This window comes from Chitinophaga hostae (genome assembly GCF_018224885.1).
GTDB lineage: Bacteria > Bacteroidota > Bacteroidia > Chitinophagales > Chitinophagaceae > Chitinophaga > Chitinophaga hostae.
The window spans coordinates 57672-173014 of record NZ_JAGTXB010000005.1; the positions used below are offsets into that span (position 1 = coordinate 57672).

Annotated in this window: 102 protein-coding genes, 2 tRNA genes and 1 pseudogene (2 of these 105 cut by a window edge); 38 read left to right on the top strand and 67 right to left on the bottom strand. The window is 46.8% G+C overall.

Annotated elements, in window-relative coordinates:
• The 3 genes in view from KE626_RS12065 to KE626_RS12075 are tightly spaced (at most 16 nt apart) and all read left to right on the top strand, a layout consistent with a single transcriptional unit that may run on beyond the window.
• Positions 1 to 486, top strand: partial view of a mandelate racemase/muconate lactonizing enzyme family protein gene (locus tag KE626_RS12065; protein ID WP_211973158.1) — the 3' portion only. It extends 687 nt beyond the left edge of the window; only the last 486 of its 1173 coding nucleotides appear in the window; its start codon lies beyond the left edge, outside the window; the stop codon is at positions 484 to 486.
• A 16-nt stretch (positions 487 to 502) separates the two neighbouring features.
• Positions 503 to 2062 carry an SLC5 family protein gene (locus tag KE626_RS12070; protein WP_211973159.1) on the top strand — a complete coding sequence of 520 codons (1560 nt, stop codon included), beginning with the start codon at positions 503 to 505 and terminating at the stop codon, positions 2060 to 2062.
• Between the two features lie 6 nt (positions 2063 to 2068).
• Entirely contained in the window at positions 2069 to 2506 is a 438-nt protein-coding gene (locus tag KE626_RS12075; protein ID WP_211973160.1) for an L-rhamnose mutarotase, read from the top strand.
• On the opposite strand, the gene KE626_RS12080 is transcribed toward KE626_RS12075, so the two are convergent.
• Positions 2507 to 3511 carry an AraC family transcriptional regulator gene (locus KE626_RS12080; protein ID WP_211973161.1) on the bottom strand — a complete coding sequence of 335 codons (1005 nt, stop codon included), beginning with the start codon at positions 3509 to 3511 and terminating at the stop codon, positions 2507 to 2509.
• 89 nt (positions 3512 to 3600) lie between these two features.
• On the opposite strand from KE626_RS12080, the gene KE626_RS12085 reads away from it, so the two are divergent.
• The 3 genes from KE626_RS12085 to KE626_RS12095 all read left to right on the top strand — a co-directional run bounded on the left by KE626_RS12085 (position 3601) and on the right by KE626_RS12095 (position 7408).
• Positions 3601 to 5907 carry a hypothetical protein gene (locus tag KE626_RS12085; RefSeq protein ID WP_211973162.1) on the top strand — a complete coding sequence of 769 codons (2307 nt, stop codon included), beginning with the start codon at positions 3601 to 3603 and terminating at the stop codon, positions 5905 to 5907.
• A 122-nt stretch (positions 5908 to 6029) separates the two neighbouring features.
• A complete protein-coding gene (locus KE626_RS12090; protein WP_211973163.1) occupies positions 6030 to 7334 on the top strand; it encodes a hypothetical protein in 1305 nt (434 codons plus the stop codon).
• Positions 7333 to 7408: transfer RNA gene (locus KE626_RS12095), tRNA-Thr, on the top strand. Before KE626_RS12090 ends, KE626_RS12095 begins: the two co-directional genes overlap by 2 nt.
• A gap of 4 nt (positions 7409 to 7412) precedes the next feature.
• On the opposite strand, the gene KE626_RS12100 is transcribed toward KE626_RS12095, so the two are convergent.
• A complete protein-coding gene (locus tag KE626_RS12100; RefSeq protein WP_211973164.1) occupies positions 7413 to 8159 on the bottom strand; it encodes an SDR family oxidoreductase in 747 nt (248 codons plus the stop codon).
• A gap of 78 nt (positions 8160 to 8237) precedes the next feature.
• On the opposite strand from KE626_RS12100, the gene KE626_RS12105 reads away from it, so the two are divergent.
• Positions 8238 to 8639, top strand: coding sequence for a winged helix-turn-helix transcriptional regulator (locus tag KE626_RS12105; RefSeq protein ID WP_211973165.1), 402 nt, complete (start codon positions 8238 to 8240; stop codon positions 8637 to 8639).
• 138 nt (positions 8640 to 8777) lie between these two features.
• A complete protein-coding gene (locus KE626_RS12110) occupies positions 8778 to 10019 on the top strand; it encodes an alpha/beta hydrolase family protein (RefSeq protein WP_211973166.1) in 1242 nt (413 codons plus the stop codon).
• Between the two features lie 74 nt (positions 10020 to 10093).
• Here the strand turns inward: KE626_RS12110 and KE626_RS12115 are convergent, their stop codons facing one another.
• From KE626_RS12115 to KE626_RS12135, 5 genes are all read right to left on the bottom strand, one after another.
• Positions 10094 to 11527, bottom strand: coding sequence for a TolC family protein (locus KE626_RS12115; protein ID WP_211973167.1), 1434 nt, complete (start codon positions 11525 to 11527; stop codon positions 10094 to 10096).
• The gene (locus tag KE626_RS12120) at positions 11520 to 14687 is read right to left on the bottom strand and encodes an efflux RND transporter permease subunit (RefSeq protein ID WP_211973168.1); all 3168 of its coding nucleotides are present in this window, start codon (positions 14685 to 14687) and stop codon (positions 11520 to 11522) included. The genes KE626_RS12115 and KE626_RS12120 overlap by 8 nt, the downstream gene beginning before the upstream one ends.
• A 25-nt stretch (positions 14688 to 14712) precedes the next feature.
• Entirely contained in the window at positions 14713 to 15795 is a 1083-nt protein-coding gene (locus KE626_RS12125) for an efflux RND transporter periplasmic adaptor subunit (protein WP_211973169.1), read from the bottom strand.
• Between the two features lie 173 nt (positions 15796 to 15968).
• The gene (locus KE626_RS12130; RefSeq protein WP_211973170.1) at positions 15969 to 16403 is read right to left on the bottom strand and encodes a hypothetical protein; all 435 of its coding nucleotides are present in this window, start codon (positions 16401 to 16403) and stop codon (positions 15969 to 15971) included.
• A gap of 290 nt (positions 16404 to 16693) precedes the next feature.
• A complete protein-coding gene (locus tag KE626_RS12135) occupies positions 16694 to 17878 on the bottom strand; it encodes a vWA domain-containing protein (RefSeq protein WP_211973171.1) in 1185 nt (394 codons plus the stop codon).
• A gap of 142 nt (positions 17879 to 18020) precedes the next feature.
• Between KE626_RS12135 and KE626_RS12140 the strand changes: the two genes are divergently transcribed.
• Together KE626_RS12140 and KE626_RS12145 are read left to right on the top strand one after the other, a co-directional pair.
• Positions 18021 to 19865: a tetratricopeptide repeat-containing sensor histidine kinase gene (locus KE626_RS12140; protein WP_211973172.1), complete on the top strand. Its 1845-nt coding sequence runs from the start codon at positions 18021 to 18023 to the stop codon at positions 19863 to 19865.
• Complete coding sequence (locus KE626_RS12145) at positions 19828 to 20583, top strand: LytR/AlgR family response regulator transcription factor (protein WP_211973173.1); 756 nt, start codon at positions 19828 to 19830, stop codon at positions 20581 to 20583. Before KE626_RS12140 ends, KE626_RS12145 begins: the two co-directional genes overlap by 38 nt.
• Positions 20584 to 20704: 121 nt before the next feature.
• On the opposite strand, the gene KE626_RS12150 is transcribed toward KE626_RS12145, so the two are convergent.
• Positions 20705 to 21112, bottom strand: coding sequence for a winged helix-turn-helix transcriptional regulator (locus KE626_RS12150; RefSeq protein WP_211973174.1), 408 nt, complete (start codon positions 21110 to 21112; stop codon positions 20705 to 20707).
• A 110-nt stretch (positions 21113 to 21222) separates the two neighbouring features.
• On the opposite strand from KE626_RS12150, the gene KE626_RS12155 reads away from it, so the two are divergent.
• From KE626_RS12155 to KE626_RS12165, 3 genes are read left to right on the top strand one after another with little or no spacing between them, the layout of a single operon-like run.
• Positions 21223 to 21597: a nuclear transport factor 2 family protein gene (locus KE626_RS12155; RefSeq protein WP_211973175.1), complete on the top strand. Its 375-nt coding sequence runs from the start codon at positions 21223 to 21225 to the stop codon at positions 21595 to 21597.
• Between the two features lie 11 nt (positions 21598 to 21608).
• A complete protein-coding gene (locus tag KE626_RS12160) occupies positions 21609 to 21932 on the top strand; it encodes a TfoX/Sxy family protein (RefSeq protein WP_211973176.1) in 324 nt (107 codons plus the stop codon).
• Positions 21933 to 21951: 19 nt separating this feature from the next.
• Positions 21952 to 22422: a DUF1572 domain-containing protein gene (locus KE626_RS12165; RefSeq protein ID WP_211973177.1), complete on the top strand. Its 471-nt coding sequence runs from the start codon at positions 21952 to 21954 to the stop codon at positions 22420 to 22422.
• A 67-nt stretch (positions 22423 to 22489) separates the two neighbouring features.
• On the opposite strand, the gene KE626_RS12170 is transcribed toward KE626_RS12165, so the two are convergent.
• The 4 genes from KE626_RS12170 to KE626_RS12185 all read right to left on the bottom strand — a co-directional run bounded on the left by KE626_RS12170 (position 22490) and on the right by KE626_RS12185 (position 26762).
• On the bottom strand, positions 22490 to 23503 hold the full coding sequence (locus tag KE626_RS12170) for an OmpA family protein (RefSeq protein WP_211973178.1): 1014 nt from the start codon (positions 23501 to 23503) through the stop codon (positions 22490 to 22492).
• Positions 23504 to 23691: 188 nt separating this feature from the next.
• Positions 23692 to 24126, bottom strand: a complete 435-nt coding sequence (locus KE626_RS12175) for a hypothetical protein (protein WP_211973179.1) — start codon at positions 24124 to 24126, stop codon at positions 23692 to 23694.
• 60 nt (positions 24127 to 24186) lie between these two features.
• Positions 24187 to 25071 carry an alpha/beta fold hydrolase gene (locus KE626_RS12180; RefSeq protein ID WP_211973180.1) on the bottom strand — a complete coding sequence of 295 codons (885 nt, stop codon included), beginning with the start codon at positions 25069 to 25071 and terminating at the stop codon, positions 24187 to 24189.
• Positions 25072 to 25193: 122 nt separating this feature from the next.
• Positions 25194 to 26762: a discoidin domain-containing protein gene (locus KE626_RS12185; protein WP_211973181.1), complete on the bottom strand. Its 1569-nt coding sequence runs from the start codon at positions 26760 to 26762 to the stop codon at positions 25194 to 25196.
• Between the two features lie 188 nt (positions 26763 to 26950).
• On the opposite strand from KE626_RS12185, the gene KE626_RS12190 reads away from it, so the two are divergent.
• Positions 26951 to 27925 carry a Gfo/Idh/MocA family protein gene (locus KE626_RS12190; RefSeq protein WP_211973182.1) on the top strand — a complete coding sequence of 325 codons (975 nt, stop codon included), beginning with the start codon at positions 26951 to 26953 and terminating at the stop codon, positions 27923 to 27925.
• A 60-nt stretch (positions 27926 to 27985) separates the two neighbouring features.
• Here the strand turns inward: KE626_RS12190 and KE626_RS12195 are convergent, their stop codons facing one another.
• From KE626_RS12195 to KE626_RS12205, 3 genes are all read right to left on the bottom strand, one after another.
• Positions 27986 to 28366 carry an iron chaperone gene (locus tag KE626_RS12195; protein WP_211973183.1) on the bottom strand — a complete coding sequence of 127 codons (381 nt, stop codon included), beginning with the start codon at positions 28364 to 28366 and terminating at the stop codon, positions 27986 to 27988.
• A 168-nt stretch (positions 28367 to 28534) separates the two neighbouring features.
• Positions 28535 to 29143, bottom strand: coding sequence for a DUF8184 family protein (locus KE626_RS12200; RefSeq protein ID WP_211973184.1), 609 nt, complete (start codon positions 29141 to 29143; stop codon positions 28535 to 28537).
• Between the two features lies 1 nt (position 29144).
• Positions 29145 to 33533, bottom strand: a complete 4389-nt coding sequence (locus KE626_RS12205; protein ID WP_211973185.1) for a DUF6531 domain-containing protein — start codon at positions 33531 to 33533, stop codon at positions 29145 to 29147.
• 301 nt (positions 33534 to 33834) lie between these two features.
• On the opposite strand from KE626_RS12205, the gene KE626_RS12210 reads away from it, so the two are divergent.
• Positions 33835 to 35013: an acyltransferase family protein gene (locus KE626_RS12210; RefSeq protein WP_211973186.1), complete on the top strand. Its 1179-nt coding sequence runs from the start codon at positions 33835 to 33837 to the stop codon at positions 35011 to 35013.
• On the opposite strand, the gene hisG is transcribed toward KE626_RS12210, so the two are convergent.
• The 6 genes from hisG to KE626_RS12240 all read right to left on the bottom strand — a co-directional run bounded on the left by hisG (position 35007) and on the right by KE626_RS12240 (position 39818).
• Positions 35007 to 35654, bottom strand: coding sequence for an ATP phosphoribosyltransferase (gene hisG / locus KE626_RS12215; RefSeq protein ID WP_211973187.1), 648 nt, complete (start codon positions 35652 to 35654; stop codon positions 35007 to 35009). The two genes, KE626_RS12210 and hisG, sit on opposite strands and share 7 nt — an antisense overlap.
• 3 nt (positions 35655 to 35657) lie before the next feature.
• Positions 35658 to 36182 (bottom strand): nucleoside/nucleotide kinase family protein, encoded by a 525-nt coding sequence (locus KE626_RS12220; protein ID WP_211973188.1) that lies wholly within the window; start codon positions 36180 to 36182, stop codon positions 35658 to 35660.
• A gap of 18 nt (positions 36183 to 36200) precedes the next feature.
• Positions 36201 to 36524, bottom strand: a complete 324-nt coding sequence (locus KE626_RS12225) for a hypothetical protein (RefSeq protein ID WP_211973189.1) — start codon at positions 36522 to 36524, stop codon at positions 36201 to 36203.
• A gap of 12 nt (positions 36525 to 36536) precedes the next feature.
• Entirely contained in the window at positions 36537 to 37619 is a 1083-nt protein-coding gene (locus KE626_RS12230; protein ID WP_211973190.1) for a phosphoribosylaminoimidazolesuccinocarboxamide synthase, read from the bottom strand.
• 18 nt (positions 37620 to 37637) lie between these two features.
• Positions 37638 to 39062 (bottom strand): hypothetical protein, encoded by a 1425-nt coding sequence (locus KE626_RS12235; RefSeq protein ID WP_211973191.1) that lies wholly within the window; start codon positions 39060 to 39062, stop codon positions 37638 to 37640.
• 282 nt (positions 39063 to 39344) lie between these two features.
• Positions 39345 to 39818, bottom strand: coding sequence for a group II truncated hemoglobin (locus tag KE626_RS12240; protein ID WP_211973192.1), 474 nt, complete (start codon positions 39816 to 39818; stop codon positions 39345 to 39347).
• Between the two features lie 359 nt (positions 39819 to 40177).
• Between KE626_RS12240 and KE626_RS12245 the strand changes: the two genes are divergently transcribed.
• Complete coding sequence (locus KE626_RS12245; protein WP_211973193.1) at positions 40178 to 41035, top strand: glycerophosphodiester phosphodiesterase family protein; 858 nt, start codon at positions 40178 to 40180, stop codon at positions 41033 to 41035.
• A 26-nt stretch (positions 41036 to 41061) separates the two neighbouring features.
• Here the strand turns inward: KE626_RS12245 and KE626_RS12250 are convergent, their stop codons facing one another.
• The 7 genes from KE626_RS12250 to KE626_RS12280 form a co-directional block, all read right to left on the bottom strand.
• Positions 41062 to 41886, bottom strand: a complete 825-nt coding sequence (locus KE626_RS12250; protein ID WP_211973194.1) for a glycerophosphodiester phosphodiesterase family protein — start codon at positions 41884 to 41886, stop codon at positions 41062 to 41064.
• 12 nt (positions 41887 to 41898) lie between these two features.
• Positions 41899 to 43251 carry a PhoPQ-activated pathogenicity-related family protein gene (locus KE626_RS12255; protein ID WP_211973195.1) on the bottom strand — a complete coding sequence of 451 codons (1353 nt, stop codon included), beginning with the start codon at positions 43249 to 43251 and terminating at the stop codon, positions 41899 to 41901.
• A gap of 46 nt (positions 43252 to 43297) precedes the next feature.
• Entirely contained in the window at positions 43298 to 44998 is a 1701-nt protein-coding gene (locus KE626_RS12260) for a SusD/RagB family nutrient-binding outer membrane lipoprotein (protein WP_211973196.1), read from the bottom strand.
• Positions 44999 to 45020: 22 nt separating this feature from the next.
• On the bottom strand, positions 45021 to 48476 hold the full coding sequence (locus tag KE626_RS12265; RefSeq protein ID WP_211973197.1) for a SusC/RagA family TonB-linked outer membrane protein: 3456 nt from the start codon (positions 48474 to 48476) through the stop codon (positions 45021 to 45023).
• An 81-nt stretch (positions 48477 to 48557) separates the two neighbouring features.
• Positions 48558 to 49610 carry a FecR family protein gene (locus tag KE626_RS12270; RefSeq protein ID WP_211973198.1) on the bottom strand — a complete coding sequence of 351 codons (1053 nt, stop codon included), beginning with the start codon at positions 49608 to 49610 and terminating at the stop codon, positions 48558 to 48560.
• Positions 49611 to 49682: 72 nt separating this feature from the next.
• Positions 49683 to 50231 (bottom strand): RNA polymerase sigma-70 factor, encoded by a 549-nt coding sequence (locus KE626_RS12275; protein ID WP_211973199.1) that lies wholly within the window; start codon positions 50229 to 50231, stop codon positions 49683 to 49685.
• Positions 50232 to 50309: 78 nt separating this feature from the next.
• Positions 50310 to 50822: a hypothetical protein gene (locus tag KE626_RS12280; RefSeq protein WP_211973200.1), complete on the bottom strand. Its 513-nt coding sequence runs from the start codon at positions 50820 to 50822 to the stop codon at positions 50310 to 50312.
• Positions 50823 to 51055: 233 nt separating this feature from the next.
• Between KE626_RS12280 and KE626_RS12285 the strand changes: the two genes are divergently transcribed.
• Positions 51056 to 51730 carry an alpha/beta hydrolase gene (locus KE626_RS12285; RefSeq protein ID WP_211973201.1) on the top strand — a complete coding sequence of 225 codons (675 nt, stop codon included), beginning with the start codon at positions 51056 to 51058 and terminating at the stop codon, positions 51728 to 51730.
• Entirely contained in the window at positions 51727 to 52608 is an 882-nt protein-coding gene (locus tag KE626_RS12290) for a hypothetical protein (RefSeq protein WP_211973202.1), read from the top strand. Before KE626_RS12285 ends, KE626_RS12290 begins: the two co-directional genes overlap by 4 nt.
• A 26-nt stretch (positions 52609 to 52634) precedes the next feature.
• Here the strand turns inward: KE626_RS12290 and KE626_RS12295 are convergent, their stop codons facing one another.
• From KE626_RS12295 to KE626_RS12320, 6 genes are read right to left on the bottom strand one after another with little or no spacing between them, the layout of a single operon-like run.
• Complete coding sequence (locus KE626_RS12295; RefSeq protein WP_211973203.1) at positions 52635 to 53609, bottom strand: hypothetical protein; 975 nt, start codon at positions 53607 to 53609, stop codon at positions 52635 to 52637.
• Between the two features lie 19 nt (positions 53610 to 53628).
• Positions 53629 to 54858: an MFS transporter gene (locus KE626_RS12300; RefSeq protein ID WP_211973204.1), complete on the bottom strand. Its 1230-nt coding sequence runs from the start codon at positions 54856 to 54858 to the stop codon at positions 53629 to 53631.
• Positions 54859 to 54873: 15 nt separating this feature from the next.
• The gene (locus KE626_RS12305) at positions 54874 to 55311 is read right to left on the bottom strand and encodes a MarR family winged helix-turn-helix transcriptional regulator (RefSeq protein ID WP_211973205.1); all 438 of its coding nucleotides are present in this window, start codon (positions 55309 to 55311) and stop codon (positions 54874 to 54876) included.
• A 58-nt stretch (positions 55312 to 55369) separates the two neighbouring features.
• Positions 55370 to 56449 (bottom strand): transglutaminase domain-containing protein, encoded by a 1080-nt coding sequence (locus KE626_RS12310; protein ID WP_211973206.1) that lies wholly within the window; start codon positions 56447 to 56449, stop codon positions 55370 to 55372.
• A gap of 36 nt (positions 56450 to 56485) precedes the next feature.
• On the bottom strand, positions 56486 to 56857 hold the full coding sequence (locus KE626_RS12315) for a DoxX family protein (RefSeq protein WP_211973207.1): 372 nt from the start codon (positions 56855 to 56857) through the stop codon (positions 56486 to 56488).
• 1 nt (position 56858) lies between these two features.
• Entirely contained in the window at positions 56859 to 57323 is a 465-nt protein-coding gene (locus KE626_RS12320) for a hypothetical protein (protein ID WP_211973208.1), read from the bottom strand.
• A 123-nt stretch (positions 57324 to 57446) separates the two neighbouring features.
• Between KE626_RS12320 and KE626_RS12325 the strand changes: the two genes are divergently transcribed.
• The gene (locus KE626_RS12325; protein ID WP_211973209.1) at positions 57447 to 58082 is read left to right on the top strand and encodes a MarR family winged helix-turn-helix transcriptional regulator; all 636 of its coding nucleotides are present in this window, start codon (positions 57447 to 57449) and stop codon (positions 58080 to 58082) included.
• Between the two features lie 87 nt (positions 58083 to 58169).
• Here the strand turns inward: KE626_RS12325 and KE626_RS12330 are convergent, their stop codons facing one another.
• The 7 genes from KE626_RS12330 to KE626_RS12360 all read right to left on the bottom strand — a co-directional run bounded on the left by KE626_RS12330 (position 58170) and on the right by KE626_RS12360 (position 64988).
• Positions 58170 to 58883, bottom strand: coding sequence for a hypothetical protein (locus KE626_RS12330; protein ID WP_211973210.1), 714 nt, complete (start codon positions 58881 to 58883; stop codon positions 58170 to 58172).
• A 195-nt stretch (positions 58884 to 59078) separates the two neighbouring features.
• A complete protein-coding gene (locus tag KE626_RS12335) occupies positions 59079 to 60014 on the bottom strand; it encodes a hypothetical protein (protein WP_211973211.1) in 936 nt (311 codons plus the stop codon).
• Between the two features lie 66 nt (positions 60015 to 60080).
• Positions 60081 to 60764, bottom strand: coding sequence for an ABC transporter ATP-binding protein (locus KE626_RS12340; protein WP_211973212.1), 684 nt, complete (start codon positions 60762 to 60764; stop codon positions 60081 to 60083).
• Positions 60765 to 60767: 3 nt separating this feature from the next.
• Positions 60768 to 62030 carry an ABC transporter permease gene (locus tag KE626_RS12345; RefSeq protein ID WP_211973213.1) on the bottom strand — a complete coding sequence of 421 codons (1263 nt, stop codon included), beginning with the start codon at positions 62028 to 62030 and terminating at the stop codon, positions 60768 to 60770.
• A 1-nt stretch (position 62031) separates the two neighbouring features.
• Positions 62032 to 63123 (bottom strand): efflux RND transporter periplasmic adaptor subunit, encoded by a 1092-nt coding sequence (locus KE626_RS12350; protein WP_211973214.1) that lies wholly within the window; start codon positions 63121 to 63123, stop codon positions 62032 to 62034.
• A 6-nt stretch (positions 63124 to 63129) separates the two neighbouring features.
• Positions 63130 to 64461 (bottom strand): TolC family protein, encoded by a 1332-nt coding sequence (locus KE626_RS12355; RefSeq protein WP_211973215.1) that lies wholly within the window; start codon positions 64459 to 64461, stop codon positions 63130 to 63132.
• A gap of 62 nt (positions 64462 to 64523) precedes the next feature.
• Complete coding sequence (locus KE626_RS12360; RefSeq protein ID WP_211973216.1) at positions 64524 to 64988, bottom strand: GbsR/MarR family transcriptional regulator; 465 nt, start codon at positions 64986 to 64988, stop codon at positions 64524 to 64526.
• 201 nt (positions 64989 to 65189) lie between these two features.
• On the opposite strand from KE626_RS12360, the gene KE626_RS12365 reads away from it, so the two are divergent.
• Positions 65190 to 65999 carry a class I SAM-dependent methyltransferase gene (locus KE626_RS12365; protein ID WP_211973217.1) on the top strand — a complete coding sequence of 270 codons (810 nt, stop codon included), beginning with the start codon at positions 65190 to 65192 and terminating at the stop codon, positions 65997 to 65999.
• On the opposite strand, the gene KE626_RS12370 is transcribed toward KE626_RS12365, so the two are convergent.
• Positions 65980 to 66615, bottom strand: coding sequence for a DUF2306 domain-containing protein (locus tag KE626_RS12370; protein ID WP_211973218.1), 636 nt, complete (start codon positions 66613 to 66615; stop codon positions 65980 to 65982). The genes KE626_RS12365 and KE626_RS12370 overlap by 20 nt on opposite strands.
• Before the next feature lie 260 nt (positions 66616 to 66875).
• Between KE626_RS12370 and KE626_RS12375 the strand changes: the two genes are divergently transcribed.
• From KE626_RS12375 to KE626_RS12390, 4 genes are all read left to right on the top strand, one after another.
• Positions 66876 to 69272 (top strand): ABC transporter permease, encoded by a 2397-nt coding sequence (locus KE626_RS12375; protein ID WP_211973219.1) that lies wholly within the window; start codon positions 66876 to 66878, stop codon positions 69270 to 69272.
• Positions 69273 to 69454: 182 nt separating this feature from the next.
• Positions 69455 to 71818, top strand: a complete 2364-nt coding sequence (locus KE626_RS12380; RefSeq protein ID WP_211973220.1) for an ABC transporter permease — start codon at positions 69455 to 69457, stop codon at positions 71816 to 71818.
• A 100-nt stretch (positions 71819 to 71918) separates the two neighbouring features.
• Positions 71919 to 72131, top strand: a complete 213-nt coding sequence (locus KE626_RS12385; RefSeq protein ID WP_211973221.1) for a hypothetical protein — start codon at positions 71919 to 71921, stop codon at positions 72129 to 72131.
• 60 nt (positions 72132 to 72191) lie between these two features.
• Positions 72192 to 72569 carry a hypothetical protein gene (locus KE626_RS12390; RefSeq protein WP_211973222.1) on the top strand — a complete coding sequence of 126 codons (378 nt, stop codon included), beginning with the start codon at positions 72192 to 72194 and terminating at the stop codon, positions 72567 to 72569.
• A gap of 2 nt (positions 72570 to 72571) precedes the next feature.
• Here KE626_RS12390 and KE626_RS12395 read toward each other — a convergent pair whose 3' ends face one another.
• Positions 72572 to 74974 carry an ABC transporter permease gene (locus tag KE626_RS12395; RefSeq protein WP_211973223.1) on the bottom strand — a complete coding sequence of 801 codons (2403 nt, stop codon included), beginning with the start codon at positions 74972 to 74974 and terminating at the stop codon, positions 72572 to 72574.
• Between the two features lie 274 nt (positions 74975 to 75248).
• On the opposite strand from KE626_RS12395, the gene KE626_RS12400 reads away from it, so the two are divergent.
• Together KE626_RS12400 and KE626_RS12405 are read left to right on the top strand one after the other, a co-directional pair.
• The gene (locus KE626_RS12400) at positions 75249 to 76337 is read left to right on the top strand and encodes an AI-2E family transporter (protein ID WP_211973224.1); all 1089 of its coding nucleotides are present in this window, start codon (positions 75249 to 75251) and stop codon (positions 76335 to 76337) included.
• Positions 76338 to 76369: 32 nt separating this feature from the next.
• Positions 76370 to 76852 (top strand): hypothetical protein, encoded by a 483-nt coding sequence (locus tag KE626_RS12405; protein WP_211973225.1) that lies wholly within the window; start codon positions 76370 to 76372, stop codon positions 76850 to 76852.
• Positions 76853 to 76862: 10 nt separating this feature from the next.
• Here the strand turns inward: KE626_RS12405 and KE626_RS12410 are convergent, their stop codons facing one another.
• Positions 76863 to 77231 carry a winged helix-turn-helix transcriptional regulator gene (locus tag KE626_RS12410; protein ID WP_211973226.1) on the bottom strand — a complete coding sequence of 123 codons (369 nt, stop codon included), beginning with the start codon at positions 77229 to 77231 and terminating at the stop codon, positions 76863 to 76865.
• Between the two features lie 117 nt (positions 77232 to 77348).
• On the opposite strand from KE626_RS12410, the gene KE626_RS12415 reads away from it, so the two are divergent.
• Both KE626_RS12415 and KE626_RS12420 read left to right on the top strand, forming a co-directional pair.
• Entirely contained in the window at positions 77349 to 78359 is a 1011-nt protein-coding gene (locus tag KE626_RS12415; protein WP_211973227.1) for a zinc-dependent alcohol dehydrogenase family protein, read from the top strand.
• 98 nt (positions 78360 to 78457) lie between these two features.
• Entirely contained in the window at positions 78458 to 78976 is a 519-nt protein-coding gene (locus tag KE626_RS12420) for a GNAT family N-acetyltransferase (protein ID WP_211973228.1), read from the top strand.
• On the opposite strand, the gene KE626_RS12425 is transcribed toward KE626_RS12420, so the two are convergent.
• Positions 78965 to 79294: a hypothetical protein gene (locus tag KE626_RS12425; RefSeq protein WP_211973229.1), complete on the bottom strand. Its 330-nt coding sequence runs from the start codon at positions 79292 to 79294 to the stop codon at positions 78965 to 78967. The genes KE626_RS12420 and KE626_RS12425 overlap by 12 nt on opposite strands.
• A gap of 13 nt (positions 79295 to 79307) precedes the next feature.
• Positions 79308 to 80156: a DUF899 domain-containing protein gene (locus KE626_RS12430; protein ID WP_211973230.1), complete on the bottom strand. Its 849-nt coding sequence runs from the start codon at positions 80154 to 80156 to the stop codon at positions 79308 to 79310.
• Between the two features lie 132 nt (positions 80157 to 80288).
• On the opposite strand from KE626_RS12430, the gene KE626_RS12435 reads away from it, so the two are divergent.
• The 4 genes from KE626_RS12435 to KE626_RS12450 all read left to right on the top strand — a co-directional run bounded on the left by KE626_RS12435 (position 80289) and on the right by KE626_RS12450 (position 84057).
• Entirely contained in the window at positions 80289 to 81200 is a 912-nt protein-coding gene (locus KE626_RS12435; RefSeq protein WP_211973231.1) for a GlxA family transcriptional regulator, read from the top strand.
• Between the two features lie 195 nt (positions 81201 to 81395).
• Positions 81396 to 81602, top strand: a complete 207-nt coding sequence (locus KE626_RS12440) for a hypothetical protein (RefSeq protein WP_211973232.1) — start codon at positions 81396 to 81398, stop codon at positions 81600 to 81602.
• A 55-nt stretch (positions 81603 to 81657) separates the two neighbouring features.
• Positions 81658 to 83532 (top strand): M1 family metallopeptidase, encoded by a 1875-nt coding sequence (locus KE626_RS12445; protein WP_249207431.1) that lies wholly within the window; start codon positions 81658 to 81660, stop codon positions 83530 to 83532.
• Between the two features lie 135 nt (positions 83533 to 83667).
• Entirely contained in the window at positions 83668 to 84057 is a 390-nt protein-coding gene (locus KE626_RS12450; RefSeq protein WP_211973233.1) for an ATP-binding protein, read from the top strand.
• A 115-nt stretch (positions 84058 to 84172) separates the two neighbouring features.
• On the opposite strand, the gene KE626_RS12455 is transcribed toward KE626_RS12450, so the two are convergent.
• The 9 genes from KE626_RS12455 to KE626_RS35185 form a co-directional block, all read right to left on the bottom strand.
• Positions 84173 to 84829 (bottom strand): response regulator transcription factor, encoded by a 657-nt coding sequence (locus tag KE626_RS12455; RefSeq protein WP_211973234.1) that lies wholly within the window; start codon positions 84827 to 84829, stop codon positions 84173 to 84175.
• A 2-nt stretch (positions 84830 to 84831) separates the two neighbouring features.
• The gene (locus tag KE626_RS12460) at positions 84832 to 86232 is read right to left on the bottom strand and encodes an ATP-binding protein (RefSeq protein ID WP_211973235.1); all 1401 of its coding nucleotides are present in this window, start codon (positions 86230 to 86232) and stop codon (positions 84832 to 84834) included.
• A gap of 250 nt (positions 86233 to 86482) precedes the next feature.
• Complete coding sequence (gene urtE / locus KE626_RS12465; protein ID WP_211973236.1) at positions 86483 to 87205, bottom strand: urea ABC transporter ATP-binding subunit UrtE; 723 nt, start codon at positions 87203 to 87205, stop codon at positions 86483 to 86485.
• Positions 87202 to 87957, bottom strand: a complete 756-nt coding sequence (gene urtD, locus KE626_RS12470) for an urea ABC transporter ATP-binding protein UrtD (RefSeq protein ID WP_211973237.1) — start codon at positions 87955 to 87957, stop codon at positions 87202 to 87204. Before urtD ends, urtE begins: the two co-directional genes overlap by 4 nt.
• A 1-nt stretch (position 87958) precedes the next feature.
• Positions 87959 to 89038: an urea ABC transporter permease subunit UrtC gene (urtC, locus tag KE626_RS12475; protein ID WP_211973238.1), complete on the bottom strand. Its 1080-nt coding sequence runs from the start codon at positions 89036 to 89038 to the stop codon at positions 87959 to 87961.
• A gap of 11 nt (positions 89039 to 89049) precedes the next feature.
• Entirely contained in the window at positions 89050 to 90702 is a 1653-nt protein-coding gene (gene urtB / locus KE626_RS12480) for an urea ABC transporter permease subunit UrtB (RefSeq protein WP_211973239.1), read from the bottom strand.
• Between the two features lie 51 nt (positions 90703 to 90753).
• Complete coding sequence (gene urtA / locus KE626_RS12485; protein WP_211973240.1) at positions 90754 to 92061, bottom strand: urea ABC transporter substrate-binding protein; 1308 nt, start codon at positions 92059 to 92061, stop codon at positions 90754 to 90756.
• A gap of 40 nt (positions 92062 to 92101) precedes the next feature.
• On the bottom strand, positions 92102 to 93385 hold the full coding sequence (locus KE626_RS12490; protein ID WP_211973241.1) for a porin family protein: 1284 nt from the start codon (positions 93383 to 93385) through the stop codon (positions 92102 to 92104).
• Between the two features lie 381 nt (positions 93386 to 93766).
• Positions 93767 to 94015 (bottom strand): 2OG-Fe(II) oxygenase, encoded by a 249-nt coding sequence (locus KE626_RS35185; protein ID WP_211973476.1) that lies wholly within the window; start codon positions 94013 to 94015, stop codon positions 93767 to 93769.
• A 172-nt stretch (positions 94016 to 94187) separates the two neighbouring features.
• On the opposite strand from KE626_RS35185, the gene KE626_RS12500 reads away from it, so the two are divergent.
• Positions 94188 to 96323: a glucosidase family protein gene (locus KE626_RS12500; protein ID WP_211973242.1), complete on the top strand. Its 2136-nt coding sequence runs from the start codon at positions 94188 to 94190 to the stop codon at positions 96321 to 96323.
• Between the two features lie 240 nt (positions 96324 to 96563).
• Here the strand turns inward: KE626_RS12500 and KE626_RS12505 are convergent, their stop codons facing one another.
• Both KE626_RS12505 and KE626_RS12510 read right to left on the bottom strand, forming a co-directional pair.
• Positions 96564 to 98255, bottom strand: a complete 1692-nt coding sequence (locus tag KE626_RS12505; RefSeq protein WP_211973243.1) for a SusD/RagB family nutrient-binding outer membrane lipoprotein — start codon at positions 98253 to 98255, stop codon at positions 96564 to 96566.
• Positions 98256 to 98285: 30 nt separating this feature from the next.
• A complete protein-coding gene (locus KE626_RS12510) occupies positions 98286 to 101720 on the bottom strand; it encodes a SusC/RagA family TonB-linked outer membrane protein (protein WP_211973244.1) in 3435 nt (1144 codons plus the stop codon).
• A 299-nt stretch (positions 101721 to 102019) separates the two neighbouring features.
• On the opposite strand from KE626_RS12510, the gene KE626_RS12515 reads away from it, so the two are divergent.
• The 3 genes from KE626_RS12515 to KE626_RS12525 all read left to right on the top strand — a co-directional run bounded on the left by KE626_RS12515 (position 102020) and on the right by KE626_RS12525 (position 103616).
• Positions 102020 to 102388 carry a YccF domain-containing protein gene (locus KE626_RS12515; RefSeq protein ID WP_211973245.1) on the top strand — a complete coding sequence of 123 codons (369 nt, stop codon included), beginning with the start codon at positions 102020 to 102022 and terminating at the stop codon, positions 102386 to 102388.
• A 62-nt stretch (positions 102389 to 102450) separates the two neighbouring features.
• Positions 102451 to 102651: a hypothetical protein gene (locus tag KE626_RS12520; RefSeq protein WP_211973246.1), complete on the top strand. Its 201-nt coding sequence runs from the start codon at positions 102451 to 102453 to the stop codon at positions 102649 to 102651.
• A 266-nt stretch (positions 102652 to 102917) separates the two neighbouring features.
• A complete protein-coding gene (locus tag KE626_RS12525) occupies positions 102918 to 103616 on the top strand; it encodes a nuclear transport factor 2 family protein (RefSeq protein WP_211973247.1) in 699 nt (232 codons plus the stop codon).
• 40 nt (positions 103617 to 103656) lie between these two features.
• On the opposite strand, the gene KE626_RS35235 is transcribed toward KE626_RS12525, so the two are convergent.
• Both KE626_RS35235 and KE626_RS35240 read right to left on the bottom strand, forming a co-directional pair.
• Complete coding sequence (locus KE626_RS35235) at positions 103657 to 103929, bottom strand: YdeI/OmpD-associated family protein (RefSeq protein WP_487249709.1); 273 nt, start codon at positions 103927 to 103929, stop codon at positions 103657 to 103659.
• A pseudogene (locus KE626_RS35240) lies at positions 103921 to 104193 on the bottom strand (YdeI/OmpD-associated family protein); the annotation flags it as partial. The gene KE626_RS35235 and the pseudogene KE626_RS35240, both read right to left, overlap by 9 nt.
• A gap of 233 nt (positions 104194 to 104426) precedes the next feature.
• On the opposite strand from KE626_RS35240, the gene KE626_RS12535 reads away from it, so the two are divergent.
• Together KE626_RS12535 and KE626_RS12540 are read left to right on the top strand one after the other, a co-directional pair.
• Positions 104427 to 104499 (top strand) — tRNA-Lys (locus KE626_RS12535).
• Between the two features lie 422 nt (positions 104500 to 104921).
• Positions 104922 to 105782 (top strand): alpha-1,2-fucosyltransferase, encoded by an 861-nt coding sequence (locus KE626_RS12540; RefSeq protein WP_211973248.1) that lies wholly within the window; start codon positions 104922 to 104924, stop codon positions 105780 to 105782.
• Positions 105783 to 105792: 10 nt separating this feature from the next.
• On the opposite strand, the gene KE626_RS12545 is transcribed toward KE626_RS12540, so the two are convergent.
• The 8 genes from KE626_RS12545 to KE626_RS12580 all read right to left on the bottom strand — a co-directional run.
• Positions 105793 to 106665: a beta-1,6-N-acetylglucosaminyltransferase gene (locus KE626_RS12545; protein WP_211973249.1), complete on the bottom strand. Its 873-nt coding sequence runs from the start codon at positions 106663 to 106665 to the stop codon at positions 105793 to 105795.
• Between the two features lie 32 nt (positions 106666 to 106697).
• Positions 106698 to 107558 carry an alpha-1,2-fucosyltransferase gene (locus tag KE626_RS12550; RefSeq protein ID WP_346344396.1) on the bottom strand — a complete coding sequence of 287 codons (861 nt, stop codon included), beginning with the start codon at positions 107556 to 107558 and terminating at the stop codon, positions 106698 to 106700.
• On the bottom strand, positions 107555 to 108928 hold the full coding sequence (locus tag KE626_RS12555; RefSeq protein WP_211973251.1) for a glycosyltransferase family 25 protein: 1374 nt from the start codon (positions 108926 to 108928) through the stop codon (positions 107555 to 107557). The genes KE626_RS12550 and KE626_RS12555 overlap by 4 nt, the downstream gene beginning before the upstream one ends.
• A gap of 36 nt (positions 108929 to 108964) precedes the next feature.
• Positions 108965 to 110185, bottom strand: coding sequence for a TraB/GumN family protein (locus KE626_RS12560; RefSeq protein WP_211973252.1), 1221 nt, complete (start codon positions 110183 to 110185; stop codon positions 108965 to 108967).
• A gap of 2 nt (positions 110186 to 110187) precedes the next feature.
• Positions 110188 to 111450 (bottom strand): erythromycin esterase family protein, encoded by a 1263-nt coding sequence (locus KE626_RS12565; RefSeq protein ID WP_211973253.1) that lies wholly within the window; start codon positions 111448 to 111450, stop codon positions 110188 to 110190.
• A gap of 68 nt (positions 111451 to 111518) precedes the next feature.
• Positions 111519 to 112028, bottom strand: coding sequence for a hypothetical protein (locus tag KE626_RS12570; protein ID WP_211973254.1), 510 nt, complete (start codon positions 112026 to 112028; stop codon positions 111519 to 111521).
• A 60-nt stretch (positions 112029 to 112088) separates the two neighbouring features.
• On the bottom strand, positions 112089 to 113414 hold the full coding sequence (locus tag KE626_RS12575; RefSeq protein WP_211973255.1) for an HlyD family secretion protein: 1326 nt from the start codon (positions 113412 to 113414) through the stop codon (positions 112089 to 112091).
• Positions 113380 to 115343 carry the 3' portion of a peptidase domain-containing ABC transporter gene (locus tag KE626_RS12580; protein WP_211973256.1) on the bottom strand. 310 nt of this gene lie beyond the right edge of the window, so the window shows 1964 of its 2274 coding nt (coding positions 311–2274); its start codon lies beyond the right edge, outside the window — the gene reads right to left on this strand; it ends in the stop codon at positions 113380 to 113382. The genes KE626_RS12575 and KE626_RS12580 overlap by 35 nt, the downstream gene beginning before the upstream one ends.

A 115343-nucleotide genomic window follows, 5' to 3' on the forward strand; every position in this document is an offset into this window, starting at 1 on the left:
CCTATTCACTCCGCATCATTTGATCAGATTGAAGCGTTGTGTAAACGAACACCTGTAAAAATTGCTTTTGGAGAATCAGAACGCACTGCGAAAGTATTTCCTACGTTGGTAAACATTGGGGTGGGACATCTGCAGCCGGTGCCCGGCCACCTGGCCGGTGTAAAAGAATGGATGGCCGTGAAGGAACTTGCGGAAAAAAACAAAATCGATTTTTCATCCGGCGGCTATTCTTTGTTTACTGCTTCGCTGATGACGACTGCATCCGAACAATGCGAGGTGGAGTACCTTCATTCAATTATGTCGGGTCTGGAAATATATTTTGCAGTGAAACCGGAATGGCGCAACGGCAGATTTTTTCTGCCCGATAACCCTGGTCTGCCTGTGAAGGTCAACTGGAGTGACGTAGAAGATACCGTTAAAATAGTAAAAATGCGGGTATGGAATAAAAAGAACGTACGGGAATATCAGGCTATTGTATCTTTATGATACTTAAGCTTTGTCCGTGAAGATAACATTAGCTGGAATTGATTACCTGGTTCTTTTTGTATACGTCGTAGCTTTATTTGTTTTTGGATTTTATCTTAAATCCCGCCGGGCGCCGTCGGGAGGAGATATTTTTTTAGGCGGTCGTTCTCTGAAATGGTGGCAGATCGGTTTTTCCATGTTCAGTGCCAACGTAGGCCCGATGATGTTGATCGGTTTGTCCAGCCTGGGTTTTTCACAAGGCGTGGTGGGAGGCAATTTCGAGTGGCTGGCCTGGATATTTTTGATGTTGTTGGCCACGTTCTTTATTCCGCGTTATATTTCAGCGGGCATCAGCACCATTCCACAATTTTTGCTTTTACGTTATGGCCGCAGATCTTATAATTTCCTGGTTGTTTACAGCCTGCTCTCCATATTGTTTGTATGGCTGGGAAGTGCGCTGTATGCAGGAGGGCTCGTTATCTCGGAAATTTTCCGGTGTTCGCTGGTGGAGGCGGTAGTGCTGATCACCCTTATCTCTACCAGTTATACTGCTATCGGTGGTTTAAAGGCCGTGGTGAGAACGGGTGTTTTCCAGTCAGTAATTATTATTATTTCTTCCTTAATACTAACGGTGCTGGCTATTGGAAAAATCCGGCATATGGAAGGGATTACCCAGGTAGTTTCTCCTGACTATTGGAAACTGTTCCACCCGGGATCGGATCCGGAATACTCCTGGCTGGCCATAGTGGCGGGTTATCCGGTGGTAGCCGTTTACTACTGGTGTGCGGATCAAACGATTGTACAAAAAGTGCTGGCGGCAAAAAATGTAAAGGAGGGGCAACGCGGTATTCTTTTCCTGGCGACGCTCAAGGTGATCACGCCGCTTATTTTTGTGTTGCCGGGTATCATCTGTTTTTTATTATACAGAGATAGTACCACACCGGATAAAGCCTACATTACGCTTGTTAGCAACCTGATGCCGGAAGGGCTTAGAGGACTTTGTATAGCGGCGTTAGTGGCTTCCCTGATAGATACGGTGTCTTCAGGCCTGAACTCTTTCAGCACTGTTTTTACACTGGATGTGGTGACACAGTTTGTATCGCTGAAACCAAATGCCAAAATAAGGGTAGGGAGATGGATGACTGCTGTGGGGGCTGTTCTCGGAGGAGGTATCGCCGTATTATTTTCTTATTCAGATAAGAGTCTCTTTGAATTAACACAGGGATTGGTGTCCATACTGGCGCCGCCATTATCGGTCGTGTTTTTAGCCGGCATCTTCTGGAAGCGTACCCACCGGGTAGCAGCAGAAACCGTGTTGTTTGGCGGCGGATTTGTTTGCCTGGTGATGGGCATTTGTTATGTGCTGAATTATCCATACAAAGGGTTCTGGCCGCATTTTCTGCTGCTCTCCGTATATATTTTTATCGGCCTGGCGGCTGTAATGGCTTTGATTACCGTGTTTTTTAAAGTGCCTGGAAATGACCAGGTATCTTTTACTTTCCCGGAAAAAGCAGGATGGGCCATGGATAAATGGTTATGGACAGGCTGGGCCGCGCTGGCTTTGGTAATGATAACGATCTATATAGTATTAAATTAACGATTCATGCATCAGATATCCCTTGCTGCTTTCTGCAGAACGCTGACATTGGCTGCCGTTGTTATACTTTCTGCCTGCACTGCCCCGGAAAAAGAAGCGGTGTTGCAGGAACATGTATTTGTAGTAAACATTGTACAGGATGCACAGAAGCTGAAAGAGTACCTCGATTACCATCAGCATATATGGCCGGAAGTAGCGGCTGGTTTTAAAAAAGCAGGCTACCGGAAAATAACGCTTTACCGGTACGATTACCTGCTGATAATGACCATTGCCGTGCCTGTGGGCGCGGATCTGGGCCAGATGGGAAAAACAGCGGAGTCGTATGATAAACGTTGTGCGGAGTGGAACCACCTGATGGATGGCTATCAAACCGGCGTACCCGGCGCCGCACCCGGCGAAAAATGGGTAGAGGCAAAACCGTTTTTCCGTTTTAGTAAGGAGTGATTACAGCTGCTCAGGCTTGAGGTCCGCCTGGTTTTTGTCTTCATACTGCCGGAGAAAATCCCTTGGCGACAGCCCTTTCACTTCCTTGAAATGCTTGTTGAAATTCGATATGTTATTATACCCGCTGTTGTAGCAGGCTTCCGCTACATTATGATGTCCCTCCAGTAAAAGCTTGGCGGAATGCCCTATACGCACTTCTTTCACAAAATCGATTAAGGTGCGGTTGGTACTGCGTTTGAAGAAACGGCAGAATGCCGCCGACGACATCGGAATGAGGTCTGCCACATCCTGCAATGCGATGTCGTCTTTAAAATTCAGAAAGATATAATCGAATACTTTGTTGAGTTTTTTGGCTTCACCAGAACTTTCCACGGCGTTGTAATAAGGTGATGATAATACACGCGACGACTCTGACTGGGCCAGCACATCCAGCAAGCGGAGCATCAGCGCCACCCTGCTTAAGCCCGACACATACAGCATCTGGTGCATGATCATTTTTGCATCACGAAGTGTGCTGCCTGTAAACAGTACCCCTTTTGCTGCTTTTGCAAAAAGCTGGTTCAATTGCCTGGCCTCCGGCTTGTCGAGTAATTCCTTTCCAAGGAAATCAGGAAAGAAGTGGATCACCACTGCCTGTGTAGGGATCAGCGGATCTGTTGCCTTGTAATACTGCCAGCAATGCGGCAGATAGCTGCCCAGCAATACCAGCTCCGGTCCATCGAAATCCTCAATGTGATCGCCGATAAACCTTTTACCACTGCAGTTCTCCAGCAATGCGATCTCGAAATTAACATGCGATTTTAACGCTGTATATTTTTTTATTTCAAGAATCTCTGACCTTACAGTAAATGATTGGTCTGGTGGAAATGTAAAGTTCTCGTATATGTATTGCATGGAATTGTAGGCCTGGTTCTGTGTTACAGTCGATTCAAAGATACAAATTACGCCAGTATTATCAGCTGCAAAAATAGTATCCGTAATAGTCAAATTAAGGGTTGACTTCATATCAGGGGAATCAGATCTTTATACCCCGTAGGAACGGAGCTGGGAATATTTTCTTTTCAGCCAGTCATAACGGTATTAAAAAAGCAATTATGTATAAGATGAAGTATTTCCTGTTGTTCCTGGCAATTATTGCCACATCGAAAAAATCATTTTCCCAGCTCTCCAACCCGGAAATGAACAGGATACTGAAACAGGTTAGCGGATCAGTAGCTTTTTTACAACGACATTATGATGGCGTCAGCCTGGTGACAGAAAATGTTTTCCATTCCGGTGAGTTGCCTGGTAACTGGCAACTGGCGCTAAAAGCAACACCCGTAAAGGAATGTAGTGATGCGGTAGATATGGAAGCTTCTTTCCGGTTAACGGCGGGAGAGGCAAGTGCTTCCACGGTGGCGGTAAAATTTGACTTCAGTAACTGGAGCGCGGCCAACTATGTGCTAGTACCCGCCTCGCTTTATAACGGAAACCGGTATCGCTCCATAGGGTATGGTTATAGCCCGCAGTATCCACATGATATGTATTATAACCCACTCGTACCGTTAACGATTTCAAATAACCCGCGTTTATCCATAGCACCTGATAAAGCTTCGCTGGTAGAATTGCAAACCGGTAATATGGCTACGCCGGCCGTTTGCTTTTTTTCTCCTTCGGAACAAACGGGCTTTATCCTGTTAACGGAACAGCAAACGAAATGGGGAAACAATGGGGTTACCATCACGGAAAACGCACAAAAAGACCATTTTACTTTTGATATATCAGCGCCTGCAATCCGCAAGCTGGCTACGGGTTTCGGCGACTTTCATCCAAGTGGCGATAAAGCGCCCGACTGGAAAGCCGGCGACGAAGTATCGATGCGGTTCCGGGTATATGTATTTAAGGCAACAGATATTCCCTCCCTGCTGACAAAATTTATGAAAGTACGGAAAGATCTTTCCGGCGCGCCTGCTCTCCGCAACCTGTTGCCAATGAGCAAGCTGCTGGAACTGGGAACAGATATCTGCAGCAGCAATTTTGCACAACAGCCCACCGGCAGTTACTACAAGCCGGAAAACAGTAACGATTTCCAGCTGGGATGGGTAAGTGGAATGATTAACACCTATCCCATGTTATCGCTGAACAACGAGAAGGAACGCAGGAGAGTGGCGGAGGAGCTTAATTTTGTGGTACACAAATTACAAGGTAAGAGTGGTTATTTTTTCGGAGCCATTACCTCAACAGGAGAAATTAAGGGAGAGAAGATGTCGCCCGATTTCCCGGAAATACAGGCCATGGTAAGAAAGAACGGCGATGTATTATTTTGGCTGGTGAAACACCTGATGTTGTTCAGGGAAAGCGGTCATGCTGCAATGATTAATAAAGACTGGGAAGCGGCAGCGCAAAAACTGGCTGCGGCTTTTGTAAAAACCTGGGAGAAGAATGGCCAGTTTGGCCAGTATATAGCGCCGCAAACCGGCGAGATCGCCGTCTTCAACTCTACTGCCGGTAATATTGCCCCGGCGGGCCTGGCATTGGCGGCCAGCTATTTTAAAAAGGCCGACTGGCTGAAAACTGCCGCCGCCGCCGCGGATTATTATTACCGCCGCGATGTGGCAGGGCAGGGGCTTACAGGTGGTAACTGCGGGGATATTTCGCAGGATGCGGATTCCGAATCAGCGTTTGGATTCCTCGAGTCACTGATGGCATTGTACAATTATACCGGGGATAAAAAGTGGCTGTCCATGGCAGAAGTAGAGGCGTCTCTTTGCGCCACCTGGACACTATCCTATGCGCCGGTGTTCCCTCCATCCAGCACCATCGGGAAATTGCAATCCAATATGACCGGCGCCGTTTGGGCTAGCATACAAAATAAACATGCTGCACCGGGCATCTGCACTTCCTCCGGTGATTATCTTTTTAAACTCTTCAGGGCTACGGGGAAGCCGATGTATGCTGATCTGATCAGGGATATACAACATGCGCATACGGAGGCGGTGAATATGCCAGGACATATTACCACCAATTTCCTGGTGGGTTCATCGATGGAACGTATTCAGCCAAGCGATGCTGAAGGAAAGGAAAGCGTTGGCAATTTTATTTATACCCGTAACTCCTGGACAGAAACAAACGGTGTACTGATGGCATTGGAGCTACCAGGTATTTACGTGCTGAGTGATCAGTCAACATGTTATGTTTTTGATCATGTGGAGGCAAAAATTATTAAGAAAGATACAAAGGGCCTGGTGCTGGAGTTACATAATCCAACCGCATATGATGCCAATGTAAGTGTTATGGCAGAAACCAGCGCAGACGCAAAACGCCCCTTAGGATATACTGCTTTTCTTCATTGGCCAAAGGTGCCGGTGAAGGCGGGCGAAACGATCAGCGTGCGTGTGACGGGGAAAGGAGTGGCGTGGTAAGGCAATGGTGGCGGGGCGAAAACCCGGCAAACTTTTCGTGTGGCAGCCTATGTGAAAATACCTTATTTTAGCTGAAACAGCCATTTGCCTTGACACTGGAAGCACTATACGAAACAATTCATTTGAGAAAGAGGCCGGAAGATGTGGCCGCACTGATAAAGGATGTGCCGGGCAACCAGCTCAGCGCATCTGAAACAGCGATCCTGCAGAAAGCGGTGGCCGCAGCATTGCGCAATACTGTATGGCAGTATACCGCTATGCTTGAAAAGTTTGCCGGTGTAACAGGAGCAGAGAAGCAGGTGAACAAAGCCATTGAACTTTTTAAACTGCAGAAGGAAACCGGCAGTACCGCTTATGATGACCCGGCAGTGGTACAGGAATTTATTCATGCTGTTAGCCCGCTGATACACAAAAATCCCGGGTTTAATAATTACAAAACAGATCGTCTTAACAGGGAGGAGAGGGCGGCTGCGGGAATTGATATTTCCAGGCGTCAATACAATAAATTGTTCCGCTGTCTTCGCTTGCTTGAAAAGAAACTGAACATCCTGATCCGGGAGCATCAGAAAAGTTTTTTCCAGCGCACCGGCAAGCATGCATTTGCAGAAGATATTTCTTTGGAAGATTTTAAAACAGATATTCACAGCGCCTGTTTCATCGCTTATTATACTGCCCGCTGTAATATGCGCAGCGAATTTACCGTGAACGGGCAAACAAGGCCTTATGATGAAATTGCAGATATGCTTTTTAAGCGTTGTAAAGAGCATGCCCAGTCCGCCAACTGGTGGGCCATTGCGCAGGTATATCCCCAGGTGGAAGTACTGGAAAAGCTAACCGGCGACCAGCAGGGCAGGTTACTCGGCAAGTGGACTTCCCTGCTTCAGCAGGTAGCGGTCTTTTTAGAAACGCTGTGGACGCAACATGATTTTAATCGTGCTACCATGGTAGTGAAAATTGGAAACGACTCCACTACCTGGAATAATACCGCCGGTGCATGGAATAAAGCGAGAGACAGCTGGTTAAACCTGCTCTATGCCCTCGGAATGGAGTTTGTGCTGGAGGAGATGTGCTTCGGTAAAGCGATGCGTCTCATAGCAGCCGATGTGGCTGCCTGGCACTATTTGCAGGGAACTAAGGCTGATCCGAATTTGTTGGTATGGAATCGGCTGCCGCTTCCCTGGGATGTATTTTCCGGTAAGGCTGCCTGCAATCGTGCTACTGTGCAGGCAGCCTGTAAAGCAGCCGGGCTGGATGCGGAGAAATCCGGTTGGATTGCACCACGACCGCATGGTGTGGTGCCATTTAAACCCACGCCGGAACTGGTGCATGGAGTTGCGATATCAAATCCTTATCTTGCAAAAATATTAAAACAACATAAGTACTTTTCCGGGAAAAACATTCAACCGTTATTCCCCGGACAAAATTAACGGAGTAGTTCAGTGGAAGAACTTCCGGCACGTTATCCGGATAGACGCAGGTTCGAGCCCTGCCTCCGTTTCCAGCAACTAATTGGCGAGCGACATGCCGCCATCCATCACTATTTCGGCGCCTGTAATAAAACCGGACGCTTCTCCGCAAAAGTAGGCGACCATTTTTCCCACGTCCTGCGCCCTTCCCATTTTGGCCAGCGGTACTTTATCCGTCACGTGATTTTTAATGGATTGAATGCCCGTTTCGTCAAGCCCCATTTTGTTGAATATCTCCGTTTCTGTAGGACCCGGGCTCACCGCGTTCACCCTGATTCCGCGAGGCGCCAGCTCAAGCGCGGCTATTTTCATGATAGCGTTAAGTCCTGCTTTGCTGGAGGAATAAATGGAGGCATTCGCGGTGTTCATACTGGCCGTATTGGAAGACAGGAAAACGACGGATGCGCCATCTTTTAATAACGGGATAAACCTGCTCAGGGTAAAGTAGGCGCCCTTAAAGTTCACCGCCATTACATTATCAAAGAGGGCTTCTGTAGCCATTTCAATCGAGGTGGAGCCAACGATGCCGGCATTTATGAAGAGGATATCAATTTTACCAAACTGCTCTTTTATGTCTGCCGCCAGTTGTTCAATCGCCGCTACGCTCGATTGATCGGCCGTGAAAGGAAAAGCCCCCAGCGCCGCCGCTGCTGCGTCTACTGCTTCTTTTCTGCGCCCGGTAATAATCACAGTGGCGCCCTGTGCTATTAATTCCTTCGCTGTAGCATAACCGATGCCACTATTGCCACCGGTGATCAATGCGATCTTGTTCTCTAAATTTTTCATGTGTTTATTTTAATTGACGATACAAATGTATAACGGGATTGGTATAACTTTGTAACCAGTATAACGCAGTATACCAATATGAAAGAGCAACTAAGGGCAAAGAAGGTAAAAGAAGTTTTATCTAATCCCCGCAACCAGAAAGAAGAAGTACAGGCATTGCAGGATACCATTTATGTGATAGGCGGTAAATGGAAGCTGCCCATTATTAACTCATTGTGTAATGGTAATAAGCGATTCCGCGATATTCAACGCAGCATTCCTGGTATCACCACCCGCATGCTTTCCCGTGAGTTAAAAGAAATGGAAGCCAACCAATTGCTGAAACGTACGGTTGATCCCGATTCTCCGGTTATGGTAGAATATACGGTAACCTCTTATTGCAAATCATTCGGCGATATTATCCTGGAGATGATAAAATGGGGAAAACAACATCGTAAGAAAATAAGAGAAGTATCAAAAGCAGCAAATAATAACGGCTGATTAGCGCTATCCCTGTTCGCAATATACTTCATCGCGATATACAACAACTCGTTGTTGAAATTAAACGACTCATCATTTATTTGTTTGTGCGCTGGCCTGATCGAAAGACTTTTGTACATGTGAAAAACTACATACCACATGGACAAGAAAAACGTTAACCTGCGCCCAAAAAAATCATGGTATCCCCTTGGGCTTTTTAAAGATGCCGTGCTCGAAAGTGTGTTCCTGTTCTACCTGGGAAGCACCTGGCAGCAGCTGGCTGATATCGGCGAATGTTTTGATACCGCTTCGCGCATTGATGAAGAAAATGAATACAGCTGGTCTGATGAATGGACTAAAACGGCCGACAGGCTATGCGCACTGGGCGATGCCTGTTTGAAGGAAGATCATCACCTTACCGCCGGCGCCTCCTATTTACGTTCATCTACTTATTACCGGGCCGCCCTTCACCGCTATCCTGATCCCACTAACGAACAGGTAAAGCGGCTTACATTGAAAGTGATCAAAAATTATCACACCGCATTAACGCTGTTGGCGGTACCATTTGAAGTAGTATCCATTCCCTATATGGGTACCAGTTTGCCTGGATATTTTTTTCGGGCCAACAAGAAAAAACACCGGAAAGCGCCTGTTATCATTTTTCATTCCGGAAGGGATGCATGGGCGGAAGACAATTTATGGATTGCCGAATATGCCGTGAAAAGAGGCTATCACTGTTTATTATTTGACGGGCCCGGGCAGGGAAAGGTGATCCGTTTGCAGGGAATTCCCTTCCGGCCGGATTGGGAAAATGTAATCAGCCCCGTCGTGGATTTCCTGGAACAGGACAGGGAGGTAGATATCAAAAGAAGTGTACTCATGGGCTTTAGTATGGGCGGCTTCCTGGCGCCCAGGGCGTTGACCACCGAAAAGCGGATCAAATTATGTGTGGCCAACCCGGGCGTATTAAACTGGGGCGAGAGTGTATTTACTTCCCTGAATTTCCTGATCCCCCAATTGATGCCTGTTTTTTTTGCCGGCGACTACGACTTGTTTGATGAGAAAATGAAAGCGTACATGGAAGAAAATGCTTTTATAAAATGGGGAATTATAGATGAGATGTGGAAACATGGTACCGGTAAACCATCCGAACTGTTGCTCAAACTACAGCAATACAGTAATGTAGATATTGTCAGCAATATCAGTTGCCGTACGTTGGTGGTAGATGGTACCGGGGAAGAGTTTTCCAGGGGACAGGCGCAGAAATTGTATGATGCACTCGTTTGTCCGAAAGACTTTATACTGTTTACGGAAGAAGACACCGGTTATTTGCATTGCCAGCCCGGAGCGCTGTCTATCAGCTATACGAGGATCTTTAACTGGATAGATAAGTATATATAGCAGCAGCCAAAACTATCTGGAATAAAAAATGCCGGCACGTTCATCAGTGCCGGCATTTTTATTTTCAGATAATTTTATTTCCAACCGCCTCCAAGATCTTTATAGATATTAATCACTGCATTCAACTGTTGCTTCTTTGTTTCTATCAGGTCGAGTTTGGATTCTAACGCATCCCGTTGGGTCATCAGTACTTCCAGGTAATCTGCCCTGGCCGATTTGAACAGGTCGTTGGAAATGTCGATGGATCGGGTGAGCGCATCTACCTGTTTTGACTTCAGGTCGTAGCTTTTTTCCAGGTTGTTGATACTGGAAAGTTGATTGGCTACTTCGAAGTAGGCATTTAGAATAGTGCGCTCATAGTTATACATGGCCTGTAGTTGTCGTGCGCTGGCGTTGTTAAACTCTGCCTTGATCGCATTCCTGTTAATGAGCGGCCCTGCCAGGTCTCCGGCCAGCGAGTAAAGCAACGACTCCGGAAGTTTGAACAGGTAGGATGGTTTAAATGCCTGCAATCCGAGTCCTGCCGTAATACCGAGGGAAGGATAAAATTCGGCCCTGGCAATTTTTACATCCAGCTTCGCTGCTGCTAATTCCAGTTCCGCTTTTTTGATGTCGGGACGATTGGCCAGCAGTTGTGCCGGGATACCGGTGTTTACGGTAGGAGGCAGCGAATTTAGGAAGCTGCTCTGATCGCGTGCAATCTCCTGCGGATACCTGCCCAACAGGAAGTTGATCCTGTTCTCTGTTTCTTTTATGTCCTGGAGAATGTCGAATTCCAGGCTTTGCGATTTTAATACTTCGGCCTGAAATTTCTGTACCGCCAGTTCCGTTACACGGGTGGCTTCTTTCTGCACTTTTACAATCTCCAATGCATTTTTTTGCAGGTCGATGTTTTGTTTTACAATGGCGAGCTGGTTGTCGAGCGCCAGTAGTTCGTAATAGGAATTGGCAATTTCTGCGATGAGGTTAGTCAGCACAAAATTTCTGCCTTCCACGGTCGACAGGTACCTGGTTACCGCAGCTTTTTTAGCATTATGCAGTTTTTTCCAGATATCTACTTCCCAGTTGGCATACACGCCAATATTCAAATCTCCCAATGGGTCGGGAAATTCTTTGCCGGGTGTAATTTCTGTGGAGGCATCGCCCGCGCCCTGGCTGGTATACCTGCCCACTTTTTCAATGCCCGCGCCGGCCTTTACGCCAACGGAAGGCAGCAGTGCCGCGTGGCGGGAACGGATATCGTTCCTGGCAATTTCTACTTCCTGTAAGGTGATCAGCAGCTCCTGGTTGTTTTTCAGTGCGGTGTCGATCAGGCTTACCAGGTTTTTATCGGTAAATAAGTTCCGCCATTGTATGGAGGACATATTGGCCGTATCCTGGTTATTATCATAGGATACGGGAACCGCTCTGTTCTCCGTTACCGGCATGATGGCCGGCACGCGGCAACTGGCCACTGCCAGGCAAAGACCCAGCAGGCCAATACCGCTTTGTATCCTGAATTTATACATTGTGATCTATTTCTTCTGTTAACGGATTTTCTTCTTCTTCTTTTACAAGCGCATGCCGCTCTGCTATCCTGCCAAATATGTAATACAGTCCGGGTATGACAAGCACCCCGAAAATGGTTCCGAAAAGCATGCCTCCTGCGGCGGCTGTACCGATGGTTCTATTACCCAAAGCACCCGGGCCTGAGGCTATCACTAACGGAATCAATCCTGCAATAAAGGCGAAGGAGGTCATCAGGATAGGACGGAATCTCACCTTCGAACCTTCCATGGCTGCTTTCAGCACCGATTCCCCGGCACGATGCCGCTGTACGGCAAATTCCACGATCAGTACCGCATTTTTACCGAGCAAACCAATCAGCATCACCATCGCTACCTGTGCATAGATGTTGTTTTCCAATCCCAATAATTTCAGGAGGAAGAATGCACCGAATATACCGGGCGGCAGTGAAAGGATAACTGCCAGTGGCAGGATAAAGCTTTCATACTGCGCGGCGAGGATCAGGTATACGAAACCAAGACAGATCAGGAAGATGTAAATAGCCTGGTTGCCCTGTGCTACTTCATCTTTGGAAATACCTGCCCAATCGATGCCGAACCCTCTGGGTAACGATTTCTTAGCCACCTCATTGATGACGTTAATGGCTTCACCGCTGCTGTATCCGGGGGCGGCGGCACCACTGATTTCTGAGGCGTTGTACATATTATGCCGCGTAATTTCCGACAGGCCATATACTTTTTCCATTTTCATGAAAGCGGAGAAAGGCACCATCTCATCGCGGTCATTCTTTACATATAACTTCAGGATATCGTCGGGTAAAGCCCTGTATTGCGGGGAGGCCTGTACGATTACTTTATACTGACGGTCAAATTTGATAAAGCTGATTTCGTAGTTACTACCCACCAGTGTGGACAAGGTGTTCATGGCATTATCGATGCTCACGCCTTTCTGCTGGGCAATGTCATTGTCTACCCGCAACATATACTGTGGGAAGCTGGCGCTATAGAAGCTGAATACTGATGATAGCTCTTTGCGTTTGCTTAGTTCTTTTACAAAATCGCGGCTCACCGTTTCCATTTTCTTGTAATCGCCGGACCCTGCTTTGTCGAGCAGGCGTAGTTCGAAACCGCCGGCAGCACCGTATCCCGGTACAGCGGGTGGCTGGAAGAATTCGATGGTAGCGCCGGTAATGTCTTTGGATTTTTCTTCCAGTTCGGCAATGATTTGCTGCACCGAATGTTTCCTTTCTTCCCAGCTTTTCAGGTTGATCAAACAGGTACCGGAGTTGGAGCCTGTTCCTTCCGTCAGGATTTCATATCCTGCGAGGGAGGACACAGATTGTACGCCTTCAATGCCTTCGGCCACTTTCTGCAGTTTTTCCGCTACCTGGTTGGTTCTTTCCAGGGATGACCCTGGTGGTGTTTGGATGATGGCATAGAACATCCCCTGATCTTCGTTGGGAATAAATCCGGACGGCACGCTGCTGTTCAGGAACCATACACCGGCACAGAAAGCGATGAGCACCAGGAAGGTAACCGCCCTTCTGTCAACGATCTTGCCCAGCAGTTGCTGGTATTTTCCGGAAGTGCGGTTGAAGGTATTATTGAAGCCGTCGAGGAATTTGTCGACCGGGTTTTTCTTTTTCGGTTTTCCATGATTATTTTTCAATATCATGGCGCACAGGGCTGGCGTCAGTGTCAGCGCCACCACACCGGAAAGGATAATAGCGGTAGCCATGGTGATGGAAAACTGGCGGTAGAATATACCTACGGGGCCCGACATGAATGCCACCGGGATAAATACCGCTGCCATCAAAAATGTGATGGCAATAATAGCGCCGGCGATTTCATGCATGGCTTTATGCGTGGCCTTTAGCGCCGAAAGGTTTTCTTCTTCCATTTTGGCGTGTACCGCTTCAATTACCACGATGGCATCATCCACTACCACACCTATCGCCAATACCAGGGCAAACAGGGTGATGAGGTTGAGGGTGATACCCAGGAACTGCATGAATACAAATGTTCCGATAAGGGAAACCGGTACTGCCATGGCGGGGATGATCGTGGAGCGCCAGTCGCCGAGGAAGAGGAATACCACTAATCCTACCAGCACAAAGGCTTCTATCAGGGTATGGATTACTTTTTCAATAGAGGCATCCAGGAATTTGGATACGTCATAGCTGATTTCATAATCCATTCCTTTTGGGAAAGAGCTGGCCTTGATTTCTTTCATCCTGGCTTTTACATCTTTGATTACCTGGCTGGCATTACTTCCGTACGATTGTTTCAATACAATTGCTGCAGAAGGCTTGCCATTCAGGTTGGAGTAGATGTCGTACATGGAGCTTCCGAATTCTACGTCTGCCACGTCTTTCAGGCGGAGTATCTCCCCATTGGGACTGGAGCGGAGGATCACATTTTCGTATCCTTCCTTATTGGTAAACCGTCCCGGGTATTTGAGTACGTATTCGAATGTCTGCGATCTTTTACCGGAGCTTTCACCGGTTTTACCGGGGGAGGCTTCGAGACTTTGTTCACCGAGCGATTTCATTACCTCGTCCGCAGAAATTTTATAAGCCAGCATGCGATCGGGCTTGAGCCAGATCCTCATAGCATATTCGCGGTTACCGAGGATGTCGGCAAAACCAACGCCATCCACCCTTTTCAGCTCAGGCAGGATATTGATATCCGCGAAGTTGAAGAGGAATTTCTGATCTGTTTGCGGATCGTCGCTGTAAAGGTTGATGTACATCAGCATGTTGGATTCCTCACGGGTAATCTTCACACCTTCACGTACTACGAGTGGGGGCAGTTTGTTTACCACCGATGCCACACGGTTTTGCACATTCAGTGATGCCTGGTTAGGATCGGTGCCGAGGTTGAATACCACCTGTATGGAGGCCTCTCCGTCGTTACCTGCATCGGAGGCAATGTATTTCAGCCCCGGAACACCGTTGATGGCTCTTTCCAGGGGAATGATCACTGATTTAATCATTAATTCACCGTTCGCTCCCGGGTATTCTGCCGTTACATTCACCTTGGGGGGTGAAATGGAGGGGAACTGCGTTACCGGTAGCTGGGTAATGGCCAATATCCCGAGGAAAACGATAATAAGCGATATTACGATGGACAGGACCGGTCGCTGTATAAACTTTTTAAGCATTGAACTACTATTAGGAATTGAACGACTATTCCGCTTTTAATCGCAGGTTGGAAATAACTTCTTCGGGTTTCCGGTAGTCATAGCTGATTTTATCATCATCTTTTGCCTTCTGAACACCTTCGAGCAGTATCTTATCATTTTCTGAAATGCCGCTTTTAATCACGTACAGATCCGGCATCTGGCCAATGATGGCGATATTCCTGGATCTTACCACGTTGTTTTTGTCGACTACGAATACATACATCTTATCCTGGATTTCGTAGGTCGCTTTTTGCGGAATGACCAACGCATTCCTGAGTGGAATGGTCATCATCACCTTCCCGGTTTCCCCGTTCTTCAACAGTTTGTCGGGATTGGGGAATCGTGCCCTGAAAGCAATATTTCCTGTTTCATTGTTAAATTCACTTTCAATAGTTTCCACGTCGCCCTTGTAGGGAAGCGGCGTATTGTTGGCTAACAGCAGACTCACCTTGTTGTTACCGCGGCCTTTAGTGTTGGTGGCGTAGTCGAGGTATTCCGGTTCTGATACGTTAAAATAAGCGAACATCTGGCTGTTGTCTGAAAGACTGGTCAGCAGCCCGCCTTCATCGATTACGCTTCCGAGTTTAAACGGGATACGGTCAATGGTGCCATCAAATGGCGCCCTGATTTCGGTGAAGGAGAGGTGGAGTTTGGCGAGGGCCACTTCGGCTTTCGCCTGGTCCAGCTTGGCCTGGGCCATGGCCTGCTCATTTTTTGAAACCACATTTTTATCTACCAGTGTTTTGGTATTCTGCAGTTCTATTTCAGCAGCTTTGGTTTCTGCTTCTGCTTTCTGGAGTTCGGCTTCGTACACTTTGGGCATGATGCGGAACAGCAGCTGGCCGGCTTTTACAAACTGGCCTTCATCTACATAGATGTTTTGCAGGTATCCTCTTTCCTGTACCCGGATTTCAATGTTCCTCACAGATTTAATCTGTGATACATATTCCTTGGTAAAGGCCGTATCAATCTGTAATGGATTGGTAACGGTGTACTTTCCCGCTTCTTCCTTTTCCTCTTTCTTGGATGTACAGCTGGTTAGGTACAACAGGGCGAACATGCCCGTAAACATGACTATTCTATTCATGATATTAAATGGATATTGAGCGATGGCATGGTTGTAAGGCAGAAGATGCCTTAATAAAAATGATATCAGTACACGGCGAAACGGCGGCTACAATGCAGTGGAAGTAATATTCATACAATATACCTCCCTTAGGTAAGCATGATGGCACCTTTGGTAACTGATGCGGAGGCCGATCAGAGCCTTAAAACCCTTTGTGTGATGTATATATCAGACAAATACCCCTTGTAGGATGGCGGGGCGTTACGCGATTTGTACAGATAGCCGGACAGCAATGGGCAGGAGAGCGCCTCATAATACCTGGCCAGTATTTTATATTTTCTTACAAGAAAATTACTCGGATCCTCTTCTTCAATGTCGTCACTCACCATGTACTCTTCTTCCTTATCGATGGTGTTGTCAATAGCCGTGTATTCCAGGCGCTGGCTGGCAGTTGTAAGCCGGTTACCCGTTATTTCTTTTGTTTCCGGCAGGTGATGGGTGGCACTGAAGACATATTCATTTTCGACAGGGGTATGGTGGACAGACTGGTCCTGAGTAGCCGTAAAGGCATATTCGTTCCCTCTTATCAACAGGAAGCACAAATATGTAAAAAATATGGCTACTCTCATTTGGGGACCAAAAGTAATAAAAGTTTGACTGGAAAAAAACCGCAGGGGCTCGCCGGCGCAAGAATTGTTGTTTTTTTAACGCTTGTTGATAATTTTCTACATATGTATATATGTTTAATATTTATGGAAAGTGTAGGTTTTACACATAAAAGCGACCCCAGCAGCATGCTGAGCGCCAGATCCGGTACGTTATCATTTTTTCGCATATCATAGCACAGGGAACCCGCATGCAGTGCGGGTTCCCTGTTTGGGCTTAATATCCGGGGTTATTAAATTTTATTAAAACGTGACTATTTCTCCACTGTATATCCTTTCCCGGTAGCCATGCGAATAATGGATTGGTTGATGGCTGCGCCCAGGTCGTCGGTTTTAGCCGAGGTTTTAGAAATTTCGTCAATATATTTCTGGCGTTGTACGCCCAGGGCTGCTATTTCTTTCTGCACAGTTTCCCGTTCTTTCAATTTTGCGGCTACCAACGCTTCCAGTTCCGCAGGGCTTTTGTCCTTCAGTTCTTTAGGCAATTCGCTTTTGCTGATTTGTTTTAATGCCCCTTTGTCCTGCTTTACCCGGTCGACCAGGTCCCAGCTGTCATTTTTGTAAACAGCTTTTGATTTACTAACAGAACGTTCTACATAGTTGGCGGAGGAGATGGATTTTGCGTTTCGGTCCTGCATCGCCTGGTTTTGCTTTTTTGAATAACCGGCCGCGCCATAAGCGATATAGGTTTGATTGATCCGTTCGTTACAGTCCTCAATCTTTTTGTCGTAAGGGGTTTCAAAAAAAGCTACTTTCCTGTTGGCATCAATATTAAAGTACTGTCCCCGGCCTTTGTCGGCTCCATCTTTCCAGTGGGTTTCTATCCCTTCCCCTTTATCTCCGCAATAGATGGTATTAATGAAAATATTTTTACCGGTCGCCGCGCTGGCGGCTTCCCTGTAGTTGGTGTCTCCCTGGTCGAACGGTTCGTTCCCGGCAATATAAATAAGCCGCATATCTGCCTCGTCTTTTCCCCAATCCAGCTTTTTCACCGCAGTGGCGATCACCGCACCACAAAATTCTGACCCGCCATTTGTCCGGAGGGAGAAGAGTTTTTCGGAGATCAGATCCAGGTCGGTGGTAAGCGGGGTTACCTGGCGGATATAATCGTCGTTGCGGGAAAGACCATCATTACCATATTCATATAATGCAATTTCGATGACAGGGGCTTTTCCTTTGTACTTCAGGGTGGTAAGGGTATTGATGATATTCCACAGCCTTGATTTTGCCTGGTCTATCAATCCATCCATGCTATTGGAGGTGTCGAGCAATAAGGCTACCTGTATGCGGGTATTGTCGGCGGCGGAAGGAGAGGACACAATAACAGCAGGAGGAGTAGCATGAACGGCTTGTTTTTCCGGGAGATATTGACCGGTATGATATTTCCATACCAGGAAACCGGATGCCAGGAGTGCAGTGGCCAATAGTGTCATTTTCATGATGCTTGATTTAAGATTACACTGTGAAAATAACCGGTCTGTTTTGCCCGGGCGGGACCACTTGGTGAAACGATATTTTGAATGGGTGAAATACCATGCTGCCCGTTCTGAAAAACCTTATTTTGCAGCAGAATCAGTTGTTATGATACGCTGTGGTAGTGTTATAGTTATCTTGCTGGGTTGCCTGTTTGTTTATGGAACAGTGGCAGCACAGGACTCTGTTGGCGGCAAACGTGGTGTCTTTCCTGTATCCAAAGCTGCCAGGAACCTGAAAAAATCGCTTTCCAATAATGACAGTGAGCTGCAAACAGCTATTTACTATGAACTATTGGCAAAGGAATTGGCCGGTAAAAGCGACTACGCGAAAGCAGAAGATTATCTTAAAAAAGCGCTGGAGATATATACCCGGCTGCATCATAAAGACGCCGCCAATGTTAGTCGCGCCCTGGCGAAGGTGCAGGAAGAACAAAATAAAATAATACCTGCTATACAAAATTACCAGTCGGCCGCCGACCTGACAAAAGATAAAGCACTGGAAAACGTCAACTTCAACGACGCCAACCGGCTGCGCAACAATACTAACCCCCAGGCACAAACGAATTACGCGCAATCCAATGTGGCCATTTTCGAAAAGGAAGGACAGAAGGAAGAAGCCGCAGATGCCTATAAGCAGTTGGGTAACAGCCAGCTGCTGCAGAATAATAAGTCCGACGCCATTGCCAGCTACAGAAAAGCCATCGAGAAAACTGACAACACCCGGGAAATTGCAGATATCAGCAAGAAGATTTCTAAAGTATATGTTGCCGACAACAAAATTGATGAGGCGATCCGCCTGAACGAATCCATCCTCGAAAAAGCAAAGGCCCAGCATAATACAGACCTGCAGATCGACCAGGTACGGGAACTGGCGCAGTTGTATGCCGGGAAAAAACAACGGGAGAAAGCCGCCAACCTGCTGGAAGAAGCATATGCCCTGGCATTCAGCAGCGGTAACACATCCAAAACAAAAGACTGTTTGCTGGCGCTGACGAAATACTACCGCGAGCAACAGCAGGAGGGGATGGCCCTTACCCGCTATGATGATTTTCTGCAACACCTGGATACGCTTATCAGGACAGACAGCTCCCTGGTGGATGCGAGCCTGTTCGACATCACAGAAGGAAAGATCAAAGACCTGGAGCGGGAACGGGCATTGCAACTGGCGCTGATTAAGAATAAAAATACACTCAACTACTTCCTGATTGCCTCTGTATTGGCGATGGCGGTACTGCTATTATTTATTGTCCGCTCACTCCGCGCCATCAAAATCAAGAATAAAAAAATTGCCCTGCAGTCTTTACGCCGGGAAATGAACCCGCACTTTATTTTTAACAGCCTGAATAGTGTGAACCAATATATCGCGGAAAGCAATGAAGTGGAAGCCAACAAATACCTTACCTCTTATTCCGGCCTGATGCGTAATGTGATGGAGCATTCCAACAAGGACTTTGTTCCGCTGTCGGTAGAGATTGAGCAGCTAAAAAAGTACCTGGACCTGGAACAGCTGCGGTTTAGTGATAAATTTATATACCTGCTGGAAATAGATGAAGCAGTGGATGGCGATGCTGTCATGATCCCCAACATGCTCATCCAGCCCCACCTGGAAAATGCGGTATGGCATGGACTCCGGTACAAAGCCACCAGGGGCCTGCTTCGTGTAATATTTGAAAAGCAGGGGAAGGAGTTGCAGGTAATAGTGGAAGATGATGGGATCGGACTAACGGAGAGCCATAAACTAAAAACGATTCACCAGAAGGCCTACCAATCCAGGGGGATCACCAACACTACAGAAAGGATCAGTTTACTGAACGATATTTACCACCTCCGGATCCGGTTGCAGATGGAAGAAATAACGCGGGATGGCGCCACCGGAACACGGATCGTGTTGCAATTGCCCTTAATGGACAGAAATGATGCTAGCAGAAAAAATTACATCAGTCATCGTTGAAGACGAGGCCGCTGCGATGGCTGCCTTGCAAAACTACCTGCGGAAATTTTGTCCGCAGGTGGAAATAGTAGGCACCGCTCAAAATAGCCGGGAGGCGATTGTGTTATTACATGAGCTGCGGCCGCAGCTGGTTTTTCTCGATGTGGAAATGCCTTTTGGAAATGCTTTTGATGTGCTGGAAGGCTGCCAGGACATCCCTTTTGAAACTATTTTTGTCACCGCTTTTTCCGAATACTCTCTCAAAGCGCTGAACCAGAGCGCGGCCTATTACCTGTTGAAACCGGTGAGCATAGAAGAGCTGGTGCTGGCAGTGAATAAAGTGCAACAACAATTACATCAGAAACAATGGCTGAACAGGAATCGCATCATCATGGAAAATGCCCGTGAAAGCAATCCGGGGATGCAACAGGTTATCTTGCCTACTCTTGATGGATTTGATGTGGTGAAGATGCAGGAAATTGTGCGGCTGAAGGGAAACGGTAATTTTACAGATGTTTACTTAACCAATGGTACCAGGAAAATGGTCTGCCGTTTTCTCAAACATTTTTCGGAGATGTTACCCCATCCGTTTGTGCGGGTGCATAAATCGCATATCATCAATATCCATTATGTACAGTCGTATCACAAAGGTGCTGGCGGCTATGTTAGTTTGAATGATGGTACCGAGGTAGAAGTATCGTCCGCTTACAAGGATAACCTGTTGAAGGCCTTTCAATAACGCGTTAGGGCAGGCTGTTGCCATGTGCACTGTTGTCGACCATATACGGCCATTTTGTGCCACCTGATGCGGCGCAAAGTAAATGCAGGTCAAGCCAGGTTTGATGAGTTTGACAGGACCATCAGGTTGTTGTCTTCCTTAATTTTTTATAATATTCCCTGATCACTCCTGCTTTATCTTTTTGTATTTTTTTACCGACTTCCCGGCGGGGGCAGTTGGCATTATATTTTGCGCCCCAGTCCATCATTTCAATGATGATGGGCAACAGGTCTATTCCCTTTTCGGTAAGGCTATAGATAAATTTCGACTTATTGGCGGGCGACACCTGTTTCAGGAGGATGTTTGCTGCCTCCAGTGCTTTCAGCCTGCTGACGAGAATATTGGTGGCGATTTTTTCCTCCGATTCCAGGAATTCGCTATACGACAATTTGCCCCGGAGCATGATATCCCTGATAATGAGTAATGACCATTTATCTCCAAAAATGTCAAGGGAACAGCTAATCGGGCAATCAGACCTGAGTTTCTCCATACCGGTTATTTTTTAGAAAAAAAGTACTTGCAGTTTGAAATAACTTTTTATCTTTACTTGCAAAATGCAATAACAAAGATAGCTATTACTTCCACCCAAAAACAAAAAAAATGGAAAACTCAACCAAGCAATTGCTGGACTTCTACTACGAAGGTTTTGCCCGGAAAAGCGGATGGGAATCTGTTATTTCCGACGACTTTAAATTTACCGGTGGCGATATGACCAAAACAGCGCCTACAGTTGGAAAAACGGCGTATATTGAAGTCATCAACCGGTTTTCCCGGGTTTTTCAAACCATGCGGGTAAAGGATATGATAATAGACGGAACGAATGCCTGTGTTATTGGCAGCTACGATTATACGTTTCCCAACGGGGTAAGTATGAATGGAAATGTAGCAGAGATCTGGAAGACGAAGAACGGGAAACTTGACTCGCTGACTATATTCTTTGACACGTTAACTTTTGACCGTAATATTCCAAAGTAATTTTTATCGTTATGGCATATAACGAAAAGCTGGCGGAAAGACTCCGGCAGGCGCTGGTGGCAGCGCCGCAGGTGGAAGAGAAGAAGATGTTTGGTGGACTGGCGTTTATGGTGAATGATAAAATGTGCCTGACTGTGGGCGCCAACAGGATCATGTGCCGCATTGATCCGGATCTGCACCAGGAAGCCATCAACAAAAAAGGTTGTAGTACGGTGGTGATGAAAGGGCGGGAATACCGGGGATACGTGCATGTGAATGAAAATAGTTTACGAACCCCGGCAGCTCTTAATTATTGGGTAGCGCTGGCGCTTGATTTTAATCAAAAATTGGTGTAGGTTAACTCAAATTTATGCTGTGAATTCAACTCAATTGTTATCAAAACACTTCCGCGATGTTCATTTCGGTGGTAACTGGACCAGTGTAAACCTTAAAGATACACTGGCTGGCGTAAACCGGCAACAGGCAACTACAAAAGTACATGACCTGAACACCATTGCTGTACTGGTTTTTCACATTAACTATTATGTAGCGGCGATTTTAAAGGTTTTTCAGGGACATGCATTAGATGCTCATGATAAATTCAGCTTTGATCTGCCCGCCATTGCCACTGAAGAAGAATGGCAGGCGTTGGTGGATAAAACATTGACAGAAGCGACACAATTGGCGGTTGCCATTGAAAATTTAGCCGAAGAGAAGCTGGTCCAGGATTTCGCTGATCCTAAATATGGGAGCTATTACAGGAATATACTGGGGGTTACTGAGCATACGCATTATCATCTTGGACAGATTGCCATCATAAAGAAAATGGTGCTGGCAGAAAAATAATCTTACAGTTAAAAAGCCAGGGGTTAAATCAACAGATTTAACCCCTTCCTTTTTGATATTTTCTTGCTTATATTTTTACTATTTCCACGCGACGGTTTTTTGCCTTACCTTCTTCGCTATTGTTATCAGCAATAGGTTTATCGGCGCCGAGGCCTTTGGCCTGCAATCTGCCTGCATCAATGCCTTTGCCGGTTAATGCTGTTTTCACGGCGCCGGCCCTGTCTTCCGACAGCTTTTTATTGTGTGCTGCTTCGCCGCTGTTATCGGTGTGACCTTCAATTGCTACTTTTAAACCTGCATTGCTGGTCAGTAGTTTCTGAATTTCGTCGATAACCGGCTGGGATTCGGATTTGATGGTGGCTTTGTCTGTATCGAAATTGATGTACAGGGCTATATGGCCCTTAGCATCCAGTTCCTTCTTCATCTCGTCTGCTTTAATCAGGGAAGCAGTGCTTTTGAAAGGCTTTGTTTCGAGGATCATCCAGCAGGCAGAAGAACCATCGTCGGTAGGCGTTGTTTGTATCCAGATATTTTTATCGGCGCGACGGATAAGATAGGTAGTGGAAACAGCGGAACCGATGAATCCATAGCCATCCATATAGGTCAACTGGTTATTTTTTGGAATGGTATAGGTAGAATCGTTGGGGATTTTCATTTCTGATACTTTCACACCGCCAACACCGGTGATAATTTCCTCCAGGTTTTTGCCCAGTTCAAGGTCGCTGTAGGATTTTCCTTCTTTGGCCTTTATCCTGCTGTAGAAGATCTTTCCTTCCGGTTTCTCAAAGTGATCCTTTACCCAAAAATAGACGACGTCATAATTCTGGATATCATGCTTCGAGAAATTCTGGTAGTTCTCGGGCAGGTTGAAATAGGGGAAGGTGCCCAGTGGTTTATCGGACACCGGGATTGTATTGATGTCGAATGTGGTGGCCGGCGCAGGTGCAGCAGCTACTTCCCGGGCAGCGGGAGCCGGTTGTGGAATGGCGGTGCTATCTGCTGCATCGGATGGCTTCTTTTTTGAATTGCACGCAAAAAGAGCACAGGCCATTGCCGCTATTGTTAGAAATCGAAGATTCATATAGGCTTTATTTTATTTGGAGATAGATATAATGATGTAAGGATAAAATGTGATTAACAATATCCGCCGCCCGCAATGCTATCACAAAGGTTACATGCTACTACATGGCGTTTTAATTCCGGATGTGAATTTCCGGTATTAAGTTGGATTTTCAAAATCAGGTATCCTGTGTATCTCCGCTGCCTTATTTAATCTTTTATTCTTACATAGGTGGCTGACCCGCCGTCCATTAACATTTCACCGTTGTCTCCGTAAGGGTAGGAGCTGAGTGTTAACGTGTCATTTATTATGGTGAAGATAGTACGGGTAGATCCATTATTAAAGCGGATCAGATTTTTTCGTTCACCATCATATGGCGCTATGGCACTGGACAGTTGGAAGGCGCCGCTATCCAGCGTCTGACCACGGTGAATATTCTTAAAATGGTCACCACTGCTGAACGTCCACATGGAGCCATTTCCGGGATCAAAGGTAGCATATGGGCCAAGTGCAGGAGACGAGCTCCTGATTTCCCAGCTGCCCATCAGGGGGGCGGAAGAAGGTGTCGGGTTCTTGTCTTTTTTACAGCTTAGAAAATGAAAAGTGAGCAACAGTAAGAGGAAGGAGGTAAAATAATACTTCATAGCATGGATTTTAATGTTCATCCAGTGAAACGAAGCAAATCCTCAAATGTTACACCACGCCTACTTCCCCGTAATCGCAGCTGCCAGTAAAGAATTGAATTGCGCCGGCTGTTCCAGCATGGGATAATGCCCGCTGCCGTGAACATAATATATTTTGTAAGGAAGATGGTGGGCTACCAAACCTGTGGTGTCGGTAGGCATATAATCACTGTTTACCAGCAACAGGGTTTTGTTTAATGTTGTCAGGGCTTTGACCTCATCCAGTTCTTCGCTGCCCGTAATGGTAGTAGTACCGATAACCGGATCAGTTTGGGCAATATCGTTCAATACCCTTTTGCGGATTGAATCGGCGGTGGTAGCGGAAAATAATTCCTTGCTGAAATAAGAGGTAGCTGTTTCCCTGAAGTGTTGTTTCAATTGTTCCGTCAGCTTAGCATATTCTTCTTTCTGCTGTGGTGTTGGGGTTGCGGCCACACCTACTCCCTTAAAGTTATCTACTCCAATCACACCTATTACTCTTCCCGGTGCATGAATGGCGGCAGATAACACAATATCACCGGACATGGAATGGCCTACCAGGAAAGCATTTTTTATATCCAGGCGTTCCAGCAGGGTATCGATATCGCTGCCATAGATATCTGTGGTCCATAGGGTTCTGTTTTTCCCCGATTCGCCAAAACCTGGGAGGTCAAGGGTAACCACCCGGTACCTGTCTTTAAAAAAAGCTACCTGGTTATCCCAATACGATTGGTTGATGGCCCAGCCATGCACAAATACCAAAGTGGTATCTCCCTTGCCGGTATCTTTGTAAGCGATTTTTACACCTTTATTTTCGATGACCGGCTTTTCAGGGGCAGCAACAGGTTTTTTATCTGTGGTGCCGCATGCACATTGCAATACAGCGGCAGCGATTCCTGTTATCAGGCAGCAGATAGATGTTTTCATACAGATGGTGTTAAGGGAGGGTTGTTTAACCATTACAAGTTAACGAAAAACCTTTACTGGTCATCATAGAAAAAGCCTCCTGGTAAATATTCCCGGAGGCTTTTTCTGCGATCAACATTTTATCAAAATGCTCCTAGCTCCGCCAGCACCGCATAATGCGAACCGGCGTAATTAGAAGCCGTTACTATTTTAATATACCTGGCACTCACCGCAGCGCCGAAACTGATGTATTGTTTACTGTTTACGTTAGTGAGCGTATAGCTGCCACGGGAAGTATAAGTGATATTATCCGTACTGGTATACACGGAGATATCTTTCAGGGAGCCATTCAGGTTGGATCGCTGTAAAAATGCAAGGCCATTGATATTTTGAGTGGCATTCATATTCACGATCACCGTGTGGGGATGCGCCGGCTGCACGGTTTTCCATTGTGTGTGCCAAACGGTAGCCTGGTTATTGTCCAGCAGGTTGGTGGCGGGGCCATCATCTTCCTGGCTGCTGACAGACGTAATTGTCCAGGCCGATTTATTGAGTTCATCTTTGGTGCTGATATCCAATACCGGTTCGTTATTCACGAATGTGTACGGATAGGATATTTCCGTTGAAGAACCGTTGGTATACAGGAAGCGGATACGCAGACTGTAATTACCTGTTTTTTTCTGCAGTTCACTAACCGGCATGCTCACATGGAAGCTGTCGCCCAACGGCGCCGCTACCCATGGCACTGCATCATAGTCGTTGCCACCTTCCGGATCGTTATAGATGTTCACATTATTCACCGTTTGTGTGGCCGCAAATTTCACATTCAGTACAATATTGCCGCCCGTATAATTTGCCTTGATGGTATTGATGGTGGTACTACCTCCGCCATAAAAACCAGTACCGGTACTGCTGCTGAATACCTGGCAATTATTCAGAATAGCTGCGCTGGCGGCTGTCAGGAATGTAGGGTTTTTGCCGTAGGTGTAGTTACCGCTGCCCATCAATGCCGTGCCTTTAGTAACATCAGCAGCTTCCGAAACTTTTTCTTTGTTATGCGGCAGGTTCAAACCATGCCCGAGTTCATGCATGAGGCCACCGATCCATTTGGTAGCGCGATTGCCCAGCGTTGTATTTTGTCCGAGGTAGCTGGTATCCATTTCGGCATAGTCCAGTGCAAAACACCAGCGTCCGAGCCCGTAGAAAGGAACGCCACCGGGATCGCCATCCGCACCATAGGTGCTGGCGGGCATAATGACCAGGGTATGTTCACTGTGTTTGTCGGCCGGATGAGTCGTAAACCACGCATTTAATTCTCCGATAGCCGTATTACCGCCCCCTTCATACGGATAACCACTTTTAGTTAATGCGCCTTTCACAACGGTGATGTTTACCTTTCCGCTGGAATCCAGCAGGAGTCCGAAGGAGCGGTCGCCATACCCGTAGTAATTCATCCATTTACCATAAAATCGCTGGCCCTGCTGCAATATGCCGTTTAGCCTTGCACGATAGTTGGTGATGGTATCAGCATCGGAGGGCACAAAATAAATAACGTTCAGATCGTAAGCGCTGGCGACCAGGTTTTGAACACCGGCTTTGTTTTTTGATGAAATGGGCTGCAGTTCGCTGTTGACAGCCTGCTTACATGCGCCAGCAAGGGCCGACAATAATACCATGCCTGCTAACAGGGAATTCAGGTTTTTCTTTTTCATTGTTCGGGTTTATTGATGAAGAAAGACAGTAAGAAACGTCAGATTTTGGTTTAGATATTAGTGGGTTACATTGCTCACTCAATTCGCTACGTCGGTATTTCTAAATTAGGGAATACTTTTGAAATGAACAAACGGGCATAAATGTTTTATCTTCATCCTCCTAATCAACCTGCTGATAAAACAAACAAATGGACAAACTCAACTGGGGAATCATTGGCTGCGGCGATGTAACAGAGGTAAAAAGCGGCCCTGCTTTTAATAAAGTGCCGAATTCTTCCCTTGTAGCGGTTATGCGCCGGGATGCCGCTAAAGCGAAGGATTATGCACAACGGCATGGTGTGCCGAAATGGTATGATAATGCGGAACAACTGATTAAAGATCCTGAAATAAATGCGATATACATAGCTACTCCGCCATTGCAACATGAAGCATATACATTGCTCGCTTTGGCAGCCGGTAAACCGGTGTACGTAGAAAAGCCGATGACATTAAACGCGGAAGCCGCAGCACGAATGAAAGCCGCAGCTGATAAATATAATGTGAAACTCAGTGTGGCGCATTACCGCAGAGCACAGCCTATGTTTTTGAAAGTGAAACAACTCCTGGCTGATCATGCTATCGGCGATATCCGGTTTGTTTCCCTCCAAATGCTGCAGCCTCCGGCTTCCAATCTCATCGCTGCCTCAGCTGTTAACTGGCGTCTCGATCCGGCGGTATCAGGAGGAGGCTTGTTTCATGACCTCGCACCACATCAGCTCGACCTGATGATCTATTTCTTTGGAAAAGTAAAGCAAGCCACCGGCATCGCTGTTAACCAGGCCTGCCTTTATCCTGCGGACGACCTGGTAACCGGGCAACTGCTGTTTGAGAATGGCGTTGTTTTTAACGGCACCTGGTGTTTTACAGTTGCGCCGGACAACAGCAGGGATGTTTGTGAAATAACCGGCGCCAACGGCAGTATCAGCTTCCCGGTATTTGGCAGTAAGGTGATTCTTCGCAGAGATGGCCAAACGGAGGAGTTTATTTTTGATCTGTTGCCACATGTACAACAACCTATGATTGAAAAGGTAACCAACTACTTTTTGGGCAGGGGAGAAAATCCATGCTCAGCAGCAGATGCGATAGCGTCGATGCAGGTAATGGATAGGTTTACAGGGAAGTAGTTAGCGTAAACAAGTCACAAAATGCGTAATCCCATCAGAAGGAGCAGGAATATTGGCACTTTATTTCTTTTTAACCTTCAGCGCCGCCTTTTCAGCATTTACCTGTATCCTGAATTTGATCATTTTTGTGATCAGCTTTAAAGGCATGGGCTGGTCAATGGGAAATTGAACCGATCCTTTCCCGGTTTTATATACCGACAATTCTTCTTTAAATTTCTCCGTTGCCGGGGGAATGGGGTAGAAGCCAATATGATTTTTGTAAGCCGCAAAATAAGCCAGGTACCCATCTTGTTTAAATGCAGGCATACCATAGCTGATCGCTTCTGTTGCATCGGGGGCTGCTTTCCGAATGGTAGCACGCACCTGGTTCAGCACCTGCTGAATCTCTTCGGGGAAACCGGCAATGTATTGGTCAATGGTAGTGATCTCGGTAGCTTTCATGATTGTCGACGTTATGAATGTTGAAATGCATATTGCAAATCTAGCTCTTCGCAGCGGGATCAACCGGGTATAAAAGCGACATTATATAGTGCAGAATGCGACAAATGTTTGTCCAAAACAACAACGCCCCGCATTGCGCGGAGCGTTTTCCTGTTTATGCTTTTGGGTCTATCCATTGCTTTCAACAATTCGCTTCAGCAGCGCCAATATCACCGGTTGTATTTGCAGCTCCCACACCAGCTCGTCGTCGGGAATCTGGCATACCAGTTTGTTGTCGTTAAACGACATCCCGTTTAGCACCCTTCTTTGCTGCGGATACTTTATGAGGAAGTTTTCTTTTGGATCAAAATAGATCGTCAGGAAATCTTTTGACACGCCCTCCTCGAATTTTATCAGTTTAATCCTCGTAAGCCGCTGTTTCTCATATTCCACATATACTACATCGCGATCATTGTTATGAACGATATCCAGGTTACTAAGGTCATTTTCTTTCAAAAATTCATAAAGGGCATTATCTGCTTTATACTTGCTGCTGATTTTATAATGATAATCTACGTTATCGAGCACGGTATCAAACTCAAAGGAACCGGCACCAAACGTAAGGTTGGTCACAGGCCTTGGATCAGCTTCCCCATATGGGTTCTGGTCTATATCAAATGTTTTGCTTTCTTTATTAAAATATAGTTTTTCCCCTGAAATAAAGAACAGTTCTTCGATCCTGCGGTCGTAACTAAAAATCAGTCCTTTTGATTTTGTTTCTTTTACTTTTTTCTCCATACTAGTGATGTTTTGTTGAATGGGATTCCAGTTTATCCCATGCTTCGTTGGATCGTTTTACCGTTCCCATTTTTTGTCTTAAGAGTGCCTGCAGGTCCGCCTGTGCCGCATCAAATTCGGTATGGTTAATCGTCAGGTGATCTACAATCACATTCGCTTTTGTTACCGGGAATGTTACGCTGTTGGCGCCACCTTCTTTTAGGTGGTCAAACATCTGCGTACGGCATTTGGTACACATACCTACCGGTGCATCACCGTCAATAGAAAAGTGACCGTTTACATCGTGGATCACCACATCTTTTCCTGCGAGCGCGCCCTCTTTATTTAAAGCATCCAGTCCCCGCATTTCTGCATGGACCTTATTTTTTGATGATAGTGTTACGGATTTGTCGCCCGCGGTAACGGTAGCAGTGGCTCCCCTCATTTTCCCGGCAGCCATGAGTCCGAACTGATCTACGAGGGCGTTCGGATCTTTTACATAGCCGTATAATGTAAAGCCTCCTGTAAGACCAATAGGGTCCTGGCTCAGGTAAATGCCTGCTTCGGGTGAGTAGTAACGGAAGCGGTTATAGGCTAATCCGGTTTCCTCATCCACGTACTGACCCTGATAAAGATAGCTACAAAAAGCTTTATTTCCATGCAGTGTTCTCACCTTGCCATAACAGTCCAGTTCCCGTTCCCATACCTTATTGCCGGCTGTATCGTAGGCCTGTACCGGTGTGCCGAGGTGGTCGGCAATAATGCTGTAGGCGGCGCTGTTCTCCAGTTTTGCGCAAGGCACAAAGGTACCTTCTTCAAATACCCAGGTAATGAGTTGCTCCACGGGCTCTTCCTGTTCCTGCAGGCTACCTTCTGCGTTGGCGCCCAGATGCGGCGGATACTCACCCGTATACTGCCATTCATGTAGTGGTACGTTTCTGTCCCACAACCACCGGGTTACTTTATTTTGTTGCTTGTTCACTTTGGCAATGCGGCGGCCCAATGGGTCATAACTGAAAATAATTTCCTTTCCCGCGGGTGTTTCCACGCTTTGTAACAATCCGTCTGCATTCCAGTGATATGCCCAGCCGGTGCGGCTTCCTTTCGGGGTGATCCCATGCGCTTTGGTGAAAGCTTGTTTATCGTTGGCGCTGGCGTTGGTATTTTGTCTGAACTCCTTGAACAACAGGTTGCCTTCACCATCATAATGATAAAAATAGTCGGAACAGGATACCAGTCGCCCGCCTTTGCTGTATACCCTGTCTTTACGTGCCGGTGTGGTAAACAGGTTTCCCATTTTATCCGGTACGCGATAGATGGTTTCCGCTGCACCGGCCCGTTGTTGGGAATAGGTGGCGCTGGCGAGGTTATCAAATTCATCGTAGGTAAAACTGGTCTCTTTTCCCGAAAGCTCATGCACCATGCGCCGCAGCTGCGATTGCCGTCCCCATTCATACCGGGTGTTGCTGCTTTCTATATTGTGCCTGCCGATAGATTGACGGGTGATCCGGCCTTGTTTATCCCGCTGTGTTTTTATCAGCAGGTCGCCGGTCAGTGCACGCTGCATTTCCGCGCCTTCGTTGTTGCGCTGCCACTCCGCTTTCCAGGCAGTGATATCACCGTCGCCGGTTTCCATACTTTCCAGGTAGCCGGCATCATTGTGGGTGAGGTTGATGGCGGCGCCGAGGCTGCTGCCAATAAAGCTGCAGTCGCCGTTACCGGAATAGCTGCGGGTAACGCTGTGTGCGCCCTGCGATTCATTAACCACCCGGCCGCAGAAATCGCGTTGTATGATGATGGCGCCGTCCTCATTAAAGGCGCCGGTTATTAATCCATCTGCATTGTAGCGATAGGCGGTAACGCTGCCGTCGTACTGTTCCATTCTGACAGCGTTGCCGCGACCGTCATATTCGTAGGCAGTCCACCGGTTATCCGGCCGAAGCACTTTTTTTACACGCCCTGCGCCATCCCGCTCGTAGCGCCGATGTACGCCATCAAAACCCCATTCGTTGATAATGTTACCATTGGCATCTGGCTCCAGGCGATATAACTCACCGCCTTCATTGGCAATACTGCGCAGTTGCAGTTCCGTATCATAGTTGAACCGCACATTCACTCCATGCTGGGTTCTGCCGGTTAATACGCCTAATGGTCCATAGGAAAAACCTACCTGCCGCTGGCCATCGCCGGCGTTAACGAGATTATCTGATGCATCGTAGGTAAAATGATGGTGGCTGCCGTCGGCTTCTTCCATATCAATCATATTGCCCACCGCATCATAATTATAGGCGTACCAGTAGCCTGTTTCACTGGTTTCTCTTACCAGCCGCCCCAGGTCGTCGAATTTCCAGTTAAACTGTGTCCCTCCCGGTTGTGTGAGCCGGGTAAGATTGTATTGATCATCATAGGCCAGCTCAATGATCCGGCCGCTGCTGTGAATAATGGTTGTCAGCAAACCATCCCTGTAGCGGTATTGCAGGAAGTTATGGTTCGGCAGTGTTTTCTTTACCAGCAGGCCGTCGTCGTTATAGTTCCAACGGATTTGCATACCACCGGGACTTTTAACGGATACTGTCTGCAACCACTCGTTGTAAATGTATTGGGTGGATTCCCCATTGCCATTTATCTGTTTGTTGACTTTGCCGTATTCATCGTAGTCAATTTTTTCGGTGATGCCTTCCGGGTCTACCACTACTACCAGTTCTCCGGATTCATTGTATTGTTGGAGGGTTACGCCGCCCTGGTCATTAATGATTTTGTAGATCAGGTTGCTTTCATCATAGAAATAGGTAGTCGTATGCCCGAGGCTGTTAGTGGCAGTTGTTTTTCCGTTCTCATAGCGCGCGTGGTATTCCAGTACGCCGCCATCGCCCCAGGTGTGCACGCAACGGGCGTTGTCGCCGCTGCCTTCATATTTCCAGTAAAAACTGAGCCCGCTTTGATTGGTTAATTTCACCAGCAGATGCCCATGGTAGAAAAATTGTTTATGTGCATTCACCGCATTGGTGGTGCTGCTTAAATTGGCATCATCGTCGTAGGTATAGCGAACCAGGTGTACCACGGTTGCCGCATTCCGGGTATCGATACTTTCAATCCGGCCCTGTTCATCGGTGGTTACCTGTAATATCCGGTGGCTGCTGTCTACGATCTGCCGCAGATAGCCTTTCGCGTTATAATGAAACTGTATATTGAATCCGGCGGTGTCGCGGATTTCCGCCAGCATATGGTTGCCATCGCCGGTAGCCCTGCTGCTGAAGCGGTAGGTGGTTCGTGTACTATCCTGCAGATAATAACCGCTGTTGTCGCGCCTCCACCACAATTGTTCTGCCCGGTTATAAAAGTGGTCGTCCGGCCGGAGCGCCGGCATCACGGTTTCGCGGCCATCCGGCAGGCGTACGCTGAAATAGCCGTTCTGAAGATCGTATATGCTCATGTTATAACTGTGATGCCAGTTATAACCCAGCGGACCCGGTACGGCCGCATCACTGTAGTAGGTACGCTTCCATACCAGCGGAATGGGACCGGGTAACTCAAAATCTATATTGGAAGAAAACACACGGCCGCTGGCGGCATCTACGGGTTCTCCAAAGAATTTGCATTTGAAATTCTGTAACATGTTGGCCAGTTTTGGAAACCGGCTTTCAATTTTATCGATTACTTTTTGCAATACGGCGCCCGCCGCTTTTGATAATCCTTTTAAGCCCAGTTTAAACATCAGCTGAAACAGGTCTATAGTAGGTGGTCCGCCTACCAGTACTGGCTTACCGGCAGAAGTCATGATCAGCAATACGGAGGTGGGGGCCATCAGCGCCATAGCGGTACTCTTTTTATTAAGCCGTGGCGGAGAGGGCAGGCCTACCAGGTTGCAGGACAAAGCCGGGTGAAACTGTGTGGAAAAAGGACCTCCATCTGCCAGCACGGTAGAGCTGCCCATCCACATTTCGGAGGCCGCTTTGGGCTTTACGATGGGAAACGGCAGGTGCGCAATAAATGCAGGCAGATGAAAAATGGTGGTGCCGGCATTAGCGATCCATTGGTTATGTACTTTCACCGAAGGACTGAGGGCATGTACCAGCATTTGCGCGGTGGCAGCCAGGGAAAATGGCTGTGGCGGCGGCTCCTTGCCTTCTTCCACTTCCGGGGGCGGCGGAGGAGGGGGCACCACGCTGGCAATGGCTGCCATAATAGCGCCCATAATATCGAAAATCATCCCGATGTGCGGTACCGGCAACAAGGGGGAAGGAGGAAAAACGGAATCATGAAAATCTATGCCTATACCCAGGTCAAAATATTTTGCAGCCGGCATGCCCGGAAAGGCAGGCAGGATACTGGCCATGCCTTTTTGTATGTGATCGAGCGAGTTTTTCTTCTCTGCAAACAGTTCTCCAAAACCTTTGTTTTCTACTGCCATGGTTTATCAATAAAGAAGATCAAACAATGTGACTTGCATGCAATCATTTCTGATGTTTTCTGAAACAACTCAGGGCCCTGTCATTATTGGTTCGTTGTATTGGTTTTTCAGTCTTTTTTCTCAGGCTGTTGACAAGCGGGTTGCGTATGTTGTTGAATTGGTTAACAGTATTCCAGATATGATTGTGTACACAAATTAATTCGTCGTCCTGAATATAACAAATTAAATTTTATCTTTATCCCGTCCGGTTTTACGTCATGTGAAAAAAGGAATATCCACGGAGCGCACGGACCTTATTTTTATGACACATACTGCAACGACGACCCACAACGGAAAGCTGATCGGACTCGACCATCTGCGGGCTTTGGCTATTACCATGGTATTATTTTATCACTATCGCATGTTCGGGCATCCCGGGTGGCTCGATAAAATGATTGGATTTGGATGGACGGGGGTGGATTTGTTTTTTGTGCTGAGTGGTTACCTGATATCATCGCAGTTATTTGCCATCATGGTGCAGGGAAAGAAGATAGCTGTTTCTGAATTTTATATCAAAAGAATTTTCAGGATACTGCCGGCTTATTTCGTGGTGCTCGCCATTTATTTCCTGTTTCCCGCTTTTCATGAAAGAGAAGCATTACCACCGCTCTGGAAGTTTTTAACTTTTACACAGAACTTCGGTTTCGACATAAAGCAATTCGGCACTTTTTCGCATGTATGGTCGCTTTGCGTGGAAGAACATTTTTACCTTTTCTTTCCGCTGGTGTTGGTGGCCGTGAGCCGTTCCGGTATCCGGAAGAAAGGCTGGTTATTACTGCCGGCATTATTTGTTTTTGGATTTCTCGTGCGTTTGTATTGCTGGTACCAGTTTATAGCACCCCGGCTTGGTGCAGATGATTTTTGGATCACCTGGTACAAGCATATGTACTATCCTACCTATACGAGGCTTGACGGCCTGCTGGCCGGTGTTGCTATTGCGGCATTGTTTGCCTTCAGGCCTGTGATAAAGGAAAAGGTCATCCGGCGGGGTAATCTCATGTTGGGCATAGGTATAGTGGTGCTGACCGGCGCCTGGTTTTTGGTGGAGGATCAACATAGTTTTTATGCCTCCATTTTTGGTTACCCTTTGATTGCCGCAGGTTATGGATTGCTGGTAATTGCCGCTGTAAGTCCTTCCTGCTTTTTGTACCGGTATAACAGCCGTATCACGGCCCTGTTGGCCAAATTGTCTTTTGCGATGTATTTATCACATAAGGGAGTGATCCACCTGTTACAGCCGGTGTTGGAAAAAACAGGACTGGATGCAAAGGGTAATATCATGTTTGCGCTTTGTTTCCTTGCGGCCGTAGTTGCCGCTTTAATCCTGAATAAAGCAGTAGAAGCGCCGTTTTTGAAACTCCGGCAAAAGGTGCTTGGGAAAAAGAAGGAGAGGATACAGCATCGTACACCGGCTCCCGCCGGGGTCATGGCAGATCAGTAGACAGCCAGTTGCAGCCTGGATAATAATCTTTCCCGGGAAACGGTATCTGCTTTACGGGTCCATATTTCGTGGCTCAATGGCGCTATGCAATCCAGTTCACAGAATCCCATCCGCTTAATGGTACGGCCGGTTTCAATCACATCTGCGATGGCATCTGCCATGTGGAGGAATAAGGCGGCTTCATGAGCGCCTTCCATATGGATGATGCGTGCCGACATGTTATTGGCAGCCATATACTGTTGCGTAATGGCGTCAAATTTTGTACAGATCGTTTTTATATGTGAGAGAGGAATCAGCCTGGGAGCGATCACCGACAGGCGGCATGGCTGCAATGGCAACTGCAGCAGGCAATACAGCGCGGCGAAGTGGTATTCCCGGAACCATACGCTACTGCCAATGGCAACGTCTATATGTCCCTGTTCCAGCATCCAGGACATATCGCGGCTGCGTACAGTCGCCAGCGTTATATTGGCGGTAATATCATGGTATACCGGTACTTCCCCTTTCCAGAAGCTGTGCATGGACGGGGTGTCCGGCATCTTAAGGGATGACAGGGATTCGGTAAATCCCCGTCCTTTTCCGATGGCGATCGTGAGGGGTTTGCCAGGGATGCCGTGTAAACCCGGAGGATGCAGCTGCATATCTTATAAATTAGTAGCCCAATCGAGCAGTCTGGCCAAACATTCTTCCCTGCTGTACTGATCTGTTCTGAGAATATTTGCGCCAAACTGTTTCCCGATACTTAAATATTGTTCCTGGTAGGCGGTATGATAAGCCGTGGTATATTTTTCTTCTGTCCTTTCTCCCAATCGCTGCAGGGTGGTGTCAATGTCCGCATAACAGAGCGTGGTGGGGGGAACGGGCAGCCAGTCCTTCCAGAAGGAAGAAGGGATCAGGGTGAAGATGGTCATCCAGTGCCGGTCGAACACCAGTATTTCCTGGTGTTTGTTTTCCTGCAGGAGTGCATTGATGGCCGCTTTTCCCAGGTCGGCCACCCGTTGAAAATCTTTTTTTTCTGCTGAATCGATCAGGGCGGCGCCTGTTTTTCCTCCGAAGGGACGGAGGTAGGTACCCCCGGTTTCCTGTGCCAGTAAGGTCGCCATCGTGGTTTTACCGGCGCCGTCATGTCCGTCTATGGCCAGTATCAGTGGCCCCTGTGTATTACTCATACTTCTTTTACCGCTATTTTATTGACGGGGGAGTAACTGTACATTACCTTCTCTTTCATCCAGTTTTACCTGGTATTTCCCCGGGCCTTTCTGGCCAGCTTTGAGAATGGCGCCTGCTGCGCGGTTCAGCTTTATCAGTCCTCTTGCGGATGCCGCTTTGGAAGGGCGTTTATCCGTAGCCGTTGGATAGATAACTACTTTGTCCTTTTCTACGGCAAAGCCTATACGCTTGCCCTGTCCTTTTTCGAATTTCAGCAGCTTCCGCGCAGTGGGAGGAAGGGTGATCATGCCGGCAGGTGAAATAGCCCTGCTGCTCAGGTTTTCTTTGAATGTAGTAGCCATGTTTTTATTTTTTTAGTGAGATATATTGCCGGGATAGGCCGCTACCCCGGGTGTATTGAACATAGAGGAATAGGCTTTTTCGTAATTCTCGTATAACTTTTCCGGTGCCGCCCCTTTGCGCCAGAGGTCTTTGTCCATAGATTCGGCCTGTTCGGGGTGACGGCTGTTCCAGCGGATCCGCATACAGTCGGGGCTGATCTCCCCGTAAATAATCCGGCCGCTGCGGTCTATAAAAATGCACATGTCGATCAGCGTGATCCCTGATTGGAAGAACATATCTTCCAGCCAGAGAAATGTTTCCAGCGCCATTTTTTTGGCGAAAGGTACATCCAGTATCCAGAGGGCGGCGTAGTCGTCGGAGATAGGTTCGTCGGCCAGCCGTTTATCATTTTCATCGGTAAGCGGATGGCGCCAGTCGAAACAAACCACCGGTTTTTCAAAGCGTGTCCAGGATATAACCGGTGCTTGATCCGGCAGGGTAGAAGGGTATTGGGCGGTGTAGAGATACCGGTGTACGGGAGAACCTATATGATATCTTTTGATCCTGGTTTCTATGTTGCAGGTATCTACCAGTCGTTGTACAATAAACAATCCCTGTTCATTTTCTATTTCAGCGAGGAAGGCGCTGGCGGGTGCAAAGGGTTTGTTTTTTCCTTCCACCACCATTTTACGGTATACAGCTGTAGTAAATTTTATGCGGATGGCGTCGGTGCCATCTACCAGTCCATAACGGTTATGTGTATACGAATAAACCGTGGGTTTAAATTTTTCGATCACTACTTTTGGTGTCCAGTATTTGATGATCTTACTTTCTCCTTCCACCAGTAAGGGCAACTGTTCAAAGTCGAAGGGCAGTTTCTGCAGCAGCAGTTCTGCGATAATTTCTTCGGTGGCGTCATCTTCCACTAAAATAGTTTGGTCATCCGTTACCCGGGTCCTGTTGTCTTCCATTACCAGGTACTTATCGTAGGTAGCTTTAGCACCGGGTTCCATCATGGTGATGTCGAAGTCCAGGTGGCGCAGCTGCTGTATGGCATAGGCCACCTGCTTTCCTTTCCGGGCGCTGCAATTGTTGATTATTCCGATGGTGATCATATTGGGGTGCTTTATCTTTTAGCGTAAAAATTCCGGTACTTCCGGTGATACATATACGAAAGCGTGATAGGTATCATTGAGTACATATAATAATTTCAGGGTAGCGGCATAAGCATTGGAAATGGCCTGCCAGGGCTGCCCGCTTTCGCAGAGGGTTATTTGTTCTTCCACTGCATAATCCAGTGTGCTTTTGGTCCATTGATTGATCAGTTCCTTGCTGTTGGGGTCCTGCATGGCTGCCCGCATCCCTTTGGCAATGTGCATGGGTATCTTTATAAAATACTGGTACAGGTTGGCTTTGCCTTCCAGCCCGGAATGGGTTCCTTCTTTGGCGAGGAACCCGGCCATACCCAACAGTTGCCGCATGCGTACATACCCGAAGCTGAAGTTGCGGTACAGCAGTTCATGCGGCGGTTTAACCGGTATCACTGCTTCCCCGTAAAGACACAGCACATGCTGATCGAGATTGTCGCCCGACAGGGACTGGAAGCCATAAAAATCTTCCTCGTCATATACGCTGATATTAATATCCACACCATTATAAGAAGGATTTTTCCCGCTTAATGCCAGCAATGCGCTGCCGGTATCTTTTACGTAGAGGATCACATCATAGTCTGCGAAATGCTGACTGGTAACAGATGAACCGTAAACAAAAATGGCCAGCAGGTTATCGCTGAGCAGGTTCCGGAGATAGGGTGCAAATCCGAAACGCTCCTGTTGTGCGGAGGTAAGCCTGCTTTCCTTTACCAGCAGCGGAGTGGTGGTAACGCCCTTGCTCAGTGCCGTGAGCAGGCGGCCATACATCTGTTTGATGGCACTGATCCTGTCAAAAGCAGGGATATCGGTGGCGTAGCCGTACTGCAGCACAAATTGCTGTAATGCCTCCTTACTGATGATATCTATCTCCAGTGATTCCAGGTAAAAAGATACCTGCCACAAACGATCGAGCTTACTTTGTATAGTGGCTTCTGTAAAACGGTTTTGTATGATAGCGGCGCTCAGGGTGCATCCGGCCAGGAAAAGCAGTGACTGCAGGTAATACCGGTTGGTGCCTACGGAGGAGCCGCTATTGACCGGTAATATGGCATGATAGGTTTTGAGCGATTGGATAAACCCAGTATAGGCTGCATCCAAAGGGTGGTAGCGCACTTCTTCCAGGAATCGTTCAAAGAACAGGGGATGAAAAAGCGACGATAACTCCAGCATTTTCCTGCTGATGGGCCTTGGATTAGGGAGTTGATGTTCGGTGGCGATGCGGAAAAAATCGCGCAGCTCCTGTTCATCCGGTTCTTCATTAAAAAGGACAAAAGTAAAATCGCTTTCTTCTTTTTCCCGCCAGCCTGGTGGCATGGAAACAATGCGATAACCTGCATATTTATCCTTAAATATGGAGAAAAGGGAGCCGATATCTACCGGAGGTGGTGTATACAACTGCTGTTTCAAAGTTTTGTGCTTTGAGATAGTAACGACTATAGTGCCTGAATCGATCGCCTTATTTATATTGATGGCCTTTTGGTGAAGCTGTCATTCAATATAAACCAGAAAAATCCGCTCTTTTGGGGTCCATTCTTTACGTCATTATTTTGAGGTTTTCTAAAAACAAATTATTGTTAAATGGGGTGTATTTTAAAGTTAGGATATTTCCGGCAAAATTCAAATTTAAAGATAAGGGAAACGGGCTGGTACCAACCAAGGAAGTACCAGCCCGTTTTTCAGTGAATCAACTCATGGCTGGTATGGTCCGCCGGGCTCCCCCCAGCCCCATTTGGGCATTGGTTCATCCGGGTTCATGGTAACACCGGTTTCGTTTGAGTTGATAACGGCGATACGCGTACCCCATTCTATATACGCTACAAAAGCAGAACGGAATTCCGGATCTGCCGGCAGATCCAGTTCATCTGCCGTGGCGATCAGCAACTCCACCCATCTTTTTCTGTGGGCCTCTGTGAGATGTTTTCCCAGGTGTTTCATGATCATGGCAGCATGTGATCCTTCGCCACTGCTGTATAACTTAGGACCGCCAAATACTTCGGCGATGAAATGGGCAACATGCCGCTGGTGTTCGGGCGACATATGTTTAAACACCGGGCCAATCAGCTCGTCCTGCAAAACTTTGTCGTAAAATTTGATCATCAGTTTTTCAAATACCGGCATTCCGCCGGCCCATTCATATAATGTTGGAATGTTTTTGTTGGTCATCTTTTTTGAATAAAGCTAAAAAGGTTAAACGTTGAAATCAAGGGCCTACCAAAAAGTAAGGCGGCCGCATTTAAGTTATGCTTTTTCGGGTATCCAATAAAATTGAAGTGTATCTTTAAACATTATCATCAATACCACCACGCATGAATTTATTTGGACCAACGGCAGTATTAACGGATCTGGCTAACCTGATGATGTCAGGGAACTTTGCAGTGTGAAGGAGTTCCTGGAGAACCCCGGGCAACAGATCGATAAGATTTTTGAGTAGGCAGCAGCACATAAGAAATCAATGTTATTTTTAATTGATTACATCGTTATAAAAATTCCTTTGTTGTATCTTAACTGCAAATACTTATGAAATGAAATACCTGATGATGTTACTGCTATGCGGGGCTTCCCTGGCGGTTCGCGCACAGCAATCCCGCCCGGTAGATGCCATTACCGATGAATTTTACCATCATCCGGAGCATATCATGGTGGCGGCCCATCGCGCTGCTCATACCCGGTATCCTGAAAACTCCCTGGCTGCTGTGAGAGAAGCGATGGAACAGGGTATTGATATCGCAGAAATAGATGTGCGGGAAACAAAAGATCATATACTGGTGATCATGCATGATGAAAAAATTACCCGCACCACTGGTCAGCCCGGTAAAGTAACAGACTATACTTACCAGGAACTGCAGCAGTTTCCGCTATTGTACAACGGGCAACCTACTACAGAAAAGATCCCGACGTTTGAAGCGTTGCTGCAGCTAACCAAAGGAAAAATAATGGTGGATGTGGACTTTAAAGCCGACACCGAAGCGGCAGCAAAACAGGCGGTGGAGCTGATCAGGGCGCATAATATGGAAGACCAGGTATTGTTCTTTATTTACGAACATCCTTTTGCCAAACAGCTGCTGGCCTGGGACGCGAAGTTACCGGTGATGCCGCGGGCCCACAGTGTGGCAGAAGTAACTGAGATAATGGGGATGGCTAAATTTCCTGTTATCCATATTGATGATGCTTTTTATACGGACTCGCTGATGCAGCGCATCACTGCCGGTGGTACAAGAATCTGGATCAATGCCCTTGGAAAATATGATAACATGGAAAAACAAGCGGAAGGCGGCGGCTTTGATCAGCGGCTGAAAGACGCAAAGTATGCCAATGTTATCCAGACAGACTTCCCGGAAAAACTATTGGCATACCTGCGTAAGAGAGGCTTGCATCAATAAGGGATGGTAGTATTTTCATTCCGCCATCAGCGGAAGATGATACCATCCCGCAGGTGATTTTTATTCAGGTAGTTCACCAGCGCTTCGGGGTGATCGCTTTGTATACCCTGTACACCTTTGCGGAGTACGGCATCCCATTCGGCCGGACCTTCGGTAGGTGTTTGCGCATCGAGCCATATGGCTACGTGAAGTTTGCGGGCAATAGTGAGCATAGCGCTATCGGTTACATTATCCAATATGGAAAGATGTATTTTGCCCAGCAGCAACTGTAACTGCTCCGGCGTTTTTACCTCATCGGGTACGCTGCTCATCAATGGTATGGCCGGTGCTGTTTTTTGCCAGGGAGCATACTGCGTTTCTTTATTGAGGTATACCACCACCTGCTTTTCCATACCTGCCGCTTTTAGCTGTTGCACAGTTGTTGTTACATCCGCCTCTTTAAAATCCAGGTAGATATTCACCTTGCCTCTGGCGGCATTCAGCGCTTCTTCAAATGTGGGTACCTGGTATGTTTTTCCATCTTTACTGCTCACCACTAATTTTCTAATTTCTTCCAGGGTAAGATCTGATACCTTGCCTTTACCGTTGGTGGTACGGTTTACGGTGGCGTCGTGCATGAGCACCAGTTTCCCGTCCCTGGTGGTACGCAGGTCCAGTTCGGCATAGTCTGCGCCGGCCTGTATAGTAGCTTCTACCGCGGCTACGGTGTTTTCCGGCACGTTTACATGGTTGCCGCGATGGGCAATGACCACGAATTTATTTTTGGTGACCGGCAGCTGCGCAGCATGTTGCTGCGCAGCTGCGGTATGGATAAAAATAAGTGCTCCTGCAAACAAGAATATTCCTTTCATGCGTATCCCGGGTTAAATAATCTTTTTGGTATCGGTTACAAATACGCGGGTGCTCACGGTATAGGTGCCGCCTGTGGGATTCGTGTATTTAAGGTCTACATAAAAAGCACGGTAGCCATTGGCGGGCAGCGGGGTGGTTATTTTTACGGTCGACTGATGCGCTTTCCCCAGGCTCTGCGATGACCATTTTTCATTGCGGAAATCCAGGTCTTCCGAGTTGGCGGACCATAACACTACGTCTACGAGTTTGTCGGCGGTGGCCTGTGCGGTTAATCTTACTTTGCCGCGTTTGGTCCGGGTGGACCAGCTGCAGTCGGGATACGTTTGTTGGTTAAGCGTGGCGCCAAAGAAAGCGCTGAGTCCTTCGAAGGCGTGTTGTTTATCGCCCAGGTTATGCCCTGCATTGGGTGTATAGTTCAGCAGGTTTTTACCCGGGATGCTGTCTAAATAATTCTTGATATTATCTACTACCCAATATTCATCGTTAGTACCCATGAATATCATTTTGGGCATGGTGAGAAACCGGCGGTAAGAATAGGGGTCGATCATGGTATTGATAGCCTGCCCCTGGCTGGTATGGGCGGTTTGCGGGATGCCCAGCTTTACATAGTCTTCGATCTGTATGCTGTATTCTTTCCAGGTTTTGATCTGGTAATCGAGGCTCACGGGCATATTCAGCACATCGATCACCATCGGTGCAATGGCGGTAACGCGGGTGTCGTTGGCGCCGGTCAGCCAGGTGGTCCAGCCCCGTTTGGAGGCGCCGGATACGAGGAAGCGGTTAACGGGTTGCGACAGTTTTTCTTTCGCAAAACCTTGCACTACATCCATGGCACGCACGGCGCTTTTTACCATTGGGAAAAGCAAAGGCCAGGTATAGTCGCCATCCTCTTTAAAGTTATGCAGGGTATAGGAGATGAGTGCATCTTCCGTGAGATTTTTAAAGAGCGGTTGGTTGGGTGTTTGCCGCAGTACGGCAGTCACGGCATTGTTGGTGTTGGCTACCACTGCCATCTGCTGGTACAGTTCATCTTTGGCGCCGTTCCAGTTGGGAAGTCCTTCTTTTACTGAGCCGCCGGTGATGAACAGTAATGCGGCATCATAGTTTACATGTGGCGGAACAAAAATGGTAAGTTGATGTGTCCAGGTGTATTGCCGCCATTTTTGTGAGGTGAGCAGGATGCTGTATGCTTTTACCTGGTTCAGGTTGAACGAATCTTTAAGCTCCCAGTGAAAGGAGTTGTCGCCGTTGTTCAGGTAGCTTTTCAGCGCATTGTCGGGTGTAACGGCTTGCTGGGCAAATGCGGGTATCAGTAAAAACAGGCTTACAAATAACAGCGCCGTTGTTTTAAATAGTTGCTTCATATGCGGATCAATTAATTTATCGGGTTGAGTGTTGTAAAAGTAATACTTACCAGGGTTTGCCGGTACCCCGGATTATCCAGGGTTTGGACCAGGGACTGTTTTTGGCGCCATTAGCGCCAAAGGAAGAATAGGTGGTTACTTCCAGGTGATCCATGGCTGTGGCAATATTGGCTTTGTTCAGGTTTCTTTCTTCCAGCATGTAATACAGACGAACGGGTACCACCGGGCCTTTGGCATATGCGCCGGCATGTAATACCGGGTAACCGGTTCTTTTATAATCGGCCCAGGCTTCCGTGGCGGCTGTCCAGCTGGCAATCCATTTTTGTTCAATGATCTGTTGTTGTGTATGATTGAATTTAACGTTTGGCTGGGCAAGATAAGTATTCAGGCTGCTGCTCACTCCCCATACACTAAAAGAAGCCTGTATAGCGGCCTTATAATGCGTTTCTGCATCACCGGCAGCCCAACCCTTCACCGCCGATGCTTCGGCCAGGATAAAGTGTACTTCTGCTGCAGAAATCAGCCTGGCTTTCAGCAGGGGACCTTTGGCCTGCCTGTAGATATCATTGAGCCATGACACATGCGGATTTCGGGCGCCCTGTGCGGCATCGGGACTTAGATTGTATACAGCCGGCCCTGCGATACCGGGAGGAAGGCCTACATAGTCAACGTTCTGGTTAATATCGTTGATGGTAAGTCCCTTTGAAGTGAGTACATCCGGCGAAACATATCTTACCTTCCTGTTTTCACCAGCTACTACGGTGTCCACTGGTTTATAATTGTTGCCGGTACCGGGTGGTTTGGTATCATCTACCAGTAAAAAGCATTGTACTTTATTGGCCCAGATACCCAGGCGCGGATCGTTCAACGCCTGCAGGGAAGTAACCAGCGTATTACACATTTTCAATCTCCGGTAGTTGCTGCTGTCGGTATCATACAATACGTTGGCCGGCCAGGAGTCGGCATTACTGTTGCCGGGAAACGACATGGTGGCATCGTCGGCTGCATCGGTGATGATGGGATACTGCGTGGGACTGGCCACTATTTTTTCGATGCCTGCTTTGGCGATGGCGGGTAACTTTTCCGACAAACGCATGTAATAACGCAGGGCCAGGGAGTTAGCCATTTTACGCCATTTGGCCGGATCGCCCTGGTAATAAACATCTACTGCGTCAATAGCAGCCGGATAGGCGCTTTTCGGCTTGGATAATAAGGTATTTGCCTTTTCAAGATCGGCCAGGATGCCGGTATAAATAGCCTCTTGCGGATCGTATACCGGGGTGGTGCTGCTGCCTCCTTCTTCTCCTTTTAACGCCTGGGAATAAGGCGCATCGCCCCACAGATCGGTAATTAATCCGAACATCATTGATTTCATCACCAGCGAAACGCCCTGCTGTAATTCATTTTGCAGGATCACAGCCCGGTTGTACACCAGCTGGTTATTCCGGAGAATATCGTAGTAGTTGGTCCAGCTGTTGGAACCACCCCAGTCGTATTCATTGTGGGTGCTGGTCCAGCCATCTTTTTGCGTATGCTGCATCACACCTGCCATGTCCTGGTAGCCGAGGGTAACGATTTCTATACCTGCCTGTGTCAATACAGTGGATAATACCAGGTTGGGGTTGATGGTAGCCGGATTGGAGCCGTTGGGGTTTTCGTTTAATTTCATCAGGTCCTTTTTGCACGACGACACCGTTGCACCTAACAACCCAAGACAAAGTATCATTGATTTAGTAACTGTTTTCATGTTGCAGTAGTTAAATGAGCTGTTAAAAAGTTACATTCAGTTTAGCGCCCATTGGTATTGACCAGGGTGTTACATTATATCTTTCAATGCCCTGCATAAACTGCATGCCCGAGCCCTGAACGCTGGTAGAGGGCTGGTAGGCATTTTCCGGATCTATACCGATTTTTGCCGCTGTCCATAAAATGATGTTCCTGCTGTAAACGGCGATACTGGCGTTTTGTATTTTAGCGGCCGCTATGAATTTACGGGGCAGTTCGTAAGACAACGATACTTCCCGCAGCTTAAGATACGAAGCCGGGAAAAGAAAGGCCCTGGTAAATGACCAGGCGGTACTGCCGGCATAAGGCAGTGTAAGTGTTCCTGGTCCGCCGAGATTTTCCGTATAGCCGGTAGGGTTACCATTAGCATCATATCCTTTGGCTCTTACGCCGGGGATGAATACGCCGCCGTATGGCAGTACATAAGGACCGTATGCAAACGGATAGCCATTGTATTCCGGTGTAGGGCCACCCACCAGCGGAAATTTATTGCCACCGGGAATGATCAGTTCATCCTGGTGGCTCACCAGGTAATCCCTTAGCTCCTGTCCCTTCATATTGCCGGGGTTGGTGAGTTTATCAAGAAATAATTGTGAATTGCCTTTTTCTTCGCCGTAGCGGTAGGTTTGCGATACAAAATCGCCGCCGTTTCTCCAGTCGAAGGTCATGCTCAGTGTAAAGTTTTTATAGGTAACCGACGTTTGCAGGCCCATAATAAAATTGGGGTTAAAGTTGCCGATCTTATTACGGGTGTTGATGGCATCTATACTTTGCCACTTACCTGTATTGTCCAGTATCGGGTAACCATAATAGGGAGATGATTTATCGGTTACGGTTACCACCTGTGCATCGTAAATATCGCCGATGTCTTCTCCTACATATGTCCATGCGCCGCCTTTACCTTCTTCCCAAAGGGTGTAGTAAGGCAGGTCATCGGGGAGGGAAATAATTTTTGTTCTGTTGCGGGTGAAGTTGGCGTTGATATCCCAGCGCCAGTTTTTGCGCAGCAGGGGTGTACCGCCCAGTGTCAGCTCAATGCCCCTGCTTCTCAGTAAACCGGCGTTGATGTTACGCGAAGAGTAGCCGGACGATGGCGGCGTTTTTGGGCTGAAGATCTGGTTTTTGTTTTCCACCATGTAGTAGGTAGCTGCCAGCCGGAGTCGGTTCCTGAACAGGTTTACATCTAAGCCGCCTTCATAGGAGGTAGCTATTTCAGGTTTCAGAAAAGGATTGAGCAGGGTGCCGGAAGTAGTAAGCCGCGGGATGTTACCCCAGGCGCCGGCATCGTACAAAGTGCCCAGCAGCTGGTAAGGCGAGGCGTCGTTACCCACCTGGGCGGCGCCGCCTCTTATTTTGATGAGGTTAATATTATCGCTGGTGATACCCGCCATTTCGTTGATCAGTAAACTCAGCGATGCCGAAGGATAAAAGTAGGCAGCTGCTTCCGGCAGGGTACTGGACCAGTCGGTACGACCGGTTACATCCAGGTAGGCCATGCCTTTGTAGCCGATGTTGAGCATGCTGTATATGCTGTTCACCCCTTTTTCATACATCGTACTGTTATAGTTGAGGTTCTGCGGGGCAATGTTCTGGATCGTATATACACCCGGCGTATTCAGCCCGGTACCGTCTTTAGTAGCGGTTACAATATTTTTTCCTGTCTGATAGCGTTTGTTGCCGCCTGCGGAAATAGTGAAGTCGATATCGCGGATTTCTTTTTTATAGGTCAGCAGTACATCGATGTTACGCTCATAGTTGCTGAGGTTAATGATACCATAGGCGCCACCGGGATTATTCAGATAGCTGTTGGCAATTTTTGTCTCCCTTTTTTCATTGTAGGTATCCAGTGCATATCTTGCCATGAAAGTGAGGGAGGGCAGTATTTTCCAGTCGGCCCTAACGTTACCGAATACACGATCTCTTACAAAGGCATTCTTTACTTCATATGCCAGGAAGTAGGGGTTATTAAATACGCCATTGGCCTGGGTACGTTGTTGCAGCCCTTCCTGCCCGGGCATCCAGTAATCTTTCAGATCGCGCACATCGATATGCGGGGAAATGCTGTATACTGCCTGCAGCGGGTTGGCGCCGCGATCGCCGGCCGGCCGGTTGTTGGAATTGGTGCGGCTGAAATCTACGTTGGTGCTCAGGCTTAATTTTGAATTTACCTGCAGACTGGAGTTCAGGTTCAGCGCATTTTTAAACAGGTCGGTATTCGGGATAATGCCTTTATTGGTCATGTTGGCGTAGCCTACCCGGTAAGCGATCTTTTCATTGTTGTTGGCAATAGAAACGGCGGTGGTGGTGGTCATCCCGGTATTGACAAAATTTTTGGCGTTATCCTTATGCGATACCAGGGGCATGGGAATAGGTTTGCCGTTTTGATCTTTGGGACTGTTCCATTGCACTTCTTCATATCCCATATCCAGCTCCGCGCCAAAGGTAGCATCGATGTTTTCGGAGATGATGGTGCCGAAGGGGTTGGTGAGCAGGCTGCCGCTGCGGGATACAGGGATACCGGAAAATTGTCCGGAGCCGAATTTGGTTTGCCATTTCAAAAATTTATAGGGGATATCAAACACGGTATTAACGGACGCATTAACGGTAACGCGGTCAACTTTTTTCCCGGTTTTGGTGGTAATCAGCACCACGCCGTTTCCTGCGCGGGAGCCATAGAGTGCGGCGGCGCTGGGTCCTTTCAGGATCGTCACACTTTCGATGTTGTCCATATTGATATCGGAAATGGCGTTGCCATAATCTACTTTATTGTCTCTTCCGATCTGGCTCACGTTATTGACGGTATTGGCCAGCGGTACGCCGTCGACCACAAAGAGCGGCTGGTTATCGCTGCTGAGGGAGGTGGCGCCGCGTATAATCATACTCACCGACGATCCGGCGCCGCCGGTGGAGTTGATGGTTACGCCGGCAACTTTACCCGACATGGCGTTTAAGAGGTTTTCCTGTGTTACCCTGTTAAACTCTTTGCCGCCCAGTTCTTCTACAGAATAGCCGAGTGCTTTCTTTTCTCTTTTAATGCCGAGGGCGGTTACCAGTACCTGTTCCAGTTCTTCCACTTTTTTTTTCAGGACTACCGACAGCGACAACTTGCTGGAGTCGTTGATCGTGTAGCCTTTCAGGGTATCTGTTTTATAACCGATATGTGTAAAAATAAAATGGTAGGGGCCACCCGCGGGTAATTTGGCAAAGGAGAAGATACCTTTTTCGTTGGTAACGGTATTGGCCACTGCGGTGTTGCCGGTGCCTTCCACTCTTACCATGACATGCTGCAAAATTTCGTTGTTGTCATTTTTAATGATGCCGATGGCGGCGGGGTGTGCTTGCTGTGCCAGCAGGCTGCCTATGCAGCACTGCGATAACAGCAGCAACCAGATCGCTTTGGTGTGACGGCCTTTTCGGGATTGTCGGATGTTTACGCGCATAGTATTTCATTTTTAGGCAAAAGGAGCCACAGGCAGCCTTTTAAGGATGCAATAGCTATAGTATTGAACAGTACGTTCGGATTATTGTGTTACGTAAATAATATTATTTGTTTGCTTAATAGTAAGGTTGTTTAATGTGCCGATGGTGTTCAGGAAATCGCTGAGTGATTCTTTGCTGTTATCGAAAACGCCGGTGAAACTCATATCCGTCAGCGTATTTTCCTGGTATTGAATGGTGATGTTATATTTTTTTGCCATTAACCTGAAAATGTTTGCCAGCGGCTCATTGCTGAAAGTAAATATTTCATTTTCGGGTTTGACGGGTACTTTCTGGCTCGCTGTATTTACTGCTTTATTTTGCCGGCTCACCACAGCCATCATTTTCACCGGGTCAAAAGACAGATCCTGGCCGGGCAGCAGGTAGGTTGTTTTGCCGCCATTGTGTCGCCATATGCTGTCTGGTTGCACCATTACCTTACCGCTGATCAGTTGTACGCGCACAGCGCCTTTTTTGCCGCTCCACGCGGTTATTTTAAAAACGGTACCGAGTGCGGTGGTGCCCAGGTTACCGGTATACACGGTAAATGGTTTTTCTTTGTCGGGAGCTACTTTGAATAATGCTTCTCCTGATAAATATATATGCCGGTTAGCGTTGGCAAATGGTTCCTGGTATTTTATCCGGCTGCCAGGCGATAGCTCCACTACGCTGCCATCCTTTAAACGGAGCGGCATTGTTTTACGGGTGTTGTTGGCCTGTTCCCGGTAGGGTAAGGGTGTGGCCGCCGGTGCAGCTATTGGTTGGACTGCCGCTATTTTTTTGGCGGGTAACTGCTGATAAACGGTCCAGATAAGACCGGTACACAGCGCGCCGGTGATGGCTGCAGCGATCCACTTATAGTAGATCGTTCTTACCCGCTTTTTTTGCCAGGTACGGCTTTCAATCACTGCCAGCATTTTGTCGGAAATATCGGCAGGGAGCTGTGCGTCCGGGTGAAACGAATGCCAGCTGTCGTCCGTTAACCAGGGCTGCAACGCTTCCGGGTGTTGCATAATATATTCCTTTACCACCTGTATCTCTGCCTCACTGCATTCGCCCCGGAAAAACTTTTCAAGTAATGTTGCTGGATGCTTCATATCTATGTATTCGTTTGAAAACAGCAAATCCCTCACTGCTTAACAATTAGTAAATATTGTTTGCCGGAAAGATCAGAACAGGCTGGAGATGATCAGGAAGAAGAGTAATAGCAAGGAGTCTTTTAACTGCCGGATAGCGCGTACAATATGATTTTCTACCGTTTTTGGAGAGATGGATAACTGCCGGGCAATTTCTTTGTGTGGCAATCCTTCAAAGCGGCTTAGCTTGAACACATTTTTCCTGACGGGCGACAATTGTTCTATACTATGATATACGCGGTTTAGTTCCTCTTTTACGGAAATATCTGTTTCCATGTGCCAGTTGGGCGTTTCCCGGATCATGGATTCGGTGTGTTTATTCCGCACCTGTTGTTTGCGCAGCAGATCGGTCATCACGCTTTTGGCTATACGAAATAGTTGTGAGGAGATATTGAAGTTTGCCGACAGTTTTTCCCTTCTTTCCCAAAGCAGTATAAACGATAGTTGTACCGTTTCTTCTGCGAGATAAACGGAGTGTGTACATTTCAAAACATAGAAATAAAGTTTTGCATGATATTGTTGGTATATCATTTTAAAACTTTCGATATTTCCATTCTTTATATCCTGTACGATACTTTCCATAATGATCGCAAATATCTAATGGACCTAAACAAGATACAAGGAATTACTGATTATATTATTGTTATTTTAGACTCCCTGTTATTTCTTCAACTTTAGTACCAGCGGGGCCGTGGCCACTCCGGGAATGGTAACCGTAATAGAAAGATCGAGCGTAGAATCGCTCACATTTTCGATCCAGTGCGGGTCATTATCTCCTTTTTGTGAAGTCAGCAAAAATACCGCATCGTGTATATCCAGTTTCCAGGTGCCTGCATTGCCTGCTTTGGGCAATATCAGTTCAGTGCAGCCATCGATGACAAAGTTGCCATCCGTATTAAATTTATAGGTATTGGTTTTCGTGCAGGTGAATAAGGCCCCTGCCGGCCCGAGCAAAGGAGCAAGGGCAATGATGCTGGTGCCGGCGGGAATGTTTTGTCCGCCGAGTTTTACCGGCACTGCAAATACAATATCCTTTTGTTGCCAGTTGCCGGTAACCAGGCTGTACTTCTCCGATTTCTGCGGAGCCGTGTCCCTGTTCTTTTTGCAGGAAACGGTGAACAGGTGGGCGCCGGCCAGCAGTAACAGTATTTTGCCAGGGATAAAATTGCGCATAAAATTATACAGTTGAATGATGGGATAAATGAATTGGTGCAGCTGCCTCTTCTATGTATTCGTTTCAGGATGGAAAATCCCTCATTGGTTAACAATTAGTTCATACTGGAACCGGAAGGGCATTCAGGACGGGGTAGGATACCCAACGCGGCAAAGTGCTGAAATGGCCGTGGAGGGTATGACGGTTGAAAAAGGATTAGTATTTTACAGACAGGCTTATTAAAAAGTAACGTATGCGCGTCAACGCTTTCAGGGTGCTTATCTCCCTGGTGATCCTCTCTTTTGGGGTTCCTTTTGTTTCCCAATCGCAGGACCTGCCTGTCAGGGACTCTTTGTATTCGACCATTTTAGGCGAGGAGCGGAAGATCAACCTGGTATTCCCGGTCAATTACAATCCGCAGGCAGATACCCGTTATGAAATTATCTACTGCCTCGATGATGTACCACGTTTCCTGCGCGTACAGGGCGCTTTCCTGCAGAACGAAGGGTTTATGCCCAAGAACACGATCCTGGTAGGGATCACGAATGTTGAGAAAGAGGGGGCGAATACGCGGGACAGAGACTTTACACCTACTACTACCTTTCCCGGGTCTGGTGGCGCGGCCAGGTTCCGGCTGTTTCTTCGTAACGAGCTGATGCCGTTTATGAAAAGCAGGTACAAGGCAAAAGATAGCGGGCATACCTTATTTGGCGGTTCGCTGGGAGGACTGTTTGTATTTTATGCATTTTTAACGGATCCGGATCTCTTTACTTCCTATATCGCTATAGAGCCCAGTTTGTGGTGGGATGATTTTTACCTGAACAAGTTAGCGGTTAACAAATTTGATTCGCTGCGTAATCTCCATAATACGCTCTTTATGGGGGGCGTGATGGCAGCCCGCTGCGGTATATGGGCATGGGTGAAATGAACAGGATACTCAGCGCCAAAGCTCCGGCCGGTGTTGATTGGAAGTTTGTTACTTATACTGATGAAACGCATTACTCTGCTAATTTTAAAGGCTTCTGGGATGGACTTAAATTTTCTTACGGTGGTTTTTATGCGTCTACAGGCGGTTACCTGGACAGCAGGCAAATCCTGATCAAGCCATTCAACGGTATTGTATTAAAGGATCAGCCTTTTGCACTATACTGTTATAACCTGATGGCGGACACCTATATTCATTATTCTACAGATGGTGCTGCGCCTACGTTGCTGTCGCCTAAACTCACTGGAGAAGAGACAATGTTACGTATCAACCGCGATACAAAGGTGATATTGCAGTCGTTCGGCAAGCGGGAAGAATATAACAGAACGGTCGGTGCGGGCTTTAAAATGGGTACTGTTTTGCCGGCTATTGCTCAGCCGCCTGGCGTAGTGCCGGGTGGTCTGCATTTCCGCTACTATGAAGGAGCCTGGGATAGTATGCCGGATTTGCGCAAACTGAAGCCATTACAGTCCGGCATTGCGGGAAAGGATTTTGACCTTAATAAATTTCCTGCACAACATGCTTATGCGATTGTAAAAGAAGGACACATAGCGATAGATGAGCCAGGCTATTACATTTTTGAAATGGGGCCGGGGAATGACTATTCAAAAGTGTATATAGGTGATCAGCAGGTGCTGGGCATGCACTTTAAAGCCGGAGAGGGTGAAAGCTTTATGTTGCCGATGGACAAAGGGTTTTACCCGATACGGATATTATATTTCCGCCCGGAGAAGGGAGAGCGGCTGCAGGATATCTATCTTAAAGCAGCTATGAAAGATGATTATATCATACCTGCGGAAATGTTATATCACCGGCGGTAAAATGCCACTGAAACTACGTATGCCCGTTACCGTTTGTTTGTTGCAGGGGTATAACGGAAACGGATCATCGCATTTTCTGTTTCTGAAGATGAGACCCTTAGTTCATATCTTTTATCGCTGGTAAGAATGATCATTTTGGCGGTATTGGGTGGTATATCGCCCAGGTTGTTGGCATGGAGTACCAGTTCCTGGTATTCGATGCCGGGGTCGGCACTGAGTTGTATCCGGAGTGGCTTTGCGCTGAGTTCCTGCCGGTCGGCCACTTTATTGCCGTTGAAGAAAACGGTAACAGTGTCGTGGTCGATCGTACCATAGTCATACAAACTGATCTCGATAGCCGGACTGCTGATTTCATAGCTGCCCTGTACGCGGTTTTTACGGCTGCTGAGAGCGATGGAATCTGTTACCATGGGCTTGTGTTGGCTTGTACCGGGAACAGCAGGCGGGGTATTCAAGTTTTTAGTGATATTGATAACAGGCGTATCCGCCGGTTGCGGTTCAATTTTTTTCCCGCTGCCGGGTATGCGCAGCGCTGTTATCTCCTGGTCTGATAGCTTTGATAGCCGGATAAACCTTCTCGCGTGAACTTTTTTGTTGTTGTAGGTGGAGTAGCTGACAATGCTTCCCTGGAGCACTATTTCGCCGTCGATATTGAACCAGCGCAGGGTGAGTTCTGCCAGGCTTGTATGATATGTTTTAGGGATGGTAATGCTGTTGACTTTTATTTCTTTAAAGATCCAGTTCTGTTGTTCCTCTTTTCGTTCGCCCGTTACAGATAGTTCGCCAAACAGCTGATCATTTTCATGAAACCAGGCAGTGCCGGTATATTGGCCGTTGTCGGTTTTTATGATTTGCAGTATATAGGTGCCGTCCATCTGTGCCCATCCATCGTAGTCGATGGCGGTATATCCTTTCCATACGCCCTGCAGATTTTGGGCTTGGGTGCCGCAGCAAAGGAAAACGCAGCAGGCGATCAGTAAAGTTTTGAAAATGGTTAACATACTTTCAAATATAAGTCATTCAGGAATGTGCCGGTACTTCGAGTGGGCGTTCCATATAGAGTCGTCTGAAAAGCAGGCCGCCGATGCAGATGGTGATGATGCCCTGGAGCAGCACGGTGTTAGGAGTGCCAATGAGTTGTGACATGGCGCCCACCAGCAGGCCACCCAGCGGCTGCATTCCAAAAAATGCCATGGCATAGAAGCTGATCACCCTTCCCCGCATGGAGGGGTGTACTGTTGTTTGTATAAGCGTGTTGCTGATGGTGATTTGCGACATCATTCCGAATCCGGCCATAGTAGCGAATACAAGCGCAACAGGATAGTAAGTGGAATGGGAAAACAGGACTAATCCCGCGCCGAAGATAAGTGTGTTGATGGCGAGGATCTTTCTCAGGTTTTTCCCCGGCTTCAGGGAGGCGAGAAAAATAGCGCCGCAAAAGGCGCCCAGCCCGATAACGCTGTCTATCACGCCAAATGTAGAAGCGTTGCCTTTAAAAATGTCTTTGGCATATACAGGCATCAGGGTCGTGTAGGGGAGCACCAGCAGGCTGATGGAGGCCAGTGTAAGGAGGACCAGCGAAATGGCCGGTGTTTCCCGGATATACGTAAATCCCTCTCTCAGCTCGTCCGTTATGTTGGTAGTGCGTACTTTTGGCTGGTAAGCGGGTAGTTTCATTTGAAGCAGGGAACCTATCACCGCAATAAAGCTGATGGCGTTTAAGCCGAAACAGATATCTTCTCCGAATTTTTCCAAGGCAAGTCCGGCAATACCCGGGCCAATGAGCCGCGATAAATTTACCATGGAAGAATTTAATGCCAGCGCATTGGGCAGGTCTGCTTTATCATCCACCATTTCATATACGAGTGATTGCCGGGCCGGCACATCGAAAGCGTTGATAACACCGAGAAAAGCGCTGAGCGCAATGATTTCCCATACGGAGTAATGTTTAAAATAAATGAGTATTGTCAGTAAAAGCGCCTGGATCATAGAAGCCATCTGTGTGGCCAGCAATAATTTATAACGGTTGTACCGGTCTGATGCCACACCGCCAAGGAAGGAAAACACAAAAGAGGGGAACATACTGGCAAAGAGGGTGAGGCCCAGCATAAATTTAGAATGGGTCTGGGAGTAAATGACCCAGCTAACGGCTGTTTTCTGCATCCATGTGCCAATGAGGGAGATGGATTGCCCTGTAAAGTATAGCCGGTAATTACGGCTTTTAAATGCGTTGAATGTGCTGATGTTCATGATGCCCCGGTGCTTTTATTCAAAATCTACCAGCTTGGCCAAAGGTACCAGTGCTGCCTGCAGGATGGCCTGCTCTTCTTTGGTGCATACACTGCCAATAGCCTTGCTTAACCATTCGTCGCGTTCCCTTCTCACTTTTTCAATCCGTTCCCTGCCGGCGGCAGACAAAGAGATGTTGATCTTCCGTTTGTCGCTGTCGGAGGGTGTCCTGGTAATTAAACCGAGAGTGGAAAGGTGCTGGAGTAACTGTCCCATTGACTGGGGCGTCATTTTTTCCATTACCGCCAGTTCGGCGGATAACAGTTGCGGGTACTGATCGAGCAAAACCAATACGGAGCGCTCACTTTGCGATAGTTGTTCGTTGGCCGGTGAGAGCTTCCGCAGCTTTCTTATCAGTCTGGCGATAAGGGGACGGAGCTGGGCGGCCAGCAGATCCTGTTTTTTTGCAGACATGGTTAATAAGGTAAATTTATAAGTTTACCTTACAAATATACGATTTATTCCCGGATGTTTATATTTTTTCCACCATTATCCTGAATCTCAACATCCGGCGATAATCAAAAAGTATCTCCACGTAGTTTAAGAAGGGATCCGTTACCACGTAATCAAAAAGGTACCGGTTACCATTCCTGGTAAAGGGGGTATAGCGTTGTTTGTTTAGCGCAAAAGTATCTGTTACCCGGACGCTGCGCCGCCGGGATATCTTTATCTTTTTTTCTACCGCCAGGTTGCGGAAGAGATTAGAGTTTATCTGCACCTTGTCAACAAGATCAGTATATTTAATAACAAAGTGAATGGTGTCCCCTTTTTTCGCAGTAATAACTCCGCTACCAGGAGACAATAATTGTATGTTACTGATATAACCCGGTTCATAAAAGGGATTGTTGGCAAATTTTTCTTTTGTATAGTTGTCCTCGAATACCCATCTTCCATCTTTTGGATAGTGATTCCGTGTAAAGTCATGAAAAGAAGTTAGCCAGTAGTAATCATCATATTGCTTTTCGAACGGACGAAGTTTGCCGGTACTGGTTTCTTCGCAAGTGCCGCTGGCCCAGGTTGCATCTGCCAGTTGCCAGGAGCTGTCCAGCCATACGGCATTCCATGCATGATTTACAGATCCGGCAGTTCCAACCTGGTAGTGCTTTGTTTTCGTATAGCCGTCGATGATTTCACAACGGATGCCGGCCAGGTTACACATCCGTTTAAACAGCCTGGAGTAGCCGTTGCAAATGGCTTTTTTCTTACGAAGTATTTTATCCAGGTAGTTACGTTCCCAGTCTTGTAATATGGCTTCACAGTTAGCGCCGGTTTTGCAGGGCGGTGGTGTTATTGTTTTTCCTTTGTTGACAAATTTATAGTCGTACCGGATGTTTTCCGTGATCCAGATAAAGATCGCCCTGGCTTTTGCCAACTTCTCAGGATAGGGCGCCGTTAGTTCGTTTGTTAACCGGCAGATGTCGCCCTGATACTGTACCGTTCTGGCAATACTGTCGATTTTTGTGTACACCATTACCGGCTTTATGCCCTGGCAATGCGACTTATACGGAAACAACATCAAAACGAACAACAGCAGGTATCCGGATCTTGTCATACAGGTATAGCAGATTAATATCCGGAAGATAAATAATCAGGTTAATACCCGGTTGATTTTATGATAATACAGGTAGGACACTACCAGGCTGGCCAGGAATGTTAAATGCCCTATTTCCAGCAACACGCTGTCGCCGCTGGAGAGATGCGCCACTGTTGCGGAAACAAGGGTAATGGTAAAACCGGCATACGCGAAATCCTTGATCTTTGCCGGCACAAAGGGCAGGAGCAGCGCCAGTGATCCAAGCAGTTTGGCGGTGGTCAGTTCTATCCTGAACCAGTTGGGTAATCCGAGATGGGCGAAGGCGTTTTTCATTTCGGGGTTGAAGGCAAAGTTAAAAGCGCTCCACAGCATTACGCCTGTCAGAATACCTGTTGCTACCCAGTAGATGGTTTTATCTTTTTTCATGTTAGTTGAATTTAAAAACGCTTAACAGGATAATAATGAAGATGCATACCAGCTGTACCAGGTGAAACCGGTTCAGGTTAACCTTTATCTTTTCGGGAATGGCGGTATCGGTGGTGAGTGCTTTTTTTAGCTGTACCCGCTGCCGTTGCCCTACCAGCAGGGTGTTGGCGATAACGAGTAATACCAGGCCAAACTTGATCCTGAACCAGATCTGTTCCCCGAAAACGCCGTGGGTCATAGCCATAATGCCTATGCCGGACAGGATGATCACGCCAATGCCTATACGCATAAATACGGCGAATGGCGACATCGCCTGCATGACTGCCGGCGCTTTGGCGGTGTCCAGTGCATATTGCTTCCAGAACTGCCGGATGCCGATAAAGTCGGCGATAGTGCCGCCGGCAAATAGCAGAAAGCCGATCAAATGAGTAACTACCAGGCTTTGAAAAATAGTTTGTGTTGACATTTGCTATGTTTTTATTATAACGAATTTGAAATACTTTATGTAAATGTATAACGAAAATAAAGTAAAAACAAAAAATCCGAAGTATTTTTGATAATATTGCTTCGGAAATAATGCAACTGTTACATGAATAAAGCCGTGGAGCTGATTACAGCCTGGGGGGCTTTCGATGAAAAGCACCCTGAAAGTAGTATTGAAGAGTTTTGCCGGTACCACCTGGCCCATTCACAGGAAAAGGCAGAGATCCCCAAAGGCCGTTTCCTGCCTGTTACCAACGACGGCCTGTTAATGCGGGTAGTAGGCCGCATCTTTAAATTGCATACCATTTACACGGTGGCGGCCCTGGAAGGCACCGGTATCAATAACATCGACGAGTATGCTTTGCTCAACACCGTTGCGCAGCTGGGAGAACCCCGTAAAACAGAGGTCATCTATGCGGCATTGCAGGAGTTGTCGACCGGCACAGATAAGCTGAACCGGTTAAAGAAATTGGGTTATCTGGCAGAATATGATGATAAGGAAGACAAGCGATCCAAGCGCCTGCGGGTAACGGCCAAAGGAGAAAAAGTACTGGTGCTTTGCCGTAAACGGATCAGTCAACTGGCACAGGTAATGTTCCATGACCTGAGTGAAGATGATAAACAACTATGCTTCCAGTTGCTGAAAGGCGTGGAAACAAAATTCACCGGCATCTGGCAATCACATAAGGGGAAAGAATTTGAAGAAATTTATGGGGAGATAGTATCCGGCGAAGCGCCATAGCCATAATGGCACTATGGCAGGTGTCCTGTCATAACGGAGGGCGTACCTGTTAGGATACGCCCCCCTGCTGTGTTTTTTTGACCGGTGTTATTTGGCTACGTCCATACAATAGGTCACGCAATGCCATACACCTTTAAATTCCTTTCCTTCGTGCTGACCGCTAACGGCCTCCGTAAAAGTGCCTTCCAGCATATAACGGCCAGGCCATGCCGGTGAAAAAGTAATATCGCCCTGTTCGCCGGCTTTAAATTTCTTCGCCCATCCTTCTGGTGATTGAACAGTTACCTCGCCTGCTGTTGGAGCTGCTTTTTTGTAGCTCAGCTGCAGTTTCTCCGGCTGATGGAGTTTGGGTGCTTTCTGATGATTGGCCAGCAACGCAAAATCCGTATAGTCTTTTACGTTATTAATACCCTGCAGGGAACCATTTACCTTCACCAGTCCCAAAGCATAGTAATGTATTTTATTGTCGCCGTAAACAGTGGCTACGGTATGATCGATCGATAACAGGTGTGTACCTGCTGCCGCCGGTGTAAAGGTGGCGGTGAAGTGATTGCCGTTGGGCACACAGGTCAGCTTTTCTTTTTTCCCGTCCGGTGTTACCAGGTACAGGGTGAAATCTTTCATATTGCTGAACCAATGTTGTATGGAGTCCCGCTGATTGTCGGCATATTCGCCCAGGAAAATATTTACCTGTTGTGGTTGCCCGATTTTCCCGGTGGTAATGGTTTCTATCCAGATGGCGTGGGCAAACAGCGCCTGGATGCTACAGCATAAAATAACAGAAAACAGGAATTTTTTCATTCGTATCTGGTTTATAAAAATGATGAGAAGTTGTAAAACTAGTTTGTCTGAAGCCGGAGGGGTGTGCCAAAAAGGAAAATTATTTACGCAATCGGGAAAAACAAAGTGGTAACAGCAGGAACAGGCCCGTGGCATCCACGACGCCCGGATTTTAGCATTGTTGTGATGTCTGCGATGGTGTCTCCCGGAAAAATATTATTCCAGGTTACCCAGGTACTGGAGCAATCGCTGGAGATCCTGGTTCAGGGAGCGGATGGTGGACTGCAGTTCATTTACCATGGCTGCTCTTTTGTGGAGGTCGTCGGCTTTGTAGATACCCCCTGCGCCAAAAAGCAGTTTTTCAGTAGCGGCATTCACGGGGCCATCGAGGTCAAATTTTTCCCAGCGTTTTTTAATATTAATGGCGAGCGAATGCTGTCCGCTGTTGCTGAAATGTTTCTGGTTCAGCATATACCAGGTGAAGGGCGGATATACGGCAGATGTGTCTGGCAGCAGCCAGATGTCCCGTAACACGTTCCGGTCGTAGGTAAGGTTTATTTTTTTACGGGCGGCGTTGATGGTGAGCGCACCCAGCCCCGCTGATATCAGTCCGCCGCTGATAGCAGCTGCATTTTGGGCGCCGTCATTTTTAATGGCTACCGTAGCGATGGTGGTAATAGCGCCTACAATAATAGAGGCTACCGTGAGCCGGGTGTTTCTTTTGCTGTTGAAATTATCCAGGTACCTGGCCAGCTGGTCGGCTTTTTCGCCTTCGCAGTCCAGTTCGGCCGCAATGCCATCAATTTCCAGGGAGGCCAGCATAATCCGGTGCTGGATCTGCGAGCGCAGTATTGTTTTGTTCGTAGTGCCGCTAACGGTAGTATCTGCGGCTATTGCCTGGAGGCGGTATATCAGCTCAAGGGTACCGGTAGCGTTGGCGGTGAGTACTTCATGTAACGGCATACCGGGATTAGCCCGCAGCAGGGAGTCGGTATTGCGGGCCGGGATAAACGGATGGTGGGGATATGCCGCCGCAGGCGCGCAGTAATTACTGCCCAGGTTCAATTTGCTGCCACTGATGACCCGGCCCGTACTGCAGGCAGTGACTAATAAAAGCGGCAGACAAAGGCCATAGATTGTTTTTATCAGCATTATTTACCCGGATTACATCTCCGGTAATACTACAAAAAAAAACGAGAATGGTTTTTAAGAAGTGCGTTACCTCACCATTATTTCATCAATTTTTCCATCTGCCAGGTGGATGGTCTGATCTGATTTGCGGGCAATGTCTTCGTCGTGCGTTACCATCAGGATGGTTTGTCCTTTTTCGGCAGACATCTTCCTGAACAGCTCAAACACTGCTGCCGAGTTATAACTGTCGAGGTTACCGGTGGGTTCATCTCCCATAATGATCAGGGGTTCGTTGATCATGGCGCGTGCAATGGCCACCCGCTGCTGCTGGCCACCGGAAAGGAGGGAAGCCCGTTTATGCGCCTGCTCTCCCACGCCCAGCAGCTGCAATAACTCCATGGCACGGTGTTCAATTTCTGCCACCGGGTACCTGCGTAGTTTGAGTGCGGGCAACATCACATTTCTCAGCACAGTGAATTCGGGCAAGAGGTAATGAAACTGGAAAACAAAACCGATATGATGATTCCTGAAATCGGCCAGCCAGGAATTATTTCTGCCCAGCATTTCTTCCTGGTTGATACGGATGCTGCCCTCAAACCGGGTATCCATGGTAGACAAGAGGTAGAGGAGGGTGGACTTACCGCTGCCGGATTTCCCGGTAATGGTGATAAACTTACTCTTTTCCACTTCGAAGCTTATATCGTTTAATACCTGCATCCTGGTTGGTTGCAGGAAGTATTTGCTGACATTTTTTACGGTGATCAGGTTCATGGGTTATCCTCTTAAAATAGTGATGGGATCTACATGCGAGCCCTTGCGCGATGGCAGGTAACCGGCGAGCGTGGTGGTAATGATACCGAAAGTAAACCCCGTAATATAATACATGGCGTTAAAGCTCACCGGCAGGTGATCAAGGGTGATCATTACATCGCTCTTATAAGGTATTTTGGAGATCCCCCAGGAACAAAGAAAGCCAAACAACAGTCCCAGCAAGGCCCCGGTGATACCAATGATCAGCGCCTGCACCAGGAAGATCCACCGGATATCGCTGTCGGAAAATCCCATCGCTTTCAGGATGGCGATATCTTTCATTTTTTCGTAGATCATCATTGTGAGGATGTTAAAGATCCCGAAGCCTGCTACCAGCAATATGGTAACGGCTACGCCGTATACGATCAGGCTGCGGAGTATATCGCCCTGCAGAATCGCCGCGTTATCCTGTTTCCAATCAGATCCCTGGAAACCATATTTCTGCTGCAGCTCGAGGGAAAGGGCCGGGGCGGGTTCCATATCATGCAGCTTTATTTTGATGTCGGTGATATAAGCAGCCGGTACACCAAGGAAGCGTTGTACCGTATTCAGATTGGCGTAGCTCTGTTGCTTGTCGATATCCGTCATACCGGTTTTAAAAGTGCCAACAACGGTTACGAAAAAGTTGTTCCCATTTTCAGTGGTGAGCGCAAGCCGGTCGCCGGTTTTTACATTAAGTCTTTTAGCAAGGCCCACACCCATTACCACGCTATTGGGCATGGTCGATAATTCTTTAAAGCTGCCGTCTGTTAGTTTGGACTGGAGATTAAACAAGGCATTTTCTGCATCAAATTCGATACCGTTGATCACGCCATTGATCGTGCTGGAGCCCAGCCGGTAAAATACCTGTGCATTGATGGAGCCGGAGATGGCGGCCACTTGCGGGTTCAGTGCAAGGGTTTGCACTACATGCTTTCCATCTTTCAGTCCTGGCAGCACATCTTTCGGCTTTACATGATCTACCATGTTCACCGTATTAGGCATTACTTTGCCGATAATGGTACCGGGGGCTGTTTGCACTTCGTTGTACAGACGGAGGTGTGGCGACTGGTCAAATGCGATGGCCCGGATGTATTCGTTGGAGCCGGTGATAAAGCTCACCATAAACACAAATACCATGATACCGAAGGTGACGCCTGCCGTGGCCACGATAGTTTGTTTCAACCGGCTGCGCATATGCGTAAGTGCAATAGCCGCCGCTAGTTGTATGTCGGTTAATATTTTCATGTTACTCTTTTTTAGCGATGATATCGCCGGCTTTTAGTCCTGCGGTGACTTCCACCCAGTCGTCGTTTTTGGAGCGGGTGCTGATGCCTTTCTTTTGTAACTCGCTGCCTTGCCGGAGGTAAACGCTGTCGCCCTTTAACAGGTAGCCGGCGGGGATCATTAAAGCACTGGTGTTTTCGCGGATAACGATATTGGCTTCTACAGAAGACTGCGGATAGAAGGCGATACTGTCCTGTACGGCTGCTTCTACCTGGAAGCTGCGGCTTTCCTTTTGCAGTACCGGGGTGATTTTATTGATAGTGGCCGTGAATTGTTTCCCGTTGTATACATCTGTTTCAAAGTATACTTTCTGGTTCATTTTAATTTTGCTGATATCCCGTTCATCTACCAGTAATTCCAGTTTGAATTTCCCCGGCAGCCCGATGAGCATTACCGGGTTATTCAGTTCAGACAGTTCTCCTGCTTTATTGTATATTTTAAAAACGCTGCCGTTTACCGGGCTTTTTAATACCTTTCCTTCCCTGACCTGGCTGCTGGTGGCGAGCTGCTGGCGGCTTTGCAGGAGTTTGCCGGCGAGCTCATTTTTTTGGGCGAGGTATTGTTGTTGCAGCGATTGATAGTTCGTTAAGCTGTTGGCGGCTTCGAGCCTTTTTTGTTCCGCATCTTTTTCCGGTACTGCTTTATCGTTTGCCAGGTCGGTATAGCGGGTGGCGTTCACAGCATCCTGTTCGTAGGTTTGTTTGGCCTGTTCAATTTTTGTTTTCAGTTCATTCAATGTGGCCGAGCCTTCGGCTGCATTTTTACCGGCGAGTGCCACCTGGCTGTGGAGGATATCCAGTTGTGTAAGCTGGCTGGGTGTACCCAGTACGGCCAATACCTGGTCTTTAACGATAGTATCTCCTTCCTCCACGTTCATTTGTAAAATGAGGTCGGTACTGTTTGATTTAAGGAAATAGTATGCCTGCGGCATAATTTCGCCGGAGGCATATACCGCCTCATTGAGCGGGCGTTGCTGCACGGTGTAGGTGGCGGTCTTTTTTTTGCAGGCTATTGCCAGTGCGGCTATCCCGGCTATTATTAAAAGCTTTTTCATGCAGGGTTATTTATTTTGCAGGTAATTTATTTCTGTGTAGTGTTTGTAAAAATCCATGCGGGCTTCATTCAGTAGTTGCTGTACATCGTACAGGTCTTTTTGTACTTCTTTCAGTTGTATCATATCGATAATGCCTTTGTTAATTTTCAAGGTGCTGAGCTGTTCATTTTCTGTTGCAAGCTGGATGTTTTCCTGTTGCAGCGTCATGTTTCTGGCTGCCTGGCTGAGTAGTATTTTCTCCTGCTGATATTTTTTTTCCTGTTCGTTGCTATAGTTTTCCAGCTGTTGCCGGGCGGCTTCCCATTGTGCTTTCCGGCTGCGCGGATGATAGATCATGCTGCTGAGTGATAGCGGCATGCTGAGTTGCACACCTGCAAAGCCAACAGTAAACCAGGGGGACCGGGTAATGAAATTACTTTTGTCGCCAAAGCCCAGCTGTTCCCAGGTGCCTTTGATGTGCAGGCCGGGATACCTGGCGGCGAGCGCGGACTGATAGTCCTGGCGGGCCAGCTCCACTTTCCATTGCTCCGATTCGTATCCTGGCAGTTGCTGATCATTGAATGCTGCGATGGCCAATGGGGGCAATTCTTCTGCGGGTGCAAGCGGGAGTGGCGTTTCGAGTGGATAGCCCATCCAGAATTTCAGGTCCAGGTAGCTTTGTTGCAGTGTTGCATTGGCTTTAATATATTCCTGTTCCCGGTTTTTTAACAGCACGGCGGATTGATTAAAGGCGATTTTATCCGTGAATCCTTTCGTGAGCTGGAGGGTAATGAGTTCATGGGTACGACGGTAGTTTTCATACAGCTGAGTGGTAATGGCGGCATAGGTTTGCAGTTGTTGTGCGGTGTACCAGGCGATGCGCACATTTTTAAGCAATGTTTTCAGCAGCGAATGGTATTCGCTTTGCGCTGCCTGTTGTTGCAGGCGGGCCAGTTTTACGCGTTGCCAGGTTTGCACATCCAACAGGGGGAGGTCGGCGTCGGCGCCATAGCTGCCCATCCAGGGAGTGCCCATTCTTACCGGTACAAAAGTGCCGGGCGGTTTGTTCACCAGTTCGCCCGGGAATACCTGTACGGGAATTTTCCAGTAGTTGCTGATATCTCCTTTGATGTTGATTTCGGGGAGAAGTTTCGCGGCAGCAGCTTTGCGGTCTTGTACGGCTGCCTGTGCCGACAGGTTTTCGGCCAGCAGCTGGTGGTTATGAACGGTGGCATATTCCAGGCATTGGTCAAGCGTCCATGGCGAGGAGGTACTGTCGGCATTTTTTTCGGGCATGGCTTGTCCCGCAGCTATCCGGACATGGATAGCCAGTAACAGCAATAGGATTCCTGTTTTCATCTGAAATGATTGAATTTCTTTTAGTTCTGAATTAAAAGAACCAACGATGGCAAAAAAAAGTGTTAGCTTTTTTTCTTTTTAAGTTCCACGGTTCTTCTCCATCTTTCCAGGATCAATGGAATTTCGAACAGCATCATTTTATATAAATCTGATACCTCTTCCAGTTCCCCGTTAAACTCGTCGTTGGTTTTCCTGATCTTTCTTATATCGTCCAGTATGGTAGAAAATTGTTTTATTCTTTGAGAGAGATAGTCTTCGCTGAACATGTTTTTAATCTTCGCGGAGAAGTAGCGTTTCCTTTGCCCGCCAATGGTTCTGGACTCAATCATCTTCACGGACTCCAGCATTTTCAGTGCGTTGGAGACCGCGCTTTTGCTTACTTTGAAGTATTCGACCATTTGTTCAAACGTCGCCTGGTGCTGTTCGCTCAGCATCAGGTAAATAAGTACCCTGGATGCTACGGGAGTAAGGCCCATTGCTTCCATCGTGGCACTATGTTCTTCTATCTTCGCCCTGTATTTTTCCAAGATCGTTTCTAATGTCCGGGTGTAAAGGTATAAAAGATATTTGGTTTTCTTTTGGGAGAACTAAGAATTTTTTATACCGGTGTTGCTACCTGGCAGTATGATAGTGCCGCAGTAATGATTTGCGGAGAAAAGAAGCGGGCATGCGTTTGCTTTCTCCCGGTGAAAAGTTATATTTATCTTCTTAACACTTAAAAAAACAATATGAGCGATACCGCCAACGAAAGAGCCAAAATGCCGGCAGGAACCAGCAGCGTGCTGGATAGCAGAAGACTGGATAACAGTTATGCCACGCTGGTGCCGGTGCTTCGCAAAGGCATGCGTGTATTGGACGTAGGCTGCGGTACCGGCGCTATATCTGCCGGAATAGCCGTAGCAGTTGGTCCGGAAGGTGGTGTAGTAGGCATCGACAGCAGTCCGCATCTCATCGCCAAAGGGAGCGGTGATCATGCAGGCATTCAGAACTTAACGCTGCTGGAAGCCGATCTGTTTACCTATGCACCTGCTGAAAAATTTGATCTGATTGTATCCGCCCGTGTGCTGCAATGGTTAAGCGACCCGGCAGCCGCATTGCTGGCGTTCAAATCTTTACTGAAACCCGGTGGTATGATCTCCATCCTCGATTATAATCATACCCAGCTGGAATGGACGCCTGCGCCGCCGGAAAGTATGCAGCAGTTTTATAAAGCTTTCCTCGACTGGCGCAGCGACGCCGGTATGGATAATAATATGGCCGATCACCTGCCCGGCATTTTTGAGCAGCTCGGATTTCAGGACATCGTTACCCTGCCTGCAGATGAAGTGTATAAAAAGGGCACAGCTTCTTTTGTGGAGAAAGCAGGTATCTGGTCAAAGGTTGCAGAGCTGAGAGGCCCGCAAATGGTGGATAGCGGCTTTGTTACCGAAGCGCTGCGCCTGAAGGCGATTGCGGAGTATAATGATTGGGTGGAGGAGAAGGCGGAGCAGATGGTGATGAAGTTAAAAGAGGTGAGGGCTATGGTTTCGTTTCATTAATCCACACCTCCGCTACAACAGCATGCAGCGTAAACCCAATCCAGAACGCTGTGCCGAAGAACACCTGCGGCGGTAGTCCCGAAAAAGCAAAGAACAAACCAATGACAGGCCGTACCGTGCTTACCGCCAGGCCTATGGCAAACGCCCGTATCATCCATTCCCGGTGCGCGGCGATGTTCTTTTGCATGATATGCCACCACGCTTTACTGATGCAAATAAGAAAGAAGATGCTGAACAGGATACTGGCCGCAGCTTCATTGACGCCTCCGATGGGCAGCATGATAAATGGCATACATAACGCTGACGCCCCTACGATATAGCCGCAGATAATATAGATTCTTCCGCTGATGCGGTGGAAGAGGGGATAACGGGAACGAATACCCGGCATAAACTGCCAGGGTCCCAGTAACATAAATAACATACCTGGCAGTATATGCATAAACGTTAGTACAGGGTGTTGGGCAAAGCCGCCATCGAAGGGCGCCGCTCCGGATGGATTGAACGATGGGATCAGGCCGGCGATAGCCAGGGTTCTCCTGATCACCATGGCGATACCAACGGCGGTGAGAAAGAAGGCGGCAATACGCAGGAGCGTCGCTGTTTTTTGATGGGTCATAAAGTTGCAGAGAAATGGTCTGACCTAAAAATAGTATTCCGGTAGAAGGAGAGCAGGGCAAAGGATGCGAGCAGGGAAGATGTTGCGACACAAAGGGGAGATTCGGCGATATGAATGCGGAGCGGCTGATTGTCCGATTTTGAACAGCATTGGCCCGGAACCGGACAGTATTCTTTTAGCCAGGTGTTGCTAATCAACTGTTTATAAACAGGTAAATGGTTTGTAAATGAATAGCGTCTATTACTCTAAAATAACTTTACATGCTGCGGAATTACTTTCTTACTGCCTGGCGTAACCTGGGACATAATAAGGCCAGCGCTTTCATAAATATCATAGGATTGGCGATGAGTATCACTTGCAGCCTCCTTATTTTTATGTTTGTAAGTTACCATTACAGCTTTGACGGCTTTCATCCTGATAAAGACAGGATATACCGTGTGTTTACTGAGTTCAATGATGAAACGGTGTTTTATTCTACCGGTGCGCCAAGCCCGCTGGGAAAGGCATTTCGTACAGATTTTACCTATGCGGAGAAGACAGCCAGAATTGTTAGTTATAACAACGCCATTATGTCCCTGCCGCAGGAAAACGGTACGCCGAAGTTTAAAGAAGAACCAGGCATTGCATTTACAGAATCATCCTTCTTTGATATTTTTAATTTCCCGCTGGTGTTGGGCAGCAAAAAAAATATACTCGCCGCACCCAATGAGGCCGTTGTTACGGAAAGAATTGCTGCTAAATACTTTGGCAGTGCGCAAAATGCAATTGGAAAAACCATCCGCTTTGATAATAAAGTCAATTTTACAGTAACCGGTGTTTTAAAAGATCTGCCCTCCAATAGTGATACTAAAACGGAAATATTTGTATCCTACAACAACCTGAGACAGCAGAATCCGTTTACGGGCAGTGACAGCAGCTGGGGTGGCGTATATGGCGGCAGCAGGTGTTATTTGTTGCTAAGGCCCACTGCTACCCTGGCCCAGGTAAACCAGGCATTGAACCTTACCGTTAAGAAATACTACAAAGGCAAAGACCTGGATGTATGGAAATTTAAGATATTGCCGCTGGACCAGGTTCATTTCAATGACACATTCGAAGGGTCTATTGACCGCAAATATCTTTGGGCGCTGATTAGTATTGGAATTTTCCTGGTCATCACTGCCTGCCTGAATTTTATCAACCTGGCTACGGCGCAGGCATTGCACCGGTCTAAAGAAATTGGTATCCGGAAGGTGATGGGCAGTTTAGGCGGACAGCTGTTCTGGCAGTTTATGGCAGAAACCGCGGTAGTTACTTTTATAGCAGCTATGGTGGCCTGTTGTCTTACGTTGATTGCCATACCCTATCTCAACCAGCTGCTGGATATCGATATGAAGGGTCAACTTTTGGGAAACCCCCGGCTGTTGCTATTTTTGTCGCTGCTCTCCCTGGTAATTATATTTTTGGCCGGCTCTTATCCATCCCTGGTAATGGCCCGGTTCCAACCAGCGGTATCACTAAAAGGCAAACTTACCGAAAGGCATATTGGGGGTTTCTCCCTGCGCCGCGTGCTGGTGGTAACACAATTTGCCATTTCACAGATGCTCATCATTGGTGTTATTGTCATTGCAGGGCAGTTGCGATATTCCACCACTTCTGATCTTGGCTTCAATAAAGAAACTATCGTGATGTTGCCGGTTCCGGTGCCGGACAGAGCAAAAATGAGTACCCTGCAGCAGGGGCTTAAGGCTATCCCCGGTATAGAAAAACTGTCTTTTTGCCTGCACGCACCGGCTAGCCTGGGAGGTAATGTTACGGGGCTGCGTTTCGATAACCGTCCCGAAGAGGAACACTGGAGCACCAATGCCCTGGATGTGGACAATGAATACCTGTCTACTTTTGGATTAAAGCTGCTGGCCGGCCGTAATTTTTTTCCGTCTGATACCGCAAGGGAATTTGTCGTAAATGAAACCTTCCTTAAAAAAATGAATGTCAGCAATCCCCGGGATGTGATTGGTAAAAACCTTTCACTGGGAGACGGAAGCAGGAAGGGACCTATTGTTGGTGTGGTAAAGGATTTTTACACCAATTCCTTTCATACCGAAATCGCGCCTATTTGCCTGATGCCGAATTATTACAATTATATTAACTGCGCGGTGAAAATAAAAAGCGGTACGCTGCGGCAAACGCTGGCTGCTGCAGCGCATAAATGGAACGAAGTGTTTCCCGAATTTGTGTATAGTTATGAGTTCATGGATGATCGTATTGCAAAATTCTACAAGCAGGATACAGTTATATTGAAACTGGTGGAGGTATTTTCACTGATAGCTGTTTTTATAGGCTGCCTGGGCCTCTATGGTCTTGTATCGTTTATGGCTGTTCGCAGAACCAAAGAAATCGGTATCCGCAAACTATTGGGGGCCGGTCTTCAACAGATCCTGTGGTTATTCGGAAAAGAATTCAGCCTGCTGCTGATCATCGCTTTCGTAGTGGCAGCACCGGTTGCCTGGTTTGTTATGAGCAGGTACCTGGAAGATTATAAGTATCGCATTCACATGGGGCCCGGCGTTTTTGTACTGGCTATATTGTCTACTTTCATCGTTGCTATGCTCACGGTAGGTTATCGCGCTATAAGATCCGCTTTGGCAAATCCCGTTAAGAGTTTGCGCAGCCAATGATTGTCAAAGATCCACGCCGGCTGGTTTATAACTTTTTGAGACAGGCGTTTCGTTTTACAACCGGTCGCCTGCTGTATCAAAAACGAACACATTAGCAAAAAAATGCTGCTTAAATTATTGACAGGTATGTTATTCTTTCATGGCATGCTTTTAAACAATTAGAGTAGCAGATATTTACCGTCATGATAAGAAACTATTTCCGGATTGCCTGGCGCAACCTGATCCGCAACAAATCATTTTCCACTATTAATATACTGGGATTGGCCCTGGGGCTGGCCTGCAGTCTTGTAATGATATTATGGATACAGGACGAACGTGCCATGGATCGTTTTCATGCCGGCAGTGATCATTTGTACCAGGTATATATCCGGCAAACTTCAAACGGAAAGGTAGATGGCGGGTACCTCACGCAGGGACCACTGCCCGGGGAGTTAAAAAGAACTGTTCCGGAAATAGCATACGCCAGCGGCTTACAATATTATCCACCAGTAGCCTTCCAGGCAAACAATAAAGTAGTAAAAATGAACGGCGGTTATGCCGGCGCGGATTTCTTTAGTATGTTCAGCTACCCGGTGTTGCAGGGAACAAAAGAGGCGGCGCTGAGTAAACCTGGTGTGATCGCAATTTCCAGGCATATGGCCGAATTGTTTTTTGGCAGCCCTGAAAAGGCCATCGGACAGGTGATCCGCTATGAAGATACCACCAGTCTTTCTGTGAGTGCGGTGTTTGATATACCCGCCCACTCTTCTCAGCAATTCGACTATCTCCGTACATGGGATGATTTTGTCAGCTCAAATCCATGGACAAAATCATGGGGCAGTTTTAGTCCTGCTACGTATATCCGGCTCCGTGACCAGGCCGATGCAGATAAAGTAGCGGCCAAAATAAAAGATTTCGTTTATAACTACCAGCCCCGTAACCAGGGCACATCTATGGAGCTGGGGCTGCAGCCCTATGCCGAAAAATACCTGCATAGCGTATTTGAAAATGGGGTTCCTGCCGGCGGAAGAATTTCCTATGTGCGGCTTTTTACGTTGCTGGCCATTTTTATCCTGCTGATTGCCTGCATTAACTTTATGAACCTGGCTACCGCACGCGCGGTAAAAAGAGCGAAAGAAGTAGGCGTAAGGAAAGTAGTGGGCGCCATGAGAGGGGTGCTGATCATACAGTTTATCGGAGAAGCAATCCTGCTGGCCTTTATCGCCATCATCATAGCTTTGTTGATAGTGGCGTTACTCCTGCCGGCCTTTAACCAGCTTAGCGGTAAGCAATTATTTATCCCATTTGGCTACCCGGTTTTCTGGGCTACTTTGGCAGGCTTGCTCCTGTTTACCGGTTTTGTGGCAGGTAGTTATCCTGCGCTGTTTTTATCTTCCTTAAATCCTATCCGCGTGCTGAAAGGCAGTTTGAAATTCAGCAGCAGCGCACTGTATTTCCGCAAAGGACTGGTGGTATTCCAGTTTACTTTATCTATTATCCTGATAGTAGGCATGGTAGTGATTTACCGGCAAATGGATTATATACAGACAAAGAACCTGGGCTACGACCGGCAAAACCTCCTGTATATTCCGCTGGAAGGAACGCTGCTCTCCAAATATCCTGTATTCAAAGAACAGGCCGCCAACCTGCCCGGCGTAATGGATATTTCAAAGATGAAGGAAACGCCAACTGTTATTGAGCATCATAAGAGCGACCTGGACTGGACCGGCAAAGACCCCGGCGACGCCGCTTCTTTTGCAGATGCTGCAGTAGGATACGATTTTGTAAAAACAATGCACCTGCAATTGCTGGAAGGCCGCGATTTTTCGAAGGACTTTGGCAACGACTCCGGTAGTTTCCTGTTGAATGAAGCAGCCGTAAAAAGAATTGGTTATACAGATCCCATAGGACAACCATTCCGGCTTAATAACCTGCAGGGAAAGATCATTGGTGTGTTGAAAGACTTCCACTTCAATTCTATGCATGATGCTATTGAACCACTGGTGATCCGTTTGGATGAAAATCCTAAATGGGGTAATATCCTGGTACGTACCGAGCCAGGTAAAACCAAGGCGGCACTTGCAGGACTGGAAAGGATCTGCAAAACCATGAACCCCAACTTCCCTTTTACCTACCAGTTCTCAGACCTGGAATATACCAAATTGTATAAGAGTGAACAGATGGTTAGCAGGCTATGTAATTATTTTGCAGGTCTGGCGATCTTTATCTCCTGTCTTGGTTTGTTCGGTTTGGCCATGTTTACCGCCGCGCAGCGTACCAAAGAGATTGGCGTAAGAAAGATACTGGGCGCCTCCGAATCAAACATTTTTATACTGCTCTCTGCCAACTTCCTGCAACCGGTAGCCGTTGGTATGCTGATCGCTTTCCCGTTGTCCTGGGTGGGGATGAATCAATGGCTGAAAGATTTCGCTTATAAAATAGACCTGGAATGGGGCATCTTTGCTTTCGCCGGTCTGACGACTATTTTCATTGCCTTGCTCACCGTTAGCTTCCAGAGCATAAAGGCGGCATTTATGAACCCTGTAACAAGTTTAAAATCGGAGTAAAATCTGCCTGCTTTGGGGTGCTAATTCCCCATATTCTGCTGAAATAGCTGCTGCTGCCTATGGCACGTGGATTGCCGCCACATAGGTAAACTCAATGGTTATGAAAGTATCTGGCATCATCCTCATTATTGCAGGTATTGTGATGATCCTTATCCCGGGTTTTTTCGTGCAAACCGAAAAGAAGGTCGTGGATATTGGTCCCGTTGAAATCAATAAAAAAGAAAACCGTTGGATCGGCTGGCCTACCTATGCAGGTGGTATTGTAGTGGTGGCGGGTGTGGTGTTGCTGGTTTCGGGAAAGAAGCGGGAATAGCCATTCTGGCCTTTTAAGACCGGCCTTTCCTTTTTTTGTACCTTGGAGGGTAAAAAAGAGATGGCCACCTCTATCCTTGATCAATCCAAAGACCCGGTGCTAAAAGCCTTTATAGCCGGAAAATCTGATGTGACGCTGGGGCTGTTGCGGCATTTTATAGCGCAGTATACGCAGTTGGGCGATGTTTACCTGTATCCAACCAAATCGATGGCAGGCATTGGTATCGATGATCGCCGCGTTGCCTGGATAACACAGCTGGGGAAGAACTTTGTGCACATTGTTTTCCCGTTTGAAAAAACCTACCCCGACAATCTCTGTTTTCAGAAAATAGCACAGGTGCCCGGCACACAGCAGTTTAACCATCATTTCCGTATGTACCTGCCGGAAGATGTGAATGAAGAAGTGTTGCAGTTTATGCGTTTGTCGCTGCAGCCGTAATATTATTCTGATTTTAATGACTTTACCGGGTTGGCCAGTGCCGCTTTCACAGATTGTATGCTGACGGTTAGTAATGCGATAGCCATGGTAAGCAGGCCTGCCACAGCAAACATCCACCACTGTATTTGTATGCGGTAGGCGTAATCCTGTAGCCAGCGATTCATGATATACCAGGTGAGTGGTGTGGCAATAACCACCGCTATCCCCACAAGTTTTACAAAATCCCGCGACAGCAGTTGCACGATGCTGCTTACCGAGGCGCCAAGTACTTTGCGGATGCCTATTTCTTTGCTGCGTTTGGTGATGTTATACGCGGTGAGGCCCAGAATGCCGAGGCAGGTGAGGAATAATGTAAAGAGAGAGAAGATCTGGACGATCTTTCCGAATTGTTGGTCAGCTTTATATTGCTGGTCAAATAATTCGTTGAAGAAATGATATTCAAACGGATATTCGGGGTATTGCTCCTGCCAGCTGGAGCGGATTTTTGCCAATGTTTGTTTGAGGTTGCCGGTATTTAACTTTGCCGCATAGAACGCGCCGCCGTTAGTACGGTACCAGTGTATCATGGGCAGTATGGCGCCTTTAAGCGATTGCTGGTGGTAATCATCAACCACGCCAATGACGGTACTGTAACCGAGACTGGTCCAGGAGAGGGTCAGTCTTTTGCCGATGGCCTCTTGCGGGCTGCTGAAGCCAAATAATCTTATCGCCTCTTTGCTCAGGATCATTTGGTCGCTGTTGGGAACGCCTGCACGGAAGTTACTACCTGCCAGCAGCTTGATGTTCATGGCAGGCAGAAAATTTTCATCGATCCCATAAGCATAGAAAGTATAGTTCAATCCTTTGTCTGATCCCAGCTGGCTGATGCCGCTGGTAGCGGAAAGTTCGTGTAAACTTACACCGGGTATTGCTTCCGCAGCAGTGATCTTTTCCACCTGCGGCAGTTGTGACACGTTGTTGAGAAAAGCGGCACTCTGTTGACGGCGGATGGAGTCTATTATCTTTCCCTGCCCGCCGGGTGCACGAAGAATCAGTGTTTGGTCAGTATTGATGCCCAGGTCCTGGCTGCGCATATACGAAAGTTGCCGGAAAACGATCAGCGACGCGGACAGCACAATCAGCGCTGCAGCAAACTGACCAACTACCAATACCTTTCTGAATAGCACGCCTCCGGACGTTGCTGTGAATGATCTCCGGGTAACGCTCACCGGTTTCACAGCCGACAATACCAGCGCGGGATACAGGCCGGAAAGGAGGCAGTTAAAGATGAACAACGCAGCGGCCGAGAACCAGAAAAAAGAAGTTTGGAAAAAAACAGTGCTGATAGGTCTGCCGGTCAGCTGTACATAAGCCGGCAGCAGCAGGTATATGAGCAACAAACCGAGTAACAAAGCCAATGCATTCACCAGTATCGTTTCAGTCATGAATTGTTTTATCAGCGACATACGGGAGGAACCCAGGGCCTTGCGCATACCGGTTTCTTTGGTTTTGTCGGCCGCCCTTGCAGTAGTAAGGTTTACATAATTCACTGCGCCTACCAGTAATACCAGTGCTGCTATCACCAGCATAAACTGTACGGTTTTGATATCGCCGTTTTCTTCCGGTTCAAAAGATTTATGGGAGTGAAGATGGATATCTTTCATGGGCTCTGCCACAAAGCGGTCGTCTTTTACTTTTTCCTTCGATAGCTGTACCAGTTTTTGGTTAAAGGCGGCGAGGTTCGCATGCGGTACCAGCTGCACATAGGTATAGTTATTATTAGCGTTCCAGCTGTTCAGATCTATTCCTCTCCTGGTCAGCGATGTAAGCGACAGTAACAGGTCAAATTTGAGATGGGTATTGGATGGCACATCTTTGATGACTGCTGTAACCGTGAAAGTCCAGTCTCCGTCCTGGAATACTTTGCCCACAGCAGGTTCGTTGCCATACATCCGTTTTGCCAGCGATTCCGTTAACACTGCCTGCATCGGCGCCGCTACTGCGGTGGCCGGATTGCCTTCTATAAAGTCATAATTGAAAATGGTGAACATGGAAGGGTCTACCGCATATACATTATCGAGTTTGAAGATCTTCCCGTTGGATTTTATCTCCGGTACTTCTTCCATATGTTCTACCCGTACATAATCCACTACCTCCGGCATTCCTTTTTTTACGGCTGGCCCAAGCGGAGGATGGGTTTCACAGTCAGTTACGACAAACTCTTTTCCTTTGTAGTTATCGAGGGTGATGCGATAGATGTCGTCTGCTTTTTTGTAGAAATTTTCGTAGCTGTATTCATAGCGGGCATAGTTGATAATAAACAGGAAAGCTGCGGTGGCAAGGGCCAACCCTGAAATATTGATAAAGGTGTAAAACTTATCTTTTGTGATATTACGCCAGGCAATTTTCAGATAATTTTGGAGCATGTTTACTTCATTTATGTGAATGCCCTTACAACCTGCAAGAAAGTTGCCATATCGGTAATCCGCCGCCAGCAGCAGTTTCGGTTTTTCGGGGTGTCCGGAAACGGACAGCCTTGTCCGGTATTGACGGCTTAGCCAACAGGTGGGCGGCGGCGCTTACGGAAGGCGCCGGGCATTTGGCGCCATTTGCAGGAAACATGGATATAGTTGCCGGTTAACTAAATAAGGAATGTTATATTTATAAGGTTAGCGCATTTCTTTTTTTAAAAACTGTACTATGAACAATCACCTCCGGCCGGCTTCCAGAAATATGATTGAGTCTATCCTGGTACTCTTGCTGTTGCTGGCATTGTTGCTGGCGCTTTACCAGGTACTGCACTTATTTTTTGGAGTACTCACTTTTGCCCTGATTTTTTCGGTGTCGTTTCATCCGTTGTTTGAACGGATGGTTCGTTGGTTTGGCGGCCGGAGAAAGCTTACGGCCACGTTATACGCTATTGCATTGGTGGCTATTATTGCTTTGCCGGTTACCTATATCATTGCTGAAATGAGTTCGCATGTCAGGGACTCGATCCACTGGATCCGGGATGTAAAGGAAAACGGGCTACCGCCGTTACCGGCCTGGGTAGTGAACCTGCCCTATATAGGAGCGGAAATCAACACCTTCTGGCTGCACCTGCAGGAAAGCCCGAAGGAAACGCTGACCACACACGAACAGCCGGTAAGAATGGTACTGAATCACGTAGTCAGCAGTGGCGCCGGTATTTTGGGTACGGCGGTGCAACTGATCATCGGTATTGTTATTTCAGCCTTCTTCCTGGTTAGTGGAGAAAAAGCGGTACGGCCTATCAGGGCTGCAGTACAGCATCTGCTGGGCAGGAAAGATGGCGCCGATTTGTTGAATGCCACTACCATGGCGGTAAAAGGGGTGTCGATAGGGGTAATGGGCACCGCGTTTGCCACCGCGATTGTAGCCTGGATAGGTCTTAAAATTGCCGGTATCCCCTTTGCGCTGGGGTTGGCGGCCCTCATATTTTTCCTGGTGGTAATACAAATAGGTCCGCTCGTGGTATGGGTACCGGCTACCATCTGGATGGCCACACAGGGACATCCGGGTATGACCGTTTTCCTCATCATTTATGGCATAGGTATCCTGATCGGGGAGGCGATTCTGAAACCGGTGCTGATTGCCAGAAGCGGCAAGCTGCCCTTCCTGGTGCTGTTTATTGGAGTAATAGGCGGCGTGGCCGCCTGGGGTTTTACCGGTATGTTTAAAGGGGCTATCATTATAGCTGTGTTCTATACCATTTTCAATTCATGGCTGGAGCGTAAAGATGGTACACATAGTACACAGGCTGCGGAATAGATAGTAACTTTACCGTAATTATCGAATCAATTATGAAAGCTGCCACTATCAGCGAAATAAAGAAAGAACTGACCACACTGGCGCCGGCGGAGCTGTCGGCCTTGTGTTTACGTTTAGCCAAATACAAAAATGATAACAAGGAACTGCTTACCTACCTGTTGTTTGAAGCACATAGCGAGCAGGGATATATAGAAGTCGTAAAAGCAGAGATAGATAATGGTTTCAGCGAAATGGCCGGTGACAAATTATACCATGCCAAAAAAAGACTGAGAAAAATACTGCGGATAACGAATAAGCATATACGCTATACAGGATCCAAACAGGCAGAGGCAGAACTCCTGATCTATTTCTGTACAAAAATGAAACAGGCCGGTTTATTATCTTCCTACAGTATCCAATTAACCAACCTTTATGAGCAGCAGCTGAAAAAAATTGCCAAAGTGGTGGCGGGGCTGCATGAAGATCTGCAATATGATTATGAGAGGCAACTACAGCTGTTGGTTGTTAGCAGTTAGCTTTTAGCCATTAGCTTTTAGTGAATGCGGCGGATGTTGTTCTATCCGATTTTCCCCATTGCCATAATTGCTGGAATACCGGTCGCAGTGATTCTCCGCGTTCGGTAAGGCCGTATTCTACTTTCAGCATAGCTTCCTCGTGTGATTTGCGGTGTATCATTCCGCGCAGCTCCAGCTCCTTCAGTTCTGCGGTGAGCATCCTTTCTGTAATAATGGAAATGGCTTTTTTTATTTCGCTGTAGCGCGATATGCCGGAAAACAGCTGATGAAGGATCATGGGCTTCCAGCGGCCTTCGATCAGCGACAGCGTATATGAAATAGGGCAGGCGGCGATGATCTTTTGCCTGTTTTCGTAGTTGGTAGATTGTTCCTTTCTCATAGGGCACTTTTTGCGTTCTTGCTTCACCCGAACATTTTTGTTCGTTATTGTAAATGTAAAGATACCCGCGGACATTTGCCTTCATATCCGGCATGGATATACGACAAAACAGATTTTATGAAAAGCTATCATGTAAACTTAGGCGCAGGATTATCCGGACTAACCATAAAAGAACATCATATGCCCGCTCCGGGACCTGCTGAAGTATTGATCCGTGTAAAGGCGAGTTCGCTGAATTACCGGGAGCTGATGATCCTGAAAGGGTTTTATCCCTTGCCGGTACGGCCGGATGTGATCCCGTTGTGCGACGGCGCCGGGGAAGTGGTGGGAGTTGGCGATGCCGTGACGCGGGTAAAGGTGGGCGACCGCGTAATGGGACAGGTATTCCCGGATTGGGTGGATGGCCCATTTGCGAGGGATTACGCCGCGCAGCTGGGTGGTTCACTGAATGGGATGCTCACGGAGTATGCCGTATTACCGGAAAACGGGGTGTTACAGATCCCTGCACATTTATCATATGAAGAAGCTGCCGCATTACCCTGTGCTGCGTTAACCGCCTGGAATGCGCTGAGCGGCGGCCGGGGACTGGCAGCCGGTGAAACCGTGCTCACACTGGGTTCCGGCAGCGTATCGCTGTTTGCACTGCAACTGGCAAAGGCGGCGGGCGCCCGGGTAATTGCCACTACCTCCGGCGAGAAAAAAGCCGCGCAATTGAAGGCGCTGGGGGCCGATGAAGTGGTTAATTATATAGCGCAGCCCGACTGGTACCTGGCGGTTCGTGAGTTAACCGGCGGGCAGGGAGTGGATCATGTGGTGGAAGTAGGCGGTGCGGGCACCGCAGAAAAATCTATCCGCTCGGCCGCTATTGAAGGAGAGGTAGCGGTGATTGGCAGTGTTGCAGGGGAGCCGTCTCCGTTCAACATCAACCTGATCATGTATGGTATGGTACATGTGCGGCCGGTGGCTATTGGTAGCAAAGCGCAGTTTACCGCCATGAATAAGGTAATAGCGGTGAATAAAATAAAACCGGTGATTGACCGGGTATTTCACTTCAATGATGCCGTAGCAGCGTTTCGTTACTATATGGAAGGACCCTGTTTTGGGAAAGTGGTGCTGAACCACGAATAAGGGTATAATGTTTTCTTCGTTGTTGCCCCGGATGCAACCGGATTTGTTCTGTTCAGCAGAAAATGATACTTTGTAAGGAGTCGAAATAAAATGTTTGCATGAAAGTTTTATTTGAAACTCCCCGGTTGCAGCTGCGCACCTTTGCTTCGTCGGATGACACTTTTATCCTGGAGCTGCTGAACACGCCGTCGTGGCTGCAGTACATCGGCGACCGCCAGATAAAGACGCTGGCTGATGCGCAGCGGTATATCCTGAACAACCTGTTGCGGTTATATGCGGAGCAGGGCTATGGCGCCTGGGTGGTGGTGTTGAAAGACACGGGAAAACCTATCGGGATCTGCGGATTATTTAAAAGAAAATACCTGGAGCAGCCCGACCTGGGCTTTGCTTTTTTGCCGGAAGCCGAAGGGCAGGGTTATGGGTATGAAGCGGCTACAGGTACGCTGGCATATACAAAACAGCAACTCGAATTACCGCGGTTGTTTGCGATCACCCAGCCGGATAATCACCGGTCGGTCCGTTTGCTGGAACGTTCGGGCTTTACCCTGCAGGGTACTATACAGCCGCCCGGAGAGCTGACGGAACTGATGCTCTTTAATATTGAATTAGGACTTTGAAAAGTGTTTACTGCGTTTGTACAGCGCGAGTAATTTATTGATCACCAGGTATACCAGCGATCCGACACACAACACCACAAGTCCTGTCCGGAGCCAGGTGGCAACAGTTACGGACAACCCGATTCCCGTACCAATTGCCACATAGGCAGCCAGACAAATAGGACACTTCGGCAACAGGGCGAGGGTGATGCCCGGAAGCAGCCAGCGCACCGTTTTAGTGATACGTTGCCGGAAGGTCAGCGGACCTGTGGATTGCGCAGCCGTTGTTTTGCTGGTGTCGCTGCCCGTTGCTTCACCGCAGGAACAATATCTTTTCATAACAAATCCGTTTTCAGGATGCTTCTTCGCCGGAGCTGCAACAGGAGCCCGGTGTATTGTCTTTGTGATATTTGCCGGTATTGTCTACATGTCCTTTCTCATCGTATTTATCATGGTGCCGAACCCAGGAAGTTAAATCGCCGTTTTCTCCCCTTTCATTGCGGCCCAGGGGAGCAATGTCGAGGTAGTTATAAGCGGTCAGCTGTAATTCGCCGCCACGGCCGTAGGTCGAATAAGTATGATAGATGTTGCCATCTGCATCTTTATAGAAAACACTCATTCCCTGCAGGTCTTCCAGGTGGGTAGGTAAACCTTCCACGATGCCATAGTTATAAAACACCTTTCCCTTTTCCAGCTCTTCCTTCCGGAAGGATACATGGTAATCGTAGTTAAAGTCGCTGCCGGCAGATGATACCCATTTAAAATGCCAGCCCATCCGTTTTTTATAAGCTTCCAGCACCGGTAACGGGGCTCTGGCCACCACCACTACTGACACATCATGATGCTCCAGGTGTGGCAGTACGCCATCGATCGAATCGGCGGCAAAAGAGCAGCCAACGCAACCTTCTTTTTCATGGGGGCCAAACATAAAGTGTTGTATGATGAGCTGGCTTCGGCCATCAAAAAGATCGGCCAGACTTACCTCGCCGTCAGGTCCGTCAAAGTAGTATTCCTTCTCCACTTTTTCCCATGGCAACTCCATGCGCTCACGGCTTAATTCATCCCGAAGATGGGTAAACTGTTTTTCTTTTTCCAGGAACTTTGTCCTTGCCGCCAGCCACTCTTCCGGCGATACTATCCGGGGCGCCGGATTGGTTTCAATAGTTTTATGTTTAAAACCAGTAGATACGTTTGTACTCATGATTTTTACATTTTAAGTCTTACAAATCTCAGGAGTAAAAACGGGAATTCTGGTGTGTGAACACGCCTAATTTAGGGGGCATTTGTGCCAGCGGAATCCGTTATTTTTGTGTTGAAACATACACAAATTGCCATGAAGACAATTTCCCTGCTGATTTACGAGGACGCTATTTTATCTTCTGTATCCGGTGTGATGGATATGTTACTGGGTGTGAACCGTTATATGGCCGAAATGAGGCGGGAACCGGCCTTTAAGCTGGAATTGATCAGCGAGAAGGTAAAGAACATACAGCTGCATCTGCCTGCGCAATTTATTTGTTATAAAACCATCGATGAGGTAAAGCATACCGATCTGATCCTGGTGCCGGCATTTGAAGGCAGTGCGGACCTGGTGCTGCAAAAGAACAAGGTAATGATCGATTGGCTGGGCATCATGTATGCCCGCGGAACAGAAATTGCGAGCTTATGTTTTGGAAGTTATTTCCTGGCAGAAGCGGGCTTGTTATCCGGTAAATCGTGTACCTCGCACTGGATGGCCCTGGATGATATGCGCAACCGTTATCCGGACATCACTGTTTTGCCCGATAAGGTAATGACTGACCAGGAAGGTATATACACCAGCGGCGGCGCCTTTATTTCGCTGAACCTGGTATTGTACCTGATAGAGAAATTCTGCGGCAGGGACGTGAGTATCTGGATCAGTAAAATGTTTTCCATTGATATGGACCGCGTAAATCAATCACATTTTGCTGTATTCCAGGGACAGCGCCGTCATGAAGATGAAGAGATACTCAGGGCACAGGCATTTATTGAACAGCATTATGACCAGCAGATTTCTATAGAGCAGATTGCAGAGCAGGCCAATATGAGTAAACGGAATTTTATCAGGCGTTTTAAAATAGCTACCCAAAATACGCCGCTGGAGTACCTGCAGCGGGTAAAAATAGAATCTGCCAAAAAAGAACTGGAGAAAAATGCGTTGAACATCAGCACGCTGATGTATAATGCCGGTAAACCGTTTAAAAACCTTCCGGCAGGTTTTTAAACGGTTTACCGGCTTAACCCCGCAGGACTACCGGAGGAAGTACTGCAGGTCTGTTGCCGAGCTGAATAATTGATGCGGTTATTCTGCATGTAAACTTTTTGCCGGGTTGGTCAACGCCGCTTTGGCGGAGGTGAGCAGTGTGGCGGGTCTTCAAAGCCGGTATAATTGGTTAACTTTATCACTAAATGTACAGGTATGGAAAAGGCCATTATTCATTTAGACGGCAAAGACTATCACATATTCCCGGCCAATGATAAAGAAAAAACCTATATGGTGGAAATAGACAGTCACCAGGTTACATTCCGTCCGGATGAAAGCGGGAAGCTGCAGGCATCGCATGATCATATTCCCAACGAATTTTTATCGAAGCTGGCACAGAAAATAGAATCGTATTTTTTCTGATGGACAGCTCTACCGGGTTTTACTTATTTTTATTGCCTGAAATCAGCAGATCTGTATGAATAGAATGACGTATAGCCTGTTGTTGCTGTTAGGTGTAACCACCGTGGCAACTGCACAGGAATTGTATATGCCCCGTAATACTAAACAGGCATATGTAAACCAGACAAGAGATAAGAATGGTGCGCCGGGTAAGCGCTACTGGCAGAACAAAGGAGTGTATGATATCCGCTTGTCCGTAAACCCGCCTGACAGGACCGTGACCGGCTCAGAAACGGTTACCTATATTAACAACAGCCCTGATGTGTTAAAAGGAATGATGCTTCGCCTCATTTGTAACCTGCATAAATACCAGGCGCCGCGTTCCGGCTATGTAAGCAAGGATTTTTTAACAGATGGTGTGGTGATAGACAAGCTGGTGGTGAATGGCGTGCCCGTAAAATTTAATAACGATGTAGGCACTACTGCCTGGGTGGCCTTTCCGGCGCCGTTGCCCTCAAAAGATAGTATCCGGCTGGATATCGACTGGCACTACGATCTGTCGGTATTAAGTGGCCGGGAAGGGATGATAGATAGCACCACGGCATTTATGGCCTATGCTTATCCCAGGGTGTCGGTATACGATGATTATAACGGGTGGGATGGTTTGGAACATACCGACCGGGTAGAATTCTATAGTGATTTTAATGATTATAGTGTAGCCGTGACCGTACCCCGAAATTTTGTAGTATGGGGAACAGGAACCTTGCTGAATGCCCGGGAAGTATTGCAACCAGCCATCGCTGAACGATTGAAAGCATCGTTTACATCAGATATTCCGGCGCATATCGCAAATTTGCAGGAAATGCAGCAACACCAGGTAACACAGCAAAAAGAAAAGAATACCTGGAAATTTGCCGCCAATAACATCGCTGACGTTACCTTTGCCACCAGCGACCATTATGTATGGGACGCTGCCAGTGTAGTGGTTGACAGCAGCACCATGCGGCGCAGCAGTGTGCAGGCAGCCTATAACGATACGGCTACCGATTTTCATCATTCCGTGGCTTTTTCACATAATGCGTTGAACTGGTTTTCCCACCAGTGGCCGGGCGTGCCTTACCCTTTTTCGTCGATGACAGCCGTACAGGGTTTCGCCGATATGGAATACCCCATGATGGTAAACGATGGCTCTGCAGGCGATGACCTCAGTTTTGCACAGCTGGTACAGGACCATGAAATAGCGCATACCTATTTCCCGTTTTATATGGGAATCAACGAAAGCAGGTATTCGTTTATGGATGAGGGCTGGGCTACCACCTTCGAATACCTGATTGGTATAGCGGAGAAAGGAAAGGAAACAGCGGATAACTTCTACCGGAAGTTCAGGGTAAATAAATACATCCATGATGCATCAACAGAAGAAGATCAGCCAATCGTTTCTATGTCCAACCAGGTAAGCGGAATGGGCTACAGCAGCAATTCCTATGGCAAGGCATCTCTGTCCTATCTCGCATTGAAAGACCTGCTGGGGGATCAGCTGTTTAAAAAATGCCTGCACGCCTACATGGACAACTGGCATGGAAAACATCCTATTCCATGGGACTACTTTTATTCTTTCAGTACCGCGGCACGACAAAACCTGAACTGGTTCTGGAACAACTGGTATTTTAGCAACAACTACATAGATCTTACATTGGCAACCGCGAAACTGGCTGCTGGTAAGGCTTCACTGCGTATTGTCAATGCCGGCGGCTTTGCTGTTCCTTTTGATATAATCGTTACTTATAAAGACGGGACCACGAAAAGTGTGCATCAGACGCCGGCCGTATGGAAGGCAAATGCCAAAGAAGTGCTGTTGAATGTAGCGTATGCAAAGGAAGTGAAGGAGATCAGGCTGGATGGTAACTTGTTTATGGATGCCAATGAGAAGGACAATGTGTGGAGGCGGTAGTGTTTAAATTTTTAAGTGCAGGAGCCTTCAGGTTGTTGTGTCCTGGAGGCTTTTGTTTTAAAGAGATTTGTTAATACATTTTGCATAACGAGCGCTTAAGATGTTCCTTGGTTATGACAAATAGAGATTTTAAAAATGAATTATCTTATCAGACCAATCAGTTATAATGGTTTGGAAAGAGTAGAACCACTGGAGTATCCCGAATCAGCGCTGCGTGAGGCTATATTGAACGCTATTATCCATAAAGATTATTCAAGCACCTATACATTTCTTCGCGTATATGACGATCGGCTGCATCTATGGAATCCCGGAGGATTACCAGAAGAACTAAGTGTTGAAGAATTAAAAAAAGAGCATTCATCTTATCCCCGAAATAGGAATATCGCTAATGTCTTTTTTAAAGCGGGATATATTGAATCATGGGGAAGAGGAACAAATAAGATTATTGATGCTTGTCTGGAGGCTGGTTTGCCGGAACCACTGATTAAGGAAGAGCAGGGAGGAGTTAGTATAAAGGGGCAATAAAGGGGCAATAAATATTTTATATAACCATAATCTATTAATATTCAATTGATAGCGTCGTTTTTTAGCTTTCGCTCTAAAACTATTAAGATGCTTAGCACCACTGGGATAAAACCTCTTACTCCTTCAACAAATTCCCATTCTTACAATACTCCACTGCCTCTTCCATGCTATTCACCTGGAACTTCCGTAGTATATTCAATCTGTGCGCCTCGATAGTCCGTATACTGATATTTAGTGTTTCGGCAATGTCTTTATTATTTTGTCCGTTGCTGATCATCCGTATGATCTGTTCTTCGCGGCGTGACAGTGAAATTTCCTGCGGGCCATTGATGCCGGAGGTTTGTTTGGCATCGAGGTATTTTTTTACGAGGATGTCGCTTACTTCTCCTATAAAATAATATTTACCCTGGTGGATGGTCCGGATAGCGCTAAGGAATATTTTGTTGCTGGTATCTTTTAGTATATAGCCACTGGCGCCCATTTCAAGGGCTGCAGCTACATAGTCGGGTTCATCGAACAGGCTAAAAAAGAGGATACGTCCGGCGGGATTTTTTTCCAGCAGCCGGCTGCTGGTTTCCAGGCCATTCATACCGGGCATACGGATATCCATGATGATGATATCAGGTTTAAGGAGCGACAGTTGTTCGAGGGCATCCTGGCCGCTGCTGGCTTCCCCGCATATTTCCATATCAGCTTCGCTGTTGATCAGCTGCTTAAGCCCATTCCTGAATATTTCATGATCATCAACTAAAAAAACGCCTATTTTTTTCATAGTTAAAAGGTGATTACTAACTGTATAGTTGTTCCGGTGCCGGGTATTGAGCTGATCTGAAGCGTACCTCCGAGCAGTTCAGCCCTTTCTTTCATATTACGGATGCCATTTACTTTTTTCGCCAGCTCTTTTGAAAACAGTTGCCGGCTATCGAAATAAAATCCTTTGCCATTATCGCGGATACTCAATTGCAGGAAATTGGCGCTGCCGTCAATATCTACTTCAATGGCGGCTGCATCGGCGTGTTTAATGGCATTGTTTAATGCTTCCTGCAAGATACGGTAAACGCCGGTTTCTACTTCTTTGGGTAAGGGGGTGGCGGATAAAGTATCTTCTAATTGGAAATCTATACCTGGTGCTGTTTGCCGGCATATTTTAATCAGCTCCTCGATGGCCGCCCGTAGCCCGAAGTCTTCGAGTACGCTGGGCAGCAGGTCGGCGCAGATGCGTTTGGTTTCATTAATAATGCTATACATCAGCGAGTTAACCATAGCTATTTCAGGATCATGCTGCATACTGCGGTCTTCTATTTGTTCCAGCTTCATCCGCAAACTGGTGAGCATTTGTCCTATGCCGTCATGTATTTCGGCAGCCACTCTTTTGCGTTCCTTTTCCTGCCCGTTGATGATGGAATAAGACCTGATCCGTTGCTCTGTTTCCTGTCGCAATAACTTTTCCTGGTTGGCCAGCTGTACCTGTTCCGTTAGTTTACGGGCTCTTTCTTCGGCATCAACCAGTCCTTTTATAATTTTGCGGATGCGGGTCGATAGCGGGTAAAAGATCACACCTGCTTCCAGCATCAGCGTAAATAATACCAATCCCAGTACCAGGTACTCAATTTCTTTCAGGTTCCGGATCCGTTCTTTTGAAAAGCGGTCGTAATCAAATACAATGAGCTCCATGCCCAGCAGGTACGACTTTTCATAAGCCAGGATGGTTTGTACATAAGGTCGTATATGCGCCGGCGTGAAGGTGCTGTCGTTGTACAATACGGTAATCATTTTGCTGGCAGCGTCCCATATTTCCTGGTGGGGAGTGCGGATAATTTCAAACATCTGCTTCAACTCATCCTGGTCGTTGGCAGGCAGGTTGAGAAAATTACTGCCGGCTTGCAGCCCTTCATGTGATTTCTGCCACTGCTTCAGCGTATTGATAAACTCTTTGCGGTTATCTTCTATATCTCTTCCCGATTCCAGCAACAGGGCCAGCTTACTCAACGTTTGACTATACGTACGCAACCGTGCGGCAAAGTTGATGACATGAGAATCATTCATCTGGTGATTGAGCGCCTGCTGTATTTTTATCTGGCTAAAAATACTCAGCAAAGCAATCGTTGTTAGCGCCACCGCATAGAGGATGGTGAAAATTTTAAAGACGCTGCGATCTTCGGAGACTGGGTGCATACGTATAAAGATAAAGAATAAGCTTGGTTGGGCGGGGGAGCGCCTTCGGCGCTTGTCTTTGTCCAGGATTATGATGATTGTGATGATTATTCTGATTTTATTTCTTTCATATTGGGATGCTTAGCTGTCTTTAGGGGCATTATTGAAACAATAAAGCTTGTTGAGAAGAAAAAATCAAAATCAGTACAATCATCATAATCATCATAATCCTGGACAAAGACAAGCGCCGAAGGCGCTCCCCCCGCCCTCCTCATACGGATATGTGTTTTTCCAGCGCTGAATGTTTCAAATCTTCCGCCGTGCCATCCATCACCATTTTACCACGGTCCATGAAATAGTAATGATCGGTAACCTGGTTGGCAAAATCAATTTTTTGCTCTACCAGGAGTACGGAAAGCCCTTTCTCCTGCACCAGTTGCTGCAGGATAGCCCCTATTTCCTGGGCGATGGAAGGTTGTATGCCTTCGGTTGGTTCGTCGAGTAAAAGCAGGGTGGGACGGCTTACCAGCGCCCGGGCGATGGATAGTTGTTGTTGCTGTCCGCCGCTGAGATTGCCGCCGGCCCGTTTGCGGAAATCTTTAAGGATGGGGAAAAGGGCATAGATTTCATCTTCCGGGATCCTGGCTTTGCGGTCGGTATGCGCCTGTAATCCGAGTAACAGGTTTTCATATACCGTCAGTTTTGGAATTATTTCCCTGCCCTGTGGTACATATGCAATACCTGCTTTGGCTTTTTTATATGGCGGTAACGAGGTGATCTTTTCGTTGTTGAAAACAATGCTGCCATGCTGTGCGGGCAGCAATCCCATGATGGTTTTAAGCAGGGTGGTTTTACCAACCCCGTTACGCCCCATAACGGTGGTGACGGCGCCTTTTTTTACTGTAAGCGTGGTGCCGCGCAGGATAATGCTTTGTCCATATGCAGCAGTGAGATCATTCACTTCAAGTACCGGTGGCTGGATATTGTGGATCATAATGTTTCAAGTTGAGCGTTAGTGCGGCCTAAATAACAGTCTATTACCCGCTGATCGTTTTTTACTTCGGCGAAGGTACCCTCCATCAGGCGTTTGCCGCGAACGAGTACGGTAACCAGTTCCCTGGCAATCTGTTCTACAAATTTCATATCATGTTCAATAACGATAATGCTGTGGGCTTTGGATAACTCCAGCAACAGGGCGCCGGTTTTCTCCGTTTCCTCGTCCGACATGCCAGCCGCGGGTTCATCTATCAGCATCAGCGTAGGATCCTGCAATACCACGATGGCAATTTCCAGCCATTGCTTTTGTCCGTGTGAAAGATCGCCGGCCATTTTATACATCACCGTTGTGAGCGATAATTTGGTGGCCACGGCGTGTATCCGGTCGGCCAGCGCCGCCGTAGGTTTAAAGAATAAGGAAGAGAAAATATCTTTCTTCATTTTTGCTGCCAGCAGGAGGTTGTCGTGCACGGTGAGACCAGGAAACACAGATGGCTTCTGGAATTTTCTGCCTATGCCCATTTCGGCAATGGCTACTTCTGTTTTCCCGGTAACAGCTTTGCCGTTAAAAAGTATTTCTCCTTTGTCAGCTTTTGTTTTTCCGCAGATGATATCCAGGAAAGTGGACTTGCCCGCTCCGTTGGGACCGATGATCACACGCAGTTCTTTGTCGCGCAGACTGAAGTGGTCCAGGTTCAGTGCATGTACACCCCCAAATGATACCGACAGGTTGTTTACGTTGAGTAGCATATCAGAGCGGGGTTTGAGATGTTTTAAAAGAACCGGTACTGAACCGTTGTTTGATGCTGTTTGCCAATCCCATAAATCCTTTATCAAAATAAAGTACGGTGATCACGAAAAGAAAGCCCAGTATAAACAGCCAGGAGTCGGGGAATAAACTGGTGCAAACGCTGTAGAGGAAGTTTACCAGTAAAGCGCCTATCACTGCACCTTTCAGGTTGCCCCGGCCGCCCAACGCCACCCACATCACCATTTCCACAGATGCTTTTACATCCATACGCCCCGGGGTAATGATGCCTGTTTGCGGCAGGTACAACATACCGCCAACAGCAGCTAACAGTGCCGCCACTACGAAAATAGCCAGTTTGTAATCCACTACTTTATAGGCGGCATAACTGATGCGCGACTCGCTGTCGCGGATTGCCTGCAGTACTTTACCGAACTTGGAATGCGTGATACGGTAGCAACCGAAGTAAGCAGCGCACAACATGGTAAAGGAAATCATGTATAGTCCGAGTTTTACGGAAGATGAAGACAGGTCATAACCCAACAGTGTTTTAAAATCTGTCAACCCGTTGGTGCCACCCAGGTTGGTTTCATTCCGGAGAAAAAGCAGCCACATGGCCAGCGTCAGCGCCTGGGTGATGATTGCCATGTATACGCCTTTGATGCGGCTTCTGAATAATACAAAGCCTGCAGCGAAGGCGATCAGCGCCGGTACCAGTAAGCAAAGGAGCAGCGTCCAGCCGAACGACTGAAAAGGTTGCCAGAATAGCGGCAACGTTTCTATCTTATTCCAGGCCATAAAATCCGGCAGCACAGCTCCGGTCGCCATTGTTTTTTTCAACAGCAAATGCATGGCAATGCCATAGCTGCCCAGGCAAAAGAAGAAAGCCTGGCACATAGAAAGAATACCGGTGTAACCCCATATCAGGTCTATTCCCAGGGCTGCAATGGCAAAACAAAAATAGCGCCCCCATACCGAGATGGTGTTGACAGAAATGAGGCCGGACATATATCCTGCCGGCAACAGGATCGCAAAAATGGCGATGAATAAAATATAGTAGAGTGGATTGTTTTTCGTTTTCATATGCCTGGTTTTTAGTCTTCCGCAATGCGGCCTTTGTCAGGAAATAAACCTTTGGGTTTATATTGCATAAACAGCATAATAAACACAAGAATGAACACTTTGCCGTATACTGCCTGGAAGAAGGCTTCCAGCACTTTGGTGAAAAAGCCGATGCCAAGGCCCGACAAAATTGTGCCTGCCAGTTTGCCCACGCCCCCTGTTACCACTACAAGAAAGGAGTCAACGATGTAGGTTTGTCCCATGTCCGGAACTACGTTCCCGACTAAAGTGATGGCACAACCCGCCAGTCCGGCGAGTCCTGAGCCAATAAAAAAAGTCACCGCAGCAATCCGCCGGGTTTCAATACCCAAACAGGCGCTCATTTGCCGGTTTTGTGTAACTGCCCTGATTTGCAACCCCAGCCGGCTTCTGTACAGCATGGCGTATGTAAGCAATACCATTACCAGTGTAAGCGCGATAATGAACAAACGGTTGTAGGGCAAAGTAAGGTGTGGCGATACCTGCCAGCCACCTGTCAGCAACAGGGGTGTTTTAACGGCGGTGAGGTCGCCAAAAAGCAGGCGGGCTGTTTGTATAAGAATCAGGCTTACGCCCCAGGTGGCCAGCAGGCTTTCCAATGGTTTGGCGTATAAATGCCGGATCACGAGTCTTTCCAGCAATAACCCAAGTGCGCCGGCCACCACAAATGAAATGGGGAGTGCAGCAATGAAGAAAAAATCTGTTTGCGGGATACCCAATACGTTTGTAAAGAAGAGTTGTGTGCAATAGGTAGTGTAAGCGCCTATCATCATAAACTCTCCATGTGCCATGTTAATGATGCCCGCCAGTCCGTATACAATAGAAAGTCCGAGAGCAATGAGTATCAGGATGCTGCCCAGGCTTAATCCGCTGAAGAAGTTCTGAATGCGTTGGAGACCGTCGTAGCGTTTCTCAAGGCTCGCGGCTTTCTCCGCGGCATAGGTAGCTACTTCCTGGTTAAAAAATCCGCTCTTTGCGTAGGACCTCAGCAGCACGGGGGCGTTGTCGCTCCAGTTATCGGTGATACTGTCGATATATGCTTTGGCGTTAGCAGCGTTGGTGGCGCCGTGTAGTTTAGCGGCATAGAGTACATCTTTGCCGGTACGGCTTGCATCTGTATTTGTTTCCCTGGCAAGTGCGTCCTGCAGCAGCTGTTGTGCGCTGCTGTCGCCGGTATTCTTCAGCTGTGTATAAGCGAGGATACGTTTTTGTGCATCATTGCTGTACAGGTTGAGCAGGGAGGCGATACCCGCCAGTTGCAGCCGGTCGCCGCGGGGAATATCTACAGCCTGTAATGCTGAGAGAGGAAACAGCAGCGGTTGCCCGCTGCTGTTTTTCATCAATGTATTTTCCGGGTAAAGGGTGTAAAGCCGGTAAGTTCCTTCTCCGCTGGGTTTACTGTCGATAGTAACCGCCTTCTGATCCAGCAGGTACAGCTTTTTATCATTGATCGCCATCAGCAAAGGGAAGGTGGCCGGAATGCGGAGGGCGGCCAGTCTGCCAATGGCATGTGTGCGCACGGAGTCGGCAGATGGTTGCAGCAGCTGTGCTGTATAGATGGAGGCGCTGTCCTGCGCAGTACCGGCCAGCCGGGCAAGCAGCAGGCAAATCAACAGTATCCACCGGGGTGTAAAGGAAATTTTCATCGTGTCATAGTTGAAAGGTTGGAAATAGCCTGTCTGTTATCCATGCAAGAATTATTTTTTTGCGTAGGTACCGTTATGGTTTACCCAGTCACAGTCTTTGTCAGGAGATGTTAAAGGCGACCATGGCTGCGGATCCACGAGGCCGGCAGATTTCCAGATGATATCAAATTGTCCGTCGGGTTTTATTTCACCAATTACCACGGGTTTAGCCAGGTGATGATTTCTTGGATCCATTTTCACGAGACCGTCGGGAGAGGGGAAATCCAGTCCGTATAAGGCGTTGCGAACTTTTGATACGTCGAACGAGCCGGCTTTTTCCGCTGCTTTGGCCCAAAGGTATACGCCGGTATATGCCCAGCAGATAGGGTCGTCGGTCACTCTTTTGTCGCCGCCCGGCAGGCCTTTTTTAGTACAGAAGGCTTTGAAGTCGGCTACGAATTTTTTGTTTTCGGGTAAATCGTTCGACTGGAAGTAGTTCCAGGCCGCGAGGTGCCCTACCAGGAATTCGGTGTCCATAGAACGGAGTTCATCTTCTGCTACAGAAAAAGCCATGATAGGGCAGGTAGCGGAAGAAAGCCCCTGGTTGGCAAATTCTTTATAGAAGGGTACATTGGAGTCGCCGTTGATGGTAGACAGGATACAGGCTTTACCATCTGCCGCAAAGCGTTTTACTTTAGAGATGATGGTTTGGTAATCCTGGTGATGGAACGGCGTATATTCTTCAATGATATTTTCTTTTGGGATGCCTTTGGAGAGCAGGAATGCTTTCAGGATTTTGTTGGCGGTGCGGGGAAAGACATAATCTGTTCCCAGCAGGTAGAATTTTTTATAGCCGCCGCCTTTTTCGCTCATCAGGTATTCGGCAGCGGGAATTAGCTGCTGATTGGGGGTGGCGCCGGTATAGATAACACTGTTGGAACATTCTTCTCCTTCATATTGTACAGGGTAAAAAAGGAGGCCGTTGTTCTGTTCAAATACCGGCAACACGGATTTGCGGGAAACGGAAGTCCAGCAACCGAATACGGCGGATACCTTTTTATCGATGAGGAGTTCTTTTGCTTTTTCAGCGAAAAGGTCCCAGTCGGAAGCCGGGTCTACGATCACGGGTTCAATTTGTTTACCGAGTACGCCGCCTTTAGCATTGATTTCATCTACCGCCATTTGTACCGCATCTTTCAGGGATACTTCGGAGATGGCCATGGTACCGCTGAGAGAGTGGAGTACGCCTATTTTAACCGTTTCTTTGGTTGCGGTGGAATCACTGCTGCCAGCTTTTGAAGTGCCATTGTTACAGGAAGAAAAGAGTGCCGTAGCGCCCAGTAGCAGTGCGGGCAATTGTTTCAGGAAAATGTTTCTCATGCGTATCATATTTTATGGAAGAAGATGAATGGTGATGTAATCAGAAAATAAAGAACTGTGCCTGGAGCCATACCTGGCCATAGGTCTTTTTCGTGTATTCGTCGGCGGTAGCTGCGGCTACATTATACGTGCGGGTGGTGTACGAGAGCCGGAGATTGGTACCGGTTCCATTGAAAAAGTAGTTTAACCCGCCGCCCATGACGCTGCTGGAGTTACTTTTATCGAAAGAAGATAACTTAACGGTGCCGGCTTGAGCGGCATCGGCGCTTACATCCTGGTTTTCGTACCTGATCCAGGGTTGCAGCTTTGACTTTTTAAAGTAGTAACCCAGTTCGAGGAACTGAACGGTTTGTTTGGGAATAAGCGTGGCGAAAGAATATTTCGAATCCAGGTTGGTGCCGCCCGACATATACTGGAATGCCGCATTTACGGTGACCGATCCTGCGTTACCCAGCGGGTGATCGAAGAAGGCATCTGTGCTGAAGTTGTAGTAGTTAGCCTGTGCATCCACACCTGCGGCCCAGGCGAGCGTTTTGCCTTTGCCCAGTTTGGTGCCTGCGTAGTAATAATCTTTTTCCGCATCAAGGAAATTATAAGCTACACGGCCCACCGTACGGAGAGGAGCGCCGCCATCTATATTGCGGCCGGTAAATACCCCAAGCCGGTATTCGAGTTTGTCGTTGGCCAGGAAGCCCCGGGCATTGATACCGAGGTCGCGGCCAAAATTTCCCTGCAGGGGACTGTTGGCAAAAAGGTTATAGGGATACTGGAAATAGGTAAAGTCGTTGGCCATTAACCCGGCGGCGCCCTGCAAACCATTACGGTTGTTGGATACAAGCTGCATGCCGGCCACCAGTTCAAAGGCATTGGAGAAAGTATATTCCAGTTGTGCGTCCAGTATAATGGGCGATACCTTTACATTTTTTTCGCCGTTAGACTGTATACCAATAGGGGAAGGAATTTCTGTTTCCATAAAGAAGCTGGCCTTTTTGGTTAACTGCCCGCCCACCAGTACCCTCGCACGATATACGGAGAAGCCCTTGTTCCAGTCTTTTGACGATTTATTGTTGGATGGAGCACCAAAGCCGCTTTGTTCGCCCGATGCAAACATGTGAACAATAGCGCCCACCTGGATAGTTGGTTTAAATGCGGCAGGGTCCTGGAAAAAAGAAATTGTTTTAGCACTGTCGGTACTGGTATTTAAAGAGGCTGGCAGCTCAATCAGGTAGCTGCCCCTCTTTTTCTTTTTGGGAGGATCGTTTTCGGCTTTTGCAATAATGGAAAAAGTAGATAATGCGATAGCGAAAGTAGCGGACAAATTCATAAAATAAGTAATTAGAAATGAATTAATGTACTTAAGTACTTTTTTGGTTGATCGATCAGTATACTTAGGTATAAAAGTAGAAGAATAATTTACTTAATTCATTTATTTTTTACAAAATGACTATGAATTCACGTTAATTGTTGATTTTAAATGTAGATATATTTTATTGTAATGTGTTACTTAAATAAGTAATTAATATTGACAATTGATTGATAAATAAATAGTTATAATAATAATCCCATATAACATTTCATAACTTCAAAATTTATGATTGTGTATTAATATTAATATTATGTATTAATATAATATATATAAAAATACAATGGCCCGACATCTGTTGCCGGCCATTTTAAGCATCATTTATTGCGTTAGCGCTGATGCTCATCCTGGGCTTCGTGAGTAACACTTCATGCTCCAGCTCACTGCTTTTAAAAAAGCAGTCTTGCCGCGGCCCGGATCTATCTGCTGCGCGTCACCACCTTCGTGGTAAACAGCCAGCTGCCCGCCATCGGCATGCACCCAATCACTGTTCAGGTAAATGATCATCGAATATTGCCGGCTATCGTTAGTGTGGAACTGATCCGGGCGTTTTTGTAAAAGCTGCCTGCTTCCTATAAGGTATGGTGAAATTCATAAGCGTAATACCGGTATAGCAGGAACGATTCAGGGGTGAAGCTAACTGGAAATAAAGGATTTTAAGAAGGAATAGCTAATATTCTTTTAAAACAGGTTAATATCTGCATTAAATTTATTTTTCTATCTGCTAATTTCACTGCGGAAGTGCATGAAACTTCCCTGCTACATGACTGAACAACTGCGTGCTGAGCTACAGGAACAAGAAAAAGAAAAACAATCTTCCACTTTATTTGAACTGTTTAACAACAGGTTGATCCTGTTTGCCAGGAACATGCTGCCGGCGAGAGGAAAAACAATACAACGCTACAACAATATGAATACCATCAAAGTTTTATTTTCAGCAGTATGCTGGTTCGGAATGTCTTTTTACGCTACGGCACAGTCGCCCCGCTGGGCGATGGCTACGGATGGCGGCATCCGGTGGACGGTGCAGGGAGGCAGTCCGCATACCGACCATATTGAAATGAGCGGTAAGCAGCTTTCCGGCATCATTACCTATGGCGTCAATGCAGCGCAGGAGTTGCTACTGAAAAAGCAGCTCGTATTCCCGATGCTGCGTACCATTCCGAATAACACGCATGCCAGTCTGAAAACGGATTTTGACGGTACAGAGCTGCCGTCGATAATGGCGGATGGTATTGCACTGAAGACTGTACCGGCGAATTTTTACCTGAAAGGTTTTCTGCGTATACATTCCCGCAGCAACACGCCAATAACGGTAACGGATATATTATTTCCATCGGTCGATAAGGCCGGGTTTATACAAACCAGGGAGCTGGTAAACAATGGCTCCCGCACCTGCCGCATACGGATCGATAGTTTGGTAGTGGAGCGGCATACCGCGGCGGACAAAGGGGTATACGGGGAATACATAATCCGTTCGGAAGTAACCGGCTATGGCAGCTTTGAGCTGGCGCCGGGACAAAAACATACACTGGGCATTATTTATACTGCACGTAAAATCAGTACACCGGCCTATTATTTTTCGCCGGCATATGAGCTTACCCGCAGGGTGGCTTTTGTAAAAGAGCTGATGCAGGACCTGGTGCTGGAAACCCCCAATGATACGATCAACCGGGGTTTTGCCTTTGCCAAGGTGCGGGCTGCAGAAAGTATTTATGACACCAAAGCAGGCCTGATGCATGGTCCGGGTGGCGGAGCGTACTACGCTGCCATCTGGGCCAATGATCAGGCGGAGTATGTGAACCCGTTTTTTCCTTTCCTGGGTAATGCTGCCGGCAATGAATCGGCCATCAACAGTTTCCGCTTGTTTGCCGGTTATATGAATGCCGCATACAAGCCTATCCCCAGTTCTATTATTGCTGAGGGAGATGGATACTGGAACGGTGCCGGCGATCGCGGCGATCAGGCCATGATTGCCTATGGAGCGGCGCGTTTTGCGCTGGCTTCCGGCGATACTGCTACCGCAAGACAGCTGTATCCATTGATCAACTGGTGCCTGCAATACCTGGAACTACATAAGCGCCCCGATGGCATTATCAACTCTGATGCCGACGAATTGGAAGGACGTTTTCCGGCGGGCAAGGCTAATCTTTCTACGAATGCGCTGGCATACGGCGCCTACCAGGGCGCCGCTTTCCTGGCAACCGCGCTGGGAGATAAAGATACCGCCGCGTTGTATAACCGCCGCGCCAAACAGCTGGGCGCCGATATAGAGCGTTTTTTCGGACATACAGTACAAGGCTTTGACACCTATCGTTATTATGAAGAGAATACAGTGCTGCGTTCCTGGATTTGTTTGCCGCTGGTAATGGGTATCAACGAACGCAGGGACGCTACCATGAAGGCATTATTATCGCCTTACCTCTGGACACAGAACGGCATCCTTACTGCTGCAGGGGATCACACGTTCTGGGATCGTTCTACCCTGTATGCGTTCCGCGGACTATTTTTTGCCGGCGCTACCGACACCACTTTAAAATACCTGGCTTATTATACCGGTCAGCGTTTGCTGGGAGAACACGTACCTTACCCGGTAGAAGCGTGGCCGGAAGGAGGAGAGCGGCATCTTTCCGCAGAAAGCGGGTTGTATTGCCGGGTGATTACAGAAGGACTTTTTGGAATGGCGCCCACGGGGCTGCGCAGTTTTGAGATGTGTCCCCGGTTACCGGCTACCTGGAACCAGATGGCGCTGCGCCATATCCGCGCATTTGGCGCCGATATGGATATAGCTGTGAAGCGTGTGGGAAAGCAGTTGAAAGTAACGGTAACGGATAAGGGAAAAGTAGTAACCGCTCAAAACTGGAATGGTAAGGAGACGATCCGGGTGCAGCTGCTATAGGCAGCGGGCTATCGGAGCGGGTTTTTGTCTTGCCCAGGATTAGACTGATTTTGATGATTTAAAGGATTTTTTCGTTTTTGATTTTAAAAGATTAAGGGAGATAGAAGCGGATATTCGCGTCTATCTCCCTTAATCTTTTAAATCAAAACATAATCACGAGAAAAAAATCCTTTAAATCATCAAAATCAGTCTAATCCTGGGCAAAACAAAAACTCGCTCCGATAGCCTGCTGCGTCCCAATTACTGCCCTTTTCCAAAATCAGGTGCGTTTTTATCGTACCATATTCTTTGTGAACTCAGGGTTGGTACATCCTGTGCATTTGGTGTAAAGCCCTGTTGTTGCATGGCTGCACTCCAGTTGGCGCGGTTTACTTCTCCCGGGTCCAGCAGCCAGAAGCGGCGGGGGATTAATTCGTTAAAAGTTTCCCTGGCGTAATAGGTGGAAGTGAGTTTGGGGTAGCCTGTGCGTCTGCAAAAAACAAATGCTTCATTGGCCTGCCGGTAAAAACTCAGGTACTCCTGTATATAGATGCGTTCCAGGTTGTTGACACCATTAAATTTTACGTTGGGATTTTTCAGATAATTACCAATTTCGGTGGAGCCGTCGCCGCTGTAACCGGTGGTGGAAACGGCTGCGATGGCGATGGCATTATTGGTTTGAATGGAAGAGGAGATCCCTTTATTGTACCATTCTTCCGCGGTACCTTTTGTGTCTATGCCCCCTGCATATCCTTTCTGTATGAATTCAGCCATATAAAAGCAGGTTTCCGCGTAGGTGACCGGAACATCCATGAAATTGCCGGTGGCATTATTGAGTTTCGGTGAAAAGAATTTGCGGTTGATGGCTGATATCAGGTTGTATTTGGTGATGGGACCAATATTAAAAGGATTGCTGATGTAAGCTGCCACGGTTGGATTGGTGGTCCAGTCGGCGGGGCCTCCCTGGAACATGATCAGCGGATCTGCCGGATTGATAAACGCCGGAAGTGTGACGCTGTATTTCGTCAGACTATCCTTATAACCTCCTACCAGGTCATTTTTTTCATAGTATATCGGCAGGCGGGGATCATTACTTTTTTTAAGGAATGTCATAACAGAAGTGGTCGCATAACGACGGCTGCGGTAGTCTATATCGCCGCTGCTGCCAAATGGCGCATAAGTGCTGTTCAGATATTTCACCTGGGAATCATCGCCGCTGATGGGGCCTGTAGGATCTTTCAGCACCTGCTGGAAGATGGTTCTGCATTTGGCATTATCTGCATTTTCCAGTCTGGCGGCTATTCTGAGCTTCAGGGTATTGGCAAGTTTTACCCATTTTACCCAGTCGCTCTGATAAAAAATATCCGACTTTCCGTATCCGATCTGCTCGGGCTGTGAGTTATCCGTCAGTGCTTTGATGGCGTTGTCCAGTTGAGAAAGCCAGTTGTCCATGAGTGCGGGTTGTTCGTCAAACACCGGGCTGTACATGGTTTGATAGCGTCCTTCAATTGCCTGTGAATAAGGAATGGAGCCATTCATATCCGTTACCTTGATACCATGCAGCACCTGTAAAATGTAGGTCACTGCTTTGATCCGCTGGAACTGGTCTTTGTTGGTCATTTCATCTGCCTGTTTCCTTATTTCAAACAAATTGGGCAGAATTTGCAGGTAATAATTATTGTACCGGGTATTCACATTCCCGGTAATTTCATACGGACTGGAAGTTACTGATTGCGTAAAGCGCATCAGTTGTTCCATGCTTTCCCATACCCATTCGGTTCCCTGGTAGGTAACGATCTTATCCTGGGAGTAGGTAAGGAGGAATTTAACATCCGGTTTGGTTACGAGACTGGGATCGGTGTTGATGTCGCCAAAATTCTTTGAACAGGAAGCAATGCCCAGCAATGCTGCCAGGAGGCTGTATTTTATATATCGGTTTACGCTGTTTTTCATAATTGTTGTTTTTAGTAAGTACAATTTTACCTAGAAACCCACCTTTATAGTGCCTGCGATAGAGCGAATCATCGGCAAAAATCCTTCTTCACCGGAAAATGCGGTGTTGTTGGAGTTGTTGGAGGCAGGGTTGTAGTTATAAGGCAGGGAATTGTACAGGTATAAAAGATCGCGTCCTACAATTGCCACGCTGAGATTGTTGAGCATCATTTTCTTACAGAGCTGGGGTGAAAACTGGTAAGACAAGGATACCTGCCGCAGCGAGATCCATGAATTTTTCTTGATCCAGTAATCGGCGACGCCGGTAGAAGAGGAGCCGTAACGATAGTAGAACTGTGGTGCATGGCTGGGTTCAACATATCCTTTCTCGTAGGCCTGTTGGTAGGTCATGCCACCTACATTCACCTGTGTGCCATTGGGCTGTGTGATCATTTGTCCTTTGGCAAATACACCATCCGGGATGAGGCCATCATCGTAGGTTTGCTGATCGTAGGCACTTGTCCAGGTAATACCGCCGTGGTCAGCATCCCTTCCTGCCAGTGTATTGGGGAATACGCCGGTGTGGGTGCCGTAACGGTAGGTGAGCAGTACGAAGTCGCCGCCGAATTTACCATCGAGTAATACATTCAATGAAAAGTTCTTATAGCGGAAAGTATTGCCCCATCCTGCGCGGAACTTAGCATTAATATCTCCTACATCCTGCAGGGTATTGCTGCGTACGGGGAAGCCTGTACGTGCATCGGAGCGCCATGCGAGTTCGGGTTTGCCATTGTTGGGATCATCAATGGGTTTGCCGTTGGCGTCTGTAGCCTGGTAGGTTTTGGAGTGGATGAGGGTACGCAGGGTACCGTAGGATTTACCTACTACTGCCCAGGTACTGATTTCCCCGATATTGGCTCCCAGGTCATATTCTGTTCTGCCGGTTGCCAGGTCTACGATCATATTTTTATTGCGGGAATAGTTCAGGTTGGTGCTCCACTCAAAGTGTTTTGTTTTGATGGGGGTACCGTCGATCATCACTTCAATACCGCGGTTCTGGATATTACCGGCATTGATGATAATGCCCTGCAGTCCGGATTCCGGCGGGGTAGCAATATCGAGGATCTGTCTTTTCGTATTATCCTGGTAAAGGGATACATCGAAGCCTATCCTGTTTTCAAGGAAGCGCATTTCTGCTCCCACCTCTTTAGCAATTTTCCTTTCTGATTGCAGGTTGGGCTGGAGTGCGATGATTTTTCCGGTCACCGGATCCTTATAACCACTATAGGTAGAGATAGGCAGATCTAAGCCATTGGATTGGGTATAGCCGTTAAACGCAAACCCGGGGTTGATGGTAAATGGATCGGTATCGTTACCTAACCAGGCGATGTTACCTCTTAACTTACCATAGGAAATCCATGCCGGCAGTTTGAATGTTTCGGAAAACAGCCAGGAAAGACTGACGGATGGATAGGTATAAAAGAAGTTACCGGTACCATTGCTATATGCCAGTGCGGAGGACCAGTCGCCTCGGAAGGTACCCTGGAGGAACAACTGGTTTTTCCAGGCCAGGTCGGCGCTGGCATAAAGGGAGTTCATCGCTTTTCTCGATCTCAGTCCGCCCGTTGCTTTGGGCTTATTGACGGAATTGGAGAGGAAGTAATTACCGGGATAGCTTAATCCGCCGTCGGTTTCATCGTAATTATAGGAGGTTTGCAACCGTTGTGTTTCACCGCCAATGTATCCGCTGAGGTCCAGGTCTTTGGTGAGTGGTTTGTTGATCATGGCCATCCATTTCAGGAAGTAGCTTTCTTTGCTGGTATGTCCGATGCCATATAATCCACCGGCAAACCCGGGGTTCTGGCCCAGTTCTTTATTTTCGATACGGGTATACAGGTTGTTAACGCTTGCCTCCAGGATCAGTTTTATCCAGGGGTTGATGGTAGCGGTGAGGGCTACACGACCGCGGATGGTTTGTTCATTCTGGAGGTAGGTGTTTTCGAATAAGTTGAACCAGAAGCGGGATTCGGGTGCTTTATTAGGTTCATTCGGATCCGAAAGATTGGGGGTGCCCCCGAATATGCTGGTATATTTATCTTTCTGCATCCAGTATTTGGTATCGTAGTTACGGGGCAGCAGCCAGGTAAACAGTTTACCAAAGTTATAGGAAGCGAAGGCATCGAGACCGCCAAGGCGTGGCGGGTTGGTACCGGAGAAGTCGGTGTAGTTGGCGCCTACGTCGGCACTGAGCCATTTGTTAATGACATGTGTAACGCGTGCGTCTATACTGTTTTTGAGCATGCTGTTTTTGGCAACAACGCCATCGCTTTGATCGCGGGTATAGGATACCCGGAAAGTGGAGCGTTCGTTACCGCCGTCGAGTGCCACGTTGGTGGCGGAGCCGTGACCGGTTTGAAAGGCATCCAGGAAGTTATTGGGCTGGGCTACATATTTGGTGGGTGTGCCGTCGTAGTTGGTCACATCCTGTCCGGTGAAGCGGGGCCCCCAGTTTTCCAGCTCGCGGCCTATTTGTCTGTCGATATAAGGTTTGCCGGTATTCGGATCAACCGGGAATATTTTGGTTCTCCACCTGTTGGTGGGGCCATAGTTTGGATCGCGGGCATCTGTAAAGAAGTCGCCAACGGTTCCGCCGCCAAACTCGTTCTGGAAGTCGGGGCCGGAATAGGGTTTAAACACGTTGAACGTTTGACTAACGTTAATGCCTAAACCTTTTCTTTCGCGTCCTTTTTTGGTGGTGATGAGGATAACGCCGTTGATAGAGCGGGAGCCATAAAGGGCGGCGGCGGCAGATCCTTTCAATACCGTAACGGATTCAAAATCTTCCATGTTAAGATTTTTCAGGTCGTTACCAAAGTCGCGTCCTGTACCGCCAAACGTATTGTTTTCAACGATCACCCCGTCGATGACGAAGATGGGTTGGTTATTGTTACGCAGGGTGGAGTTACCACGGATCACTATTTTGGAGCTTCCAAAGAGGCCGCCCGCGCCCTGGTCTATTTGTACGCCGGCTACTTTTCCCTGGAGGGCATTTACCGGGTTTACTTCATTGGTGACGGCGAGGTCGGCGCCTTTTATTTCAGTTGCGGAGTATCCCAGGCTCTTCTTGGCTTTGGTAATACCCAGCGCTGTTACCACCACTTCACCGAGTTGTTTATTATCTTCTGTAACAGTCACGTTGATGACGGTTTGGTTATTGACCGGGACTTCCTGCCGGAGGAAGCCGATCGCATTAAAGATAAGAACGCCGTTTGCGGGTACGCTGATGGTATAAATACCCAGTGCATCTGTAATGGCGCCTGTCTGGCTGCCTTTCAGCAGTATGGATACGCCGGGAATCGGTTCCTTGTTGGGGGAGGTGACTTTACCGGAGACTTTAATGTTTTGAGCGAATACTGAACTGCAGCAGACGAGAAGCAGGTACAGAGAAATGACCCTGCGTTTGCAGGAATGTAGAAATTTCCACATACTTGATTGTTTAGAGGTTGATAAATAATTAGCGCCATAACTGAATGAATGCGTGCGATTGGCTTATATGTTCATTACGGTTGATTTGCTTCGACAATCTATCTACGATTACAGGTATATTTCTTCACTGATCGGAAAGGGATAATCCTACGTTGTCCACTTTATTAAAACACCTGTGTTATCCAAATGTTTAGCGAAAAAGGATTAAATCTGCTCTTGCTACAGAAGATACAACAACAGCATGATATTTTTCTGAAAAAAATAAGCCCCGGATATCCTTTATCCGTTAAATTTAGGCCATGAATTTAATCGGTAATATCCTGTGGCTCATCTTTGGGGGTTTCGTCACATTTCTGCAGTATATGGTCAGCGGTTTGCTGCTATGCGTTACTATTATTGGTATTCCTTTCGGCCTGCAATGCTTCAAGATAGGTTTCTTTACACTGTTGCCTTTTGGCAGGCAGGTAAGAGAGGTACCGGGACAAACCGGGTGTTTGTCGACCATTTTTAACATCATCTGGATCTTCCTGGGCGGTATCTGGATAGCTTTAACGCATCTGGGATTTGGTTTGCTGCTGGCTATCACTATTATCGGGATTCCTTTTGCACGTCAGCATTTTAAGCTGATGAGCCTTAGCTTTACCCCGTTTGGCAAGGAAATTTATTAAGGCTGTGTGTGCCGCTGTTGGCATGACTATTGGATTCCTGTTTCCAGACTAAAACCTGGTATATGAAAAAGATATTATTTGCGGCAGCAGCCGTTGGTACAGCAGCATCCCTGGTTTTATTGTATATGAAGAAACGCCATCAGGGAGAAAACCTATTGGATAATGCCAAGGATACCATCCGGGAATCGGCGAAAACCATGCGTAATTATATGCGCAAGGCCAAAACGGAAACAGATGGTATGTACAGCAATGCTATGGGTTAAATGATATTGAATTTTTGAAACTATAGCGCGCCCGGTGTCCGGGCGCGTTTTTTTGTGCTTTTTGAAAAGAAACCGGTTGCATTCCACAGAAAACCGTATGTTTACGGCATCATCATTATCTCCACATATCTATACCGGATTGCCAAAAATCCGCCTTCCCTGAAAGGGAACAGGCTTTCCTTTCACTGATTTTCCCCGGCAAGCAATTTAATTTTTTCCGGCGCAATGCGCTGTGGGCAACCTTTTGCCCTTCAAACACGTACTACATGATACCAGCAAATAATAAGGCCATTGTACTGGCCGCATTGAAACAACTCATCGGAGCGCGTAATCCTGATGTAACAGACACCTATGTGCATGACAGTTATATCCAGCACAGCCCGCTGGTGAAAGACGGGAAAACGGGCTTGCAGGAAGCGCTGCAACAACTGAAGAAAATGCCGGCGGCGCCGGCACCTGCCACTTCTCCGGTGGTACGCAGTATCGAAGACGGTCATTTTGTAATGATACATATGGATGTTGCCTTTATGGGCAAAAAAATGGCCGTTGTGGATCTTTATCGCTTAGAAGGAGGGAAGCTGGCTGAACACTGGGATGCCACCCAGGAGCAGCCGGGAGAGGTTAATATAACGCATGGCGCAACAACTATAGAAGATCTGGCACAGACCGTGGAAAATAAGCAACTGGTGGCCGCATTTTACCGGCAGCCTGATGCCGCCTTGCTGGCGCCGGATTTCGTGAGCCATGACCCGTTATATACCAGCCCTGGTTTATTTGACCAACTGACCGTTCACCGGATTTTGGGAGAAGGCAACTTTGTGATGGTGCAATGTTCCGCTGAGCGAAACGGTGTAAACATGGTAGTGTATGACATCTTCCGGGCAAAAAATCACCTGCTGGCAGAACATTGGCGGGTAGTCCAGGTCATTCCCGCGGTAATGCCTCATCCTAATGGTATGATATAACATTTTACCAGCCAGGCTGTTCTTTTTTTGAGCAGCCTGGTTAAAAAAACTTTTCGTTTTTCTCCAGCATCGCAATAAAGGTAGCGATACGCTTTGCTCTTGTTTCCGGTTTTTTGGCACTCTGCAGCCGGAAATAAATGGCAAATAAATTTTGTTTGTTGAGGGTATCAAAGAAAGCCTTTGCCTTTTTGTTTTTTTTCAGTGCCGCCATAAAATCATCCGGTATGGCCGCTTCGCTGGAGCCGGCATAGGCATTTTCCCAACGTCCATCCGCTTTGGCGGCTTCCACCTGTTGTATACCCGCAGGCCTCATTTTCCCGGCAGCGGTAAGGCGTTCAATATGTTTGGTATTTCTCACCGACCAGATGCTTTTTGCGCGGCGAGGCGTAAATTTCTGTATAAAAGATGCTTCATCCAGGGACTTGGACATGCCATCTATCCAGCCATAGCAAAGCGCTTCATCCAGCGCCTGTGCATAGTTGATAGAAGGGGTGCCGGTACTTTTTTTATACATGCGGAGCCATACGCCATCAGTTTGGGTATGGTTGGCATGCAACCATTGTTCCCATTGCTGCTGGGTTTGAAAGGTGAGTGTGGCGAGTTCTTTGGGGGGGCCTTTGGTATGGCGGCTGTTTTAGAGGCAGCTTTTTTTACAGCCTTTGGTGTTTTCGCGGGTGTTTCTTTTGGCGTTTTCATAGCTGTGAAGATACGCGAATGATTAGCGTGTATGCATTGGAGTTATAAAAATTTTTTCAAAAAATTTGGAAGTATGGAATTAATTCCTACTTTTGCACTCCCATTAAATGAAACGATTCCCTAGCTCAGTTGGTAGAGCAATACACTTTTAATGTATGGGTCTTGGGTTCGAGTCCCAAGGGGATCACAACAAGAATATCAAAGGAAGTTAAAGCCGCTTGAATCGTAGGATTTAAGCGGCTTTTCTGCTTTTGGGATATTAAGGTAAACTACATCAAACGAATCTGAAAGGATACATAAAAGGATACAGTAACATTTTTTAATTTACTGTATCCTTGGATCAAGTTGAAAACTTGGGAGAATACCCCTGTCGCGAAATAGTTGCCATGATAAAATAAATCATCAGTATGGGTTGCATAAGCTGGTCTGACAGCTTATATTTGGTTGGTGGTAGGGTTGCGATAGTTGTTTATGCTTACAATAAAAAAAATGTTGACCAAAGAGATAAGAAAACATCCCGACGCTATTTAGCATGCCTGAATACCCGTATGCCACGCATTGATAGGAAATCCGCGTCGCTTCATTGATAACCATTGAGTACTATACAGCATGATAGTCGTTAAAATAAAAGAAGGACTTGGCAATCAAATGTTTCAATTTGCATTTGCGATTAAATATATTCTGGCTAAAAAGCACGTAAAACTGGATACTTCTTTTTACGTACAATATCAATCCCGTAATGGGTTTGAACTGTCCAGGATATTCCAGCACATCGATATAGCCATTGCAGGACGGAGGGACTTTTTTTTCTTTCTAAAAAAAGCAAAAAGAGAAAATGGAAGATCTCACTATGTACTCAGGGAGAACAGGCTAATATACCAGGAATCAAAAGAAACCGAATTTACCTATAATCAGTACTTATCTTTATTAGACAATGTATTCTTTAACGGATATTGGCAAAACATAAATTATTTTTCGGAATGGAGAACGGAAGTGGCCTATTACTTTAGATTTCCGCCCATACCTGATAGTGAGCAGGAAAATAAAGAAATAGCACACGCCATTTCATCCTCCAATGCAGTAAGTATACATATCAGAAGAGGTGATTATCTTGCCTCTACATTCCATAGGAATCTGGGGATAGATTACTATCTCCAGGCAATCAGTGTGATTAAAGCACAGGTGGAAAACCCACAGTTCTTTGTTTTCTCTGATGATCCGGAATGGGCCGAAAAAGAAATAAAGGAAGAAAATATGGTGTTTGTTAACAACAATGTTGGCAGTTATAGCTACAGAGATATGCAACTAATGAGTCTCTGCAAGCATAACATCATCGCAAACAGTACTTTTAGCTGGTGGGGAGCCTGGCTAAATAATAATGAAAAGAAAATAGTTGTTTCGCCCCAAACATGGTTTAATGCGCCTATTCCAATGGATGTTTTATTGTTAAAGGAGTGGATTAAGATATAAGCCATATCTCTTAATCAGCAACGTGGTGCTCCTGATGAGCAAGTGAGTAAAGCACCGCTCTGTCTTTTGTAATATCAAATTTTCTGGCAAATAATTTAGGTGAGTTTAATAATTCATCTATGTCTGCTATACTGAATGTTTTGGGGTATTCCGGACCGGATGCCCAATCCATCAATAGCAGATTGTCATTGACAATATGCTCCCTGTACGGTGAATTTTGAAGTAATGTTTGAAATAAAGTTTCGTCAGCAACAAAAACATGCCGGAAAAAATCAATGAATGAGGGATTCATTTCACAATAGTCAAGGATGTAGTGCGCGCAGGCCCTGTTTAAACTCCACCATTGTGATCCTCCATAATAATTAAGATCTAACTGCTTTCTTACCATACCCACAGCTTTCTGCGCCATGTAAAGCCGGAAAGCCTCTTCCTGACCCACTTCGTCCATAAACCAGTAGAAGTGTAAACGGTCAAGGCCTCCATCCATTGCCCAACCATTATAAGGTATGGTGAAATGGTCTATAAATACCTTATTGCGATGTTGCAGAAAATGTTGGTAGATCGTTAAATTGTTTTTCAGTGGAAAGTCTTGCGCACTCAGTAAAATCAGGTAATCCTCGCCGTCCCCCTTTATCGCCATAACGGATTTGATCAGGGAAAGCGTGGCTGTAATCATACTGAACCCACCCCATTTGATGTTTACCCGGTCTTCCAGTATGGTGACGGATGGCGTGTTTTCCAGTTGTCGCAGTTCATCCGGCAGCAGTTCATATTTCATATCGATATGCACAAAAAAGCGGGCATGCTCAAAAGATAATTGATCAATTAATAATATCAGCTGCCCGAAGTTTTTATGAAATAATATCAGATAGTTCAGTGTCATAAGGGTATAAAGGTTTAAGCCAGAGAGCAGGTCTATAATTTAATCCAGGTCTTTGGTAGCAGGTCTTTGGTATTAAGGATAGGGGTGGCAAACCACTTTTTAGGCGCAATGACCATTTTGCGTTTATTCCTCGCCATCCAGGCTGCCCACCAGCCAAATGAACTATTGGGGATAATGAAATGTTTGCATCGGGTCATTAGCTGTAAATAGTATTGAAACGCCGGGTCATAGTAAGATTCATCCACAAAAAAGAGATGCTTGTCTTTAATATGTTCTTTGCACCAGGGGATGTCATCGGAGAACACATAGAAAAATGGACGCGACAGTTGTTGCCTGATTGTTTTAATGGCCCGGTTGATGTAATCTATGTCTACTACACCATGAAAATCCAACTTCTCCAGATAGTCACCTCTTCTCACATTTAGCATCACTGACTGTCTGCGCGTGATTTGTTCTTCCAATGTTTTCCACTTCCCATGTAAGGGGTTACGAAAAGTAAAATCATTGGACAATACGGATTCAATGCCTTGAAAGTATTTACACGACTGCCAGAAGCCGGAGATCATTACATGAAATTCTTCTTTTTCAGGAATATTCAGTGCATATTTTTTCAGTGGTTTAATTAAAGCTGTATCATAGTGGAAATGCTTTTCTTTCAAATGTATAATAGGCAGCTCCTGGTCTTTCATTCTTTCATATACCATCTCTTTACTGCCTATCCGTTGGACGGATAAATTAAATATATCGAGGGTATAATTTCGGTTACTTCCTCCATTTATATACACCTGGCAGTTTACAAGTAGTTCCTGTTGGAGAAGGGTAGACAAATACTTGCCAAATGAATATTGGAACATTTGATTGCCTAAGCCTCCCTGTAGATTTATGACTATCATTTTACTAAAACCGTTGCTGCTGTATCAGATAGCATGTTTTTTAGCTGATTATGATGGGAGACGAAAATTTTGTTCATTGTTATCAGCCGGTCTTCGCTTACCGCAAACATAAACTGTACTATTCCTTCTACTGAATTATGAAAGGCCGTAATGTCAGAATAACCAAAATCTTTTTGGGTAGATATATAAGGGAAGATGATCATCTTATTACCGGTCATTTCAGAAAGTATGATATCACCAATAATAGTTTCATCAAATTTGGCATCCAGTATTTTTTGAAAGAATTTCCGAAAAACGATAATGAATTGAGTAGATAGACAGTGGTTAGTCCAGAATAAATTATTGGTAATCGGAACGGCGATATCAAATTTTCCTGCTCCTCCAGAACAATAGTCGCAGCCCTGTTGGTAAGCGGTATAGATACTTTTAAACAATATTTCCCTGGAATAAGCGGGTGTAAATTCATGGTCATCCTCACAAATAATGATGACATCATCGTCGTTGTTAATAGCTAGTTGAATAATTTTTTGGATACTCTGCCAGTGTCCAAATGCGCCTATTTCATGTTTGCAGGCATTTACCAGGGTGACATCAAATTCGAGCCTGCCTTCAAATTGTTGGAGTATATGTTCGCGTCGTTCGGTTCTCTCCGGGAGATTCATAATATAGACAGGAATAGTGGCATCTTCCTCCTCTTGTTCGTCAGACACGGATTCTGGCGCTAAAGGTGTTTTATAGAAGGAACGTATACTTCTGTTTATTTCAGCCCCGGCTGCGCTTTGCGTAAACAATTGTTCCACTCTGTCGGTTCCGTTATTTTTGTCTGTTGCATCTGAATAGCCGAATTCTTTTTGAACAGAAATGAACGGGTGAATGAAGTAAACGCGATCTGAACAATCTGTTATTTTGGTATCTGCGGTATCGGCAGGCGTGAAAGCAGCATTAAGAATAGGCTGGAAGAATTTTTTGAAGACGATGATGAACTGGGTACCGGAAAACTTCTTTACCCAGAATAAAGTATCAGATATGGCTACTCCGTCTCCATGCCAGCTCACACCACCGGAGAGTATATCAGCGTCGAAGGAGATCGCTTCGGATATTGCGAGTTGCAATGTTTCTTTTGAATAGGCTGCTGTGAACAGGTGATCATCTTCGCAAATCAGGATATAATCATGTTCCTGTTCCAATGCCTGTGTTACGATTACCTTTATTGTATTCCATAGGCCAATAGAGCCGATTTCATGCCGGTGTGCGTCAATAATAGTAGCATTAAATTCGTCCCGTCCTTCAAACTCTTGCAGGATGTGGGCTCTCCGGTCCGACCGGTTTTTGAGATTAATGATATAAGTGGGAATGCTAATCGATTTCATAGTTGATAATATTTAGAGATGATTACATTCAACGCGCTATTTCACCCAGTCTCCGATGTCATTTATTCTTTTCAAAATACTGACAGACGACAGGCTTTTGACAATAAGCAGTGCATCTGTAGGAGGAATATTATTGTCTGGTACAATTTTTCTCTCCATGCCTATCATCGGAAGGATTGTTCTTGGCTGATAGTGTTTAATGTTCGTGCTGTCTTCCCTCATAAAGAAAGTGGGTTTTTTTCTGAACAAATCCGTGGTTTGCGCCGATGGAAGTATTGTTGCTAATGTTGGTCCGGCGTTGGGGTCGATGAGCGTAAAAGCGGAAGCGTCTGCGAAGTCCGTCAGGCAGGTATAATATTTATCCTTTAATTGCTCGTGTAAAAGTAGGCTGAGCGGCTTAAATAAACTCCCATTAATAAGATAACCGGATTTTGCTATCTCTTCATTATTCGCATAGAAAATTGTTCTTTTGTCTGATTTTTTTAACATCCATTTGAGCATGGCCTGTGCTTTTAAATTGTAAGCTAACATAGGGGTGGCTTCTACCAAGATGCCCTGACGAATAACATCATTGTGGTCAATATCTTCTGCGCAGCGCAACAGTAGTTTTTTATACTTATTAAACAGGGTTGTATTTTTCTTTATTTGTTGATACCAGTCAGCAATGTCTTTAAACGGTGATTCTATATCATGGATATTGTTGCCCCACTTTTTAGAGAGCCTTAATCCATTGGCGCGGTCTGTCGGGAAGATATACGTGGCCAGAAAGTAAGTGGGTTGAACAATGTTATCCGGCGCGATGCCCGACAGTTCAACGGGGGCGTCCGGATGAGCAAGATTATACTTTTTCAGCCAAATGATAAATGAACTGAATGACGCCGTGCGGGAGGTGCTATTGGCCATTGAAATTTTAACCAGAGAATCAATGGTGGTGGAATCAAATGCTCTTTTATCGGATAGATATTCACTGACAGGGCGCAATATCCAGTCGTTCTCGAATAAAACCACCTGCCGGAATTTCTGCTGACTAATCAGGAAGCAGGCGATTGCCATGTTCAGATCTGTAGATTCTTTCGCAAGTGGGGCAACGTTACCAATCCCCACTACCTTTACCTGTGCAGGGATTTTTTTGTTGAGGATGGGAGCGACACTCCTGATAGCCGCGGTGAGGGACATCTCCGGAGCTTTTCCCGCGCTTTGCGCACTTGTATTCAAAAATGGAGGGAATAGTAGTAATGCCAGGATAATCTGTTTCATACTCATCTGTTATTCGCCGGTTTAGAAGATGGATTTATTTTACTAAATATCGCAAGTACATCAAAGGGCTGATCTGAAGACTGTATAAACTGTTTGCCATGTAGATCAATAACGTTTATGTCGTTATATACTTTGTTGATGGGGATATCAGGGGCAAAGAAAATACCACTGGAAATACCGTAGTTTTTAAGCAGGTTATAGGAAATGCTGGTTCTTGCCGTTGTAAAATGTTGCTCACGGATGGCTCTGTTGCCTCCGGCGACTTCGTTTTCTCCAACTATGGCGTAAATATTGGCCTCGTTGGAAAAATCTGTCAGCAAAATAAAATAACGGGATTTATAATACGCTTTCAGGTACTTGCCCATACGCCAGTTAAGTGTAGAAACGTGTCCATTATGCGCCCAGACAATGGTCTTCTGGGAACCGGTAAAATAGATGACATTGTGGGCCATAATACTGTCCCGGTATTTTGTTGATAATGGATCATTCTCCGGAAGTGGGCTGTTTTCTAATGGCTTGTGACCAATGGCGTTTGTTTCATCCTGTAAATGATATTGTAATTCGCTGAATTCATCTTTCGTCATTTCTTTCATAAGCCTGCTTTTATTGACATTGAACCAGGTATTAATGGCGTCCATTCTTAAAGAGTCAGATACCTGGTTGTTTTCCCAGTGATACAGCAATCGTTGTGCGTTGACGGGGTCGAATGGAATGATATAGTTATATAGAAAAAAGGGCCGGAATCCTTCATCTCTGCTTAAGTCGCATCCGACTACCTTTACCATTTCCTGTGGATGTGCCAGATTATATAGTTTAAGCCAGCGGAACAGCTGACTGAATACTTCCTGTGCATTCAACAAGCCTGTTGTTGTTGTTTGAGCTAAAGAATCGGCGATAGAAAGTTCTTTGACGCTATTATTTAACAGGTATTGTCGAACTGGCCAGATGTCCTCTATGTCTGGAAATTCCATTAGGATATTTCTGTATCCTCTTTTTTCAACAAGGTATTGTATCATTTTAGCTTTTAATGCCAATGGTTCATATCCGCCATGGCTTACTTCACCTAGTGCTACTATTTGAACGTCATCGTTGAGTGAGGTGTTAAAAACACGTTCTACCCATGCTGTGCTGGAATCCAGCGACAGCGGCCCGATTTCGGAAAAGGAAATTTTATTGCTACCCTGGGCAAAGGACACGCAACAGATGAATACGTTAACAACTAACGCTAATAGTATTTTTCCCATCCACTGTAAACAAATATGCATAAATTATTTTTTGGTGAAAATCCCTCCCCTCTCTATTGGCATAGGAGTGGGAGGGGCGATATAAGAGGCTAAAACGTGAAGCCGACTCCTAGTTTGATTTGGTTACCATTGACCTGAATGGTGAACCATTTACCATTAGATTCGTATCTTACTGTTCCTTGATTGAGCCCCAGGTTATTAAATGATACAGTACCAGAGCCCCAGCTAACTACGCCAGGGGCGGGATTACTACCAACGGCAGACCCAATGCTAAACGAAAGCGCTGTACCACTGGCATTATAGAAATTAAAGAAATTTGCTCCGGTGCCATTAGCCGAACCGTAATTAAAGCCAGAGAATGTTGCTCCGGAGCCAGAGCCACCAGAGCCACCCAGGCTTACATAGCCAGAATCATACGGTCCGCTGCCTGTGTAGTTTAACATCCCGGACGAAATCATTTCATTCACGTTGGTAACAAAATCCTGTGGAGTAACCCAGCCACCTAGCCCTCCAATAATACTTTTTAAATCTTCCGCTGATAAAATTTCATAAACCTCCTTATGTAGTCGCATAAAGGGCAATTTTAGTTTTTTACTCATATAAATGGTTTTAAAATTGAAAAAAACAGGTGAAAAAATATGCGTTTTGAAAAGGAGCAACTACTTTTTTAAAGTATATCTCAGGTTATCAAAAAATCTTTCCAGTAGCACCCTGTCTTTCGTAATGATCTCTGCACTCCCTGCGGCTTCATATTTAAAACTCAGCGGCTCTCCATAGTTGGTCGTGAGCCCATGGTCAAACTTTATGGTCACCAGATAGGTTTCAACCGTGGCATCTTTGCTTCTCTCTGTATTGGTGGTGAGAGAAATTGACGCTACTTTTCCTTTGATGGTGCCATATTCCATATATGGATAGTCATTCAGTTTTACGATAACTTCCTGACCCACCTTTACCTTACCGGCGCCAAAACTGGGGAGTACTACCTGTCCGTAGGGTTCGGCAGCACTGGGAACAATGGTAAATACCTGGTCGCCGGCCTGCACAAATTGTTTGTTGGTCCAGAACTTAAGAAACTGGATCTTTCCATCAAATGGGGCTTTCAGCACATACTTCTGTTCCCATTGCGTTATATTATCCATCAGATCATTATAAGCCGCCTGTATACCTAATTTCAGCTCTCGTAATTTTTCCAGCTTATGTACATTCAACTCTATGATTTTTCCCTGTGTTTGTTGTAGCTCCTTCCTCGAGGAAATGTAGTTGGCTTTGGCATTATTAACACCTGTTCTGCTACCTAATAACACTTGTTTCGATCTTTCAAAATCTGCTTCTGCACTTACTTTACTGGTAAAAAGAAAAGAGTCTCTCTGGTATGCTTTATTGGCGAAATGATCGTTTTCTTCTGCAAGAGAAACACCTTTTTCACCAATGTCAACTTCTTTCGTTTGTTCTTCGCTCAATTGCTTAAACCCTGTTAACTGCTTATCATAAATACAGTCGGTATTGAAATTATAGAGTAACTGCAAATTGGACAGGAAGGCGTAATATTTGGTGGTGACCTCACCCAGGGATAGTTTGGAGGGTAATGTATTCAACAGATCCGCTTTGGTATCCCTATCCGGATCGTACGATAATAGCAATTGTTTCACCATTCGCATAGTATCATAAGACACGCCGTTTTCAATCACTGCAATAGCTTCCTCTTTTTTTACGGCCGACTGGCTTTGAATACCCAGTAAATTCAGCTGACCGGAATGTAATGCCACCAGTTTAATAGGGGAAACAGGCGTATTGATGACTACGGAACCACTGATGATGTCAGGATACCGGATACACCATCCGAATACCATCAGCAATACGAATACACTCAGTACGATGAACGCTATCATTCCACCAAATTTGGTGGGCATACGATCAATGATGTCCTGTACTTCTTCCGATCTGGGTGAATTATGATAATTCGATATATTGTTGTCCGGTTTCATCGGGGGCTGATTGACTGATTCTTTCTACTAATGCCTCCATGGTAGAGGTTAAATCCAATTGGGACTGGATGAGCTGATAATATCTTCCTTTCTGTTGCATCAATCCATTGTGATTGCCTATTTCTACAATGGCGCCATCCTGCATCACCACAATCTGATCTGCTTTTCTGATGGTACTTAATCTATGCGCAATTACTACTACTGTTTTATCTTTAAATACATTGTCCAGGGCTTCTACAATCTTTTGTTCATTAAGGCTATCCAATGAGTTGGTGGCTTCATCAAAAAAGAGGAAATCGGGATCCTTATACAGGGCACGGGCAATCAATACGCGCTGCTTTTGCCCACCGCTTAATCCTCGTCCCTGTTCGCCCATTTTGGTCTGATATCCCAGCGGCAAACGCTCAATTTCCTGTGCAATATTGGCCGTCTCCAGGGCTCTTTTTAAGCGGCCGTAATCTATTTTTTCATCATCCAATACAATATTATTCAGGATAGTGTCATTGAATATTTTACCGTCCTGCATCACGGCGCCGCATTTATTGCGCCATTGTTTCAGGCTGATATTATTAATGTTCATACTGCCCAACAGTATTTCTCCATGGGAGGGCTTAAATAACCGCAGAATCAATTTCAATAGGGTAGTCTTGCCACTACCGCTGTCGCCTACAATGGCGGTTACCTTTTTTTCCGGAATCACGAGGTTAATACCTTTTAAAATGGCTTCTCCGTGTGGCGTATACTGGAAATAAACATTTTGAAGGGTAATGCCTTTTTTGTCGGGCAGGTCAACCGGGTTTTCACCCACATGCATATGTTCATCTTCCAGCTGTTGTATTTCGTTCAGGCGCAGGAAGCTGATCTTTGCTAACTGGTAGTTCATCATAAATCCAATAAACTGTGCTACCGGGGCATTGAGCATACCAATGATAAACTGTGTGGAGATCATCACGCCAAAGGTGATCTGGCCGTCAATAACAGCCCTTGCACAATAGAAAACGATCACGAGATTTTTTACACTGTCAATGAATTGGGCACCGCTATTTTGCAGGTTATTGACGTTTAACGACTTCGTATTTATCTTATACAACTTCGCCTGAATAGTTTCCCATTTCCAGCGCTTAGGCTGTTCATAGTTGTTTATTTTGATATCCTGTATGGCTTCTATGGTCTCCACCCAATAGCTCTGGTTTTTTGAGGTAAGTTCAAAGTATTGCCAGTCCAGTTTCTTCCTCAGTTGCAGGAAGCCCATTACCCATATCACATACAGGAGGCTACCTGCTATGAAAATGCCAAAAACTATTTTACTATATATTAAAAGCACGACCGAGAATATGGCAAATGTGATGGTGGAGAATAACATGCTCAGGGAATTGTTCATCACAAAATTTCGGATGCGTTCATGATCATTGGCGCGTTGCAAGATATCTCCGGTTAATTTATTCTCGAAAAAGCTAATAGGTAAGCGCATCAGCTTATTAAGATAATCTGAAATCAACGCCACATTTACACGGGAAGTAACATGCAACAGGATCCAGTCCCTCGCCACGTTCGATATTAGGATGCTGAGATAAATGACGATGTTGGCCAGTAATACGATGTTGAGGAAGCTGATATCATGCGTTTGAATACCCACGTCGATCATCGCTTTGGAGATAAACGGCAATAATGCCTGTAGCAATGTGACGATAATCATGATCACGCACAAATGAAAAAAGCTTTTCTTATAAGGGCGGAAGTAGTTCAGAAAGCTACTCAGCGTTTTTCGCTGGACCCTGGCTTCTTCTTGCTGGTCTTCGTAAAATTCGGACTGCGGCTCCATCGCCATCAGCACGCCTACATTGGCTTTGCCTGGTTTGACCCATTTTTCAGCAAAATCGGCGGACGAATATTTTACATATCCCTTTGCCGGGTCTGAGGTGTAAATAG

Bases quoted from the DNA above. Each gene is read 5' to 3' on its own strand.
- KE626_RS12075 (WP_211973160.1), top strand. From the start codon at position 2,069: ATGCATCAGATATCCCTTGCTGCTTTCTGCAGAACGCTGACATTGGCT.
- KE626_RS12080 (WP_211973161.1), bottom strand. From the start codon at position 3,511: ATGAAGTCAACCCTTAATTTGACTATTACGGATACTATTTTTGCAGCT.
- KE626_RS12085 (WP_211973162.1), top strand. From the start codon at position 3,601: ATGTATAAGATGAAGTATTTCCTGTTGTTCCTGGCAATTATTGCCACA.
- KE626_RS12100 (WP_211973164.1), bottom strand. From the start codon at position 8,159: ATGAAAAATTTAGAGAACAAGATCGCATTGATCACCGGTGGCAATAGT.
- KE626_RS12105 (WP_211973165.1), top strand. From the start codon at position 8,238: ATGAAAGAGCAACTAAGGGCAAAGAAGGTAAAAGAAGTTTTATCTAAT.
- KE626_RS12110 (WP_211973166.1), top strand. From the start codon at position 8,778: ATGGACAAGAAAAACGTTAACCTGCGCCCAAAAAAATCATGGTATCCC.
- KE626_RS12115 (WP_211973167.1), bottom strand. From the start codon at position 11,527: ATGTATAAATTCAGGATACAAAGCGGTATTGGCCTGCTGGGTCTTTGC.
- KE626_RS12120 (WP_211973168.1), bottom strand. From the start codon at position 14,687: ATGCTTAAAAAGTTTATACAGCGACCGGTCCTGTCCATCGTAATATCG.
- KE626_RS12125 (WP_211973169.1), bottom strand. From the start codon at position 15,795: ATGAATAGAATAGTCATGTTTACGGGCATGTTCGCCCTGTTGTACCTA.
- KE626_RS12130 (WP_211973170.1), bottom strand. From the start codon at position 16,403: ATGAGAGTAGCCATATTTTTTACATATTTGTGCTTCCTGTTGATAAGA.
- KE626_RS12135 (WP_211973171.1), bottom strand. From the start codon at position 17,878: ATGAAAATGACACTATTGGCCACTGCACTCCTGGCATCCGGTTTCCTG.
- KE626_RS12140 (WP_211973172.1), top strand. From the start codon at position 18,021: ATGATACGCTGTGGTAGTGTTATAGTTATCTTGCTGGGTTGCCTGTTT.
- KE626_RS12145 (WP_211973173.1), top strand. From the start codon at position 19,828: ATGATGCTAGCAGAAAAAATTACATCAGTCATCGTTGAAGACGAGGCC.
- KE626_RS12150 (WP_211973174.1), bottom strand. From the start codon at position 21,112: ATGGAGAAACTCAGGTCTGATTGCCCGATTAGCTGTTCCCTTGACATT.
- KE626_RS12155 (WP_211973175.1), top strand. From the start codon at position 21,223: ATGGAAAACTCAACCAAGCAATTGCTGGACTTCTACTACGAAGGTTTT.
- KE626_RS12160 (WP_211973176.1), top strand. From the start codon at position 21,609: ATGGCATATAACGAAAAGCTGGCGGAAAGACTCCGGCAGGCGCTGGTG.
- KE626_RS12170 (WP_211973178.1), bottom strand. From the start codon at position 23,503: ATGAATCTTCGATTTCTAACAATAGCGGCAATGGCCTGTGCTCTTTTT.
- KE626_RS12175 (WP_211973179.1), bottom strand. From the start codon at position 24,126: ATGAAGTATTATTTTACCTCCTTCCTCTTACTGTTGCTCACTTTTCAT.
- KE626_RS12180 (WP_211973180.1), bottom strand. From the start codon at position 25,071: ATGAAAACATCTATCTGCTGCCTGATAACAGGAATCGCTGCCGCTGTA.
- KE626_RS12185 (WP_211973181.1), bottom strand. From the start codon at position 26,762: ATGAAAAAGAAAAACCTGAATTCCCTGTTAGCAGGCATGGTATTATTG.
- KE626_RS12190 (WP_211973182.1), top strand. From the start codon at position 26,951: ATGGACAAACTCAACTGGGGAATCATTGGCTGCGGCGATGTAACAGAG.
- KE626_RS12195 (WP_211973183.1), bottom strand. From the start codon at position 28,366: ATGAAAGCTACCGAGATCACTACCATTGACCAATACATTGCCGGTTTC.
- KE626_RS12200 (WP_211973184.1), bottom strand. From the start codon at position 29,143: ATGGAGAAAAAAGTAAAAGAAACAAAATCAAAAGGACTGATTTTTAGT.
- KE626_RS12205 (WP_211973185.1), bottom strand. From the start codon at position 33,533: ATGGCAGTAGAAAACAAAGGTTTTGGAGAACTGTTTGCAGAGAAGAAA.
- KE626_RS12210 (WP_211973186.1), top strand. From the start codon at position 33,835: ATGACACATACTGCAACGACGACCCACAACGGAAAGCTGATCGGACTC.
- hisG (WP_211973187.1), bottom strand. From the start codon at position 35,654: ATGCAGCTGCATCCTCCGGGTTTACACGGCATCCCTGGCAAACCCCTC.
- KE626_RS12220 (WP_211973188.1), bottom strand. From the start codon at position 36,182: ATGAGTAATACACAGGGGCCACTGATACTGGCCATAGACGGACATGAC.
- KE626_RS12225 (WP_211973189.1), bottom strand. From the start codon at position 36,524: ATGGCTACTACATTCAAAGAAAACCTGAGCAGCAGGGCTATTTCACCT.
- KE626_RS12230 (WP_211973190.1), bottom strand. From the start codon at position 37,619: ATGATCACCATCGGAATAATCAACAATTGCAGCGCCCGGAAAGGAAAG.
- KE626_RS12240 (WP_211973192.1), bottom strand. From the start codon at position 39,818: ATGACCAACAAAAACATTCCAACATTATATGAATGGGCCGGCGGAATG.
- KE626_RS12245 (WP_211973193.1), top strand. From the start codon at position 40,178: ATGAAATACCTGATGATGTTACTGCTATGCGGGGCTTCCCTGGCGGTT.
- KE626_RS12250 (WP_211973194.1), bottom strand. From the start codon at position 41,886: ATGAAAGGAATATTCTTGTTTGCAGGAGCACTTATTTTTATCCATACC.
- KE626_RS12255 (WP_211973195.1), bottom strand. From the start codon at position 43,251: ATGAAGCAACTATTTAAAACAACGGCGCTGTTATTTGTAAGCCTGTTT.
- KE626_RS12260 (WP_211973196.1), bottom strand. From the start codon at position 44,998: ATGAAAACAGTTACTAAATCAATGATACTTTGTCTTGGGTTGTTAGGT.
- KE626_RS12265 (WP_211973197.1), bottom strand. From the start codon at position 48,476: ATGCGCGTAAACATCCGACAATCCCGAAAAGGCCGTCACACCAAAGCG.
- KE626_RS12270 (WP_211973198.1), bottom strand. From the start codon at position 49,610: ATGAAGCATCCAGCAACATTACTTGAAAAGTTTTTCCGGGGCGAATGC.
- KE626_RS12275 (WP_211973199.1), bottom strand. From the start codon at position 50,231: ATGGAAAGTATCGTACAGGATATAAAGAATGGAAATATCGAAAGTTTT.
- KE626_RS12280 (WP_211973200.1), bottom strand. From the start codon at position 50,822: ATGCGCAATTTTATCCCTGGCAAAATACTGTTACTGCTGGCCGGCGCC.
- KE626_RS12285 (WP_211973201.1), top strand. From the start codon at position 51,056: ATGCGCGTCAACGCTTTCAGGGTGCTTATCTCCCTGGTGATCCTCTCT.
- KE626_RS12290 (WP_211973202.1), top strand. From the start codon at position 51,727: ATGAACAGGATACTCAGCGCCAAAGCTCCGGCCGGTGTTGATTGGAAG.
- KE626_RS12295 (WP_211973203.1), bottom strand. From the start codon at position 53,609: ATGTTAACCATTTTCAAAACTTTACTGATCGCCTGCTGCGTTTTCCTT.
- KE626_RS12300 (WP_211973204.1), bottom strand. From the start codon at position 54,858: ATGAACATCAGCACATTCAACGCATTTAAAAGCCGTAATTACCGGCTA.
- KE626_RS12305 (WP_211973205.1), bottom strand. From the start codon at position 55,311: ATGTCTGCAAAAAAACAGGATCTGCTGGCCGCCCAGCTCCGTCCCCTT.
- KE626_RS12310 (WP_211973206.1), bottom strand. From the start codon at position 56,449: ATGACAAGATCCGGATACCTGCTGTTGTTCGTTTTGATGTTGTTTCCG.
- KE626_RS12315 (WP_211973207.1), bottom strand. From the start codon at position 56,857: ATGAAAAAAGATAAAACCATCTACTGGGTAGCAACAGGTATTCTGACA.
- KE626_RS12320 (WP_211973208.1), bottom strand. From the start codon at position 57,323: ATGTCAACACAAACTATTTTTCAAAGCCTGGTAGTTACTCATTTGATC.
- KE626_RS12325 (WP_211973209.1), top strand. From the start codon at position 57,447: ATGAATAAAGCCGTGGAGCTGATTACAGCCTGGGGGGCTTTCGATGAA.
- KE626_RS12330 (WP_211973210.1), bottom strand. From the start codon at position 58,883: ATGAAAAAATTCCTGTTTTCTGTTATTTTATGCTGTAGCATCCAGGCG.
- KE626_RS12335 (WP_211973211.1), bottom strand. From the start codon at position 60,014: ATGCTGATAAAAACAATCTATGGCCTTTGTCTGCCGCTTTTATTAGTC.
- KE626_RS12340 (WP_211973212.1), bottom strand. From the start codon at position 60,764: ATGAACCTGATCACCGTAAAAAATGTCAGCAAATACTTCCTGCAACCA.
- KE626_RS12345 (WP_211973213.1), bottom strand. From the start codon at position 62,030: ATGAAAATATTAACCGACATACAACTAGCGGCGGCTATTGCACTTACG.
- KE626_RS12350 (WP_211973214.1), bottom strand. From the start codon at position 63,123: ATGAAAAAGCTTTTAATAATAGCCGGGATAGCCGCACTGGCAATAGCC.
- KE626_RS12355 (WP_211973215.1), bottom strand. From the start codon at position 64,461: ATGAAAACAGGAATCCTATTGCTGTTACTGGCTATCCATGTCCGGATA.
- KE626_RS12365 (WP_211973217.1), top strand. From the start codon at position 65,190: ATGAGCGATACCGCCAACGAAAGAGCCAAAATGCCGGCAGGAACCAGC.
- KE626_RS12370 (WP_211973218.1), bottom strand. From the start codon at position 66,615: ATGACCCATCAAAAAACAGCGACGCTCCTGCGTATTGCCGCCTTCTTT.
- KE626_RS12375 (WP_211973219.1), top strand. From the start codon at position 66,876: ATGCTGCGGAATTACTTTCTTACTGCCTGGCGTAACCTGGGACATAAT.
- KE626_RS12380 (WP_211973220.1), top strand. From the start codon at position 69,455: ATGATAAGAAACTATTTCCGGATTGCCTGGCGCAACCTGATCCGCAAC.
- KE626_RS12385 (WP_211973221.1), top strand. From the start codon at position 71,919: ATGAAAGTATCTGGCATCATCCTCATTATTGCAGGTATTGTGATGATC.
- KE626_RS12390 (WP_211973222.1), top strand. From the start codon at position 72,192: ATGGCCACCTCTATCCTTGATCAATCCAAAGACCCGGTGCTAAAAGCC.
- KE626_RS12395 (WP_211973223.1), bottom strand. From the start codon at position 74,974: ATGCTCCAAAATTATCTGAAAATTGCCTGGCGTAATATCACAAAAGAT.
- KE626_RS12400 (WP_211973224.1), top strand. From the start codon at position 75,249: ATGAACAATCACCTCCGGCCGGCTTCCAGAAATATGATTGAGTCTATC.
- KE626_RS12405 (WP_211973225.1), top strand. From the start codon at position 76,370: ATGAAAGCTGCCACTATCAGCGAAATAAAGAAAGAACTGACCACACTG.
- KE626_RS12410 (WP_211973226.1), bottom strand. From the start codon at position 77,231: ATGAGAAAGGAACAATCTACCAACTACGAAAACAGGCAAAAGATCATC.
- KE626_RS12415 (WP_211973227.1), top strand. From the start codon at position 77,349: ATGAAAAGCTATCATGTAAACTTAGGCGCAGGATTATCCGGACTAACC.
- KE626_RS12420 (WP_211973228.1), top strand. From the start codon at position 78,458: ATGAAAGTTTTATTTGAAACTCCCCGGTTGCAGCTGCGCACCTTTGCT.
- KE626_RS12425 (WP_211973229.1), bottom strand. From the start codon at position 79,294: ATGAAAAGATATTGTTCCTGCGGTGAAGCAACGGGCAGCGACACCAGC.
- KE626_RS12430 (WP_211973230.1), bottom strand. From the start codon at position 80,156: ATGAGTACAAACGTATCTACTGGTTTTAAACATAAAACTATTGAAACC.
- KE626_RS12435 (WP_211973231.1), top strand. From the start codon at position 80,289: ATGAAGACAATTTCCCTGCTGATTTACGAGGACGCTATTTTATCTTCT.
- KE626_RS12440 (WP_211973232.1), top strand. From the start codon at position 81,396: ATGGAAAAGGCCATTATTCATTTAGACGGCAAAGACTATCACATATTC.
- KE626_RS12445 (WP_249207431.1), top strand. From the start codon at position 81,658: ATGAATAGAATGACGTATAGCCTGTTGTTGCTGTTAGGTGTAACCACC.
- KE626_RS12450 (WP_211973233.1), top strand. From the start codon at position 83,668: ATGAATTATCTTATCAGACCAATCAGTTATAATGGTTTGGAAAGAGTA.
- KE626_RS12455 (WP_211973234.1), bottom strand. From the start codon at position 84,829: ATGAAAAAAATAGGCGTTTTTTTAGTTGATGATCATGAAATATTCAGG.
- KE626_RS12460 (WP_211973235.1), bottom strand. From the start codon at position 86,232: ATGCACCCAGTCTCCGAAGATCGCAGCGTCTTTAAAATTTTCACCATC.
- urtE (WP_211973236.1), bottom strand. From the start codon at position 87,205: ATGATCCACAATATCCAGCCACCGGTACTTGAAGTGAATGATCTCACT.
- urtD (WP_211973237.1), bottom strand. From the start codon at position 87,957: ATGCTACTCAACGTAAACAACCTGTCGGTATCATTTGGGGGTGTACAT.
- urtC (WP_211973238.1), bottom strand. From the start codon at position 89,038: ATGAAAACGAAAAACAATCCACTCTACTATATTTTATTCATCGCCATT.
- urtB (WP_211973239.1), bottom strand. From the start codon at position 90,702: ATGAAAATTTCCTTTACACCCCGGTGGATACTGTTGATTTGCCTGCTG.
- urtA (WP_211973240.1), bottom strand. From the start codon at position 92,061: ATGAGAAACATTTTCCTGAAACAATTGCCCGCACTGCTACTGGGCGCT.
- KE626_RS12490 (WP_211973241.1), bottom strand. From the start codon at position 93,385: ATGAATTTGTCCGCTACTTTCGCTATCGCATTATCTACTTTTTCCATT.
- KE626_RS12500 (WP_211973242.1), top strand. From the start codon at position 94,188: ATGACTGAACAACTGCGTGCTGAGCTACAGGAACAAGAAAAAGAAAAA.
- KE626_RS12505 (WP_211973243.1), bottom strand. From the start codon at position 98,255: ATGAAAAACAGCGTAAACCGATATATAAAATACAGCCTCCTGGCAGCA.
- KE626_RS12510 (WP_211973244.1), bottom strand. From the start codon at position 101,720: ATGTGGAAATTTCTACATTCCTGCAAACGCAGGGTCATTTCTCTGTAC.
- KE626_RS12515 (WP_211973245.1), top strand. From the start codon at position 102,020: ATGAATTTAATCGGTAATATCCTGTGGCTCATCTTTGGGGGTTTCGTC.
- KE626_RS12520 (WP_211973246.1), top strand. From the start codon at position 102,451: ATGAAAAAGATATTATTTGCGGCAGCAGCCGTTGGTACAGCAGCATCC.
- KE626_RS12525 (WP_211973247.1), top strand. From the start codon at position 102,918: ATGATACCAGCAAATAATAAGGCCATTGTACTGGCCGCATTGAAACAA.
- KE626_RS35235 (WP_487249709.1), bottom strand. From the start codon at position 103,929: ATGAGGCCTGCGGGTATACAACAGGTGGAAGCCGCCAAAGCGGATGGA.
- KE626_RS12540 (WP_211973248.1), top strand. From the start codon at position 104,922: ATGATAGTCGTTAAAATAAAAGAAGGACTTGGCAATCAAATGTTTCAA.
- KE626_RS12545 (WP_211973249.1), bottom strand. From the start codon at position 106,665: ATGACACTGAACTATCTGATATTATTTCATAAAAACTTCGGGCAGCTG.
- KE626_RS12550 (WP_346344396.1), bottom strand. From the start codon at position 107,558: ATGATAGTCATAAATCTACAGGGAGGCTTAGGCAATCAAATGTTCCAA.
- KE626_RS12555 (WP_211973251.1), bottom strand. From the start codon at position 108,928: ATGAAATCGATTAGCATTCCCACTTATATCATTAATCTCAAAAACCGG.
- KE626_RS12560 (WP_211973252.1), bottom strand. From the start codon at position 110,185: ATGAAACAGATTATCCTGGCATTACTACTATTCCCTCCATTTTTGAAT.
- KE626_RS12565 (WP_211973253.1), bottom strand. From the start codon at position 111,450: ATGCATATTTGTTTACAGTGGATGGGAAAAATACTATTAGCGTTAGTT.
- KE626_RS12570 (WP_211973254.1), bottom strand. From the start codon at position 112,028: ATGAGTAAAAAACTAAAATTGCCCTTTATGCGACTACATAAGGAGGTT.
- KE626_RS12575 (WP_211973255.1), bottom strand. From the start codon at position 113,414: ATGAAACCGGACAACAATATATCGAATTATCATAATTCACCCAGATCG.